Raw genomic sequence first — 115,343 nt, 5'->3', positions numbered from 1 at the left:
GAGCGGCGCGATCATCAACATCTCGTCGATGGCCGCGATCACAACCTATCCTTACGTGGCCTACAAGGCGACCAAGTCGGCGATGATCGCTTTCACCGAGCAACTCGCCTACCAGAACGCGCAATACGGCATCCGCGCCAACGTCATCCTGCCCGGGCTGATGAACACGCCGATGGCGGTCGACACCCGCGCCCGCGAGTTCAAGAAGAGCCGCGCCGAGGTCGAGGCCGAACGCGACGCCAAAGTTCCGCTGCGGCAGAAGATGGGCACCGGCTGGGACGTCGCCAACGCCGCGCTCTTCCTCGCGTCAGACGAAGCGAGTTTTATTACTGGCGTGACATTGCCGGTCGACGGCGGCGCGAGCGTGCGGCGGGGATAGACGCGCCGAACTGTAGGGTGGGCAAAGGCGCAACGCGCCGTGCCCACCATTTCTCTTGGTGAAAAAGGTGGTGGGCACGCTTCCGGCTTCGCTCTCCGAGCTACGGCGGACAAGTCGCTTTGCCCACACTACGGCAGCGGGGCTTGCGCACAACGGCCGCAGGACAATGCTGAAAATTTACCTTTCGTTAGTACCTTTCTCTTAACGGTTGCGCCGATTGGGCGGTCTTTTTGACGCCCGTGCTCACGCGACCTGCGCCGGCGTGTTTTTGTTTTCGGCCCACCCGCGTGATTCGACAACATCGACCAATTCCAATGACACGATGATGTGACAAGCGCATCGTCGCTTGTCGAAATCCCGACTCGTTGCGGTCGCACGAATTTCATGTGCGCTCGCTATGAGGCGCCACAAGAATGTGGAAGCCGAGGCACCATGAACGAAGAATTCGACTACGACCTGACGCCGTCCCAGTGGGAAACGTTGAAGGCATTGCGTAGCCCGGCATCAAGGCTGCCGCGCATGAGCCGCTACACGATCGACGGCCTGATCGCGCTCGAACTCGCCGTGATGAACGGCGATGCGCCCGCCATCACCGCGAAAGGACGCAAGGTGCTGATTCGCGGTTCCTCGCTGCTGTTGCAGGACCTGGCCGCGTGATTGCCGGCCATTCACGCGTCTACGACGTGAGATTTTAGATTGACCGCACACAATTTCGTGTCCCGGACGCGGTGCAGCGAGTAACGCTGCTCCGCAGAGCCGGGACGCACTGCCGCAGCGTATGGACCCCGGTTCTGCAGCGCACCGCTAACGCGCTGCGCTGCGCCCGGGGAACGCAGCTCAGACCAGCCTCTCCTCATCCGTCACCGGCGAGGTGATCACCAGGAATACCAGATCGACCAGCCCGGAATTCGAGATCGCGTGTTCGACGCCGGGCGGCAGGAAGATGAAGTCGTGCTTGCGCACGACGTGGTTCTTTCCCGCGATCTCCATCAGCCCCTCGCCTTCGAGCACGTGATAGATCTGCTCCTGCACAAGATGCTTGTGGAGCGCGACATGGGCCATCGGCTGGTACATCGAGATGCGATAGTCGATATGGCGGGAGCCTGCGGTCTCCGGCATCACCAACGGTTTTGACAGTGCACCGCCGAAATGATTGGGAAACTCCCGCCACGGCACTTCGGCGATGTTGCGGATGAACGCGCCATTGTTTTCCGAAGCCATGATGGTTCCTCCGCTGGTCAGATGACGAGCGCCCCGCCGTCGATATAGACGATCGATCCAGTCGCAAACCCGTTCGCCATGAAGCTGAGAATCTGCCGCGCGATGTCCTCAGCCGCGCCGACGCGGCCGACCGGCAGCGCGGCCGCCGTCTTCGCCAGCATGTCGCGCCGCGCCTCTTCCGGCATTACCGCGCGGATCGGGGTGTCGATGACGCCCGGCGAGACCGCATTGACGCGGACCGGCGCCAGCTCCAGCGCAAGCGCCTTTGCCAACGATTCCAGCGCGCCGTTGGCGGCGCTGACGATTGCCGAGTTCGGCCGCGGACGAACGCTGAGGAAACCCGAGACCAGCGTCAGCGATCCGCCGGCGCGGATTTCGGCCTCGCGCGCGACCCGCCACGCGCCCCAGAACTTGCCTTCCATGGTGACGCGTACATCTTCCATCGCCACCGTCTTGAACGGGCCGGTGCGAAGCTGCGCCGCCGTAACGACGACGTGATCGACGGGGCCGCAACGGCGGAACAAGTTTGCAACACTGTCATCGCTGGTAACGTCTGCGGGGATCGCGATGGCGTTCATCTTCTCCGCCACCTTGTCGAGCTTTTCGACTTTGCGGGATGCGACGATGACATCGGCGCCCTCGCGCTTCGCCATCTCCGCGGTCGCCAGACCGATGCCGGAGGAACCACCGACGATGACGACTTTCTTGCCTGCAAGCAGCATGTGATTTCCCCGAAGTAAGATCAGGCGGGTTGATAGCGCGTGCCGATGCCGGCCTTGCTCTGCCCGAGCCCGGGTAATTCCCAGACTCCTGCACCGACCGGATTGATGTTAGCGGCGATATCGACGTCGATCAGATAGGGCTTGTTCGCCGCGATGCCCTTGCGGATGGCCTCGCCGAGATCGCCGGCGCGATCGACCCGCACGCCCTCAACGCCGCAAGAGCGCGCCATCGCGGCAAAATCGGGATTGTAGCGTTCGCCGGTGCTGGGGTTGTGGAAATCGGTCGCGAGCTCGCGGCCGCCGAGATAGCCGCGCTGCAGCCCGCGGATCGAGGCATAGGCGTAATTGTTCCAGACCACCCAGATTACGGGCAGGTTATATTCCACTGCCGTGCCCAGCACGTTGGCGTGCATGAAGAAGGCGCCGTCGCCGCACACGGACACGCAGGGCCGATCGGGTGCGGCAAATTTCGCGCCCATCACGCCCGCAACGCCAAAGCCCATCGGGCCGAACCCCATCGAGCCGATCAGCGAATCCGGCCGCCGCGGCTTACAGAAGCCGAGCAGCCAATTGTGATGCACGCCGATATCGCTGACGAGGATCGCATCCTCGGGGAGCGCCTTGTCGATCTCGAGCGCGGCGCGCTGCGGATTGATCGGCGTGGTGTCGTCGGAAAATCCGGGGGCGACGAACTTGTCCCATTCTTTGCGATAGCCATCGATCTGCGAGAGCCACCTTTGGCGGGCGTCCGCTTTCTTCGAGAGATCGGCCCGGCGATCCAGCTCGGCATGAACCTGCCGCAGGAAGGTGCGCACGTCGGCCATTAGCCCGAGCGAGACCGGATAGTTGCGGCCGATCTCTTCGGGATCGATGTCGACATGGATCAGCCGTGTCGGCGGAATGGTGAAGGAATAGCCCGGGATCCACGAACTCGAGGTGCGGTCGTCGAACCGCATGCCCATCGCTAGCAGCACGTCGGCCTGCCGCGTCGCGTGGTTGGCCTGGTAGTGCCCGGCGCGCGCGACCAGCCCCAGCGCCAGCGGATGATTGCAATCGATCGCGCCGAGGCCGCTGGCCGACGCCGCAACCGGAATCTGCAGCCGCTCGGCTAACTTCAAGAGTTCCTCCGCCGCACCGCCATAACGTACACCCTGCCCGACAATGATCGCGGGCCGCTCGGCGCCGAGCAGCATGTCGACGGCCTTCACCACGCCTTCCGGATCTGCGCCGCAGCGGCTCGATATATTGGCATTCCATTCGATCGCGTTCGGCGCCTCCTCGGCTGCCGATTCCATGAAGACGTCGAAGGGCACGTCGAGCACCACGGGACCGGGGCGGCCGGTCGTCATCGTCTTCCAGGCCTGCCGCACCGCGAGCGGCACCATCTCGCCGCGCGTCGGCTGGAATACCTTCTTGCAGATCGTGCGCACGGTAGAGGGAAAATCCGCCTGATGATGCCGATACATCTCCTGAAAGGCGCCGCGGTTGAACTGGCTGGTCGGCACATTGCCGGTCACCGCCAGGAACGGCACGGAATCGAGAAAGGCATTCGCAAGCGAGATCGGCAGGTTCGCCGAGCCGGGCCCGCAGGAGGTAAAGGTCGCCGTCGGCCGGCCCGAGACGCGGTAGTAAACGTCGGCCATGAAGCCGGCGACGCTCTCGTGATGCACCGAAATGGTCTTGATGTCGTGGGAACGCTCGTAGAGCGCGTCGATGAACTGGATGTTGCCGTGCCCGCACAGGCCGAACACCTGCGGCACCTTCTCCTGGATCAGATAGTCGACGATGACCTGGGCGCCGTTGAGCAAGTTACGCGACATCGACCACTCTCTCCCTAAGCCCAACGAACTCGCCTCCGCGTCTTTGCTTCGCGCGGTCGGCTGCCTCGCGAACCTATTTCTCATAATACTGTACGTCAATTGCTATTGTGGTATGCTACGGGTTGACGCCTCCACTGGGGGCGGATGCTGTTGAAGGGCAAGGCCGGCCTGCTAGAGTTCGCCTCATCCATCCTGGAGACCTGATTCCGTGAAACCGCGCACCAAGCCGAAGCCGAGCGATAAGCCGGCAAGTCCACGCAAGGTTTCGATCGCAAGGCTGGTGCCATCGACCGAGCCCAACATCGATGACGAGGCCGAGGAGCGCGCGCGCGGCGGCGTGCAGTCGCTCGGGCGCGCGTTTTCGATCCTGGAAGAAGTAGCGCGCCACCGCGAGGGCATTGGATTGGCTGATCTCAGCAAGCTGGTGGGCCTGCATAATTCCACCACCTTCCACCTCGCCAAGACCTTGGTCTCGCTCGGCTATCTCAGGCAGGAGCGCGATTCCAAGCGCTACCGCGTCGGCCGGCCGCTGTTTGCGCTCGCGGCCAGCGCGCTCGACGAAATCGAGATGGTCAACCTCGCAACGCCCATTCTGGAAGACCTGTCGCGAGAGACTGGCGAGAGCGGCCATTTTGCCGTGCGCATGGGCGACTCTGTGGTTGTTATCGCCCGCACCAGCGGCGCCGGCGCGTTCCAACTGACCGACCGCGTCGGCGTGGTGCGGCCGGCGCACTGCACCGCGCTCGGCAAGATCATGCTGGCCTCGCTCCGCCCCGATCAGTTGAAGCGCTTTCTCGAACGCGTCGAACTGAAGCCATCGACGAAAAAATCGATCACCGATCCCACCGTGCTGATGCGCGAGATCGCCGAAATCCGCCGCAGCGCGATCGCCTTCGACGACGGCGAATACAACGCAGAAGTCCGCTGCGTTGCGGTGCCGGTCTATCATTTCACCGGCGAAGTGATTGGCGCGCTCGGCATTTCCGGCCCGATCTGGCGCATGACCGATCAGGCGCTGCAGAGCCGCGCCAAGCTGGTGCAGGCCGCAGCCAAGCGGCTGTCGGCCGAGTTCGGCGCCCGCGATCTCGCCAAATCCTCCTGATTTCCTGACTTCACTCTTTCTGAATCGTCTCGGCGCGCGTCGCCGCGCGCCTTGCAACGCATTTGGCGTTGACAGCCGACGCCGTGTCCGGAAATATCCTACAATAATAAAAGAACGTCTCTCACCTTGTCGCATAAGCGGGAATCGGAGGGGAGAACGTCAGGGCGAACTCTCGGGAGGAGATCAGTCATGACCCGCTTTAGCCGACGCACTCTGTTGAAGGCCGGCGCCGCTTTTGCCGGCGTATCCGCCATCGGATCTCCGGCCATCGTTCGCGCGCAGGCCGCGCGGATCAAGATCGGCCATCTGGTGCCGCTGACCGGCTTCCTGGGTGCGATCGGCAGCTACGCACAACTAGGCGTGAAGATGGCAGCGGAAGAAATCAACGCGTCCGGCGGCATCATAGGCAAACAGATCGACCTGATGTCGGAAGACTCGGTCAATCCCGCCACCGCCTCGACCAAGGCGCAGCGCATGATCGAGCAGGACGGCGCGGTGCTCTTGTTCGGCGAAATCTCGTCCGCCTCGTCGCTGACCATCATGCAGGTCGCCGAGCGCAATAAGAAGGTGTTCTTCTCGACCGGCGCGCGCTCCGATGCGCTGCGCGGCAAGGATTGCAACCGCTACTCCTTCCACTGCGATATTCCGAACACCGTGATGGTCAATGCCGTCGGCACAGCGCTCAAGCAGAAGGGCATGGTGAAGGGCAAGAAGTTCGTCACGCTGACGGCGGACTACATTTTCGGCCACGACCTCCTGAAGGCTGCGAAGGCCTTCTTCAGCGCCAACGAGGCTACCCTGATCGGCGACGAGCTGATCGCGACAGACGTTACCGACTTCAGCCCGTATTTGCTCAAGGTACGGCAGGCCAAGCCCGATGTCGTCTGCTGCAACCTCGCCGGAAATCAGGTCACCAACCTCGTCAAGCAATATGCCGAGTTCGGCTTCCCCTACCCGCTCATCGGCTTCAACCTCAACACCGGCGACGCCTGGGCGATGGGCGAAGGCAATCTAAGCGGCACCTGGCCGACGGTCTGGTACCACACGCTCGACAATCCGGCCTCCAAGACCTTCGTCGATGCCTTCAGCAAGAAATACGGCAAGCCGCCGGAGAACCATGCCTGGATCGAATACATCACGCTGAAAATGATCGCGCAGGCGATCACCGAGACCAAGTCCACCGAGAGCGACGCGCTGATCGCCTATTTCGAGAAGCAGGCGCAGTTCGACATCATGAAGGCGCGCAAGGCCTATTTCCGCTCCTGGGATCATCAACTCGTGCAGGAGGCCTATCCCTTCACCGTGAAGCCGAAGGGCGAGATGAAGGACAAGTGGGACATGCTGGTGCTCGGCGAGGCCGTGCCGGCGGCCGGTGCCGACCTTGAAACGATCTACCCGACGAAGGCGCAAAATCCCTGCAACATGAAGGCATAGAAGCCCGAATCCGGGCGTCGGGCACACTGGCGTTAACGGCGCCGGCACAGATCGGCCGGCGCCGTCTCTTTTTCAAGGTGCGTTTTAAAGTCGCGGATCGCAGATGCAGTTTGGATTTCTGCTTGAACAGGTGGTGAATGGCCTGGTGCTCGGAGGCTATTACCTCCTGATTGCGCTTGGGCTATCGCTGATCTTCAGCGTCGGCGGCATCGTCAATCTCGCCCATGGCGCGTTCTATGCGCTCGGCGCCTACATCTCCGTCGAGATCACGAAATATCTCGGCTTCGGTTCGGCCGTGGTGCTGTCGCCGGTCGCCGTGGCGCTGCTCGGCATTCTCTTCGAGCGCTTCATCCTGCGACGATTCTACGACGCCGATCCGATCCTGAGCTTGCTCGTGACGTTCGCCCTCACCATGGTGACCGAACAGGCGATCCGAATTATCTGGGGCGCGCCGCCGATATCGGCCGCAATCCCGCAGGCGCTTCGCGGCTCGGTGTTCCTCGGCGACTTCCTGTTCTCGCGCTATCGCTTGCTCATCCTCGCCGTCGTCGCCGTAGTCCTGCTCGGCGTCTGGCTGCTGCTGCACAAGACATCATTCGGGCGCGTGGTCCGTGCCGGCATCCAGCGGCCCGACATGGTGGCCGCACTCGGTATCCGTCTGCAGCCCTACATGACCGCGATCGTCATGCTCGGCGTCGGCATGGCCGCGCTCGGCGGCGCGTTCTTTGCCCCGATCACGATCGTGCATCCGGCCATGGGCGCCGAGATCATCACCGTCGCCTTCGTCGTGGTCGTGATCGGCGGCCTCGGCAGTTTTTGGGGCGTGGTAATCGCAGCCCTGCTGGTTGGAGTCGTCCGCGGCATTACCATCCACTTCGCGCCGGCAGCCGGTGAAGCCTCGATATATGTGCTGATGTTCCTGGTGCTCATGGTGCGGCCGCGCGGGCTCTTGGGCGAACGTATCGAGAAGTTCGAATGATCACGCCTGCCGCCAAATTCCGTCCGCTGCCGCTGGCCACGCTCGCCGTGGTCGCGCTGCCGTTCGGCCTCTATTTGCTCGGGCTGTCGCTCAACACCGGCACCATGGTGGTGGCGCTCGCCATTGCGGCCATGGGGCTCAACCTCTGCATCGGCTATACCGGCCTCGTCTCGTTCGGCCACGGCGCCTGGTTCGGCATTGGCGCCTATGCGGCGGGATTGATCCAGCGCAACTGGTTCAACAACGACATATTCCTGCCGCTGCTGCTCGCGGGAATCGTCGTCGCCGTCATCTCAACCTTCGTCGGGTTCGTCATTCTGCGCCGGCGCGGCGTCTATTTCTCGCTGCTGACGCTGGCGCTGTCGGCGCTGACCTACACCATCGCGTTCCGCTGGACCGCAGTAACCGGCGGCGAGGACGGCCTCGGCGGGCTGAAGCGTGGCAGCATCGGCCCCTTCAACCTCGACGACGCGCTCAACTATTACATCGTCGTCTCTGTGCTCTGCCTCGGGGTGCTCTATCTCTTACTGCGCCTGGTCCGCTCGCCGTTCGGCCATGTGCTGATGGCGATCCGCGAGAACCAGTTGCGCGCCACGTTCCAGGGCTATCCGGTCGAGCGCTACAAGCTCGGCGTCTTCGTGATCTCGGCGGTCGTCACCGGTTTTGCCGGCGGGCTGATCGGATTCCAGAATTATCTCGTCTCCGCTGAAGCGGTCTCGGTGCCGTTCTCCGGAGAACTGCTGGCGATCGTCGTGATCGGCGGCATGCGCAGCATGCTGGGCCCGGCGATTGGCGCGCTGTTCTTCATCCTGTTCCGCGAATTGTTTTCAATCTGGACGCCGAACTGGCTGCTCTGGTTCGGTCTCGTCTTCGTCGCCTTCGTGCTGTATTCGCCGGGTGGCCTCGTCGGCATCTGGGCGACGCTCGCAAAGCGCTGGTGGCCGCCGCCGGAAGAAGCCGCCGCCATGAGCAGGCGCAAGATCTACGAAGGCCTGCCGCTGCCGGCGTTCCTGCGGCCGAAAGCGCTCGACGGTATCGTGCTCGACGTGCAAGGCGTCTCAAAGAGTTTTGGCGGTATCCGCGCGGTGACCGATGCGAGCCTCACCGTAGGTGCGGGCGAAATCCACGCTTTGATCGGACCGAACGGCGCAGGAAAAACCACGCTGTTCAACCTCGTCTCCGGCCTCTATCCGACCGACAGCGGCACCATCAGGCTCAACGGCCGCGAGATTCAGGGCGTGCCGTCGGAGGCGATCTGCCGTCAGGGCCTGGCGCGCTCGTTCCAGATCACCAACCTTTTCAAGGGCCTGTCGATCTACGAAAATCTCCGTTTGTCATTGCAGGCGCAGAGCTCCGGGCGTTTCGACCTGTGGCGCGACATCGACCATTACAGGGACATCCACGCCGAGACCGCGGAGCTGATCAAATTCCTCGGCCTCGAAGGCATCGAAGCCATCGAAGGCGGCGAACTCTCCTATGGCGGCCAGCGGCTGGTCGATCTCGGCATAGCGCTCGGCTCCAAGCCGCAGGTGCTGCTGTTGGATGAGCCGCTGGCGGGCCTCGCCGCTGCCGAGCGCGAGCGCGTCTCGAACCTCGTGAAAAACATCGCCTCCAATATTCCGGTCCTGATCGTCGAGCACGACATCGATCGCGTGCTCGGCTTTTCCCGCACCGTCACCGTGATGAACCAGGGCGAGGTACTGATGACCGGCTCGCCCGAGGCCGTGCGCGCCGACCGAAAGGTGCAGGAGATCTATACCGGCACCGGCGTGCCCGAGATCGAACACATCGCGAGCGAGCAGGCCCGCGAGAGCACAGCCCCCATTCTGCGCTTCGCACGCGTCAACACGTTTTACGGCAAGAGCCACATCCTCCACGACGCCACCCTCGACGTGCGCGAGGGCGAAATCGTCGCCCTGCTCGGCCGAAACGGCGCCGGCAAGTCGACGCTCTTGAAGACGCTCGCGGGCCTCGTGCCGCTGTCGTCGGGCACGATTGAGTATGCGGGGGTGGACATCTCCCGCCTGCCTGCGCCCGAGATCGCGCGGGCCGGCATCGGCTATGTGCCGCAGGGCCGCGGCCTGTTCGCCGGCATGACGGTGCGGGAAAATCTGTCGCTGGGGCGTCTCGCGCGCAACACCGACGGCAGCAACGGCGTGGTGTGGGACGAAGCCCAGATTCTGGATTATTTCCCGCGCCTGCGCGAGCGCATGGACGTCGCGGCCGATTATCTCTCCGGCGGCGAGCAGCAGATGGTGGCGGTGGCGCGCGCGATGTCGGGCAATGTCAAACTCCTGCTGCTCGACGAGCCCTTCGAGGGGCTGGCGCCGGCCGTGATCCTCGACCTGTTCAAAGTGTTCGACCGGCTGCGGCAACACATCTCCATCGTGATCGTCGAACACAATCTCGATCTGGTTCTGGCGCTCGCCGACCGCGTCTTTGCGCTGGAACGCGGCGCGGTGTTCCATCAGGGACCGGCGAGGCCGCTGCTGACTGACCTCGAATATCGGAAGAAGATTCTATGGCTGTGACACTCACCCCGTCATTGCGCCTCCTCGCATCCGGGATACAGCCGCGGCCTATCCACGTCATTGACAGCGCAGCGAAGCAATCCACATTTCGGCCCTGGGATAGATGGATTGCTTCGCTGCGCTGTCAATGACGTTGGGCGTGATATCGATCCACTCACGAAAGCAGCGAATCCTCCTGCGGCCGTGTGCGCGCGATGATCTCGGCGGCACCCTTATGGAGCAGGTCGAGGCCGACAGCGCGGCCGAGCTCGCGGGGGCGGTCGGCGGCCCCTTGCCGTGACACCTCAATGAAGCGGTCGCCAGCTTCGTCGAGCACGGCTGCCGTCAGCGTCATCTCCCTATCCACAAGCGTGGCGTGGCCGGCGATCGGCGAGTTGCAATGGCCGTTCAGCACCCACAGCACCTCGCGCTCGGCCTCGGCGCAGAGGCGCGACGAGGCGTCCTCGATCTTGGCTAGCCGCCCGCGCGTGACCCAGTCCTTCTCGACGCATTCCACCGCGACGATGCCCTGCCCTACCGCAGGCAGCATTTCCCGGACCGAAAAGTCATGCACGATGCGCGACGCCATTCCGATGCGCTCCAGCCCCGACCTTGCCATCACCAGCGCATCCGCAGGTCCCACCTCGCCGCCACCCGGAAGCCGCTGCTTGTCGCCGCGATCGAGTTTTGCGACGCGCGTATCGGCGGCGCCGCGGAAGTGAATGACGGTGGCTTCGGGGAACAGCCGGCGCAGATAGGCGGCGCGGCGCACCGCATTGGTGCCGATCTTGAAACCCTTACCTTTCGATGCGCGAAACGCATCCAGCGAAAGGCCGGGACGCAGCACCAGCGCGTCGTTGGCGGGATCGCGCAGCAGGGTCGCCGCGATGATCAGGCCCGGCGTCTCCTCGTTTCCGGGCACGTCCTTGAGCGAGTGCATCGCCGCCTGCAATTCTCCGCCGCGCATGGCCTCGCGAATTTCGGCGACGAAGGCGCCGCCCTTGCCGCCATGGCGCAGCAGCTTGCTGGTCTGGTCCTGGTCGCCGCGGGTTTCGAACTTGACGATCTCGACATCGAGCGCGGGATCGGCCGCGCGCAGCAGTCGCGCGATCGCTTCCGTCTGCGTCAGCGCCATCGCGCTCTTGCGCGTGCCGATCTTTAAGGTTTGTCCTGACACAAGGTCTCCGTTCGAACGCGTTCGCGGCTGTCGTTTCCAGCCGGTACGGGATAGAACAAGCGGCCCACCAGAACAATGACTTTGGCCGGCAGCGGAACGCGTTTGCCGCCTGTGTGGGCAGGGCGTGCCTATCGGCTCCGATGCTGCCGGGCTGCTATACCAAAACGCAGATTGTGCGCCGCAGCACCATGAATAGATTGCGCCCCGCAAGAGGATTTTTCGTTGTCCAATACCAGTACCGATGCCTTGGCCGCTTCAGGCCATCGCCCGATGGGCTTCCCCGAATTCGTAATCGTGATCGCGTCGATCATGGCGCTGAATCCGCTTGCGATGGACATGATGCTGCCGGCGCTGCCGGATATCGCGTCCGCCTTCCACATCACCTCGGCCAACCGGCCGCAGATGGTGCTGTCAATCTTCCTGGTCGGCTTCGGCGTCGGGCAGTTCGTCATGGGCCCCTTGTCCGACCGGTTCGGCCGGCGGCCGATCCTGCTCGGTGGCATGGTCGTCTATTGCATCGCCAGCCTGCTCGCGATTGCCGCCCCCTCTTTCGAAACGCTGCTGCTGGCTCGCGCACTGCAAGGCCTCTGCACCTCGGCAACCCGCGTGATCGCGACATCGATCGTGCGCGACTGCTATGCCGGCCGGCGCATGGCGAGCGTAATGTCGCTGGCGATGATGGTGTTCATTGCGGTTCCCGTGGTCGCCCCGGCCTTCGGCCAGGCCGTGCTGCTGCTGACGCAATGGCGCGGCATCTTCATCGTGCTGATGCTTTATGGCGTGGTGGCGCTGATCTGGAGCGCGCTGCGCATGCCGGAGACGCTGCCGGTCGAAAGGCGAAGGTCGCTCGCCGTCGGCGAGGTGTTTGATGCGTTCTGCCAGACCGTGACCAACCGCCAGACGCTGGGTTATGCGCTGGTCGCCGGCGGCGTATTGGGTTCGCTGTTCGCGTTCGTGTTCATTTCGCAGCAGGTATTCACCGGCATCTACCAGCTCGGGCACTATTTTCCGGTTGCGTTTGCCGGCGTCGCGATCGGAACGGCCATCGCCGGCTTCGTCAATTCCCGCCTCGTCGGCCGCCTTGGTATGCGCGTGATCTCCCACACGGCGCTGATCGGCTTCGTGGTCATCGCCGCAACCATGCTGGTGGCGGCGAAAATGCAGATGCTGCCGCTGCTGCTGTTCATGGTGCTCTCGATATCGATGATGTTTGCGTTCGGATTGATGATCGCCAATTTCACCGCGCTCGCCATGGAGCCGCAGGGCCATATCGCCGGCACCGCTGCGTCGCTGTACGGCTCGATCACCACCCTGCTTGGCATCGGCATCGGTGCCACCATCGGCCAGGACTACGACGGCACGCTGGTGCCGTTCGCGACCGGGTTCCTGCTCTGCACGCTGGCCGCGCTCGCGGTGGTGCTGGTGGTGGAGAAAGGCCGGCTGTTCAGGCCGCACGTCTTCAAGGTGTGACGAGCATAGCGGATGCCTGCCCTGCGCTGGGCGTTATCTCGCGAAGCTGATAACAATTGCTCACATCGCCTTCAGTTTCAGGAATTGGAAGATGGATAATCGCAGCAACATCTGGCGTGGCGTCGACACCATCAAACCGCGCTTCATAGACTTGAGCGACCGGGTCTGGGCGATGCCCGAGATCTGCTACACCGAAGCGCGGTCTTGCGCCGAGCATCTGGCCGAGTTGCGTCATCAGGGCTTTCGCATCACCGAGCAGATCGCAGGCATTCCCACCGCCCTGATGGGCGAATGGGGCGAAGGCGGACCCGTGATTGCCTTCCTTGGCGAATATGACGCCCTGCCCGGCCTCAGCCAGGAGGCTGGCGTCGCCGAGCCTCGTCCGCTGGAAACCGGCGGCCATGGCCATGGTTGCGGGCACAATCTGCTCGGCTCCGCCGCGCTGCTCGCGGCCACCGCCGTGAAGGATTGGCTAGCCGAGCACAAGGTGCCGGGGCGCGTGCGCTATTATGGCTGCCCCGCGGAGGAAGGCGGCGCGGCGAAGACCTTCATGGTGCGATCAGGCGCCTTCGACGACGCCGATATCGCGATCACCTGGCACCCCCACAGTTTCTGGGAGGTGGCCGTGACGCCCTCGCTCGCCAATACCCGCGCGGACTTCATCTTTACCGGGCGCACCTCGCATGCCGCGGCCTCGCCGCATCTCGGCCGCAGCGCGCTCGATGCGGTCGAGCTGATGAATGTCGGCGTCAACTACATGCGCGAGCACATGCCGAGCGATGCGCGTGTACACTATGCCCTGCTCGACACCGGCGGGATCGCTCCCAACGTGGTGCAGGCCCATGCCCGCGTGCGCTATTCGATCCGCGCCCGCGATTTGCCAGGCATGAACGAACTGGTGGAGCGCGTCCACAAGATCGCGCAGGGCGCAGCGCTGATGACCGAAACCAAGATGGAGATGAAGATCATTTCCGCCGTCTCCAATTTGCTGCCCAACACCCCGCTCGAACAGGCCCTCCACCGCATCATGGAAGAACTCGGCCCGCCGCATTTCGACGATGCCGACAAGGATTTTGCGCAAAAAATCCGCTCGACGCTGACCGAGAAGGACATCGCCACCGTCTACCATGCAATCGGCATGGAGCCGACCGACCGGCCGTTGGCCGATTTCATCGTGCCGCTGGACGCCAAGCGCAACCCGCTGATCGGCTCGACCGATGTGGGCGACGTGAGCTGGGTCGTGCCGACCGTCCAGGTTCACGCCCCGACCATTGCCATCGGTACTCCCTTGCACACCTGGCAGGTGGTGGCGCAGGGCAAGAGCCCGCACGCCCACAAGGCCATGGTGCAGGCCGCCAAGGCCATGGCAGGGCTCGCCGTCAGGGCGCTGACGAAACCGGACTTGATCGCTGCCGCCAAGGCCGACCTGAACAAGCGCACCGCCCGCACCTCTTATGTCAGCCCGCTGCCGGACAGCGTGGCACCACCGCTGGACATGTCGCTGGTCTGATCCGGATACCGGCCGAACGAGACCCGGGCCTGGCTGATCCGGCGAACAAATTTTTTGCAATCCCGCGCCTGTTTGGCGCGCGGATGGTGCCGGATTGCCGAAGCGGTGTGCGCTGCAGCGCCGTTTTGCTCAAGCAAAAATCAACAGCGGTCTGCCTTCTCAGGGATTGTCGATCGACAGACGTTGACCTCGGGGGCATTTGATGTGCCATCTTACCGGAGGACACCTGACGCTGCCGCCCGGCAGCGCGCCGTAACCAGGCTGGAACCGGATGGGGACAACGATGCTGGACACCGAACTGCGAAGCATGATCGATGGGGTGAAGGACGGGCGCATGGATCGCCGCGCCTTTGTGCAACGCATGATAGCGTTCGGACTAACCGCGCCGATGGCCACCCAGATACTTGCAATCGGCGGCGTGGCGATGGCGCAGAGTCCCGCGCCTTACAAGCCGACCAAGCGCGGCGGCGGCGGGCCGCTTAAGCTGCTGTGGTGGCAGGGCCCGACCCTGCTCAATCCGCATTTTGCCACCGGCACTAAGGACCAGGACGGCTCGCGCCTCTTCTATGAGCCGTTGGCGAGCTGGGATTCCACCGGCAACCTCTGTCCGATTCTGGTGGCGGAAATTCCGTCGCTTCAGAACGGCGGTCTCGCCGCCGACGGCAAGTCGGTGACCTGGAAGCTCAAGCCTGGCGTGAAGTGGCATGACGGCAAGCCATTCACCGCAGACGACGTCGTGTTCAACTGGGAATACGCCCGCGATCCCGCCACCGCTGCGTTGACGATCGGTGTTTACCAGGACATCACCGTCGACAAGGTCGATGATCTCACCGTCCGCGTCCTGTTCAAGAATCCCACCCCGTTCTGGGCCGATGCCTTTGTCGCGGTGGTCGGCTGCATCCTGCCCAAGCATCTGTTTGCCGATTACAAAGGCGCCAAATCCCGTGAGGCTCCGAACAATCTCAAGCCCGTCGGCACCGGGCCCTATAAGTTCGTTGAGTTCAAGCCGGGCGACCTCGTGCGTGCCGAAATCAATCCCGACTACCACATGCCGAACCGGCCCTATTTCGATACGATCGAGATCAAGGGCGGCGGCGATGCCGTCTCGGCGGCGCGCGCGGTGATTCAGACCGGCGAATATGATTATGCCTGGAACATGCAGGTGGAGGACGACGTCCTGCTGCGCCTGGAGAAGGGCGGCAAGGGCAAGACTGTCTACTCGACCGGCGGCGATATCGAGTTCATAGCGCTGAACTTCACCGATCCCAACACCGAGGTCGACGGCGAACGCTCCTCGATCAAGACCAAGCATCCCCTGCTCTCCAATCCGGCCGTTCGCAAGGCGCTGGCGCTCCTCGTCGACCGCGATGCGATTCAAAAGCACATCTACGGCCGCGCCGGGCGCACCACGGCCAGCTTCCTCAACGGTCCCGAACAGTTCGTCTCCAAGAACACGAAATGGGAGTTCAGCATCGAGAAGGCGACCCAGCTCTTGGAGGAGGCCGGATGGAAAGTCGGGGCCGACGGCATCCGGGAGAAGGACGGAAAGAAATTGAAACTCCTGTACCAGACCTCGATCAACGGCCCGCGCCAGAAGACCCAGGCGATCGTCAAGCAGGCCTGCCAGAAGGCCGGCATCGACATCGAATTGAAATCGGTCGTAGCCTCGGTCTTTTTCTCTTCGGATGTCGCCAACCCCGACACCTATTCCAAATTCTATGCCGACATCGAAATGTTCCAGATTCCGATGACCCAGCCCGACCCGGCCCAGCATATGCGGCGCTTTCATTCGCGCTTCGTGGCCACCAAGGAAAACAAGTGGCAGGGCAGGAATTTCCCGCGCTGGGTCAACAAGGAGTTTGACGCTGCGATCGACGCGGCCGAGGCTGAAGTCGATCCGGTTAAGCGGGCCGCGTTCTACATCAAGGCCAACGACATCATGTGGCAGGACACCGTGGTCATCCCGGTGATGCACCGCCTGAAGGTGGGCGCGGCAACCAACTCGCTGCGCCCGGTGCTCAGCGGCTGGACCAACGACACCGACAATATCCAGGACTGGTATCGAGAGATCTGATAGCCGGCGTTAGGCGGATCGTTTCTCATGCGTCAGTATATCCTGCGTCGCCTGCTTATCGCGGTGCCGAGCTTGCTCGGCATTTCGCTCGTTCTGTTCACGGTACTTGCGCTCGCGCCCGGCGATCCGTTCGCAGAGCTCGCGACCAATCCAAACGTGCCGCCCGAAGTGGCAATGGCGCTTCGGACCAAGTTCGGCCTCGACGATCCGGTCCATATCCGTTACCTGCGCTGGCTCGCCGCCATGACGCAAGGCGACTGGGGCTTTTCCTTTGTCAGCCGGATGGATGTCGACACGCTGATCCTGCAGCGACTGCCGACGACGCTCTATGTGATCGGCTCGGCGCAGCTGCTCGCGCTGCTGATTGCCATACCGGTTGGCGTCTATGCCGCCACCAGGCCCTACTCCATCTTCGACCAGATCGCCAACACGTTCGCCTTCATCGGCTTTTCGCTGCCGACGTTCTTTACCGGCCTTTTGTTCATCCTGGTCTTCTCGATCACGCTGGACTGGCTGCCCTTTGTCTATTCCAGCGATATCAAGGCGACCGGGATACGCTGGCTCTTCGAGCAGATCCGCCAGGCCATCATGCCGGTGATGGTGCTCGGCCTGTTCCAGGCGGCTTCGATGACGCGCTTCGTGCGTTCGGCCATGCTGGATGTGATCCGCCTTGACTACGTCACCACCGCCCGCGCCAAGGGCCTCGGGCAATCGAGGGTGATCGTCAAGCACGCGATGCGCAACGCGATGATTCCGGTCGTCACTCTGATCGCGCTGCAGATGCCCGCTGTGTTCGGCGGCGCCATTGTAACCGAGCAGATCTTCCGGATTCCGGGAATCGGCTCACTGCTGATTTCCTCCATCCTCTCTAACGACACGCCGGTCGTGATGGCCGTGACCTTCGTCTTCGCCTGTCTTGTGGTGCTCTTCAACCTGATCGCGGATGTCCTCTATGGCTGGCTTGACCCTCGCATCTCCTTCCGCTGAGCGGCGGCCCGCCTGGTCGCCCTGGCGCGAGACGTGGCGGCGCTATCGCCGCCACAAGCTCGCCGTGGTCAGCGCATTCCTGCTGCTTGTTCTGATCGTGGCGGTGGTATTCGGCCCGTTCGTCTGGCGTGTCAGCATCAACGACATCGATTTCACCGCGCGCCTTGAGGGCCCCTCGCTCGCCCACCCCTTCGGCACCGATGATCTCGGACAGGATATCCTCGCCCGCATGATCTATGGTGGACGTATCTCGCTCGCGGTTGGGCTTGCCGCCATGGCGGTCGCCGTCCTCGTCGGTACGCTGATCGGTGCGCTCGCCGGCATGTCGCGCGGGGCGCTCGGGCACGCGCTGATGTGGCTGACCGACCTGTTCCTCTCGCTGCCGCAATTGCCGCTGCTGCTGCTACTCATCTATCTGTTCCGCGACGGGCTCAAATCCGTGTTCGGGCCCGAGGGCGGCATCTTCATCCTGATCGTGCTCGTCATCGGCGGCCTGCGCTGGATGCCGGTCGCGCGGCTGGTGCGCGCTCAGTTCCTCTCCTTGCGCGAGAAGGAATTCGTCGAAGCCGCGCGCGCCCTCGGCGCCAGCCCGTTCCGGCAGGTGGTGCGGCACATCCTGCCGAACGCAGTCGGCCCCGTGATTATCGCCGGCACCATCGACGTCGCCGCCGCGATCATCGCGGAATCCACGCTGTCGTTTCTCGGCCTCGGCTTTCCGCCGGATACCCCGACCTGGGGGCGGCTATTGTTCGACGCCAAGGACTATCTCGACATCGGTCCGCATTGGGCGTTGTTTCCGGGCGGCGCCATCTTCATCGCGGTCGTGGCCATCAATTTCATCGGCGACGGCATGCGCGATGCGCTCGATGCGAGGCGGGTGATCTGATGGTCCCATTGCTCGAAATCAAGGGCCTGAAAACCCACTTCGCCACCGACGACGGCATGCTGAGGGCGGTCGACGGCATCGATATCACGCTCAATAAGGGCGAGACGCTCTGCGTTGTCGGCGAGTCCGGCTGCGGCAAGACCGTCACCGCTATGTCGATCCTGAAACTGATCGCAATGCCGCCCGGCCGCATCGTCGAGGGCAAGATCCTGTTCGAGGGCCGCGACCTCGTGCCGCTCACCAGCAGCGAACTCGATGACATCCGCGCCAAGAATATTGGCTTCATCTTCCAGGAGCCGATGACCTCGCTCAACCCGGTGCTGACCGTCGGCGAACAGGTTGCCGAGAGCCTGCGCCGCCATGAGGGCCTCTCGAACAAGGACGCGCTCGCCCGCACCGTCGACATGTTCAAGCTGGTGCAGATTCCCAATGCGGAAGCCCGCGTGCATGATTACCCGCACCAGTTCTCCGGCGGCATGCGCCAGCGCGTCATGATCGCGATGGCGCTTGCCTGCAAGCCCAAGCTCGTCATCGCCGACGAGCCGACCACCGCGCTCGACGTGACCATCCAGGCGCAAATCCTCGATTTGTTGCAGGACATGAAGGAACGCTTCGGCATGGCGGTGATGCTGATCACCCACGCTATGGGCGTGGTGGCCGAAACCGCGCAGCGGGTCGTCGTCATGTATGCCGGCAAGGTGGTCGAAGAAGCCGATGTCGATAGCCTGTTCGAAAGCCCGCGCCATCCCTACACGCAGGGCCTGATCCGCTCGATCCCGCGCATCGATCTCGCCAGCACGCACAAGACCCGGCTGGAAGCGATCGGCGGCTCGGTGCCGATCCTGATCAATCCCGCGCCCGGCTGCCGCTTCGCGCCGCGCTGCCGCTACGCCTTTAGCCGTTGCGCGGAAGAAGAACCGCTGCTGCGCGAGGTCGCACCGGGCCATCGCATGGCCTGCCACCTCGGAGAGAAGCAGGGAGAGCCAGCATGAGCGAGCCCCTGCTCCGCGTCACCGGCCTGAAAAAGCATTTTCCGGTCAAGGGCGGACTCCTTTCGCGCGAGGTCGGCCGCGTTCATGCTGTCGACGGCGTGTCCTTTGCGGTCAATCGCGGCGAAACGCTCGGCCTCGTCGGCGAGTCCGGCTGCGGCAAGTCCACCACCGCGCGCTGCGTGCTGCGCCTGGTCGAACCCAGCGAAGGCGAGATTGTCTTCGATGGGCGCGACGTGCGGGGACTTTCCGGCGGCGACCTGCGCGCCATGCGGCGCAACATGCAGATCGTCTTCCAGGACCCCTTTGCCTCGCTCAATCCGCGCATGACCGTCGGCGCGATTCTCGGCGAAGCCTTCACCATCCACGCGCTCGCTTCCTCGGCAAGCGAGCGGGATGACCGCGTGGCGAGTCTTCTCGTCAAGGTCGGGCTGAAGGCCGAGCACATGCGCCGCTATCCGCACGAATTTTCCGGCGGCCAGCGCCAGCGCATCGTGATTGCGCGCGCACTTGCGGTGGAGCCGAAATTCATCGTCTGCGACGAGCCGGTTTCCGCGCTCGACGTCTCCATCCAGGCGCAGGTGATCAATCTGTTGGAAGACCTGCAGTCCGAGCTCAAGCTCACCTATCTGTTCGTCGCCCACGATCTCTCGGTCGTCGAGCACATTTCCGACCGCGTCGCGGTGATGTATCTCGGCCGTATCGTCGAGCTGGCTGACGCGAACGACCTCTACCGCAATCCCCGACACCCCTATACGCAGGCGCTGCTTTCCGCCGTGCCGGTGCCAGACCCGAAGGTGAAGCGCAAGCGGATCCGGCTGCAGGGCGATGTGCCCAGTCCGATGAACCCGCCGCGCGGCTGCCACTTCCACACCCGCTGCCCGGTCGCCGAACCGCGCTGCCGGGAAAGCGCGCCCGAGCTGAAGCAAGGCAGCGACGGGCATTTCGTGGCCTGCCATCTGGCCTGACGGCGGCGCGTATCCGGCCGCGCCATCCACCGCTTCTCATGCGGCGGCGGCAAAGAATTCAATCCTTGAAAACAATGCGGCCCCGCCCCGGCAGCGGTCGAACCACTCGTGCCGGGGCGGGGCCGAAATCACATCGTGGGCGTTACTTCTGGTGAATGCCGTTTTTGCGGATCAAGTCCGAGAGCTGGGACAAAAGCTCCCGAAGCCTTGCATTCTCCTCAATCAGTGCATGGGCTTCGTCAGCCTGCTCGTTGCGACGAAGGGCGGGCTCGTCCCCGCGCAGGGCATTCTCAAGCAGTGAAAGAGCGTCGTCGGTCGGTTCCTCAACCCAAAATGAAGGTTCAGCGCGGCGGTCTCGCTTATTAAGCTGCGGATGGTCTACTCGCATGATTGATACTCCAATTTTAAAAAGCGGAACGTGCCCCCAGTCACCTTGTCTCGCGCGCGGAGAATGAGGTGAGTCGGCAGGCAAATTTGCGACTAAAATTGGAATCGCGCGAAGACGACCCCGGCGCTAAAACGGCGTCATTGCGGCAAGTCGTAGGGCCCGCGCGGGGCAAACCTGCAGCCTGCGCGTGCGATTTAGAGAAACGTGGACAATTGATAGAGCGCGTAAAGGACTTCCAGCCCCATGAGAACGAGGGCCGCAATCATCAGATAATAACCAAAATGCATGCGGAACTTGAAACCAATGCCTCTCGCGGCCAGTGCGGAATCGCGCCAGGCCGTAAACCAAACTCGATACGCGTCGGAAGGGGACAAGCCTCCGGCGAACCATGGGTCGGGCAAGCAAGAACAAAAAAGGCCTCCGCCGCCGCGGAAGTGACGCCTTTACCCCTGCTTTTGTCGCGAGCCTCTTCTTGACCGGAGGTCTCGAGTTCGACGCCAGCTCGCCTGTTCACACGCCGTGGAAAATCTTGATTCCCCACAGCACGATGACGATGGCCAATACCAGCGTAGCCGCCGTCAGTACACTTTCTAAGGAAGCGACTCTCATACTAACTCTCCGCTTCCCAGCCCCGCTAACGGTCTAGGTGATTCGTTGATTCGACCGCAATCGCGCGATCACAATGGCTTGAACGTTGCTTGGCGGTTGTGTTTTAGAGGTCACACATCTGGGTATGGCGGCGCATTTCGCCGCCGCGATGACGCAGCCACGCGCCTGCGGAAGCGGAAATTGCCCGCCTCTTACGACGGCTTCTCTCTATTGAAGGTTTATTCGGGTCGGCTTGCCGGAACGTAGGAACCGGGCGGAACCGGCGCGCTTCGCCGCCGTTCGGCGAGCGCCGCCAGGCGATCATATTCTTCCGCCACTTTGAGCAGGCGTTCCTGGTCCTTGACGGCAACCGCAGCTAGCGCCCTCGTCCGTTCCGCGCGCTTGCGCCAGTGATCTGCATTGGTCAGGAAATCCGTCATCGGTACGCCCCTAAGGTGGTTTGCTCCCCAGCCCACCCCGACACGCCAGAAAGGCCCGCGGTACGTCAAAAATTGGGCCTAATCCGATCTGCCGTGTGACTCGACCGACGCATGAGTTCTCTGGCGAGCCTTTTCGCCGTTGCCTTTCCGACGCAAATTTGCCCCGGACTCAATGGAAAACTCGTCGCTGAAAAGGCGACTGCGCCACCTTGTGATCAGGAAATTGTCATGAGTACCAAATTTTCAGCGCGTTACAGACAGGCCGGCGTCGATGCATTTCGGGACGCCGGACACCGCGACAACGTCGTGCCGCTGCGTCAGGGCCGTGATGCGCGCCAGGCAGACGAAGCGCCGCACCGGAGCGATAAACTGCTCGCCGCTATATCGCCCCTGCTCGACGAGGTCGACGGACTTCGGAAATATCAAGCGCAGCATGACACCAACAACGTTGGACGGCTGCTCGAAGAGAATACCCGGCTTCGAAAGCTTGCGGTCAAGCTGTCAAATCTCCTTGGCGATCTTCCCAAACAGAGCGCGTGAGAGCGGGACAGACAATCACGCGTAGGTGGCCATCACGCTCCCGAACGGGCCGAAGTCCGCGACATAGATCTCGCCAGGCTTCGGCCGCAACATGCCTGTTACCGTCCCCGTGCTGACGGTCTGTCCCGCCTTCATTCCGATGCCGGTGCGCGAGAGCTCGTTGGCAAGCCAGGTGAGCGGCACCATGGGATGGTCGAGCGCTTCGCCCGCCGTGCCCTTTCGACGCAGCGAGCCGTTGCAGGTCAACAACACTTCCTGCCCGGCGATGTCGCGCGTCTTCCAATCGGGGATCGCGGCGCCGCAGACGACGATGCCGCTTCCCGCGCCATCGGCGAGGATCGCAGGCAGCGGCGGAAACGCGGCGTCGTGGACGAAGCGGCATTCGGCGAGTTCGATTCCCGTATGCAGCGACGCCACTGACTCTCTGACTTCCGCAAGTGTATAGGGTTTTTCGCGCGGCGGCAGATCGGCCCCCAGGCGCGCCTGATACTCGACTTCGGGAATCGGGCTGCAGAGTTTGGCGTGCTCGACGCTGGCCGGCGACTCCATGATCGGTGCGAACACCCGGCCATAGATCGGCGAGTCCGTGCGAAGCTGGCGCTGCAGCCCCTGCTTCATGCCGGCGATCTTCCAGCCGACGACGTCCCAGCCCAGTTCTTCCGCGACCATTCCGGCAACGCGATAGGCTGTCGCCTTGTCAGGCGGCACCAGCCGTTGATCGAGGCCGCTTTTGCGTGCGTCGTTCACGGCGCAGCGTCGCGAGCAGGCGGGCGAGTTCACGTTGGTGAGCAATGTCCATGAGCTATCCCTGCACCAGCGCGGCAGCCTCGCGCATCGAGACCGGCGCATTGCTGAGCAGCAAATTGATCGCTGCGTTCTCCCAATCCTGCGCCTGCAGATTGGTAGACGAATGTTCGGCCGAGCGATGCTCGAGCACAAAACGCGAAAGCAGCAGGCGGCGTGCATCGCCGCCGCCGTTGCCGAGGCGCGTGCCTTCGAATGCCAGCAGCGCAGCCGTCGTAGCGTGGTACAGCTTTCCGGCGGCAATCCTGCAAAATCGCTCGTTCTCCGGATCGGCCGCAACCTGTTCCGCAAAGCGTATGGCGTCCGTCAGCGCGCCGGAAAGGCGCGTTCGGAACTGACCCGGCATCCCGGCCGTATCTTCCAGGCGGCGGCCGAGATCGTCGCGCAACGCTTCATGGCCCCGCGCCTTTCCGACCGCGCGCTGAACCGCATCGAGCGCGTTGATGTTGCTGGTGCCTTCCCACAGCAGGCCGAGATGGGCATCGCGAACCAGCCGCGCGTTCGGCCAATCCTCGATATAGCCATTGCCGCCGCGGGCCTCCATCGCACCCGTGGCGACCGTGACATTATCCCGGCACGCCCGGTATTTTGCGATCGGCGTCAGCAGCCGCAGCACCTTGTCGGATGCGGTTGCCGAATACAGTAGCGCCGACAGCGCCTGCTCCGTTGGGACCATGAGCTTGAGCAACTGCCTGCGCATCAGCGGATGGTCGATCACGGCGCGCCCGAACGCGTTGCGATGCCGCGCGGCGATCATCGCCTCATTGAGGCATCGCCGCATCATGCCGGCCGCGCGCGCAAGATGCGACACCCGGCTCGAATTCACCATCACCAGCATGTGCTTGAGACCCTGATCCAGTTCGCCGAGCTGGTAGGCTGTGGCTCCCTCGAAAACGATCTCGCCGCTTGCCATGGTGCGGCTGCCGAGCTTGTCCTTCAACCGCAGGATCCGGTACGAATTCCGCCGTCCATCGGGAAGGACTTTTGGCATCAGAAACAGGCCGAGGCCGCGGCCGCCGGGCACAGCGCCCTCGGGCCGGGCGAGCAGCACCGCCAGTTCGGCGTCGACGTTCGAGCAGAACCACTTCTCGCCCCACAGCTTCCAATCCTTGCCGTCGCTGACAGCAACGAGTTCGCCGGCACCCACATCGGAGCCGCCGGTCTTCTCGGTCATGAATTGCGCGCACTTGAGCAGCGTGGCGGGATCCTGGCTCCACATCCGTTCGAGATAGCGCTGGCGCAGCTCATCCGTGCCGAAACGGCGTACCAACTCCGAAGAGCTGTCGGTGAGATTGACCGGGCAAAGCAGGCCGAACTCGGCTTGCGCGAACAGATAGTGAAAGACGTATTTGGCGATCGGCGGCATCGGCGAAGGCCAGCCCATGACGCCGCCGCGGTTGCACATCGCGTGCATGCCGAATTTTCCGAACGCGATGCTTTCCATCTCGCGATAGGCCGGGTGATATTCGACCCATTCCTCGTCGCGGCCATAGCCGTCCCGCGGATGCAGCACCGGCTGATGATGCTCGGCCTGGTCTGACAAGTCGTGCAGCCGGCCTCCGGCGAGTTCGCCGAGTTCGGAAAGGTGTGGCGCGAGATGCGCCAGCAGCGGCGCCTCCATATAATGGGGCAAGAGGTCGCGCAGGCTTTGGTCAAGCGAATAATAGTTTAGCCCGCGACAGGTCGGCGCCAGTGCTCTGGAGCGCCGCGCCGCGGCGTCGCGGCCGGTCAGATCGGCATGGGTGGTCATGGGCAACTCCCTCGGCTTTCACCCGCCTGGGCCGAAGCCCCGGGGCAGATGTCGGCGTATGACCGGCGGAGCTCCCCTGCAAACGACTTCTTGGGTCGGGGGCTTGAGCCAGACTCAACGCTCGCAATCCCCCGTTTTCCGGCCGGCCCTTTTCCACTAAGCTCGCGCGATGGCATCACGACGACTTCCTCCCTTGCATGCGGTGCGGGCGTTCGAGGCCGCCGCACGGCACCTGTCGATCACCCGGGCCGCGGATGAGTTGAACGTGACGGTCGGCGCCGTGAGCCGGCACGTCCGCGCCCTGGAAGCACGAATGGGGACCGCCCTTTTCCTGCGCGGCTCGCGTGGTCTGGTTCTTACCTCCGCAGGCAAGACGTTTGCCGATTCCGCCCGCGAGGCATTGGACCGGATCGCAGATGCCGCCGACGGCCTGCGGTTGCGGCGTTTCAGGCGGCTTTCGGTCGGGGTCTATGGCTTCTTCGTCTCGCGCTTCCTGCTGCCGATCTGGCCCACGCTCAATGCGGCCTATCCCGATCTGGAAGTCGACCTGCACACGAGCTCCAATCCGCTCGACCTTCTCGCCAGCCGTTACGACGCGGTGATCGCCGTCTCAGACGGGCAGCCGCGCGCCGGGCTCGTCACCCATTCCTTGATGCCGATCGCGACCGTGCCGGTCTGCGCGCCGCAGTACATGAAGAACGGCGCGGTGGATTTCGCCACCGTTCCTCTCCTGCATGCGCGGCCGCGCCCGGACGATTGGCGGCGGTGGCTCGATCACGCGCAATTCGCCGACGTGCCCGTGCAGGGCGGCAGCAGCTTCGAAAGCCTTGGCTTGACTATTGAAGCCGCGGCCGCCGGCATGGGCGTCGCCATCGCCATCGACGGTCTTCTTGCGCCTGACCTCGCACGCGGCAATCTCGTCAAGGCCCATCCAATCGTTCGCCCGACACGCCGGCAGTTCGTGCTCGAATACGAGCAGCGCATGGCTGATGATCCCGCGCTGACAGCTTTCGTCGCCTGGCTGAATAATGCACGCGGCCAGCAAGCGCCGAAGAAGCTCGCCGTGAAGAAGACTGCGACGAAGGCAGGCGCAGAGTATGCGCGTTGAGTTTCACTGTTGAGTTTCGCTCAAGGCGCGTTCAAAAAAAGCTCGTTTGCCAGCCGGGCTCTGCACTGATACAGACACTCCGACGTTCAAGGCGCAGCCCTTCGCGCCGAAAGGAGCAGGCGTGACGACGCCGAAGAACGACTGGCAGCCTCCCTGCGGCACTCGGCAGCGCTATCATCTGCAGCACGTGCATCTCTTCGCGTCCAACGTCCACGCGACGATCAACTTCTGTCGAACAAGTTGCGGCACCCTCGCATCAGGTGTTATGGCTGATCGCGATCCGCCGTTCCACCCGCCGGATATCTTCACGCTCGGCGTATGAACCGAACTCGCGCAAGATCTTGTCTTTGTCCTCGGACGAGATGACCGATCTGGGCGCGGAGCGGCTGGCCTTTTTCTCAAGCAGAGCTTGCCGAAAACCAAACCGGCAGATCACACTATCCAGACTCTCTTCGTTGCGCCGAAGGCGGCGGCCATGAAATTCCATCCACTTCTCGATCCGTTGCAAACGCAGGCGTCCCAGGCCCGGCTGCCCGAGGAGTTCGCCCCTGGTATGGAGCGACGCAATCTCGAGGAGATAGTTGATGCGCGTGGATGGCTCCTTGCTGACGAGCCCCGCGTGGTGACTGCGAACCAGTATGGTTGCAATTCGCTCCGGCAGATAGCTATCGATATGCTGCTCGAGAGGGACGGATTTTATCATGACCAGTTCCACGTTGAATATCTGCAGATGCGATTGAGAATGAATCTATCAGCATCGCAAGCGCACATGATCTCGGCTTGTCTCAGTTAGATGGATTCTAAGGCAGATCATCTCGATGCGTGCCTCTGTACACCCGGGGGTTGCAGACGGTTGCGCATTGGTCGATAAGCCCGTGGACATGACGGACTTCCTGAAGGCTGGACAACGACCATTTGCTGCATCGCTTTCAATGACGCGTGCAAGCGCCTCCCTCGCGTGGTCGATCGCCGTGAGATGTGCGGCTCCGCAGGATCATTTGCGGGTGCGATGGCTGCTGGATGCTGATATCGCGAGGTCGGTCGGACATTTGGAACCGGAAGAGATCCTTCTCTGGCTGGCAGCGATACCTCCATCGCCGGAGGTCGCTGCCGGCGAACCCGGCATGCTCAGCGTCGAGCGAGCTGCGAAACTGCTCGATGCCGGTGAGACCGATCGCATGGTGCGATTCCTGCACATCGAAGATCGAATGAGCTATCTGGCTGCGCATACGGGGATTCGCCTCATGCTTGGCGGGCTTGTCGGTCAATCGGCTGAAGCCCTGCGGTTTCAACCATCGGCGCATGGCAAGCCCATGCTCGTTGCTGGTCCAGTGGAGATCGACTTCAGCCTGAGCCACGCGAGGGGCACTGTGGCCGTTGCAGCCGCCCGCATGCCTATCGGCGTCGATATCGAACCGCTGCGGGAAATTGCCGATATGGATTCGATCGGCGAAATCGTCCTGGCGGCAGAAGAGCGGGAGGTTCTACGGAACGCTCCCGCGGCACTTCGGTCCCGGCTCTTTCTTCGCTATTGGACCCTCAAGGAAGCCCTGCTGAAGGCGGCCGCACTCGGATTCACGATAGCTCCGAGCACCGTGATCGTCGACGCAGGCCCGTCACCCGCCGTGCTTTCGGTGCCGCCCGCGCTTGGATCCGCCGCACAGTGGCGACTCATTGCCCCCGCTATCTGATGGCTTACGCGATGAGCTCGCGGCGCGAAATCGTCGAAAGCAGCGATTCCGCGATTTCCTGCGAGCGCGTTGCAAGAACGGACAGCAACGTATCACTCAGGCCGTGAGACGCCTCGGAGTATCCCTGGAGATGGATTTGCGGCCGAAATGCCGGGCTGGTGACGAGCTTGTAGTTACGGTCCAGCACGGCATCGCGAATATAACGCTGGATCGGCTCCAGAAACGCGTGCGGCGTCTCCCTGTCGTAGCCCGTTGCCAGAATGACGGCATCATAGGCCGATCGGCGCTTTGCACCGCCGAACTTGTCAATCGTGCCAATCTCGATGCCTTCCGGTCTGGCATCTATACTCGTTATCTCGCTGCGCGGGTGCAACGCGATCCCCGTCGTGCCGCTGACGCGCTGCTGGTAGAGCAATCGATACAACTGGTCGAGGAGATCAGAATCGACCACCGCATAGTTCGTGTTCCGGAAGTTGCGAACGATAGCGTCTCGCCGCTCGGCGGGCTGCGCATAGATGAAGTCGGTGTAATCCGGATTGAAAATCTCGTTGACGAACGGGCTGCTGTCGGACGGCTTCAAGGCATGGCCGCGAAAGATCAGATCAATGCTCGCGTCCGGAAATCGCCCGCGAAGGTCCACCGTCACCTCGGTCGCGCTCTGCCCTCCCCCGACCACGGCCACGCGCGCGGCCTTTCCACCGAGGTCGATGTCCTCGACCCTGTCGAGATAGCGGCTGGAGTGCAACAATCTGGGATCATCGGCGATCTTCGCAAATACTTGCGGGATAAACGGTCGCCCTCCGACCGCGACCACCAGGTTCCTTGCAAGCCGAACCGTCTCCCCGCCGGCGAGCGTCCGTGAATGAACGCGCAAGGACGTCACCGACTGGCCGACAGTCACCGGCTCGATAACGATGATGGTTTCGCCGTAGACCGCCTGAGACTTGAACTGGGCCGCGACCCACCGCAGATAGTCGTTGAATTCAATCCGGCTCGGATAGAACGTTCGGCAGTTGATGAAATCCTGCAAACGGCCGCGCTTGTGGAGATAGTTCACGAAGGTGAACGGACTGGTCGGATCACGCAATGAAACGAGGTCCTTGAGAAACGAGATCTGCATGTCGCTGCCTGGAAGCAGCATGCCGCCGTGCCAGGTGAATTGCGGCTGCTTCTCCACGAACAGAGCGGCGCATTTCAGACGTGATCTTCTGGCGCATTCATCCAATGCGATCGCGAGCGCAAGATTGGACGGCCCGAATCCGACCCCGATGACGTCGTGCTCGATCGCAAACTGGTGAGACATAAGCTGCGCTCCGTTCGGGCGTTAGGACGTGGTCGCAGGGCTGGTCGCTGCCGGCAGCCACAGCCGGTCACCAAAGAAGCGTTCGCGCAACAGCATCACGAGCGTGGCCCGCTTGTGCGGAAAATCGAAGTTTTTGATCTTTGCGAATCCCGAGACTTCCAGATTGCGGAGCTGCTGCGCATGCGCCGCCGCCGGCTCGCCGACGATTCGTTGCGTTCGACAATCGTCAAGGAACATGTAGTGCATCAGTGACGGCAGCCAGGCGCTGATATAGCGGCGCCCGCGATAGGCGTCCTCGCCGACGACGACATGCCAGCCGCGATCGTAATCGTCGGCATCATAGAACGGCGCGAGACGATTCTCCTTGGCCCAGTAGAGCTCGAAGTAGCCAAACGGCTCGTCGTCGAAGCAGCCGATGAGCGGCAGCATGTGCGGGTCCGCCAGAATGCCGGAGAGATAGCGCCGATGCTTTTCGAGATCGCCCGCTTCGTTCCAGAACGCGTCGACGCGGGGATCGTTCATCCAGCGGTGCAGCAGATGCAGGTCGCCGTCCACGTTCGCGACGCGAAAGGAGATCACTTCGGCGAGCCATGGTATGAAGCGGGCATAGACCTTTCCCACCGGCTTTGGCGAGCGTCGCGGATGGCGCTTGCCGTCCGTCATGACGTGGAGTTGCGGCAATGGCGGCCGTTCGGCATTGACCAGCCAATTGTCCCGCCGCTGCATGATTAGTTCGGGAAGCAGCACTAGGTCTGCCCCCGCCATGAGAGCGAGACCGTGGCTCATCAACTCGCGCGCAAGCTCTGCGCTGGCTGAATCCACCACAAGCCGGTCAAGACTCGGCCGCCATCCAAACATGGCTTCAGCCGCCGCCGAAATCGCCGAGACCGCCAGTTGCGGATCGTCAGGAGTGGTCAATATTTTCAGATGATCGAGCCCGTCATCGAGACGCAGGCGCATCACCGTCGTGATGCCCACCGCAATGCGGATATCTCCCCCGCCGTCTTGAACGACGGTCATGGAAAAGTCCGGCCCGATCGGGAATGCGCGAGGCCCTATCGCGGAGCTCGAAGCTTTGTTCATCCGGCCCTCGCATCGCAAACGTGGTTGCTTGAAACAACACGCGATCTTCACTCGCGCTTGCGATGTAAAGCACTCGCGTACAGGATGACAAGAAATGCAGGCACACGCAGTTTAGATTTCTTACAAATCTGACAAGACGGCGTCGCCAAAGGCGATCACACGCTTTCGACGATGTGCATCTCGAAAGAGTCTGAACTTCGATTCAAGTTTTTCCGAAGACTAAAATCGCTCTAAAGAGAGGCGTCGGTTGGAACCGATGACGATTTGATGATGTCATGGGTTCTCGCATCGCCCGCGACAATCTTGCCGTTGCGCAGTCGCACCAGATGATCTGCCACGCCGAAATAGCGGTCATCGTGTGAGATCACGATGATCGTCTTTCCCATGCGTTTCAGATCAGGCAGCAGTTCCGTGTAAAAGATATGCCGGAAGGCAGGGTCCTGATCCGCGGCCCACTCGTCGAACACAAGGACCGGCCTCTCCTCGAGCCAGGCATTCATCAGCGCCAGCCGCTTGCGTTGACCGGTCGACAGGTCCGTCGTAGTAAATACGCCGTTCTCCACCGAGACCTTATGCGCGACCTCCAATCGCTCGAGATAGCGCTCCGCGACGTCAGGCACCATTCCCGCTCCCTGCAGAAGATCTTCAAACAGGTAGTAGTCGGAAAAGATGGTCGTGAAGAGCTGCCGGTAATCATCCCGCGTTTCCGTCACGACGGGTATACCGTCCCGAAGCAGCGTACCTCTCTGCGGCGCGTAGAGACCCAGCAGCAACTTGATCAGCGTGGTTTTTCCGCTTCCATTTTCACCGACAATGAAAACGATGTCTCCCTGCCGGACATGCAGGTCAATCGGTCCGAGCACGAAGGGGTTGCTGCCGGGCACCGCGCGAAAGCCGTACGAGACGCCACGGAGCTCGATCGATTCGATTCTGCCCGATCCATCCGGCGCGGTCGATGACGCGGACAGCAAGTCCTGCTCGGGCGTCGCGAACTGCTCCGAAAGCTCGGCGATCCGCTTCATCGCCACCTGCGCGCGGCCCAATGCCGGCAGGATCCCGATCACCTGATCGATAGGCCCCCGCATATAGAGCAGCACCAGGACGAAGCCGCTGGACACCGCAGCCGGGCTGTCGGGCCAGAGGAACGGACGCAAAGTCAGCGCGACGCCGATCACGACGAAGAACAACATCGTGCCGAGCGCGCGCGCCGTCACGAAGAGATTGATCGATTTGATCTGCACCGCGCTGATATGGTCGACGGTGCGCTGAAGCTGGTCGACATAGACGCGCTGACGGCGGGCGCGGTTCAGGCGCAGCTCCTTCGCGCCCTCGGCGATCGCGCGGTAGTGCTTCTGCAGTTGGTCTTCGGAATCGCGGGCGATATTGAAGCCCTGAACGCCTCGCGTTCGCGCATAGGCGTGCGCCAGCGAGCCTAGGACGATGACCAGCCCCGTAATCAGAAAAAGCGGCCACGACAGCACCGCCAGATAGACCATGCAGCCGAGCGTGATGACGACGGACACGAAGAAGGAGGAGAAGAAGAACGCGAAATCGCTGATGGTATCGACGTCGTGGGTGAGGACCGGAATCAGCCGATGCGTCCGGTAGATTTCGAGTTGATCGATCGGAGCCGCCAGGATCTTGGCGGCGAGCGACTTGCGCAGCTCGGCGATAATCCGTTGTCCAACATAGTTGGCGCTGATATCGGCGCCGATCGAGCCGATCAGGATTAGGAGACACAGCCCCGCAAACGCGAACAGCAGCGTGGCGACGTCGTCTTGCGACGCGTAGAGGCCGCGATTGACGACCGCGAGCAGCCCCGCAACGCTGGCGCCGCCGACAACGCCGAGAACGGTGCCGCCTAGCACGATCGGCCAGTAGGACCGCAGGAGATGCAGGATCTGCGCCGTCAGGCCGCTTCGTGGATTCATCATGAGTGCCGCGCGCTGGAGTAGAGCTGAAGCGAACCTACACGGCCCGTCGTGATACGAACAGCCTTGCCGGTGCGATGCGAATACATGATGGCAGCACCACTCATCCAGAGCTTATTTTTCGGCTTTTTTCGATTGATTCTAATTTGTGATCGGCAATGCGTTTAATAAAATGTGAGTAGTACCGCCTTTGCATCGCAGCCGACGAGCGAGTAGGACATGGATCCACTAGGACATGGGTCCAGTGTCGGGCTGCGGCATCCGGAAATCGAAGCGTGCGCAGGCCAGCATCGGGCAGGCCCGACTGGAGAAATGACTTTGGACTCGCTTGTTTCCGAAACCCGCATTCCGATTGCTGATGCCGCCGGCCTTGCGGCCCGAATGATCGATCATCTTGCCGAGCATGATATCGCCTTCGAGGACCGGGGCGGCCTGATGGTGGCGAAACTGCCGTTTGGAACCAGTTCGCTCGCCGTCGAGGCCGAGGCGCTCAAGATCCGCGTCGAGGCCAACGACAAGGGCAACCTTGAAATGCTGCGATCGGTTGTCGCTTCCCACGTCATTGAGTTTGCCGGCGATGAGTCGCCGACCATCGTCTGGTCCGGCCATGAATCGAACGGCGGCACGCTGGCCAATTTCCGCGAGGTGCGGCTGAAGGCAGCGATCGACCTGACGCCCCGCATGCGCCGGCTGACATTCACCGGCGACGACATCGCCCGCTTTGTGAACGACGATGATCTGCACGTCCGTCTGTATTTTCCGCCGGAAGGCCTTGCCAAGCCCGAATGGCCGTGGCCCGCCCCCGACGGGCGAATCCTCTGGCCGGAGCCGGACCGCAGGCCTATCACCCGCTACTACACGATCCGCCGCATCGATCTGCGGGCCCGCGAGATCGACATCGATTTCGTGGTCCACGATCATGCCGGACCGGGCTCGGCGTTTGCCCTCAACGCGAAGGCCGGAGCCATTTGCGGCATGGCCGGTCCGCTCGGACGAAGCATTCGTCCGGCGCGCTGGTTGCTGCTGGCGGGCGACGAGACCGCCCTTCCCGCAATTGCGCGAATTCTTGAGACACTGCCGGCGACGGCAACCGGTGAAGTCTTCATCGAAGTCGCCGACCGGCTTGAGCAGGTTCCGCTGATAGCGCCAGCCGGCGTATCGATCCGCTGGCTGCATCGCGGCGACCGTCCGGCCGGCACGACGCAGCTATTGGTCGATGCCGTCAAGGCCGTGCGATGGCCTGAACATCGCGAGGTCTTTGCATGGGTCGCGTGCGAAGCGCAGGCGCTGAAGGCGCTGCGAAACCATCTGCGCGACGAGCGGAAGCTCTCCCGCGAGCAACATCTTGCGGTCGCGTATTGGAGCCTGCGGCAGCCATGACGTCCCCATATCCACAGAGCGACGGGACGACGTTCACCTCGCACCGCATCGTCCCCGCAGGCATTTTCCAATGCACGTAGTTCGGCCAACCGACATCGCGCGAGCCTCGCTCGATGCGACCGCGCCCTTGTTCGAGCTGGACCAGGTGCGGTTTGCTGTGGCGGGGCGCGCGCTGCTCGAACCGCTCACCCTGTCGCTTCCCGCGCGCAGCGTCGTCGGCCTGATCGGGCACAATGGCTCCGGCAAATCGACCTTGCTGAAATTGCTGGCGCGGCAACAGCCAAGCTCATCCGGCACGATCCGGTTCGAAGGGCGCGCGTTGCGCGAATGGAGCGACCGGGACTACGCCCGCAAGGTCGCCTATTTGCCGCAGCAGACGCCGCCCGCCGCCGGCATGCTGGTGAAGGAACTGGTCGCGCTGGGGCGCTATCCCTGGCATGGCGCGCTCGGCCGGTTTGGCGACACTGACCGCGATAAGGTGGCGGAAGCCATGGCGCTGACCCACATCGAGCCGTTTGCGGACCGGTTGGTCGATACATTGTCAGGCGGCGAGCGCCAGCGGGTTTGGATCGCCATGCTGGTTGCGCAGGATGCCGAATGCCTGTTGCTCGATGAGCCGACGTCGGCGCTCGACATTGCCCATCAGATCGAAGTTCTGTCGCTGGTGAAGCGGCTCGCGCGGGAGCGCAATCTCGGCGTGGTCGTCGTGCTCCATGACGTCAACATGGCGGCGCGCTTCTGCAACGAGATCATCGCCCTGCATTCGGGCAAACTGATTTCGCGCGGCGCGCCGGACAAGATCATGACGCCGGCCGAACTCGAAACCATCTACGGCATTCCGATGGGGGTGATGCCGTCTCCGGATCACAGCCATCTCATCAGCTTCGCACGGTGAGCTCGTAAATCATTCGGCGCTTCACCGTCTCGCGTTATCCGCGCTGCGGTCGCAACAGCCAGAGAAGATAGGGCCCGGCGAGCATCATCGCAAAAATGCCGGCCGGCATCTGGAACGGAAATATCACCATTCGCCCGGCCCAATCGGCTGACACCATCAGGATGGCTCCAATCAGCGCGGCCAGCGCCGTCTGATGAAGCGCGCGCTGCGCACCCATCATCCGCGCCATATGCGGCGCGATGAAACCGACCAGGCTCAGCAGCCCAACCATCAGCGTCGCGGTCGCCGTCAACAATGCGGTCAGCAGCATGATGATGATGCGGCTTCTCGCCATCGATACACCTACCGAACGCGAGGCCGCCCGGCCGAGCGGCAGAATGTCGAGCCAGCGTGACAGCATCGGCACCATGATCAGCAGAAGGAGCGCCGCGGCGGCAAGAACCGAGGCCTCGGCCGGACTGATCTGATAGAGCGATCCGGTCAGCAACGACAGCAGCATGCCGATGCGCGGATCGCCGGTCGCCAATGCCATGGCGATGATCGCGCCGAACGCCGCGCTCATGGCGACCCCAGCCAGCAGCACGCGCTCCGGACTGAATTCGGACCGCCGGCTGAACAGCAGAACCAGCCCGAGCACGATGAAGGCTCCGATCCCGCCGCCCGCAATCTGCGCCACGCGCGTGTGGGAGGGAAGAAGATAGAGAAGAACGATCACACCCATCGCGGCGCCGTAGCTGATCCCCATCACCTCCGGAGCCGCCATTGGATTTCCGGTCATGCGTTGAAGCAGCGTGCCAGCCACTGCCAGCGTGGCCCCCGCAGCCAACGCCGACACCACGCGCGGCCAGCGCCACGGCAGGAATTCCTGGATGCCGGCGAGACCACTCCAGCTCCAGCCCTCGGCGCCGACCCCGACTGCGAGCGCGATCCAGATCACGAACAACAGCAAGGCCAGACCAAACAGGATCACCCGCCAGGGATGATCAAGACGTGGTGGAACGGATGGTGTGAGGCTTCCGACCGGCGCTGCGGACCGTAGGCGCGGCAACAGCACCAGCAACAAGGGCGCGCCGATCAAGGCCGTGGCTGCGCCGGCCGGCATCTCGCGATAGCCCGGTGGAATCAGCAGCACAAGTTCGTCTGCCAGCCACAGCAAGCCGGCGCCGCAGAGCGGCGCCCAAATCAGCCGATCGCGGAAACGTCGCGCGCCTGCAAGCATGGCGAGAGCCGGCCCGGTCAGGCCGACAAAGCCCAACACGCCGACGACGCTGACCACCGAAGCGCTGAGAGCGATTGCAATGGCCAGCGCGCAGACCCGCGCGCCCGTTAATCCGAGGCCGAGATTGCGCGCGGTCTCATCGTCGAAGCCGAGCAAGGTCAGCGGGCGGACCATCGCCGCGATCAGCACGAACGAAATCAGAAGCCGCGGCGCCAGGAACGCCGCATTGCTCCAGTCCTGCTGATTGAGATAGCCCGCGCCCCAGATGAACAGACCGATCAGGTAGTCATGGTTGAGCAACACCAGGGCCTGGGTCGTCACGGCGCAGTAGTAGCCCACGATCAACCCCGCCAGCACCAGCACGACCGGCGACAGCGCACGTTTCCAGGTCAGGCCGAACACGCACAGGAACGCAGCGAATCCGCCGAGCAGCGCGATCCACTCGCGGCCGAAAGCAAGCAGCGACGGTGCCCACAAGGTCGTCATGGCCAGCGCGAGATAGGCGCCGTTCGAGATGCCGAGCGTGGTCGGCTCGGCCAGCGGATTGCGTAGCACCTGCTGACAGACGGCGCCGGCAAGGCCCAATGCTGCCCCGGCCAGCAGCGCCACCGCAATTCGCGGAAACACCGTATAATGCACGAGCATCTGCTGCGGATCGTTGATTTCAGGACGCCAAAGCACCGGCAACCACGCGTTAACAGGCAGATATCCCGACAGATGCCGAAAGGTCAGCGCAGAAGCCGCCACAAACAGCAAGCCGATCAGTATCGCAGGATGCATCTCTATCCCGGACCGGGCGGGCAGCGCGTCAACCTTGCTCATTGTTTTCCTGCGGCAAACGTTCGGCGAGAAGGCGTGCGAAGCGTTCGGCCGCCGGCACGCCGCCATAGAAGAATTGATTTCCCAGCACCGTCAGCCGCCCCGAGCGGAGGAACGGCAGGGTCCGCAGCACCGGGCTTGCGTTGAGCAGGGCTTCGATATCGGCAACCCGCGAACTCATCAGAACCAGTCGCGCATCCGGAACCGCAGCGAGCACTTCGAGGCCCACGCTGGTGTGTCCCCACGGGCCGCTCTGTCCGGTCCAGGCATTCTTTAAGCCGAACTGGCTGAGCACCTCCTGATAGAGGCTGTTCGGGCCGAATACGAGCGCACGGTTGCGCGCGATTTCGCTGACGAGATACAGCGGCTTGTCGCTGCGACCGCGAAGCTGATCACGATACCCAGCCATGGCGGCATCGAACCGCGCGAGATAAGCCTCGCATGCGGCCTGCACGCCGAGACGCTGTGCCAGCTCCATCGTCGAACTGCGTGCGGTTTCAAGCGGATGCCGGCCGGGCTTGAAAATCGTGAAGACCTCGACGGGGGCAATCAGCTTGAGCCGCGGTATTGCGGCCGTGATACTGGGATCGATGATGATGATGTCAGGCGCAAAACTCTGCAGCAGTTCGAGATTTGGCTCCGAACGCAGGCCGATTTCCTGAACGCTTGACGGGACAGCCGGCTCGACGACGAGCCGGCTGTAACGCTCGATTTCCGGAATGACCACCGGCACGACGCCGAGCGCCAGAATGGTCTGCGCGCAGGCCCAGCCGAGCGCGGCGACGCGCGGGCCGGCCTGCGGTGCGACGGCTTGAGCACGCGCGATTGGCCAGCCACCTGCAAGCACCCCGCCGCCGATGCCTGCGCCCACTGTGAGAAGCGCGCGGCGAGACAGCCTGTAATCGGAGAGTAAATTCTTGCTCATGGGGTGCGGCTCGGGAACGGCTTGCGGCGAGGCTGCGAGAGACGAGAGTTATGACATACCTTCATATGCCCTGTCTTTCCATGTCCGGCCGCCTTCGCTTGCGGCCCGAAAAGCGCTGGCCAGCGCCTGCCCGATCGCCGCCCGCGCCCGCAGGGCATCGGCCACGACATTTCCCATGCGTAGGAATTCGTGAATCATGCCCGGATAGATCTGCAAGTCGACGGGAACGCCGGCGGCACAGAGCTTTGCTGCGTATTCGCGCCCTTCGTCCACCAGCGGATCATATTCGGCAAGCACGATCAGCGCCGGTGGCAGCTCCGAGATATCCTTGGCGGCCAGCGGCGCAAAGCGCCAATCGTCGCGGTCGGAATCGTCGCGGAGATACTGCCGGAAGAACCAGTCGACGGTGCTGCGTTCCAGGAGATAGCCGGAGCCATACCGTTCGTGGGAATTGGACGTTTGCCGGGAGCTCAGGCCGGGATAGGCGAGCACCTGGAGGACGGGCTGCGGCAGGCTTCGGTTCGCCTTGGCTTCGATGGCGAGCGCCGCGGCGAGCGTTCCGCCAGCGCTATCGCCCCCAATGGCGACGCGGCCGGCATCTAGTCCCGCAGCAGGCCCCTCACGGCCGATCCAGGCCAGTGCATCGACCGCATCCTCGAACGCAGTCGGAAACGTGTGCTCCGGCGCAAGCCGGTAGCCAAGCGACAGCACGGCCGCACCGCTGTCTTCGGCGAGACCGCGGCACAATGGCTGATGTGAGTCCAGGCTTCCGACCACAAAGCCGCCGCCGTGCATATAGAGCAGGACCGGCGTCGGACTGCGACGGCTCGGCTCCTCCTTCGCGTAGAGCCGCGCGTCGATCGAGGCTCCATCGCGCGTCGGTAGCGCAAGATGGCGCTCATACGCTAGCGCCGGCGGATCGACATCGAGCAGCGGCGAGGATGCATCGAAATCGGTGCGTGCCTGTGCGGCTGTCAGTTGCGGAAACGGAATGCGCGCCCCGCTTTCGGTGCCGGCCTGCACCATCTCGAGCAGTGCGGCAATATCGGGATCAAGGCTCATGTAGATGTTCACTCCGCCGGTTCCGGCACCGTGTCTTGCGGCGCCGCGGATGCCGTCTCCGGTACGAGCAGCCTGCAGATCTCATCGAGCAAGCCGGCATCCCTGAGGATCGTGAAGTGATTATCTCCAACGATGCCGCGGTCAATGGCATCAGGCAGTTGCGTCTCCAGCCGATCACGCTGCGTCAGGCGGCCCGACGTCCACCAGCACAATGGCTTGGCCGCAAGACTCCGCGGCGGCGCAGCGTTCTGCGTCAGGGTCTTGAGGTGCCGGCCGACTGCGAAGGCGCCGGACACGTCGTCGATACCGAGCAATGTGTCGTCCGCCGATGCTCCCTGCACCTCCTCCAATATCTGCGCAACCAGACGCCGGACAGTCTCTGACGTCTCCAGCATGCCCGTGCGCTTTGCGGCTTCCGTGTGCGCGTGGATACGAACGGCTGCGGTATGCGGAAGAACGGCCGAGAGCAATCCCGCGAGATCATCAGCCCAGTGGGCGACCGTTTCCTGCCGCTCCGATCCGCCGTGCTGACGCAGCACAAAGCTGTCGACCATCAGGAGACAATCGACCCGTTCACCGCACAGTTCGAGTTCGGCGGCAACAAGAGTGACGAGAAGGCCTCCGAGCGACCAGCCGATCAAACTATAGGGACCGTTTGGCTGAACCCGCCTGATCTCGTTCGCATAGTCGGACGCCATCGCCTCGAGCGACCGGTCGCTCCACGAACTGTCGACCAGCATCCTGGACTGCAGACCGGTCACCTGCCGGCGTCCTTCAAGGCGGCGCGCCAGCGGCCCGTAATCGAAAACGGTACCAAAACCGCCATGCACGCAGAATACCGGATGCACGCCACGAACCGCGGCATTCAGCGGCAGCAGCGCTGTCGGCTGCAGCGCAGCGGCGGGCGCCGATGAAGCGTTGTCCGCAAGCAGCGCACGGATCGTCGGCTTCTGCAGGAGATCACGAAGCTTGATCTCGATGCCGAACGTCTTGTCCTGCCGCAGCCGGGCCACGACCTTCAGGCTGAGAATCGAATTGCCGCCGAGCTCGAAGAAATTATCTGTGACGCCGACCTGCGGCAGCTTGAGGATGTCGGCCCATAGCCGCGCCATCGCGGTTTCTGCCGGCCCTTGCGGAGCCACGAAGCTTCGCCCGGCCGAGTCGGGGGCCGGCAGCGCACGCCGGTCAACCTTGCCGCTCGACAACACCGGCAGCCGCTCAAGCACCATGATCCGCGCCGGCACCATGTAAACAGGCAAGGTCTGCTTCAGGAAATCCGTCAATCTGCCGACCAAAGCCTCGGCAGCATCTCCCGCTGCGTTCTTTGCCGTCTTCGGCGCGACATAGGCAATGAGTTGGTTTCCGGCCGCGCCCGCTAGCGCCCCTACGGCTGCCTGTTCGATCTCCTCGTGACGAAGCAGCGAGGTCTGGATCTCCCCAAGCTCGATCCGGAAGCCGTTGACCTTGACCTGGTCGTCGCTGCGGCCGAGATATTCGACGGTACCGTCTTCGCGCCAGCGCGCGAGGTCACCGGACCGGTATAGCCGCGCCCCCGGCACCGCCGAGAATGGATCGGGCACGAACCGCTCGGCGGTCATGCCCGCCTTACCGTGATAGCCGCGCGCCAGTCCGAAGCCGCCGAGATAGAGCTCGCCGGCGACACCGGCGGGAATGATATTGAGCGAACTATCGAGGATGTAGGCGCGGCGGTCGCCGACCGGCAAACCAATCGGCGCGTAAGGTGTCTCGCATTCGGAGGCGCCATCGACCTTCCATACCAGCGGCGTAACGACGGTTTCGGTCGGACCGTAGCCATTGATCAGGATACGCGGCTTCAGAACGCGCCTGACTTTGTCGAAGCCCGCCTTCGGCATCGCCTCGCCGCCGAACGAGTAGAGCTTGACCGGCGGCGGATTGCCTGCCTGCTCGGCCGACTCTGCGACCTGTAGCAGATAGGCCGGCGGCAATCCGATATGGCTGACACGATGCGCGTGCAGGTTTTCGACCGTCTGCTCCGGCGTCCACAATTCCGAGTCCCGCATCAAGAGCCGGGCGCCATGCGACAGGACCGTCAACCAGCGTTCGTGGGCGCCATCGAAGACAAGCGACAGGAAGTGCAGCTCGCACGAATTCTCGTCGATCTCGTAAAGCTGGCCCGTGACATGACAGTGCATCGCGAGCGGCCCATGGGCGACGGCGACGCCCTTTGGCGTGCCCGTCGAGCCCGACGTGTAGATCAAATAAGCGAGGTTATCGGGATGCAGCTCCGGTTGCGGAGCATGGTCCGGCCCGGCATCGAAATCGAATGTCGAAAGGGAGATTCTCTCGACACCATCCAAGCCTTCGCGGACATCGAGCTGTCCCGTCAGCAAGAACGAGATCCCGGCATCGCGCATGACAAAGGCGCGCCGATCGGCCGGTATCTCCGGGTCGAGCGGAACGTAGGCCCCGCCCGCCTTCAGGACTGCCAGCAGCGCAACCATCGTGACGTCTGTTCGTTCGACCACGACGCCCACGCGCTGTTCGGGCTTAAGCCCGCGCGCAATCAGGTGATGGGCAAGACGATTGGCCCTGGCGTCGAGCGTACCGAACGAGAGCGTCCTGCCGCCGATGGTAAGCGCCGTCCGTTGCGGATGACGCTGCGCGTGGAAGCCGATCGACTCATGAACCAGCGGCAATGAAGCCGCCGAGGTCGCGTGACGATTGCAATTTTCGGCGAGCGCGGCGTCGACCGCCGTGACCGGATCGATGCTGCCGAGCAAGGCCGATGCATCGCGCGTCAGCGCGGCCAGCAGTTGCTCGAATTGCGCCTTGATCTGCGTCGCCTGTGCCGCCGTGAAATGGCTCGGCATATAGGTGTACTCGACCTGAAGCGTGTCCTCGACGAGCACCGACAGGTCCATCGGATAGTTCGTGACGTCTACATTCCTGAGGCCGCCGAACTGCAGCGAGCCGTCGCCGCGGTGCATGCTGCGCTCGATCGGATAGTTCTCGAACACGATGATGCTGTCGAACATGGCCTGACCGGCACGGCCGGCCCAGCTCTGGATATCGTAGAGCGGCGTATGCTCATAATCCCGTATCGCCGAATTGCGATCCTGAAGCGCGCGCAACCAGTCTCCAACCGTGCTCGCAGGCTTTGGCGTTTCAATCACGGGCAGCGTGTTGATGAACAACCCGAGCATCTGCTGCGATCCGTCGAGACTAGCCGGGCGGCCGGCGACGGTGACGCCAAACGTCACGGTCTGCTGGCCGGTATAGCGTTGCAACAGCAACGCCCATACGCCCTGAACGATTGTATTGAGCGTGATCCGCTCACGGCGCGCGAATGCTTTCAGCTCCGCGGTCGCCGTCTCTCCAAGCCGCGTGTAACAGCGCTCGTGGCGGGAAGCATCATGGCGGCGCGAGCCGAAGGCATCGGCCAATTGCGTCGGCTCGTCGAATGACTTGAGCTGTTGGCGCCAGAAAGATTCGGCAGCCTTGGCGTCCTGCGCCAGCAGCCAAGCGATATAGTCGCGGTAACGCGTCGGGTTCGCCGCCGGCGCGCCGCCATAATAGCATTCCAGCACTTCCCCGACGAACCTTGCCGAACTCCACCCGTCCATCAGGATGTGATGATAGGTCCAGATCAGCCGATAAAGATCGGCCTCGAGGCGCAGCAGCCGCACGCGCTGCAGCGGCGGCATCGAGAGATCGAACTCGGCGGCGCGTTCGCCGGCAAGCGCCTCCGCAATCCGTTCAGCGGTTATGGCTTGCCCGCGCCAGTCCTCCTGTTCGAACGGCGCGATGGCGTCGCGATAGACGGCTTGCAATGGAGACCCGGCAAGCTCGCGCCACAGGAATCCGGTCCGAAGCATCTGATGGCGTGCGGTCACCTCGCGCCATGCTCTCCCGAGACGCTCCGCGTCAAGTCCGCGGATTTCAACGCTAACCTGGTTGACGTAAACGCCGCTGCCGGCGTCGCGCAGGCTGTGGAACAGCATGCCCTGCTGCATCGGCGACAGCGGGTAGATGTCCTCAATGCGATTCCAGTCTAGATCGAGCCGATCGAGCTGCTCGCTGGTCAAACCCGACAGTGAACCACGCGCAGGTGCCGGAGTGTCCTTGTTCGGGCCTACGTTGCGGGACAACGCGGCCAGCGCTTCGATCGTCTGGTGCCGGAAGACATCGCGCGGGTCGATGAGTACGCCTTCACGACGCGCGCGGCTCACCATCTGCAGCGAAATGATCGAGTCGCCGCCGAGCTCGAAGAAGTTGTCGGTGATGCCGATATGGGGCTGGCGCAGCAGGTCGGCCCAGATCGCGGCGAGCGCCGCTTCTGCCGGCGTACGCGGCGCGACATGTTCGGCCGATGCCGCAAGCTGATCCGGCGCCGGCAGCGCCTTGCGATCGATCTTGCCGTTCGGTGTCAGCGGCAACCGGTCCAGCACCACGATCCGCGCCGGCACCATGTAGTCCGGCAGCACCGACGACAGCGCGGCCTTGAGTGTGGCCGCATCCAGCGACGCTTCGCCGCTGACATAGCCGACGAGCTGGCGGGCAGCGCCGATCTCGCGCGCCACCACGACCGCCGACCGCACGCCATCCTGTTCGAGAAGCCGCGCCTCGATCTCGCCAAGCTCGATCCGGAAGCCGCGGATCTTCACCTGGTGGTCGGCACGGCCGATATATTCGATCACGCCGTCGGCGCGCCACCGCGCTACGTCGCCGGTGCGGTACAGCCGCGCGCCGGAGGTGCCGAACGGATCGGGGATGAAGCGTTCCGCTGTCAGCGCGCCACGCCGCCAGTAGCCGCGCGCAAGTCCCGCGCCGCCGATATAGAGCTCGCCCGCCACACCGACCGGCGCCAGATTGAGGTCGTTGTCGAGAATATGCAGCGTGGTGTTGCCGATCGGGCCGCCCAGAAGCGGACGGTCGTCGTTGGCATCGAGGCGGTGGCGGGTCGACCACACCGTGGTCTCGGTCGGGCCATACAGGTTCCAGAGTTCGCCGGCGTGCGCCACCAGCCGCCGCGCCAGGTTCGGCGGCAAGGCCTCGCCGCCGCACAGCACGTGGCAGCTTGCGGGTAACGATGAGCCGTCATGATCGAGCAGCATCCGCCAGGTCGAGGGCGTTGCCTGGATCATGGTGACCCCGTGCTTGGCCACCATCGCCTTGAGCCGCGACGGATCATGCGCGGCCGCGCGATCGGCCAGCACCACGCATGCCCCGAGCGTCAGTGGCAGCCACAGTTCCAGCACCGCAATGTCGAACGACAGCGAGGTCAGGCCGAGCACGCGGTCCTCGGCCGTCATGCCCGGCCGCTCCGCCATCGTCGCCAAAAAGTTTGTCACCGCGTCATGACGGACCATCACGCCCTTGGGCAGGCCGGTCGAGCCTGAGGTGTAGATCACATAGGCGAGGCTCTCGGGATGGACGGCGACGTCAAGATTGCCGGCCTCATCGCCCTCGCCGCTATCCTGCTCGTCGAGCAGCCAGGCCTCGGCGCCGGTCTCCTTCAGCACGGGCGCAAACCGATCGAGCAGCGTGCGTTGCGTCAGCACCAGCGCGGCGCCGCTGTCGCGCAGCATGTGCGCTAGCCGCTCCGGCGGGTAATCCGGATCGAGCGGCAGATAGGCCCCGCCCACCTTCAATACCGCGAGCAGCGCGACCATCATCTCGACGCCGCGCTCCAGCGCCAGCCCGACCACCACGTCGGCTCCAACGCCGCGATCGCACAGCCGCCGCGCCAGCCGGTTGGCGCGCGCGTTCAACGCGCGATAACTCAGCTCTGCATCGCCAAACACCAGCGCCACAGCGTCAGGAGATTGACGGACCTGCGCCTCGAACTGCTCGATAATTCCCCGGCGCGGCTCATCGCAGCGCGTGTCGTTCGCCCGGGAGAGCAGCGCATCATCCGCGGGATCGCTGGCCGCGATCATGCCGACAGGCCGATCGGCATCGGCGCTCAACGCCTCCATCAACCGCACAAGGGCGCGCTGCAGCCGCGCGATCTGCGCCTCATCGAAATGCTTGCGCTGATAGTTGAAGGCCAACCGCAATCGCTCATCAAGGCCGATGCTCGCGAACAGCGGATAATTGCTGGTCTCGATGATCCTGGTCTCGCCAACCCGAATCTGTCGATTTTTCCCAATCAGCGCGCGGTCGACCGGATAATTCTCAAACACCAGGATGCTGTCGAACAGCGGCCGTCCGGGACGTCCCGCCAGGCGCTGGATCTCATAGAGCGGCGTCCAGCCGTATTCGCGCAAGGTCAGATTGCGATCCTGCAGGTCGCGCAGCCATGCGCCGACCTTCTGCTGCGGATTGGCATCGTCGACGACCGGCAAGGTGTTGATGAACAAACCCACCATGTCCTCGGCGCCGGCCAATTCCGGCGGCCTGCCTGATACGGTGACGCCGAAGCAAACCGTGCCCTGCCCGGTATACTGGCGCAGCAATTGCGCCCATGCCGCCTGTACCAGCGTGTTCAGCGTCACACGCTCGCGCGCAGCAAATTGTTGCAGGCGTTCCGTCGCGGCAACATCCAGCTCCAGCGCGAGCATGCCGTGGCCGGACGACTCTGCGTCTGCATGTTCGGTCGAACCGCCTGCCAGGAAGCTTGGCTCTTCGAGCTTTGCCACTGCATTGCGCCAGAACGCCGCCGATGCATCGCTGTCCCGGCTCTGTAGCCAACCGATGTAGTCGCGATAACGACGCTGCAATGCAGGCAACCGCCCGTCGCCGTTGTGCTGCATCACCTCGGCGATCAGCCGCGCCAAGCTCCATCCGTCGAGAAGAATGTGATGGTGGGTCCAGATCAGCCAATGACGATCGTCTCCGAGCCGGATCAGCCGCACGCGCTGCAGGGGCGGCTTCGACAGGTCAAACCCTTCGATCCGCTCGCGCAGCGAAACATCGGCTAGCGCGGCCTCCAACTGGGACGGCTCGGACGCCGCGGCTCGCGGGCGCCAGTCCTCCTCGATGAACGGCACCTCAGCACGACGATAGACAATCTGTTGCGGCGAGCCTGCCAAGTCGCGCCAGACAAAACCGGTTCTCAGCACCGCATGCCGATCACTGACCGCCTGCCAGGCGCGATGAAGCTTTCCGGCATCCAGGCCTCGCACTTCCGCGGCGACCTGGTTGACGTAAAGCCCACGCTCGCCATCGTGCATGGCATGGAACAGCATTCCCTGCTGCATCGGCGACAACGGATAGATGTCCTCGATCTCTCGCCAATCCAACTCCAGCCTGTCGAGATCGGCTTGGCCAAGTCGTGACAGTGCCACATCCGATGGCGTCAGGCCGCAGGCGCCGCTGGTGCAATGCTCGACCAACTCGCGCAGCGCCGCTTCGTACAACCCAGCCAATTGCTCGATCGTCTCGCGCCGATAGCGCTTGCGACCGAACCCGAACGAGAGCCGCAACTGGCCCTCGCGGACGGTGCCATTCACGCTGAGCCAGCGCCGCAACGGGCTCGATGCATCACGCGAGGGGCCCGCGCTTTCCGATGCCATGGCGAACAATGCCGTGTCGTCGACGCCGCCGTCGATCTGGCCGAGATAATTGAAGGCAATCTTCGGCTCGGCAATGTCAGACAGCGCCGTGCGCTGCTGTTCCGAGCCGAGATAGCGCAACACGCCATAGCCGAGCCCCCTCCCAGGAATGCCGCGCAGATCCTCCTTCACGGTCTTGATCAATGACGATGGGTTCTGCGATCCACCAGCCAGCTGCACGGGAAAGGCGGTCGTGAACCAGCCGACGGTGCGCGAGATATCGAGATCGCCGAACAGGTCCTCGCGGCCGTGGCCCTCCAGCTCGACCAGCACATCGTCCTGCCCGCTCCACTGCCAGACAGCGCGTGCCAGGCTGGCGAGAAGAAGATCGTTGATCTGCGTACGGTAGGCGGACGGCGCATCCGTCAGCAGGCGCTGCGTCAATTCCCGTTCGAACGTGAGCAGGACCTCATCGGCATCGGCGACATAGTCGGTGCCGCCATGGTCGTCATCGCAGGGAATGTCCGCATTCGCACGGCGATCGACCCAATAAGAAAGTTCAGTCGCCAGTTCGGGCGATGCTGCATAATCTTGCAGCCGCTTGCTCCACACAGTATAGGCGTGGCTCTTCGGCGGAAGCGCGCCCGTCGCGTCGCCGTTCACTAGCTGCGCGTACGCGGCGGCGATGTCTTCCAGCAGAACCCGCCATGACACGCCGTCGACAACCAGATGATGGATCACGATCAGGAGACGCTGAGTGCCATCGGCGACATCGATCCCGACCGCACGCAACAGCGGTCCTCTCGATATCGAGAGACTTGCCTGCGCCAAAGACGCCAACGCTGTCACGGCTTCCCCGTCGGCCGCGCTTCGGATCCAAAGCAAATCGCCGGCGGCGGGTGCAGGGCCGTGCTCCGCGCGCCACCTTCCGGCGCTTTCCTGGAAGCGAAGCCGCAGCGCGTCGTGATGATCGACCATGGCAGCTATCGCGCGCCGCATCATTTCCCAATCGAGATGATCTCTCGGCCGCAGCAGCACCGCCTGGTTCCAGTAATCGCGTTTTCCTGCGTCCTCCGCAAAGAACCTCGCCTGGATCGGCAGCAACGAGTGCGGGCCGGTGGCCTGGCCCTGCTCGGCGAGCGCTTCGCTGCGCTGCTCGGCACGTGCGGCCAGCGCCAGCGCTTCGAGCGTCTGATGCTGAAACACGTCGCGCGGTTCGATCAGGTAACCGGCGCGGCGGGCCCGGCTCACCATCTGCAGCGAGATGATCGAATCGCCGCCGAGTTCGAAGAAATTGTCGGCAAGGCCGACAGCAGGACGGCCGAGCAGTTCGGCCCAGATCGCCGCGAGCGCCAGTTCGGCTGGCGTGCGCGGCGCCTGATATTCGGCGCCGATATACGCCACGTCAGGCGCCGGGAGCGCTTGGCGGTCGATCTTGCCGTTTGGCGCCAGCGGCAGCCGCTCCAGCACCGCGATCCGCGACGGCACCATGTAATCAGGCAGTACGGCCGACAGCGCCGTCCGCAGGACCGACTCCTCCAGTTCACTCGCGCCACTGACATAACCAACGAGTTGTCGACCGGCTCCGACCTCGCGCGCCACGACCACCGCAGCGCGGACGCCGGGCTGCTCGAGCAGCCGCGCCTCGATCTCTCCAAGCTCGATGCGGAAGCCGCGAATCTTGATCTGGTGATCGGACCGGCCGATATAATCGATTGCACCGTCGGCGTGCCAACGCGCCAAATCGCCCGTTCGATATAGCCGCGCGCCAGTGGCGCCAAAGGGATCGGGAAGGAAACGTTCCGCCGTCAGCGCCTGACGTCGCCAGTAGCCCCGCGCCAGCCCTGCTCCGCCAATGAACAGTTCACCGGTCACGCCGGCGGGGACCATGTTCATGTCAGCATCAAGGATACGAATTGCCGTACCTGGAATCGGCCGTCCGATCGGCACCCGCGTTGCGCCGTCGTCACGACAGTTCCAGAACGTGGCATTGATCAAGGCTTCGGTTGGACCGTAGCGATTATCGAAACGCACATTGGGAAACGTTGCAAGCACACGCGCCTTCAACTCCGCCGACAAGGCCTCGCCGCCGGCAAATAGACGCTTGAGGGTGCCGCAGCGTTTCGCTTCGGGCTCGGCAACGAAATGTTCGAGCATCTGCGGCACGAAATGCAGCGTCGTCACCTCATGGGCAACGATGGCCTCAACCAGCAGCCGCGGCTCCCGATGCGCGCCCGGCGTCGCGATCGCAAGCCGTGCGCCGGTAGCTAGCGGCCACAGGATCTCCCAGACCGAGACGTCGAAACTGAACGGCGTCTTCTGCAGCAAGGTCTCGCCGGCATCGAGGCGATATTCCGCCTGCATCCAGCCAAGCCGCGCGGCCAGCGCGCCATGTGTGCACGCCACGCCCTTGGGCGCACCCGACGATCCCGACGTGTACATCACGTAGGCGAGGCTGTCCGGATGCAGCGCCACGTCCGGATTACGAGCCGGCACTCCGGTCGGCGCCCTAGTCTCTTCATCGATGGGCCAGGCCTCGACGGCAGCTTCCGCGATCACAGGCGCAAGGCGCTCTACTAACCGGCCTTGCGTCAGCACCAGCGCGGCTCCGCTGTCGCGCAGCATATGCAGAAGACGATCCGGCGGATAATCGGGATCGAGCGGCAGATAGGCTCCGCCGGCTTTCAGCACGGCGAGAACGCCGACGATCAACTCGACGCTGCGCTCCAGTGCGAGGCCGACCAGCCGATCGCGACCGATGCCGTCGTCTCGCAACCGGCGCGCCAGACGATTGGCGCGAGCGTTCAGGTCGCCATAGCCGACCTGCTGGCCGCCAAATACCAACGCAATGGCGGCTGGCGAAACAGCCGCCCGTGCCTCGATCTGAGCGACAATGCTGTTGCCAACATTCGGAGCATTGGCGAAGCCGCCGCTCCAGCCGAGTACTTTTCGCGTCTCATCCGTATCGAGACCGCTGATCTCACCCAGCGGCCGGGAGGCGTCTGCGACGATCTCGGCAAGGAGCCGCGACAACGTGTGCTGCAGATATCTGATCTGGTCTTCATCGAACCGGTTGCGGTGGTAGCGAAAGCCGAGGTTGATGCCGTCGGTCTTAGCGAACACCGCCACCGTAAGGGCATAGTTGGTGATCGAGATCTGCTCGACCCGCCCGAAACGGTGACCGCTTTCGTTTTCGCCGCGCAACGCCTGATCGATCGGATAGTTCTCGAACACCAGGATATTGTCGAACAGCGGCCTGCCGGATCGTCCTGCGAGACGCTGGATTTCGTAGAGCGGCATCCAGCCGTGATCGCGCAAATCGATGTTGCGTTCCTGCAGGTCGCGAAGCCACGCACCCACATCGGTCTGCGGGCTTGCCTGATCCACGACCGGCAGTGTGTTGATGAACAGGCCCACCATTTCCTCGGACCCGCCGATCTCTGCGGGCCTGCCCGACACGGTCGCGCCGAAGCAAACCACGCGCTGGCCGGTATGACGACGCAACAACTGCGCCCACGCCCCCTGCAACAGGGTGTTGAGCGTGACGCGCTCGCGCTTTGCAAATGCTTGCAGCCTTGCAGTCAGATCGGCAGTGAGAAGCAGGTCGAGTGAACCATGGCCCGATGCACCAGTGGCTGCAGGTCCTCCCAGCCTATCGGCCACGAAGCCCGGCTCATCCAGTTCCGCTAATGCCGTGCGCCAGAACGTCGCCGACGCTTCGCGTTCCTGCCGTTGCAGCCAGGCGATGTAGTCGCGGTAGCGGCCCTGTACGGCAGGCAAACGATAGCCATGCTCATGTTGCAGTATCTCGGCCACCAGGCGCGCCGAGCTCCAGCCGTCCAGCAAGATGTGATGGTGCGTCCAGATCACCCAGTGGCGGCTTTCATCTAGCCGGATCAGCCGCACACGCTGCAACGGCGCTTGCGACAGGTCAAAACTCTTGGCGCGCTCGGCCTGCGACGCCCGCGCCAGCGCCGCCTCGAGTTCGCTGCGGTCCATGGCTGCGGCCTGCCCGCGCCAGTCTTCTTCCACGAATGGCAGCGTCACATGACGATAAACGACTTGCTGTGCCGCGCCCGAAAGTTCGCGCCAGGCAAAGCCAGTTCGCAGCACCGCGTGCCGCGCGCTCACCTCATGCCAGGCTGCGCGCAACCTGCCGGCATCGAGACCTCGCACTTCGAGACCAACCTGGTTGACGTAGTTGCCGCTTTCTCCGTCGCGCAGCGCGTGGAAAAGCATGCCCTGCTGCATCGGCGACAGCGGATAGATGTCTTCGATGTCGCGGCAATCGATCGTGGCGCCCAGGAGATCGAGATCGGCTTGGCTCAAATTCGACAATGCGAAGTCCGAAGGCGTCATGCCGCGGGCACCGCTTGTGCAATGGCCGACGAGTTCTCTCAGCGCCGCGGCATAATGCTCTGCGAGGCGTTCGATCGTGGCTCGCCGATAACGCCTGCGGCCGTAGCTGAACGACAACCGCAGCTGGCCTTCCCGCACCTGGCCGTTGATACTCAGCCAGCGGCCAAGCGGCGCACTGTCGCTGCGCGCCGGCCCGGCGCTCTCAGGCGCGATCCTGAACGACGTGCCCTCACCCACGCTGGAATCGAACTGGCCGAGATAGTTGAAAACGATGCGCGGCTCGGGCAGCGCGGCCAGCGCGTGGCGCTGCGCGTCGGTGCCGAGATAGCGCAACACGCCGTAGCCCAAGCCGCGGGCAGGAATCGCCCGAAGCTCCTCCTTGACGGATTTGATCAGCGAAGCGTCGCCGCCGGAGCCTCCCGGCAAGCGCACAGGGAAAGCGGTGGTGAGCCAGCCGACCGTGCGGGAAATGTCTGCCCCAGAGAAGACGTCCTCGCGGCCGTGCCCTTCGAGCTCGACGACAACCTCCTCGATTCCACTCCAGCGCGATATCGCCCGCGTCAATGCCGCCAGCAGCAGATCATTGACGTGGGTTCGATAGGCAGCCGGCGCTTCCTTGAGCAGCCGCGTCGTCAGCCCGGCATCGAATGCCAGCAGGATGTCCTCGCCCTCGGCAACAAGGTCGACGTCATGATGATCGTCGCAGGGCAGATCGGCGTGCGATCCCCGTTCGAGCCAATAGGGCAACTCGGCAGAGACCTCTTCGGTGCCGCTATATGCCTGCAACCGCGCGCCCCAGGATGCATAGGACTGGCTGCTCGCCAGCGCGATCGACGCGGCGCCTTGCTGAAGCTGCCCGTACGCCGCCGCAAAGTCTTCGAGCAGCACGCGCCACGACACGCCATCGACAACAAGATGGTGCACCACAATGAGGAGCCGCTGGCTGCGGTCGGCGAGATCCATGCCGACCACGCGCAGCAGCGGTCCTGCCAACGACAGGCTCGCCTGGGCTGCAGAAGCGACGGCCGTTACCTCGGCTGCATCGCGAATGCCGCTCCGAATCCACAACAACTCCGAAACTGCCGGCGCGGCACCATAGGTTGCGCGCCAAGCGCCATCGACTTCCCTGAAGCTAAGACGCAAGGCATCGTGATGCGCGACGACGGCGGCGACCGCGCGCTCAACGGTCGCCCAATCCAGGCGCGCCTTCGGCATCAAAAGGACAGCCTGATTCCAGTGATGACGCTCCCCGGCATCCTCGCTGAAGAAACGCGCTTGGATCGGCAATAGCGGATGTTCGCTGCCATCGAGAGCTTTTTCGGGAGCCGCCGCTTCCACCGGCCGTTCGATGCGCGCTACCCGCGCCAGCTCCTGCAAGGTCTGGTGCCGGAAAACGTCACGCGGTTCGATCACGAGGCCCGCCTGCCGGGCGCGGCCAACCAGTTGCAGCGAGATGATCGAATCGCCGCCGAGCTCGAAGAAATTGTCGTCAGCGCCAATCACGGGCTGGCCAAGGAGTTCGTCCCAGATCGCGGCAAGCGTCGCCTCTGCCGCGGTACGCGGCGCGACATGTGCGGCCGTTGCTGCAGGCATATCGAGAGCAGGCAACGCTTCCCGATCCACCTTGCCGTGAGCCGTGAGCGGCAGCCGCTCAAGCTTCACGACACGCGCCGGCACCATGTAGTCGGGCAGTTCGTCCGAAAGGGCAGCGCGCATCGCCGCTTCATCGAACGCGCCCTCGCCGGCGACATAGCCGACCAGTTGGCGGGTGACACCGGCTTCACGGGCGACGACGACCGCCGACCGCACGCCCGGCTGACGCATCAGCCACGCCTCAATCTCGCCGAGCTCGATCCGGAAGCCGCGGATTTTCACCTGATGATCGGAGCGCCCGACATACCCGATCACGCCATCGGCGCGCCATCGCGCCAGATCGCCGGTGCGATATAGCCGTGCGCCGGGCGCACCAAAGGGATCGGGAACGAATCGCTCGGCCGTCAGTCCGGCGCGCCGCCAATAGCCGCGTGCCAGTCCCTCGCCGCCGATGAACAATTCGCCGGTCACGCCGACCGGCACGATGTTCAGATCGCCATCCAGAATGTAGGCGGTGCGGCGTCCCACCGGACGGCCGATCGGCGCATAGTTTCCCTCGATCTCCTCGCTGGCATCGACCTTCCAGACCAGCGGCGTCACGACGGTTTCGGTCGGGCCGTAGCCGTTGATCAATGTCCGCGGCTTGAGCGCGCGCTTGACTTTGTCGAAGCCGGCCTTCGGCATGGCCTCGCCGCCGAACGAGTAAAGTTTGACCGGCGGCGGATCGCCGCGCCACGCCGCAAAGTCGGCGAGCTGCTGCAAATAGGGCGGCGGAAAGCCCGCATTGGTGACACGCTGCTTGCGCAGCACGTCGAGCGTCTGTTCGGCGGACCACAGATTCTCGTCACGCATCACGAGCGCCGCGCCGCAGGTCAGGGCCGTCCAGAGCCGCTCATGGGCGCCGTCGAACGTAAAGGACAGGAAGTGCAGCTCGCGCGAGTGCCGGTCCATGTCGTAGAGCCCGGCAGTCACCTCGCAATGCATCGCAAACGGCCCGTGCTCGACCGCGACACCCTTCGGCATGCCGGTGGAGCCCGAGGTGTAGATCACATAGGCAAGGCTAGCTGCTTCGACGGCAATGCCGGGATCGTTCTCCGCCTCCTGGTCGAGATCGCTTGCGTCGAGCGCGACAGCCGCGATGCCTGACAGCGCAGTGACTGCCGAACCTTCTGCATCAACCAGCACGAAACGCACGCCGGCGTCGTGCATGGTACCGACTTGCCGCTTCGCCGGATGCTCGGGATCGAGCGGCAGATAGGCCGCGCCAGCTTTCAAGATGGCCAGCAAGGCTGCAACGAGCGATGGCGAGCGCCGCGCCGAGATACCGACCAGATCGGCAGGACCGATGCCCAAGCGGATCAGACGATGTGCGAGCCGATTGGCGCGACGGTCAAGCTCGGCATATGAGACCACGTCGTCGCCAAAGATGAGCGCCGGAGCGTCAGGCGTTTCAGCGGCGAGCCGGGCGACCGTCTGGTGCACCGGCGTAAACGGCGCGGCCGTTCCGGCACCCCCGCCGTTCCACTCACGCAGCGTGGCCATTTCCTGCTCGGAAAGCAGTGCGATGCCGGCGACCGGCTGCGCGCCGTCCTCAACCATCGTGCTCAGGATCGTGATCCAATGCGACGCAAGCCGTTCGATCGTCGCCGGCTCGAACAACGCCGTCGCATAGGTAAAGATCGCGCGGATCTCTCCTGCCGGTCCCTCTTCGCTGTCGAGCGCGAGGTCGAATTTGACCGTGTCGACTTCGGCCTCGACCTTCTCGATCTGCAGGCCGGTCCGGCCGGGCGGATTGCCCGACACGCGCCGGCGCTGATGATTGTAGAGCACCTGAAAGAGCGGATTCTGGCTCAGGCTGCGCTTGGGCTGCAGCATTTCCAGCAATCGCTCGAACGGAAGGTCCTGGTTCTCCTGGGCTTCGATCGCGGCCGAATGAACGGATGCGATGAAGTCAGCGATCGTCGCGCACCCGTCGAGCTGCGTACGAAGGACCTGGGTGTTGACGAACAGCCCGATCACGCCGCGCGTCTCATCGCGATCGCGATTGGCGACCGGCACGCCGACGCTGATGTCGGATTGGCCGGTGTAGCGATAAAGCAGCAGTTTGAAGCTCGCCAGCAGGACGACGAACAGCGTGGTCTGATGCCGGCGCGCCAGCGCGCGCAAGCCATCGGCGAGCGTGGGATCGAGCGTCATGCGGAGCGCGGCGCCGGCGAGATCGGGAACCGCCGGCCGCGCCCGATCGATCGGAAGCTGCAGCACCGCCGGATCCGCGAGGCGCGCCGTCCAGTAATTGACCTGGCGCTCGCCATCGACCGCACTCATCCAGAGTCGCTGCCAACAGGCATAGTCGGCATATTCGATGTCAGGCTCCGGCAACGCCGGCGACTCGCCGCACGCAGCCGCCGCATACAAGCGCCAGAACTCATCAACCAGCAAACCCATCGACCAGCCGTCGGCCACGATGTGATGCAGGCTGACGACGAGCAAATGGGCGCCTTCTTGCAGCGTCAGCAGCGCGGCGCGCATGAGCGGGCCGGCCTCGAGATCGAACGGCCGTGATGCTTCCTGCCGTGCCAGCCGATGCGCCTGCTGTTCGCGATCATCGCCATCGAGCGTTACATGCCGCAACGTAACCGGTTGCGGATCGAGCACGACCTGCTCGGCTTCCTTGCCCTCCTGCCGAAACACCGTGCGAAGCGCGCTGTGACGGGCGACCAGCGCATCGAAGGCCTGCTGCAGGGCGTGCCGTTGAAGCTGCCCTCGCACCCGTACCGTCGCCGATATGTTGTAAGCGGCACTACCCGGATCCATCCGCCACAGGAACCAGAGGCGCGACTGCGCAAAGGAAAGCGGCGTCCGCGTTTTCTCCTGGCGCGCAATCGGCAGCATGGCGAGATTGACGCCCTTTGCCGCGAGCTGCGTCAGGAACGCTTGCTGCTTGTTGGCATCAAGACGCATCAAGCGTTGCGAGATGTCGCGAAGCTGCTGCTTCTGCGTGGCGGCGATATCATTCATCGGAAAGTTCGACTTCCTTCAACATGTCGAGCATCGCGGCGATGTCGTCGCTGCGCTTGTCGACCTGAATCTCCTGGGCAAGAGCCGCCGCCATCGTTTCGACGGTCGTCATTTCAAACAGGCGGTTCAGCGGCAGGTCATGGCCGAGATCGCGCTTGATGCGGCTGACGAGCTGGACGGCGGTGAGAGAGTCGCCGCCGAGCTCGAAGAAGTTGTCGGTGACGCCGATGTTGGGCTGGCGCAGCAGGTCGGCCCAGATCGCGGTGAGCGCCACTTCTGCCGGCGTGCGCGGTGCGACGCGCTCGGTTGATGTCGCGAGCTGGTCCGGCGCCGGCAGCGCCTTGCGGTCGATCTTGCCGTTCGGCGTCAGCGGCAGCCGGTCCAGCACGACGATCCGTGCCGGCACCATGTAGTCCGGCAGCAACGACGACAGCGCGGTCTTGAGAGCTGTCCCGTCCAGCGACGCCGCGCCGCTAACATAGCCGACGAGCTGACGGGCAGCGCCAACCTCGCGCGCCACCACGACCGCCGAGCGCACGCCATGCTGTTCGAGAAGCCGCGCCTCGATCTCGCCGAGTTCGATCCGAAAGCCGCGGATCTTCACCTGGTGGTCGGCGCGGCCGATATACTCGATCACGCCGTCGGCGCGCCACCGCGCCACGTCGCCGGTGCGGTACAGCCGCGCCCCTGGCGGGCCGAACGGATCGGGGATGAAGCGCTCCGCCGTCAGCGCGCCGCGCCGCCAGTAGCCGCGCGCCAAACCTGCGCCGCCGATATAGAGCTCGCCCGCCACGCCGACCGGCGCCAGGTTGAGATCGTTGTCGAGGATATGCAGCATGGTGTTGCCGATCGGGCCGCCCAGAAGCGGACGATCGTCCTGTGCATCGAGGCGGTGGCGGGCCGACCACACCGTGGTCTCGGTCGGGCCATACAGGTTCCAGACCTCGCCGGCCTGCGCCACCAGCCGCCGCGCCAGGTCCGGCGGCAAGGCCTCGCCGCCACACAGCACACGGCAGTTCGCCGGCAGCGGCGGGCCGTCATGATCGAGCAGCATCCGCCAGGTCGAGGGCGTTGCCTGGATCATGGTGACCCCGTGCTTCGCGACCAACCCCATGAGCCGGGCCGGATCATGCGCGGCCGCGCGATCGGCCAGCACCACGCATGCCCCGAGCGTCAGTGGCAGCCACAGCTCCAGCACCGCGATATCGAACGACAGCGAGGTCAGGCCGAGTACACGGTCCTCGGCCGTCATGCCCGGCTGCTCCGCCATCGTCGCCAAGAAGTTCGTCACCGCGTGGTGGCGAACCATGACGCCCTTGGGCAGGCCGGTCGAACCCGAGGTGTAGATCACATAGGCCAGGCTTTCGGGATGGACCGTGACATCAAGATTGCCGGCACCGCCCTCGCCGCTCTCATTTTCGTCAGGCAGCCACGCTTCGGCGCCGGTCTCCTTCAGCACGGGGGTTAACTGATCGAGCAGTGTCCGCTGCGTCAGCACCAGCGCAGCGCCGCTGTCGCGCAGCATGTGCGCCAGCCGCTCCACCGGGTAATCCGGATCGAGCGGCAGATAGGCCCCGCCGGCCTTCAGCACCGCGAGCAGCGCGACCATCATCTCGACGCCGCGGTCGAGCGCCAGTCCGACCACCACGTCGGTTCCGACGCCGCGATCGCGCAACCGCCGCGCCAGCCGGTTGGCGCGCGCATTCAACGCGCCGTAGCTCAGCTTCGCATCGCCAAACACCAGCGCCACAGCGTCAGGCGATCGACCGACCTGCGCCTCGAACTGTTCGACAAACGAGCGGTCTCGTCGATATAGATCCTGCGTCCGATTCCACTTTTCCAGCAAAAGCTGACGCTCTTCGTTAGGCAGAACATCCAATTGTCTGATCGGAGACCGAGGCGCATGCTCCAGCGCCTCCGCCAATTGATCGAGCGCCTGCTGCATCAAGGCGCAGATGCGATCGGCCGAGAGCGGATGGACAACCTGAGCGGCCAACCCCAGTGCCTGACCATAATCCTCGATCGCCAGCATCAAGGGATAATTGGTGCGCTCTTCGCCGCCGAGCCACTCGATGCCGTGCACGCCTGCGTTATTCTGGTCCGTAGACGAGTTCGCCGGCATCGCATTGTGCCGGTAATTCAGGATCGAACTGAACAGGGGCGCCGGCGCGGCGACACCGCTGCATCGTTGCGCGAGCGCCAGCGAGGCATGTTCATGCGCCATCAGCTCGGCCAGCCGGGCGTGCGCATGATGAACACTGTCTTCAACCGCGGTGCCATCGAGATCGAGCCGCAGCGGCAATGTATTGATGAACAGTCCCATGGTGCGATCGCCGCCGGCGCCGGCATGCAAGCGGCCGAACAGAACCGTGCCGAACACGACGCGCTCGCGTCCGCTGCTTCGCGCCACCACCTGCCCCCAGGCGAGATGGCAGAGGCTGGCTAGGCTCAGCCCCAGCCGCCGCGCTAAAACGCGGAGTCGTGCATTGAGCGGTTCCGGCAGCGTTCGCTTCGCTTCCGCCACACCATCACCGTCGCCATGCACGCGATCGAGCCCAAACGGCGTGGTCGGCTCATCGATGTCAGACAGCATGCTGCGGAAGAAGCGCTCGTGCTCCGCGGTGGCTGCCGATCCACGCGACTGCGCCACCAGATTTCGAAACGGATACGGAGCCGAAAGCTCATGTCCGCGTCCGGACAATATCTTCCGAATTTCGTCGTGCATCACCTCCAGCGTGGAGTGATCGCCGATCAAATGATGCAGCAATACCAACAGCAGCCATCGCTCCATGCCGGGATCGCGGGCGATCACAAATCGCAATAGCGGCGCCTGATCGAGATCGATCCGATGGCGGCGCGGGTCGAAACGCCGCGTAAGCTGTTCCTGCGCCGGACTCTCGCGGTTCAGCACGACCTCAGTGACGGCCACAGAAGCGCGCCGCCAAACCACCTGCGCCGGAGCTGATAGTCCCTCCCATTGAATTGATGTGCGGAGAATGTCGTGGCGATCGATCACTTGCTGAACGGCGGCGAGATAGCGGTCGAGCAGGTCGCGACTTGCAAACGCCATCTGTCCGACCAGCAGGTATGGATCGCCCTGCTTCGACAGCAGATGGTGAAACAGGATGCCGTCCTGAAGCGGTGACAGGCTGTAAATGTCCTGGATGTTGGCAACGCCTCCGGGAATCCTCGCCACAATGCTGTCGATGTCGGACTGCCTCAATGCGATCAGCGGCAACATTTCAGGTGTAATTGCCGTCGTCTGCGGCGTGATCAAGTTGGCCGGAACAGAGACGGCGACGCCACCATTGAGGCTGGCGGCGAAATCGTCCAGCACCGGCTTTGCAAACAGCGTGCGCACATCGGCGCGGAGCGAATGTCGCTGCAAACGCTCGAGCATGCGGACTGCGAGCAGCGAGTGGCCGCCCAGTTCAAAGAAGTGATCGTTGCGCCCAATCCGATCAACGCCGAGCAGCTCGGTCCAGATGTTTGCGACGATCTGCTCGATCTCGCTCTGCGGCGGCTCGAAGCTGCGCCTTGCAAAGGCATCATCCTCCGGCGCGGGCAGCGCCTTGCGATCGACCTTGCCGTTCGGCGTGAGCGGCAGTGTATCCAGGCGCACGAAGGCCGACGGCACCATGTAGTCCGGCAGGCACGCACGAAGGTGATTGCGCATCGCAGCCGCAAATTCACCGGCGTCAAGCTTCACGCCATCGTCCTTCGCGGCCACGTAGGCGACCAGCCGCGGGTCAGCGCTGTGATCCTGACGCACCAGCACCACCGCGTCGGTGACTCCGGCGTGCTCATTGAGACGAAACTCGATCTCGCCGAGCTCGATGCGAAAGCCGCGGATCTTGACCTGATGATCGCTGCGGCCGAGGAACGCGATATTCCCATCCGGCAGGTAACGTCCGAGGTCGCCGCTGCGATACATTCGCGCGGTAGCGTCGCCACTGAAGGGATCGCGCACGAAACGTTCCACTGTCAGGTCGGCGCGATTGAGATACCCGCGGGCTATTCCTGCTCCGCCGATATAGATTTCGCCGGTCGCTCCGAGCGGAACGGGCGCACCGAGCCGGTCCAACAAATAGATCCGCGTGTTGGGAAGCGGGCGACCGATTGGGACGACATCGCTATCAAAGCCCGCCGGCCGCAGCCAACTGGTAGCGCAGACCGTCGTTTCAGTCGGCCCGTAGCCGTTAAAAACAGCAACGCCAGGCGGCAGAGCCTTGATCAATTCCGCCTTGGGCAATTCTCCGGCGAGGACGAGCACCCGCAGCGACGCCAGCCTGTCGAGATCATCCCGCCCCTGCAGCATGGCCGGCGGCAAGGTCGCGTGCGTAACGGCGTTGTTCGAGAGATAGTCGAGCAGTTCCGACGTATCTTGATGATGTCGCGGACCGACAATAAACAGCTCGGCCCCTGAGCACAGGGCCATGACAATTTCCCAGATGCTGGCGTCGAAGCTGAACGAAGCAAACTGCACGACACGGCTGCGTGGGGAAACGTCAAACAGCGCTCGCTGGGCCAGCGCCAGATTTACCAGGCCGCGATGCTCGACCATTACTCCTTTCGGCCGGCCGGTCGAGCCGGACGTGTAGATGATGTAGGCGAGATTTGAGGTTAGCCCCGTGACGAGGTCACGTGGATTCGATGTCGCGAGCGCTGCGATCGCGGGCGCACACGCGCCGAGATCGACGATCTCGGACGCGACATTCGCGAAGATTGCGCGTCCGGCAGCATCCGCGATCAACAATTTCGGTTTTGCATCCTCGACGATCTGGCGCAGCCGCTCCGCCGGGTAAGCCGGATCCAGCGGCAGATAAGCGCCCCCCGCCTTCAGCAGGGCCAGCATGCTGACGACCATGGTGACGCCGCGCTCTAGGCAGATCGCGACCGGCTGATCCGGTCCCACACCCAAAGCGATCAAATGCCGTGCGAGTTGATTGGCCTTCGCATCAAGTTCGCCATAGCTCAGGCGAACGTCCTCGTGAACCAGCGCTGTGGCTTCGGGCGCGGTTCGGACTTGCTCTGCGAACAGTTCGTGAATGCAGAGCTCGGACGGGAACGGTGCGGCCGTCTCGTTCCATGTGTCCAGAACAAGCTTGCGCTCCTCGGCGCCAATCATATCGATCCGGTCGACGATCTGATCCGCGTCGGCGACCATGGCCCGCAGCAAGACCAGCAGATAGTCCCGGTGACGCCTGATTGTCGCTTCGTCGAACAGCGCCGTTGCATAGTTCAAGGCGCCGACAATGCGGCCATCCGCTTCGCCCAGATTGAGTTCGAGATCGAACTTGACCTGCTGCAGCGGGATATCGGCAATTTCGGCCTGGAGGCCGGGCAACTCAAGTGCCGCCGCTTCATTGTTCTGCCAGGCGAACACGGTTTGGAAGACCGGCGTATGGTCCAATCGCCGCGGCGGCTGAATGATCTCGACGAGTTGCTCGAACGGCAGATCCTGATGATCCTGAGCCGCCAGCGCTGCACCGCGCACGCGGCTGAGCAACTGCGCCACATCAGGCTCACCCGACAAATCCACGCGGAGCGCCAGCATGTTGACGAAGAAGCCGACCAGGCCCTCGATTTCGCGCCTGTTGCGGTTGGCCGTCGGCGTGCCGATCACGAGATCGGTCTGCCCGGAAAGTTTTGACAGCACCGCCGCCCAGGCCGCCAGCACCGTCATGAATGCCGTCGCGCGATGCGACTGGCCGAATAGCCTGATGCGATGCGCAAGCTCGACGTCGATCTCAATCGGCAATGACGCGCCGGCGAGAGACCTTTCCCGTGGTCTCGGCCGGTCTGCCGGCAATTCGAGCACCGCGGGAGCGCCCGCGAGCGCCTGCCGCCAATAATCAACCTGGCGCTGCAATCGCTCACCCGCCAGCCACTGCCGTTGCCAGGCGGCGTAGTCCGGATACTGGATTGCCAGCCGCGGCAGCGGATCGCTTTGGCCTGCCGTGAAGGCTCGGTAAAGCGCACCCAGCTCGCGCACGAGCACGCCCATCGACCAGCCGTCGGATACGATGTGATGCTGGGTGAGCAGGAATAGATATTTCCTCTCCGCGATACGGATGAGGCGGCCGCGGATCAATGGGCCCGCGGCGAGATCGAACGGCGCATCGGCCTCCTCGCGGCACAAGCGCGCGAGTTCCTGTTCGGCATCCAGGCGTTGTCGCAAATCGTGTTCGAGCACCGGCAGGCACGCATCGGGCGGCAGCAATTCAACGCCAGGCTTTCCATCGACCGCGCGGAAGACACTGCGCAGCGCTTCGTGACGCGCAAACAACTGATCAAGGCTGCGACGCCATGCATCGACGTCGAGATCCCCCGCGAGGTGCAACGCGCCGCGAATGTGATAGTTGGCGCTGGCGCCATCGAGCTGTGTCAATAGCCAAAGCCGCTGCTGGGCAAAGGACAATTCCAGCGGGCCATCGCGCGGCACCGCCGGAATCGAGGAGATCCCGTTGTTGCCGGCATTTCGACCGCGGTCCCTCGCCAGCGACAGGAGTTTTTTCACTTGCGTGGAGTCCAGATCGCGCAAGCTCGGCTTCGATGATTCAGCCATATTCACTGCCCCGCCGCGATCAGATCCTGGAGTTCATCTGCATGGAACGCCTGCTCGATCAGCCTGATCGACACGACGCGCGCGAATGACGCGAGGTCGGGATGAATGAACAGATCTGAAACCGGGATCGACACGCCGATCTCCTGCGACACGCGGCTGAGCACCCGCACCGCCAGCAGTGAGTGTCCTCCGAGCTCGAAGAAGTGATCGTTACGTCCGACCTGGCTGACACCGAGCAGTTCGGCCCAGATCTTCGCCAGCGCGATCTCGATTTCGTCCTCGGGCGCTTCATAGAAGCGGCGGGCCTGAGCATCCTCGTGCGGCGACGGCAAAGCCCGACGGTCGATCTTGCCATTGGGGGTCAGCGGCAATTGCTCGAGCACCATGATCGTCGACGGCACCATGTAATCAGGCAGAGTGGCCGACAGCGCATCGCGCAAGGCGCGGCCATCAAGCGTCGGCTCGCCGCTCGCATAGGCGATCAATTGACGCCCGGTCCTGCTCTCGTGTGCCACCACGGCGGCGGCGCGCACGCCGCGCTGCTCGAGCAGGCGCGCCTCGATCTCTCCCAGTTCGATACGGAAGCCGCGGATCTTCACCTGCTGGTCCGCGCGGCCGACATACTCGATCACGCCGTCCGCCCGCCACCGCACAAGATCGCCGGTCCGGTAGAGACGCGCGCCGCACCCGTCGAACGGATCCGGGACAAACCGTTCCGCCGTCAGCGCACCCCGGTTCAGATAGCCTCGCGCCAGCCCAACACCGCCGATGAACAGCTCGCCGGTGACACCGACGGGTGCGACGTTGAGATCGGCGTCGAGAATGTAGGCGGACCTGATACCAACGGGCCGTCCGATCGGCGCCGGCTGGCCCGGCGTCAATGCGGCGTCGTCGACGAGCCACGCTGTCGGCGCGATCACCGTTTCGGTCGGGCCGTAGGCGTTGACCAGAAGGTCTATGTCGGCGGCCTGGCGGAGCGCCTTGATTCCGCTATCCGACCAGGCCTCGCCGCCGACAATGCACGCCCTGATCGCAAGCCGGCGCCCACTCTGCCGCAACGCTGCACTCAATTGATCCGCATACGCTGGCGGCAGAAAGATCGTCGAGACCGAGTTTCTCGCAATCTCATCGACGAGGTCGTCGATCAGCAGGCCTGGCCTGGACGGCAGCACGAGCGAGCCGCCCGTCATCAGCGGCACCAGCCAGCGCTCGTGGGCAATGTCGAAACTGATCGATGCCGACTGGAATTCCCGGTCGCGCGACGTCATGCGGTACAGCCGACCGATCGCCTCGCAATGCATGGCCAGCGGCCCGTGCGTTACAGCCACGCCCTTCGGGATCCCGGTCGAACCCGACGTGTAGATCACATACGCCAGGCTATCCGGATGGATCTCGAAATTCAGATTGGCTGCATCGTCGCCGACGGGCCGCTGCGGCTCATCGATGCACCAGGCCTCGACGCCGGTCTCGCGCAGCACCGGCGCGAGAGGTTCGAGCAGCGCGCTTTGCGTCAATACCAGTGTCGCCGCGCTGTCGCGCAGCATGTAGGCGAGCCGCTCGGCCGGGTAATTCGGATCGAGCGGAAGATAGGCGCCGCCTGCTTTCAGAACAGCCAGCAGCGCGACCATCATTTCAGGGCTGCGCGCCAAGGCGATGCCGATCAGGCGATCCGGACCGGCGTCGAAGTGACGGAGCCGCCCCGCAAGCTGGTTGGCCCGGGCATTCAACTCGCCATAGCTCAGGCGCTGGTCGCCCCACACAATCGCAAGGGCAGAAGGCGCCCGCGCGGCTTGCGCCTCGATATGCGCGACGACGCCGACATATGAAGCGCCTGTCGCCAAGCGACCGGCGCCGCTCCATTCCAGGATCCGCCGAGCCTCGTCACCGGCGGATAATCCGAGATCGCCGATCGGTCGCTCCGCATTGGCGGCGATCCGCTCCAGCAATCCGTGCAGGATGTCACGAAGGCGCCGGACGGCACCCTCGTCAAAGCGGGCGCGGTCGTAGTTGAACTCGAGATCGAGCCGTTCGCTTCCGGCGAATACGGCAACCGCCAGCGCATAATTTGTCGGCGTCACATGTTGCACCCATCCCAGGCGCGGGCCGCTCTCCCCCGTCCGCCGCAGCGCCTCATCGATCGGATAGTTTTCGAACACCAGAATGCTGTCGAACAGCGCCCGCCCGGCCTGGCCGGCAAGGCGCTGGATTTCGTAGAGCGGCGTCCAGCCATGCTCGCGCAAGGCCAGGTTCTGCTCCTGCAACTGACGCAGCCACTCACTGACTCGCACTTGCGGGCTCGGCGCGTCGACAATCGGCAGCGTATTGATGAAGAGGCCCACCATCTCCTCGGAGCCCGGCAGGTCTGCCGGACGGCCCGACACGGTCACCCCGAAACAGACGGCGGCCTGCCCCGAATGCCGCCGCAACAACTGCGCCCACGCGGCCTGAACGAGCGTATTGAGCGTCACCCGCTCGCGCTTCGCAAATGCCTTCATGCGTTCGGTCAGCTCCGGATTCGCGGAAAGCGCAATGCTGGCGTGTCCCTCCCCCGATGCATTATTCGTAACCGGCGCATTCGCCAGCAGGATCGGCGCTTCGAGCCCTGCCAAAGCGTCGCGCCAGAATTTTTCGGCGCCTGCGTGATCGCGGCCCTGCAGCCAGGCAATGTAGTCGCGATAGCTGCCCTGTACAGCTGGCAGTGTGCCGCCGCTCACATGCTGCAGCACCTCCGCCACCAGCCGCGCCGAGCTCCAGCCGTCGACAAAGATGTGATGATGGGTCCAGATCAGCCAGTGACGCTTGTCGTCGAGCCGGATCAACCGCACCCGCTGCAACGGCGACTGAGAGACGTCGAAGCCGTTCTCGCGCTCGCGCCGCGACGCGTCCGCCAGCGCGGCATCCAATTCAGCTCGTCCGCCGTTGCGTTCCAGCGCTGCCGTCCGGCTGCGCCAATCCTCTTCGACGAACGGTACCCTCACATGACGGTGCACGACCTGCTGGGCCGCGCCTGACAAGGGCTGCCAGACAAAGCCGGTCCGCAAGGCGGCGTGCCGGTCGCTCACCGCTTGCCACGCGGCTCGAAGCCTGTCGGCATCGAAGCCGAATAGCTCAAGCCCGACCTGATTCACATAAGCATCATTGTCGCCATCCCGAACCGCGTGGAACAGCATGCCCTGCTGCATCGGCGACAGCGGATAGATGTCCTCGATGCTGCGGAGATCAAAAGTCGTCGCCAACCGATCGAGATCGGCCTGATCGAGCCCGGACAAAGCGACGTCCGAAGGCGTGAGACCAAACGCGCCGCCGCAGCAATGCGCCACCAGTTCGCGCAGCGCCGCTTCGTAAAGCTTCGCCAGCCGCTCGACCGTCTCTCGCCGGTAGCGCTTGCGTCCATATCCGAAGGACAAATGCAAACGTCCCTCGCGCACCAACCCGGTGATGTTCAGCCATCCCCGCAACGGAGCGGTGGCGCTGCGCGACGCAGCTGCGTTCTCGGGCGCGAATCCGAAGAGCGAGGAAGCCCCCACGTTGCCGTCGAAGCGGCCGAGATAGTTGAAGACGACCTGCGGCTCCGCCAGTCGCGCCAGCGCGCTGCGCTGGTCCTCGGAACCGAGATAGCGCAACACGCCGTAGCCAAGCCCGCGGTTCGGAATCGCGCGAAGCCTTTCCTTGACGGTCTTGATCAGGGAGGCGTCGTCGCCCGACCCGCCGGGGAGTCGCACCGGGAAGGCCGTCGTGAACCACCCGACCGTGCGGGAAATATCCGCTCCGGGAAAGATGTCCTCGCGGCCATGGCCCTCGAGCTCGACCGTGACACCGTCGCGCTGGCTCCAGCGCGACACGGCACGCGCCAGACTCGCCAGCATCAGATCGTTGACCTGCGTCCGATAGGCGGAGGACGCCTCCTGCAGCAGCCTCGACGTCACTTCGGTATCGAACACCAGTGACACCTCTTCGCCGTCACCGACGCGATCGATGCCGCCATGATCATCGTCGCATGGCAGGCTTGGACCCGCCGCACAACCGAGCCAGAACGGCAGTTCGTCAGCAAGCTCCCTGGTCGTCCCGTAGGAATGCAACCGCTCGCCCCAGGACGCATAGGACTCGCTCTTCGGCGGCAGCGTCACGACGGCGCCTTGCTTCAATTGGTCGTAAGCTGAAGCCAGGTCTTCGAGCAGGACACGCCAGGATACGCCGTCGACAACCAAATGGTGGATCACGATCAGCAGCCGCTGGCTGCTGTCCGCAAGATCCATCGCAACCGCACGCAGCAAGGGGCCCGAGGACAGCGACAGGCTTTCCTGCGCGGCCGATGCAATCGCGGTGACCTCTGTCGCATCTTCGACATCGGTACGAATCCACAGCAATTCCGACGGAGCGCCCTGCTCTGCCTGCCAGGCGCCGTCAACTTGCTTGAACTGCAGGCGCAACGCATCGTGGTGATCGACGATTGCCATGAGCGCACGCCGCAGTGTCTCCCAGTCCATCCGCGCTTGCGGCACCAGCAGCACTGACTGGTTCCAATGGTTCCGGTTGCCGATGTCTTCGCCGAAAAAGCGGGTCAGAATTGGCAGCAAATGACGCATGCCGGTGGCCGCATTGGTCGATGCCTTTGCGGCCGAACGCTCCTTCCTTGCCGCAGGTGCCGTCGCGACGGCGGCGACGGCTGCTAATCCGGCCACGGTCTGTTGGCCGAAGACCTGCTTCGGCGTCAGGCGAATGCCGCGCTTGCGCAGGCGTGCAATAATCTGCAGGCTGAGAATGGAATCGCCGCCAAGCTCGAAGAAATTGTCATTGCGGCCGATGCGTTCGCGACCGAGCACCTCGCGCCACACCGCCGCAATCTGTTCCTCGGTTTCTCCAAGCGGCACGGAATAGTTCGTGGCAACGACATCTGCAGCCGGATCCGGTAGCGCCTTGCGGTCGACCTTGCCGTTTGGCGTCAGCGGCAGGCGCTGCAGAATAATAGTATGCGACGGCAACATGTATTCCGGCACCACCGCCGCCAATTGCTGCTTGATTGCATCCGGCTTCGGCGTGACGCCCATCGCGGGCACGCAGTACGCAACGAGCTCCTGGCGTTCGGCGCTGTCGCCGAAGGCGCGCGCGATAACCACCGCGTCATCGATCCCCTGCAGCGCCTTGATCGCGCGCCCGACCTCGCCTAGCTCGATGCGATAGCCGCGTAGCTTGATCTGATCATCGCCACGGCCGACGAATATCAGCCGGCCGGCTCGATCGCAGCGAACGCGATCGCCGGTCCGGTACAACCGCTCTCCGGCCGGCCCAAACGGGTCCGGCACGAAGCGCTCGGCGGTCAAGCCGGCCTCGCCAAGATAGCCCCGCGCGACGCCGGCGCCTCCAATGTAGAGTTCGCCGGATACGCCGATCGGAACCTCGTTGAGCGCATCATCCAGAACATGGGCACGCAGATTGGCGATCGGCAGGCCAATGGGAATCGCGCCTGTCTCGCCTGCTGGCCCACATTCATGCGTGACTGCGCCGATTGTCGTTTCCGTCGGTCCGTAGTGATTCAGAATTCGGCATTGCGGCCGCAACTGCCGGATCTCGTTCAACAGCGCGGGATCGCTGGCCTCGCCACCGAGGATCAGCGCATCGCTGGGCAGGAGATCGGCCGAGCGTGACGCCTTGAGCAGCCCGCGCAGATGGCTGGGCACGATCTTGAGAATACCGACTTCGCCGTCCCGCATGGCTTTCGCGAACGCATCCGCATCGAACACCACTTCGGGCGGCAGCAGATGCAGCGTCGCGCCGGAGGCGAGCGCGCCAAACAGGACGGTGTGGCCGAGATCCGCCGCCACGGTCGAGACCATCGCCATGCTCGCCAAATGCTGCGGCTGCAGGCGCTGCAGCAGGGCCTGCACATAGTTGGCCAACGCGCCGTGCGAAACGGCGACACCCTTCGGCGTTCCGGTCGATCCGGAGGTATAGATGACGTAAGCGGTCTGCGCCGGATGGATCACATTGTCGGGCGGCACGCTTGATGTTTCCTCGCGCGCAGCTTCGGCTTCCGCATCGAGCACAGCGCAATCGAGTGCACGCGCTTCGGCCAGCTTATCGCCCGCCGCCAGCACGATTTCGATGCCGCCATCCTTCAGGATGCGGCTGATGCGCTCCAGCGGCCACTTCGGATCAAGCGGCACATAGGCGCCGCCCGCCTTCAGCACACCAAGCAGCGCGATGACAAATGCCGGCGAGCGCTCGATCCAGAGCGCAACCGGCACCTCGCGCGTCACCCCCTTGCCTGCAAGCATGTGAGCTACTCGGTTCGATTTCCGCTCCAGCTCGGTGAACGTCAGCGTCTCGCTGCCGCATCGGATGGCGACGGCGGCCTGGCGATCGGCCGTTGACGCGCGATGAAGACCAACGACATCGGTGAATCCGAATACGGCTGTCTCGCTCGGCACCGCCTGCCGGTTCGCATCGTCGATGACGAAGTCCGAAATCCGCCGCTCCGCATCTTCGGCGATCTGGCGCAGCATCGAACCGAACTGCGCCGCCAGCCGCGCAATCGTCGGGGAATCGAACAGGTCGGTGGCGTAGTTGAATGTCGCCTTCATGCTGCCAACGCCATCGACGACATCAAGCGCAAGATCGAAATGCGATCCCGCGAGGTCCATGATGTCGACCTCGGCGGTGAGCCCTTCGACGCCGTCGAACCCGCGCGGCGCTGTCATGTAATTGAACTTGGCCTGGAACAGCGGATTGTGCCCACCGTTTCGTTCAGGGCGCAGCCCGTCGACTAGCATTTCGAACGGCAGATCCTGATGCGACAGCGCCTCGATCACCGCGTCCTTGACCTGCCGGAGCAGGTTCGGGAAAGTCGCTTCATCGGCAATCTCGGCACGCAGCACCAGCGTGTTGACGAAGCAGCCAATCAGCCGCTCGAGCTGCGCGTGACGGCGTCCCGCTACCGGCACGCCGATGCGCAAATCGCTCTGCCCCGTATAGCGATACAACAGCGCCTGATATGCCCCGAGCAGCAACATGAAAACGCTCACGCGATATTTTGCGGCGATCTCCCGCAATCGAGCGGCCAGCGCGCCGTCGATGGCAAGGCCGATCGTATCGCCGGCATGACTTTGCGTTGCCAGACGCGGCCGGTCATGTTGCAGCGCCAGCACCGGGTGCGCATCACCCAGCTTTGCGCGCCAATAGGCGAGTTGCCGATCTCTCTCGCCACCTGCGAGCCAGTTTCGCTGCCAGACGGCGAAGTCCGCATACTGCATCATCGGCACCGGCGGCCGGCCTGCGTCGTGCCCGATGCCGTTGCGGTAGAGTCCCGCCAGCTCTTCGAGCATCACATCGAGCGACCATCCATCGACAACGATGTGGTGGGCAAGCAGCAGCAGTTCGTGCGCATCATCTGCGACCTGAAGCAGCACCGCCCGCAATAGCGGCCCATTGACAAGGTCGAACGGCTTGCCGAGTTCGGACCGTCTGACCTCCGCCGCATGCTCCTTGGAACGCCCCCGGAGATCCTCGTGCCTGATATCGACGCTTAGGGCATTGTGAATAATCTGCCTTGCCCGACCATCTGTTGCGACGAACGTTGTGCGCAGCACCTCATGACGCTGAACGATTTCCGCAATCGCCTGCGACAAGGCCGTATGGTCGAGCTTGCCCTTGAGCCGGATCGTGCTCGCGACCGTATAGGCGGTGCCGCCGGGGTCCAGATTCCAGAGAAACCACAGCCGCTCCTGAGCATGGGACAAGGTGGCGCGGTCGGCCAGCGCGGCCCGCTGGATCGGAGGAAGTGCCCTCTTCACGCCGTCGCGCAGCAGGGCCTCGATATGATCCGCGAATGCTGCAAGCTTCGGCGCGTCGAAAAAGCTGCGCAGTTCCAACTCGACGCCGAAGCGTTCACGGACAGCGGCGGCGATCTGTCCGGCCGTGATCGAGTTTCCGCCCAGCACGAAGAAATCATCCTCGCGATGCACCGCCTGGACGCCAAGCGCCTCGCACCAGATCGGTGCCAGCGCGCGATCGGTGTCGGTCGCGGGCGCCGTCAGTAGCGCGCCGTCGCGGCGTCGTCCTCGCTCAAAGACCATAAAGCTGTCGAGCGTGTTGTTGGCCCAGCCGGCGGCGCAGGCGGAGCGCTGCAGTTTTCCGCTCGTCGTCAGCGGCATCGCTTGCGGATTCAGCAGGACGATCACGGCCGGATATTCCTGCACCTGCCGAAGCACGGCCTCGCCGATCGCGTGGGCGAGAACTTCGGGATCGCTGCGCTTGAGAACGGTGCGGCTGAACTCTGCCGCGACGCCGATGCTTTCCCGTCCATCGATCTCGACCGCAAACGCGGCAACCCGTCCGCTGCGGACGGATTCGACCTCGGCCTCGACCGCCTGCTCGACGTCAGTCGGATATACGTTCTGCCCGCGAACGATCAGCAGGTCCTTGAGCCGGCCCGTCACGATCAGCGTACCATCCTGAATGAAACCGAGATCTCCGGTACGCAGCCAGCGCGCGCCGTCACGCTCGACGAAGGCTTTTTGCGTGGCCTCAGGATTATTCCAGTATCGTCGCGCGACACTGGGGCCGGCGACCCAGATCTCGCCGACTTCGTCAGCCGGTGCTGCAGCCGATCCATCAATGCGCATGATGCGCGTGACGTGATCGGCGACCGTCCGGCCGCACGCCACCAGATCAGTGCCTTGGTCGGCGGTTGCGACGCGCCCTGCCGCAAGCGCTGCCGTATCGAGCGTATGGCTGACCGTCTCGGTGGTGAGCTCACCGGCCGTCACCAGCAGCGTCGCCTCGGCCAGACCGTAACAGGCGGTCAACGCGCATCGATTGAACCCCGCCCGCTCGAACCGCTCCCCGAACCTGCGCAGCGTGGTCTCGCGCACAAACTCCGAGCCGGAGAATGCGAACTTCCAGCGGCTGAGGTCGAGCCGGTCGATCGTTTCGTCGGAAATGCGGTCGGCACACAGCGCGAAGGCGAAATCAGGTCCACCACTCATCGTGCCGCCGTGACGATCGATGGCCTCAAGCCAGCGTCGCGGCCGCTCGAGAAAATTCCGTGGCGACATCAGGACGGCGGTAAAGCCGGTAAACAGCGGATTCAACAACCCGCCGATCAGTCCCATGTCGTGATAAAGCGGCAGCCAACTCACGAAGACGTCGTCGAGCGCCCCTCGGGCCACCGCCTCGATGGCCTTCTCATTGGCCGTCAGGTTAGCGTGCGAGACGCAGACGCCTTTCGGCTGCGAGGTCGATCCCGATGTGTACTGCAAGAAGGCAACCGCATCTGCCTCCGGCCTCGTCTCACGCCACTCCGCTGCAAACTCCGCCGGTATCGCATCTACTGCGATGATCTCTACGTTTGGCAGCTCGGGAAGTGCCGCTTTCACCGCACCAAGCAGCGTGGTTTCGGTCAGTACGAAGCGAGGCGTCGCGTCACGCAGAATGCCGTTGAGACGCCCTGCATAGCGCTCGGCGCCTCCTTCCGGCGGATAGGCCGGGACGGCGATCACGCCCGAATACAGGCAGGCATAGAATGCCACGGCATAGTCGAGGCCGCTGGGCAGAAGGATAATCGCGCGCTCGCCCGCGCCGCCCAACTGCTGCAGCCGGGCTGCGACGGATCGAATCCGGGCGTCGAGACCGGCAAACGTCAACTCTTCGGCGACGCTGTCTCCCTCCAGGAAGCGCAACGCGATCCCGTCCGGGCGTAACGCGGCATGGCACCTTAGTCGTTCGACGAGGTTGTCTCTGTACATCTGTTCGAATCCAGTCCGCGCGCGACGACTATTCCCGCCGCCCGAAAATGCCGATCAGCCCTGCCGATGCGCTTCCGCCATGGCAACGATCACCTTGCGGGGCCCCTTGAACGGCGCGCGCGCATGCGCGGTGAGCATATTGTCAAGCATCACGACATCGCCGGCCTGCCAGGGAAAGCTGATCTTGTGCGTTTCGAGAACATTGCGGACGGTGGCGAGCGTCTCGTCATCGATCGGCGAACCGTCGCCGTAGAAGACGTTACGCGGCAGTTCAGTCTCGTCGCCGACCACGTCGAGCAGACTCTCGCGCACTTCCGGCTCGAGGTTGGAGACGTGAAACAAATGGGCCTGATTGAACCAGACCCACTCTCCCGTTACCGGATGCCGCGCCGTCCCCTGACAGATCTGGCGCGTGCGAAGCTCGCCGTCTTCCTTCCATTCGCATTCGATGTCGTGCCCGGCGCAGTAGACCTCGACCTCCGCCTTGGACTCCGTGCCGAACACCTGCTGCCAGTCGACGTCGAGCCCGTTGCCGTAGTTCCGCACATACATCACGCCCTTCTCGGCGAAGCGCTCCCGAATGTCCGGCGGCATGTCGCGATAGATGGCGCGGCTGTCGGCGATCGGCGTTTCGCCACCCTCCTGCGCCGGCTGCATGCAGTAGAACCAGATCTTCATCGGCCAATCGCGCGTATAGGCCTGCTCGTTGTGCAGCGGGATATGCTGGTGCGGCGGGTATTCCGTGGACGTGTAGACGCCGGAGGTAACCTGCGAGCGTGGCGTCGATCCAAACTCGTAGGTGAGCAGCGGATGACCGAAGTCGGCCGCGAACGCCCGGAAGGCATCAGGACCGTCGAGCGAGAAGTCGCGAAACACGATGCCCCCGCAATCAGTCAAATGCCGGTCGATGGTATCGCGCAGCACGGGAAGCACCGCGCCGAGCGGCTGCCCGGCCTTGTCAGCCCTCAGCAACAGCGGAAGAGTCTTGCCTTCAATGAGTGGCTGGACGGAGAATGCGCTCATGATCCTCGCTCCGATGCGAACCAATCGATCGTCCCGACCGTCGGGCCAGGGCCGATCCGATCAGGCCGAGCAGTTCGGCTTGCTGCGTGTGAATGAAGAAGTGATGGCCCGGCAGCACGTCGAGCGTGAATTCCACGGACGTTTCCTGCCGCCAGGCTTGTAGCGATTCGCGGCTGGTCTCGTCGTCGGCGCCGCCGAAGACGTGCACGGGACACGACAACGGATGCCGCCGTCGATAGACATAGGCGCCGCACATCAAAAAATCGGCGCGGAGCACCGGCAATGCCGACCGCATCAGCTCCGCATTCGACAGCGCCTCATCCGGCGTGCCCTGCAGATCGCGGAGCTCCTTCAGCAACGCCTCGTCGCTCAATGGCAGACGCCATTTGCTACCGTCTCGAACGGCCGGCGCATCGGCGCCCGAGGCAAAGAGAATAGCCGGAGCAGGCGCGCCACGATCACGCAGGAAATGCGCGAGTTCGAACGCAATCAGTGCGCCGAGGCTATGTCCAAACAGCGCATAGGGCACATCAAGCTGGGCGTGAAGTTCTGCAGCGAGCTGCCATGCAAGCGCGTGCGGGTCGGTCGCCAGCGGCTCGTCCATGCGCGCGCCGCGCCCCGGCCATTCTACCGGCCGGACATCGATCCATGACGGCAGGAGCTTGCGCCACCGCGCATAGAACATGGCGCTGCCGCCGGAGTAAGGCAGACAAAGAAGCCGCATCGGAAGACAAGGCTCCGTTGGCTTAAGCCGACTGCTGCGGCGCTGTCTCGTCCATGAATTTGCGCAAGCTGAGCGGGCGCATGTCGGTCCACACCTGTTCGATGTGTTCAAGACATTCCTTCTTGCTGCCCGTCTTGCCCACCGCTTTCCAGCCGCCCGGAATTTCCTTGAACGTCGGCCAGATGGAGTATTGCTCTTCGTGATTGATAACGACGGTGAAGGTGACGTCGTCTCTGTCGAACACCATCATGGTTCGGTCCCTTCTGAGAAAACGAAAGCAATGGCGTTTTGACTAGGTCAGAAGCAAATGAGGGTCAAAGCAATATCGACGACGAAGTTTTTAATAGCTCCAAGTTGGCGATCGCGTGACACGATGCAACCTCCGCGCTTGCGAGCCGGTGTGCATGACAAGTGACGGATTGGCAAAGCCATACGCACTTTCTTTCAATTCTAGCTCGCCAGGCGGGAACCTTTTTCGGTTTTCGAATCGCACGTTCAACGTCCGATGATTTTTCATCGCGTTGTCATCAGTTTCGATCAGTCAGTTTTGCGACACCATCAGATCAAAGAAATGCCGCCGCGGATGAGATCCGCGGCGGCAGGTGTTTCAGATGATGAGAACGGCGCAGCGTTCAGAAGTTGAACGTCGTCGACAAGAGATAGGTGCGCGGGGCAGCAAGCGTGATCACGCCGCTGTAGGCCGAGGCCCAATAGGCTTCGTTGAAGACGTTCTCGATGTTGGCGCGGACCACGATCGGCTTTCCGTTCCAGGGCGAGGTGAAGGTGTATCGCGCTCCGATGTCGACCCGCGTCCACTCCGGCAGCGAGAGCGTGTTGGTAATATTGACATATTGCGAACTGGTATAAATGACCCTCGCCGAGAGCGTCAGGTCACGCATGAACGGCGTATCCCACTCCGCTCCGATATTGGCGGTGATTGCCGGAACGCCTACCGCCGTCCGGCCGTCAGTGGCACCATTGGGCGTCTTGATCTGTTTGCCATCGATCAACGCGACACCGCCGAGCAACCGAATCGCAGGCGTGACTTCGCCGAACACATTGAGTTCGACGCCCCGATTGCGCTGCCTTCCGTTAAGCTGCTGGGACGGAGGGATCCCCGTCGCCACCGTGATGATGCTCGGCTGTTCGATATCGAACACGCTCATGGTCGTCGTCAGACGGCCCGTATCGATCTTCACGCCCGCTTCAGCCTGCTGGGTCTGCCCCGGCGGGAATACAGTCCCGGGATTGGAAAACCCCGGACCCACGACATGCGGCGTCTGGAGTCCTTCGATATAATTTGCGTATAGCGAAATGTTCTCGACCGGCTTGACGACAAGGGCGTAAGCCGGGGTCCACACGGTTTCATCCTGAAAAGGATGGCTTAAACTGGGCGCAAGGATATTCGTCACCTCGCTTCCGGCCGTCTGACGACGAACACCGACCGTCAACTGAATGCGATTATTTAGCATCGACATGGTATCGGAAAAGCCGATGCTTTGGAGATTTACGTTGGTATTTTGTCTTAGAGTTGGGACATTCAAGTTCGGACGGGGGACATTCGTCGGCGGAGTATAGAGGTTCCAGGCAATTAGCCCTGCCGAACTCAGGACACTCTGATCATAGGTTCGGTCATTGATCGAATAGTTCATGTTCAGAGCATGATTTATCGGGCCGGTGTCGATCGACGCGCGCACGCCCGCTTCTCCCGCAAAGGTCTCGAACGTCTCATGCCCAAGCCCCGGACGCCCCACCAGAGCTCCGGTAGCGCTGGTAATGTTGGGTGAAGGATAAGTGTAGTCGATCTTGCTGTCATGATAACCAAACGAGGCATACGCGGTCATCCAGTCAGTCACGTCCACTTCACCTTTTACGGTGGTGAAGAAGTCCTTCGGCTTATAGTAGGCCCACGGCACCTGGAAATTAGTTCCGGCTTTCGGCGGCGCAGGGATGGAGGTGAGACCTGGGCCAATTCCAAAGAAGCGTAGCGGAGGAGTCAAATTGTCGGCTTGATAACCGACATCGACTGCCATGCGCGCGTTCTCGCCCCGGTAGTCGAGGCCGAGGACGACGTTGCCGAACTCATCGGTCTGACGGTCCCACGGTGTATTGCCGTTCGAATAGGTGCTGTTAACCCGAACGCCCCATTCCTTGTGCTCGCCGTAGCGCCGGCTGACGTCGATATTGCCGCCAAACTGCGATTTGGAAACGTACGTGCTCGTCAACCGTGTAATGTCGATGTCGGGAGCATGCTTGGTGATGAGGTTGATGCTGCCGCCGACGGCACCGCCACTTGCAACACCGGTGCCGCCAGTGGTCATGCCGTTAAGCACGGCGCTCGGGCCCTTCAATACTTCGACGCGCTCGATGAAGTTCGCCCCGATGGAATAGTACGGCGCGATCCCGTACAGACCGTTTAGCCCATAGTCGCCGCTGTCGTAATAGAAGCCGCGAACGAACAGACTGTCGGCGCCGCCGCCGGCGGCCTGGATGACCCGCACGGAGGGATCATTCATCAGAACGTCGCGGATGGTTCGGGCCTGTTGATTCGCGATCAACTCCGCCGTGTAGCTGGTTTGGTTGAACGGGGTATCCATCACGCCGCGATTGCCGAGAAGTCCGAGACTCCCGCCCGTCGCCACCTGTCCGCCAGCATATGCAGGCGGCACTGTACCAACGGTGCCCCTCGAAGGCACCACATACGGAACCGGTTCGACGCGACGCGGCGCCGGCGCAGCGACGCGCCGTTGCACGCGCGACGTCGACGTTTGCGTTCTCCGTGCTGCTGCGGGGCGCGCTCGTTGCTGGCTTGGAGCATCGACGGTGACGGGCGGCAAATTCTGCGCGAATGCGCTCGAGCCGCCGGCAAAATCCAGAGAGAGCGCAAGATAGCTCACCGCTCCCAGCGAAACAGCGCGCGCAACATTTCTGGCAGCGACTTGATACGTCATACTTCCACCCAAAGCCCACAAGCAGGTCCCGGCTCGTTCTAACTTCTGAGGTGGAAACGGCGAGTAGAAGCCATCTAAGGTAATGAAGCGTGCACATAACGGATTGCGTTAGTGGCGATGAGGCAACACCGCGCGCTTTTCGAATCGCTCTAAACCGTATGAAGTTTTTAAGCGTTCTAATTTGTGAGGTGAACGCGAAGTCGAATGCAGCGCTCGGCCGAGTCGTGATGTTTTGCTGTGCAGCGATATCTGGAAATTGATTCGCGCCACATCAACTCAGCAGATTGCGCAATGCGCGGATGAAGACCCGCGAGCCGACTTCGATCAACTCGTCCGGAAAATCATAATCCGGCGCATGCAGGCCGGCATGATCCCGACCCGCGCCCAGGAAAAGCATCGCAGACTTTGCTTGTTGGTTGAACAGACCGAAATCCTCGGAGCCGCGCAGCGGCAGCCCCCGCGCGGAGTGCTCGATGCCTTCGGCATCAAGCGCGTTCTTCAGATGAATGACGGCTTCCGGCGCGTTCATGCAATGAGCGAATATGTCACGATAGGCGATCTCTACTTTCAGCCGCTCGTCTTCCGCAACGCGCCGAACCAAATTCTCGGCCTGCAAGCGGATGCTTTCCATCTTGGCATCCGTCAGCGTTCTGAGCGTCAACCAAAGCTCGGCATGACCCGGCGAGATTCCAAACGCCGGCTCGCCCAGCCGGGCGTGGGTGACCGTGACCATCGAGAATTCGCTAGTCAGCTCGCCGCCCTGCCCCAGCGCAGGGATTTCGTTCAGCAGCCGGACCATGGCTCCTTGCGGCGAAACGCCGAGCTCCGGATTCGACGCGTGCGCCGTTCGGCCGACCAATGCGATCTGCATGCCGCGCGAGGCGCAATTGACCAGGCCTTCTGCGATGGCAACCTCGCCCAGCGCAAGGCCCGGCAGATTGTGCAGGGAAAACACCAAATCCGGCTGGAGCAGCTGAAATTTTTTGTCGGCAAGGACAGAAGCCGCGCCCGATCCATCCTCTTCAGCGGGCTGGAACAGCAACACCGCCCGCCCGCAGCGCGGACGCGTTCGGCCGAGATCGCGCGCCACCGCTGCGAGGATCGTCATGTGCCCGTCATGGCCGCAGAGATGCGCTTTTCCCGGCACCTCGGACCGATGCGGAATCGCGGATGTCTCTTGAATCGGCAATCCGTCCAGTTCTGCCCGAAGCATGATCGTCGGGCCGGGCGTACTCCCGTCATAGATCCCGGCCACGCCATGCCCGCCCAATTCCGTAATGACCTTGTCAGCCCCGGCCGCCCTGAGAAACGCTTGCACGGTTTGCGCGGTCTCCTTCTCCTGCCCCGACAGCTCCGGCCTGCGGTGCAGTTCGCGGCGCCAGGCAACCAATTCGGGCAGATCCTGTTCGAGCGAGACCATGAGCTATCCCCGAGTACGTGACCGTCCAGACGATATGGCGGACGTTGAAAAATTCATCGATCATACGCAATCGGATTCAATCTCCCTTTCGAGATGTTCCAAAACCACTCAGTCCGCCTCCCGGTGAGAAGCCGACGGCAGGCTGCTCCCGTCACTTCGCTCCGGACTTTTTGGAATCGCAACATGTTGTGATAACCGCGAACTCGAGCGGCCTCGATCCGCGGCGATCGGGAATATTGACCATGATGGAGGAGAGCGCGGCATAAGCCGTCAAACCATTGCGCAGGGAATGCCGGGATGCTCCGGCTGTACCTGTATGCCCCGTGTGCATTTCCTTCCCATGTCGGCACACGAGACCGCGGGTGCTAGCCGGCACCCGGCATTCCCTGCACCTCCATTTCGAGGGCGAGACTGGCAAGCCCCGGACGCGCCATGCGCCGCGGGAACGCGGGTCTGTGTTCGACTTTGGAAGGGAATCGGCGGTTGACTCGGGAACCGCCAGCAATCAGAAAAAGCCCTGAAAAATGAATGGCAAGAATAATTGGCAAGAAATAGTTGGCAGGAATAATTGGTCGGAGTGGCAGGATTCGAACCTGCGACCCCTGCGTCCCGAACGCAGTGAACATCTTCCAAGTTATTGATTTTTCTTTCTGTGACGTGCCTTTCCGTCCGGTTTTGTTCACGGTCGTTTCACCCAATTCGTTGCGATTTCGTTGCGGCCTTCTTGAACAAGAACGAGACCCGCTGAGGAATTGGGATCTTCGGATGCGGGCCTGGACTGGACTCCAGGTTCGCCGACCAAGCGGCTTTTTTCCAATGGCTGCGTTCCGAATGACCAACCCGATACCGACGCAAGAACTTGATGTTCGTAAACAATGTTGGCTTGAGCGAACCTTCGAATGGCGGAATAAAAACCCGGTGAATTCGCGAGTAAAATCAACGAGCCTTCTGAATTTTCGCCTTGGGTTCACCCATTGACAGCATTAGTGAATTTCCAGTGTTCAGAATGCCGCGATCCCGAATCGCGTGCGTGAGGAACGGGCGCCGAAGTTAGAGAAGCGGCGTCGTTGGATCGAAACTTGCTCAGCCACAACTCGGACTTGTAGGATGATTGGCTCAGTGGCTGTCGGGGGTTCGAGTCACGGGAACGCTATCGCCTTTCCCCACACCAACTAGACCTACGGTATCTTATCCAATCCTTCGCATGAGGCGGTTCAAGAGTCCCGCAGCGAACCCATGTTACACCGTTACCGAAGCGTTAGCTGCAACGCGGTATGACCGCGCTGCCATCCTGTTCTTGTTGAGGCCAGGCTTGAGTCGCCCCGATGAGACCGGCCGCGGTGCCATCTGCAGTGTCGCTAGTTCCGGTTGCCTCTCGTCAGCGCCCGGCGAATTTCGGCGGACGCTTGGCGTTAAAGGCTTCGACGCCTTCCTTGAAGTCCTCGGATTGGCGCAGGCGGCTGTAGCAGTGCCCTTCGAGTTCGATGGCGATCGAAAGCGTCGAATCTTCCGTATCATTCAAGAGCTTCTTCGCGGTGCGCTGGGCCAGCGGCGAGAAGGTGCGGAGCTCGTCAACGAGCTTATCTGTCGCCTTCTCTAGCTCACCATCGGGCACGCATTCGGTCGCAATCCCCCATTCCAGCGCCTGCTTTGCTGGGATGCGCTTGGAGCGCATCACGATGTCCTTCGTACGTGTAATGCCGACCATCTTCTGCAGACGTGCGGACCCGCCCGACCCCGGGATTTGCCCAAGCTTCTGCTCCGGCAGGGCATATTGCGTGGTCTCGGAGGCGATGCGGAAGTCACAGGCGAGCGACAGCTCGAAACCGACGCCGAAGCAATAGCCGCGGTTGGCCACGATCACCGGCTTGGCGCAGCGCGCGGGCGCTGCGATATTCCAGGCCAGTTTTGACACATGCTCGGGGCTCGCTTCCATGAAGCCGCCGATATTACCGCCACTGGAGAAATGCTCGCCTTCGGCCCGCAGCACGATGACACGAACACGCGGATCTTCGTCGAGCGTCTCGAAGGTCAGCCGCAGTTGGTCGCGCTGCGGCATCGCAACGACGTTATAGGGCGGTCGGCCAAGGATAATGTCGGCGCGTTCGCGCTGCTCATCGAGCTCGACCTTGAATCCGTCGAGTTTGGCGAGGCGAGGATCGGTAAAAGTGTAGGATGACGGCATTTCTTGCTTCCTTCTGTTTGTAAGTGATCAGGCCGCGTCCGGTGGCGGCCGGCGCTCGGCGTCATACTCTCCGGCGACGAGCAGGCGCCGCAGCAGCTTGCCGACCGGCGATTTCGGGATGGCATCGACGAAGACGTAGCGCCGCGGGCGCTTGAAGTTGGCAAGGCCCGAGGTGCGGCAGAACTGCTCGAGCTCCGCCTCCGACACCGGCCGATTGCGCTTGATAAAGGCTGCGACGACCTTGCCCCATTTCTCGTCGGCAAGACCGACCACCGCTACTTCAGAAACTGCGGGATGCAGCGACAAGCAGCTCTCGATCTCCACCGGCGAAACATTCTCGCCGCCGGTGATGATCATGTCATCGACGCGGCCGGTGACGAAGAGATCGCCCTCGGCATCGATAAAGCCAGTGTCGCCGGTAAAGTACCAGCCCTCGCGCAACGCCTTGGCATCGGCTTCGGGCCGCCGCCAATAGCCTTCGAATGCCTCGTCGCCGGCGAGCGAGGCGATGATCTCGCCTTCCTCTCCCGGTGCAGCCAGTTCGTCCACCGAGCGGGAGTTGATCCGGACTACCCTGATGTGCTGGTTGATGCCGGCCTTGCCGGCTGAGCCGGGCTTGGCCGGCGCATTCTGGTCGATCGTGAAGGTGTAGATCTCGGAGCTGCCGTAATGATTGACGAACAGCTCAGGCTTGAACACGTCGACCAGCTTCTTGAGCAGTCCATCCGTCATCGAGGCGCCGGCAAAGCCGAGCTTTCGAACGCTTGATATGTCGGTGGCAGCAAACGCGTCGTGGTGAACGAGATCGTGATAGAGCGTCGGCACCAGATAGAGATTGCTGACCCTCTCACGGTCGATCAACGCCAGCGCCTCGCGGGCGTCGTAGCGCGGCAGGCAGATGAAGGCGCCGCCGACCAGGGACATGGCGAGCAGGGAGCGGACGCCCATGGTGTGATAGAGCGGCATCACGCCAAGCGTGCGCTCGCCCCGGCCGTAGAGGTTCTGTGCAACATGCGCGACGGCCGCTGCCCGCTCGGCGCGGTGACGGCGCGGCACACCTTTTGGCCGCGATGTCGTGCCCGAGGTGTAGAGCATGATCGACCAGGCATCGGCCCCGACTCGCGGCAGGGCATCGGAAGCGGCGCCACCCACCATCTCCGCGAAGGCCGGGTCGCCGTTGACCTTCATGCCGACCGCAACGCACTGCAGGCTGGCCGCGCGTGTGGAATTTCTGACGGCCTCGGCGGAGACATCCTGATAGAACACGGCGCTCGCCTCGGCGTTTTCGATGCAGAAATCGAGCTCGTCGGCCTTGGCTCGCCAGTTGATGGGAGTGAGGACGAGGCCTGCCAATTGGCAGGCCCAATGCAGCGTCGCCGCCTCCCAGCGGTTCTGCAGCACAGTGACGACATGATCGCCGGGTCTTAGGCCGAGATGATCGAACGATGCCACTAGCGACGAAATCTTGCGGTACCACTGGCGATAAGTGAGGCGGACATCGCCATCGACCAGCGCAAGCGCATCCGGATCTCGCGCGACGCTTGCAACAAAGCTGCTGCCAAGATCAAGCATCTGACTTCTCTTCCGTGGTGTTGGAAAAGTCGGCGGCCGCTTCGAGCGCCGCCTTTATGATCGGGGTGTATCCGGTGCAGCGGCAGAGGTGGCCGCTGAGGAGATCGCGAATATCGGCTTCGCGCGGCGAGGGATTGCGGCGCAGATAGTAGTCAAGCGACATCAGGATGCCGGCCGTGCAGAACCCGCATTGCAGAGCGTGGTTGCGGCGGAATGCCTGCTGCAGGATGCCAAGCCGATCAGGTGACGGGGCGAGCCCCTCGACGGTTTGGACCTCGCAGCCATCGACCTGCGCTGCCAGGGTCAGGCAAGAGCGCGTGAGCATGCCACCGACGATGACCGTGCAGGCGCCGCAAACGCCGTGCTCGCAGCCAACATGTGTTCCCGTCGCGCCGATCCGATGGCGCAGGAAATCGGAAAGCAGCATGCGCGGCTCAGCCTCGGCTTCCACCGGCGTGCCGTTCAGGCTAAGGCGAACCGGATGACGGCCATGGGCGGCAAGACGCGTCATTACAGCACCTCGCCGATCAGGTCGCGCCCAATAATCCGCACCAGATCGCGCCGATATCGCGCGGTCGCGTGCACGTCGTCGCGCGCGTCAAGCTCGTAGGCAAAGCCGTTCAACGCATCGTCAAGCGCGGTGCCATCCAGGCATGGCCATTCCCGCGTCGTCGGTACATCCGCGACGCCACCAACGGCAAAGCGGACGCCGTTCGGCGTCGCCACCGCCGCACAGGCCACAATGGCGAAATCGCCGTGGCGGCGGGCGACCTCGCGGAAGGCGCATCGGCCGCCGCGATGACCGGGAAACGATACGGCTTCGATCAACTCGTCTTCGGCGCGATCGGTGGCCATCATACCGACAAAGAAATCGCGGGCTGGGACGCGGCGACGCCGCCTCTTGCTGCGCAGATGCACCTCGCCGCCGAGCGCAATGAGCGCGAGTGGCATCTCGGCGCTAGGGTCCGCATGCGCCAGCGAGCCGCAGATGGTGCCGCGGCTGCGCGTCTGGACGTGGCCGATCCAGGGTAGCGCCAGCGCAAGCAGTGGCAGCGTCCGTGTCAGTTCCGGCCAAGCGAGCAATGTGGCCTGGCGTACGCCCGCGCCGATCGTCACGACGCCCGCCCGCTCCTCGACGCGGTTGAGCTCCTTTAGCCGCATGATGTCGATCAGGACTTTTGGCCGGGCCAGGCGCATGTTGAGCATCGCCATCAGCGACTGGCCGCCGGCCAGCACGCGAGCATTGCCGCCCTCGTTCGAAAGTCCTTCCAGAACTTCGTCGAGGGACTCGGCCCTGACATAGTCGAAGGCGGCGGGCTTCATCGTCGTCCTCCAAACAGGCTTGCGAGCCTGCCGAGCAGCGCAACGAGGGAGAAGCCGCTGACGGACGCTCCATCGCCGGCCTGGCGCGCAAGTGCTGCGAAAAACTGTCCGATGATCACGCGCGTGGCGCCGTCGAGCAGACGGCCGCCGATGCTGGCGACCTTGCCGCCGATTGCGGCTTCATAGCTGTAGTGCAGCCGCGTGCCGCCGTTGCCGTCGGGCTCGAGCGTGATGTGTCCTTCGGCCTCGCCGAAGCCGAGCGCGCCCTCCGCTTTGCCGCGCAACCTGACGGCATTCGGCGGGTCGAGATCGAACAGCTCGACATCGGCGCGATAGCGTCCTGTCACCGGACCGATGCCCAGCGTCACGTCGGCGCGGAAATGCGTGTCGGAAACTTTGTCGACGCGCTGGCATCCGGGAATCACCGCCTGCAATGTCCTGGCATCGAGCAGCATCGTCCACACCTGCTCCGGCGCTGCGTTGACGGAGGCGCTCCCCTCGCCGCGCAGCCGGCGGTCTGCCTCCCGAGCGGCGGCTGCCCTCGTTTGTCCTGCCGGCGGCAACGGCTCCGGCCCGCGCGCCAAGTCGGCGAGCTTCGCCGGCACCAGCGGCAATGTGACGTCGGCAAGTCCCAGCGCATCGGCAACTGCATTGGCGATGCACACCGGCGTCGACATGCAATTGCCCTCGCCGACGCCTTTTGCCCCCAGCGGGGTAAACGGCGACGGCGTCTCCATGTGAATGATCTGCGGATCCGGAACTTCGGTCGTGGTCGGCAACAGATAGTCGGCAAACGTTCCGGTCAGAAAGCTGCCGTCGGCGGCATAGGCGTATTCTTCATAGAGCGCCGCCCCCAGCGCCTGCACAAAGCCACCGCGGATCTGCCCGTTCACCATGGCTGGATGCAGGATGGTGCCGCAATCATGCATGGTCACGTAGCGATCGATCCGCGTTTCAAACGTCGTGCGATCAATCTCGACGCCGCAGAAATCGAAGATGAAGCCGTGGCAGAGAGAGGAGTTGATTCGATCGTCATCATCCGGTGCAGTCAGCTCCGGCGGGGTCCAGAACACGGTCTCGCGGATGGTCTGGCCGGCATCGTCAGGCAATGAGCCAGGCGACCAATGGCTGAGCGCCGCAACTCTGGAAAAGGTGACGCGGTTCTCCGGATTATGCTTCGAGGCGACGAAGCCTCCGTCGAAGACGATGTCCGCCGGCTCCACATTCAACTGGCTCGCAGCGACGCGCGCGAGACGGGCGGCGATGCGTTCAGCGGCCAATTTGGCGGTGCCGGCCACGGCGGCCGCAAACCGACTCGCATAGTTTCCGGAGGCGATCGACCAGGCATCCTTGGCGGTGTCGATTTCCGTGTTGACGCGAATGTCCTGCGGCTTGAGCCCGAACACATCGGCGACCACCTGCGACAGCACGGTGCGGTGCCCCTGCCCTTGCGGCACCGAAGCGACGTGAACCGTCACACCACCGGTCGGATCGAGCGCGACGGTCGCAGTCGCCTGCGCGCCATTCTTCTGCCCCGCCTTGCGCCGCTCGGCAGCCGTAAGAACGGTGGTGATGTAGCCCATGTTGGAGACGCTGGGCTCGACGACCGCGGTGTAGCCGATGCCGTAGAGACGGCCCTGCGCGCGCGCCTCCTCGCGCCGCGCCATCAGTTCGGCCAATCCTCCTTGCTCGACGGCCTTCGCAATAGCTTCCTGGTAGTTGCCGGAATCGAGCAATGCGCCGGTAGCCGTGCGGTAAGGAAAGGCATTCGCGGGAACGAGATTGCGCTTGATGACATCGAGCGGATCAAGGCGCAGGCCGATCGCGATCCGCTGCACCAGGCGTTCCAGCGCGAAGTAGACTTGCGGTCCACCGAAGCCGCGGTTGAGGCCAGTCGGCGTCTTGTTGGTGACCACCACGCGATTGCGCACCTTCACATGGCGGATGTCGTAGGCGCCGGCAAGGTTGCCGTGCATGCGGTAGAGCGTTGCCGGTTCGGGTGCGCGCAGGTGGGCGCCGCAATCCTCGACCTGATCCCAATCGAGGGCGAGGATCCTGCCGTCGGCGGCGACGGCGGCCGAAAGCGTGGTGGCGCGGTTGGTGGCCGAGACCGAAGCAGTGAGGTGCTCGAGCCGATCCTCGATCCATTTCACGGGACGTCCGACAGCGCGCGAAGCCGCGCCGATCAACACAATGTAGGGAAATACGCCCTGCTTCACGCCGAAGCTGCCGCCGGAATCCGGCGGGGTGCGCAGCCGCAGCCGATTGCCGGGTACTTTCAGGGCGCGTGAGATCACGGTGTGGATGCTGAACGGTCCCTGGAAATTGGCGAGGATGTCGAAGGCGTCCTCGGCCGCATCGTGGGAAGCAATCACACCGTAGGTTTCGATCGGCGTGCAGGAATTGCGCGGATAGCGGATATCGATCGAGAAGCGATGCGGCGCTTGCGCAAACGCCTGGTCCGGATCGCCATAGGAGAAGCTACGGTCACTGGCGAGGTTGCCGGGAAAGCCGTCGTGTAGAACCGGCGCATCGGCCGCCAGCGCCGCCAACGGATCGACCACGGCCGCGCGCGGCCGATACTCGACATGGATCAGTTCGACGGCATCTTCGGCCCAGGCACGGTCGCTCGCAACGACCACGGCGACGGGTTCGCCGACATAGCGAACGCGTTCAGTCGCGATCGGCCAGCATTCCACCGGCGCCTTGACGCCGACCACGAGGCCTGAGGTCAACGCCTTGACCTGCTCGCCGGTGAGCACGGCCGCAACGCCCCGTGCGCGGCGTGCCGCCTCCGCGTCGATCGAAACGATATCGGCGTGAGCATGGGGAGATCGGAGGATCGCAGCATGCAGCGTGCCCGGCGGCGTACCGAGATCGTCGATGAAACGGCCGCGGCCAGTGAGGAGTGCCGCATCCTCGACGCGCTCGATCGAGCGGCCGACCCACGGCCGGCCTTCCATGTCGACAGATGATGCGGGTCGAGCCGCCACCTGCGCCATTTACAACATTCCTCCCGATTGCGCTCTGCGACGCCACGCGGATCAGATGTAAGAACGCCGGCCAGAGGAGCCATACCGTCCCCTCTCACCACTTACCAAATCGTCTCATTTGGAAGCGTACGCTGCCCCATCAGCTCGCAAGGCGCGAGACGCTGCGGAACTCGCGCGGACTCACGCCGGCATGATCGCGAAAGAAGCGCGTGAAATGCGCAGGCTCCGGGAAGCCGAAGCGCTCGCTGATCTCACCAAAGGGCATATCCTGGTGCATTACCGCATCGAGCACCCGCTCCATGCGCACCACATTCAGGTAGATCTTCGGCGATATGCCAAGCGAGGACTCGAACAGACGAAAAAACTGCGCACGCGACAAGCCCGCGCTCTTCGCGAACTGGTCAACGCTGGCGCATGAGCCTTCCCGAGCCCGCATCGCTTCGGTGGCGCGCCTGATCCGCCAATCGCAGCTCTTCGCATTCATACCGCGGATCGAAGCCGGAAAGCGGCGCCATGGCGTGAAACGCTCGATCACCGCGATCATCAGATCTGAGAGCGCCTGTTCATGGGTGCGGGTGCAGTCCGGGTGCTCTACCATTTCGGCGGCCAGCCGGAGCGTGAGCTGACGAATCCGCGGCGAGACCTCTCCGGAAGGTTGCTCGAAAAAGCCGGGCGCGCCGCTGGCGGCCCAGCCGGAACGAAATTCCTTCAGCCAATGTGGCTCGACGTAGAGCGCGAGAATGAGAGTCCTCGGCCGCGCCGGATCATGCACATAGGCATGCGGCGTCCAGGCATCGACCAACACGGCATTGGTGTCGGTGAGCGGATAGGCCCTGTCGCCTACCATGAATTGCGTATCGGAGCCCTCGACCTTCAGGAGGACGTGGCACTGCGGGTGGGCATGACGCACCAGCGAGCGATCCATGTCCAGGAGCGCAACCCTACCGAAGGCGCCGTGAGCGATGCGCAGAGCTGTTGACATACTGGTCCTCCCTTCACAAGTTGCTTCGTTTCATGGTGCGAATCGTACCGCGTGCCGCGACGCCAGCGCGCGCTGACGCAATTGGGTCAGCGTGGCAGAAGGTGTGATGGCTTCCGCCTCGATCTTCAGTTCGAGGAGGGCCGGCTTGCGCCGCTCGTCTGCAAAGGCCCTTGCCCGGGCAAAGGCCGCTGCAAAGCTTTCGGTTTCCAGGACCTGCTCGCCAAAGCCGCCGAAGGCGCGGGCCAGCGCGACAAAATCCGGATTCTCGAGCGCGGTCGCATGAACGCGCCCCGGATATTCCTTCTCCTGGTGCATGCGAATGGACCCATACATGCCGTTGTTGACGACGATGACAATGACGCCGAGTCCATATTGTGATGCGGTCGCAAGCTCATTGGCGCTCATCATGAAGCAGCCATCGCCGGCAAAGCAGACCGCGGTGCGGTCAGAGTGAACCAGTTTGGCCGCGATGGCCGCGGGCAGACCATAGCCCATCGCGCCGGATGTCGGTGCAAGCTGCGTCCTGAAACCGCCATAGCGATGGAACTTGTGCACCCAGATCGCGTAGTTGCCCGCCCCGTTCGAGATGATGGCATCGTCCGGCAGGACTTCGCGCAAGTGAAGCATCACCGCGCCGAGATCGACCGGGCCCGGCATCGATCCGGGTATCTGGTCGGCGATGAAGTCCTCGCGCGCCGCTGCGAGCCATGCCTTCCGCCGCGCCTCCGTCCCCGCTTCGTATCGCTCCGAAGGCCGGAGCGCGGCGAGCGCCGCGGCCATCTCGGACATACCGGCGTTGATCGGCAGATCGGCCTGATAGATGCGTCCAAGCTCGTTCGGATCGGCATGTATGTGCACGAGGCGCTGAGCCGGGCGGGGAATTTCAAATAACGTGTAGCCCGAAGTCGTGGTCTCACCCAGGCGTCCGCCCAGGGCGATGATCAGGTCGGCGCCGCGAATGCGTTCGATCAACTTTGGGCTTGGGCCCAGGCCCGCGTGGCCGACATAATGCGAATGCCGGTTGTCGAGAATGTCCTGCCGCCGAAAGCCGGCGACAACCGGCAGGCTGAATGTCTCCACGAAGCCCTTGAGATCCGCGCAGGCTCGGGCATTCCAGCCGCCGCCACCGACGATCACCAGCGGCCGCTCGGCGCCGTCGATCATCTCGACCAAGCGCGATAGCTGAGCGGGACCGGAATGGCCCGCAACCCGCACGTAAGGAGCAGCATTGGCCACCGCGGCTTGCTCCGTCAGCATGTCCTCAGGCAGCGAGACCACGACCGGCCCCGGGCGCCCGGACACCGCAACATGGAAGGCGCGGCTGACCAGCTCGGGAATGCGCTCGGCACGATCGATCTCGACGACCCATTTGGCCATGCCGCCGAACATCCGGCGGAAGTCGACCTCCTGCCAAGCTTCACGCCCCAGCATGCCGCGGGCGACCTGACCGATAAACAGGATCATCGGCGTAGAATCCTGCGACGCTGTGTGAACGCCGATTGCGGCATGGCTCGCGCCCGGCCCTCGCGTGACAAAGCAGATTCCGGGACGCCCGGTCAGCTTTCCATACGCCTCGGCCATGTGCGCCGCGCCCGCCTCGTGCCGGGTCACGATGGTGCGAATAGCCTCGCCCGCGCCGGCAAGCGCGTCGAGTGCGGCCAGGAAGCTTTCACCCGGCAGGCAGAATACCGTATCCACGCCGTTAGTTTTCAGTGCGTCGACGAGGATCTCGCCGCCACTGCGCGGGCTTGAAGTCATCAACATCGACAGCTCTTCGGCTCAAGATACATGGCTGATCGAACAGATTGGCGCTTGGCTCCTAGGGCGCATCTCGAACAAGGACACGCGAGAGCGCCGGAGCCGGATTCTTCTGCAGGGCATAAGCGAGATCGACCTGCTCCTCCCCCTTGACGTGAATACGCTTGAAATCGAGTTCCGGCGCGTCGACCGGCACGGTCGCGTCGAGACCCATCTTTGCGCTGATGCCGTCCCTTGTGGTCGGATCGAGCTTGGAGCCGAGCGCGCCGGAAACGATCAGCAGATCGCGATCGGCCTGGAAGCGCGTCGCTATCGCCCACTCGATTTCCTCGGAATCATCGATATTGACGTCCTTATCGACGACAACGACCTGCTTGATGTCATAGTGCGCGCCGAAGGCACACATGATGATGTTCTTCGGCTCGCCGTCAGACGTCTTGTCGATCTTGACGGCAAGATGGTAGCGGCAGGTACCGCCGCGCGGCAGACGCACGTCGAGCACGTTCGGGAAACTGCGCCGCAAATGCTGCAGTAATGTCGCCTCGCGCGGCACGGCGCCCAGGATGAGGTGCTCATAGCCCCCGCCGACAATCGTGTGGAAAATCGGCCGGGCGCGGTGAGTGATCGCATCCACCTCGATGACCTCGCGGTTTGCGCGCGGCCCGTAGTACTGGGGAAATTCACCGAACGGCCCTTCCGGCTCACGCACGCGCGGGAGAATTCGCCCCTCGATCACGATCTCCGCCTGAGCCGGCACGCGGACGGAGTTGGTCTTGCACTTCACGACGTCGATCGGCTGCCCTAGCAGCGCGCCGGCTATCCCCATCTCGTCTTCATCGAGCGCAGCAATCGCCTGCGACGCCAGAAGCAATGCCGGATGGACTCCGATGACGATCGCGATCTCGAGCGCCTCGCCCGCCTCCTCGGCCATGCGGAAATAGGAAAGCGTGTGCCTGGGCAAGAGCAGAACGCCGATCCGGTTCGGACCGCTGATCTGGCAGCGATGGATCGATACGTTCTGAATGCCGTTGCGCGGATTGCGTGCGATCAGCAGGCCTGCCGTGATATAGGGCCCGCTGTCGCGCTCGTTGTGCTTCGGGATCGGCAACTGCCTGAGAAGGTCGACCTCGTTGTGGACGATTTCCTGAACCGGACCGCTGGTCACTTCGCGGCTCGGCAGCGGCTCGCGCGCCGCAGCAAGGAAGCGCGCCAGCAACTGCTCTGCGCCGACAGCGATGGATTCAGCGACCCAGTCCCGCGCGGCGAACAGATTGGCGACCACCGGAATGTCGTGTCCGCCGGGCACTGGAAACAGCACCGCGCGGTCGCGCTCCAGCCGCTTCGAAACGGCAGCAAGTTCATCGGCGAGCTCCACGCCCTCGCGGGCGACAGCGAGCTTGCCTCGTTGGGCAAGGTGGGCGAGCCAAGCGCGCAAGTCCTTAGGCGCATCCGCAGCAGCAGATCTGTCCAGGTTTTCGGTCCGCATGATGCGCTCCTTTTTCGTGGTTTTCTGCAGGCGCTCAGGGAACAATTTTTCGCAGCGAACGACGTTTCAGCGCCTCGTCCTCGCCCCAGCGGCGCACCGCGCCGATGTCGATATCGAACAGGTCGAGCACACGCCCGACCGTGTGCTCGATCATATCGTCCAGACTGTCGGGCTTGGCGTAGAACGCCGGTACTGGAGGCGCGATGATTGCCCCGATTTCAGAAAGCGCGGTCATGGTGCGCAGGTGACCCGTATGCAGCGGCGTTTCGCGCACCATCAACACGAGCCGGCGCTTCTCCTTGAGGACGACATCGGCAGCCCGCGTCAGCAGCGTCGTCGTGACGCCGGACGCGATTTCCGACATTGACCGCATCGAACAGGGAGCGACGATCATGCCCGCCGTACGAAAGGAACCGCTGGAGATCGAGGCGGCCATGTCGTCGATGGCATGGTTGAAATTGGCAAGCGCCCTCACCTCCGAGATCTTAAGGTCAGTCTCGTAGGCGAAGGTGAGCTCGGCCGTCTTCGACATCACAAGATGCGTCTCGACGCCGGCATTGCGGAGCAATTGCAGCAAGCGCACGCCATAGACGACGCCCGAGGCTCCGGAAATGCCGATAATCAGCCGTGAGGGCGTCCGATCCTGCATGACGGTTCGCGTTCCGCTCCCTGTGTCGCGGCGCAACAGACGCTCGAGCGTCTTGCGCCATTTGAAGGGACAGTAGAGGGAAGCCAGGATCAGAACAAATAATGATTGATGATCAACTCCATCATCTGAAATGATGGCCGTGCAGGGGTTCGTCAGGACAGGGAGGGAACGGCGATGGAATTCAGGCAGATGCAATACTTCCTTTGCCTGGCGGAAGAGCGGAACGTGACCCGCGCGGCCCGCCAGCTCAACATCGTGCAGCCGGCACTCAGCATGCAGATTGCCAAGCTCGAGGCCGAGCTCGGCCAAAAGCTGTTCGAACGAAGCAACAGCGGCATGACGCTGACGACCGCCGGCGAAGCCTTCGCTCGGCTCGTCTCGCCGATCGTGCGCGATGTCGAGTATGCCAAACAGGAAATGGCGCGGCTCAACGGCCGGATCTCGGGGCGGGTTTCAGTCGGGCTGATCACGTCGGTGGCACAAAGCACAATGGCGAGTTCATCGGCAACCGTTGCGCATCTCTATCCGGAGATCACTCTCTCGGCCTGCGAGGGGTACACCGAAACGCTGACCGACTGGGTGAATTCCGGGCAACTCGACTTTGCGCTGATCAACGTGCCGCGCCGGCGCGTTTTGCTCGCCGCGCACCATGTGATGGACGAGGAAATGGTATTTGCCTGCCGAAAGGATGCACCGATCAAGCCGCCGACGAAGCTGCGCTTCGGTCATCTGGCCGAGTTTGATCTGGTCATGCCATCGAAACGGCACGGCCTGCGCATGATCCTGGAGGAGCACGCCGCCACAGCCGGCATCGAATTGAAGCCCAGACTGGAGCTCGACACCTTGCCCGCGGTTTGCGATGTGATCGCCACCACGAACCTCGTGACCGTGCTGCCCACGATTGCGCTTCAACAGTCGCTGTCCGACGGCCGGGTGCGAGCGCAGCGGTTTGCCGAACCGCGTATCACCCGATCGATCGCCTGGGTCCACCATCCGCGCCGAATGGTGTCCGCCGCCGCCAGAGCCGTGCTCGATATCATTCGCCGCGACCTGGTCGAGGCAGCGACATCAGCAAGCAATTACGTGCAGCCGCATTCCGGCGACGCCCCGAGGCGCAGCGCGGTCCGGCGCGCAAGGTCCCGATAGAGGCATCGCCCGGCAATCATCCGAAATTATCGCGGCTATCATCCCTAATTATTTGCCGTGATGACCCGATGCATCCTAATGGGGAGAGACGCAACCAAGGACGCTTTCTCATGACGGGCGATCTTCGCCGCTCCTCGCCGCGCACGCACGCCTGGGGTGCAGGTAGCGGAACGACTCCCGAGGCTCGGCTGCGGCAGCGCTTGCCCACGCTAGACGACATCGAGCGCCGCGCGCGCCGGCGTATCCCGCGTTTTGCCTTCGACTTTCTTGAGGGCGGCACCGGAAGCGATCTGAACACGAGGCGCAATCGACTGGCCCTCGACGCGGTGGAATTGGTCCCCCGCTACGGCAATCCCGGTCCCGTCTGCACGGACGTCGAGTTGTTCGGCGTCCATTGCGCCGCACCGATCGGCATTTCTCCTGTCGGGGTCGACGGCATCGTCTGGCCGGGCGCCACGCGGATTCTCGCGCGCGCCGCCGGCAAGGCACGGATTCCCTATATTGCCGGTACGCTCGCCACCGCTGCGATCGAAGAGGTCGCCGAGCTTGCAGGTCCCTATGCCTGGTTTCAGCTCTACGGATTGCCCGCCAACGACCATGCCGTCACCCTCGATCTGATCAAACGGGCAAGCGCGGCCGGCGTGCGGGTGCTGGCCGCGACACTGGATGCGCCGGTGCGCTCCAAGCGGCCGCGTGATCTGCGCAACGGCCTGGTGGTGCCATTTCGTCCCACGCCTAAGACCATTTTGGACGTAGCTCTATCGCCGCCGTGGCTGCTTGCACTGGCCAAAGCAGGCACGCCGGCCTTCCGCAACATGGAGCGCTATGTCGAAAAACCGGCGACGCTGGCGAACACGGCCGGCTTCGTGCAGAGCCAGATCAAGGGCACGTTTTCGTGGGATTTCGTCAAGCGAATGCGGGACGCCTGGCCGGGCGCGCTCGTCATGAAAGGTGTCATGCATCCCGACGACGCCGAGCAGGCAATTGCAGCGGGAGTTGATGGCATCATGGTCTCCAATCATGGAGGCCGGCAGCTCGATGCTGCGCCTGCTGCGATCGATGTTCTGCCCGCCATCGTAGCCAAAGTGGGAGCCAGGACCACCGTCCTGTTCGATAGCGGCATCCGCTCGGGCCTCGACGTCGCCCGCGCCCGCGCGCTGGGCGCCCGCGGCACATTTGCAGGCCGCGCTTTTCTTCTCGGCCTTGGCGCGCTCGGCGAGCACGGCGCAGACTATGTGGCCGGGCTGCTGAAGGAAGAACTGGAAACCGCAATGGGACAACTGGGCGCGCATTCACTCGACGCGCTGGCTCAACTGACATGTCGCCACCGGGGCGCTTTCGATTTTACTTGAGCGCGGCCGACGAAAATAGCTGGCGTTCTAGATCGAGCACATCCCCCGCAGAGATCGCATCGACAGCATCCGAAATTTTTTTGAGACGCTTTGGTAAGTCCCGAGACTCGACGGAATCGAGGTGCGTCGGTTGCGTGTCCAGAATTGGACCTCAAGGGCGCCCAAGTGCGCCGCGAGGAAACGTTCGGGTACAGGTCGCACGAGCCTCCATGGACAAGAGTGTCCGGGTGGCCACGGTCCGCCGGCCCCCACCCTTTGAGGACGCCAATGCTATTCCGCTCCACCGCCATTGCACTCTGCACCTTGTCCGCTCTCGTCATGCACGGCGCGTCGGCAACCGCAGAGGATTATCCGTCGCGTCCGATAACATTGGTGGTGCCTTTTCCGGCCGGCGGCGCAAGTGACGCCATCACCCGTATCCTCGCCGACAAACTGGGAGAGGCTCTTCGCGGCACGATTGTAGTCGAAAACAAGGGAGGCGCCGGAGGCAATATCGGCACGAACAACGTGGCAAGGGCCGCACCGGACGGGTACACCCTGCTGCTGAGTTCTTCGGGCCCGCTCGCCGTCAACAAGACGCTGACGACGGATCTTCCCTACGATCCAGAGACTGCTTTCGAACCGATCTCGCTGATCTCGACCATGCCTAATGTTCTGGTCGTCAATCCGGCCAAGGTTCCGGTAACCAATGTGCAGGAATTCATCGATTTTGCGAAAGCGAGCCGAGAGCAGATCTCATATTCGTCCATCGGCAATGGAAGCTCGCAACATCTTGCCGGCGTGCTGTTCGAGCGCCGAACCGGAACGCGTTTGCTTCATGTCCCCTACCGCGGAGCCGGCCAACTAACCGTCGATCTTGTTTCGGGCGACGTGCCGGCCAGCTTTCAGCTCATACCCAACATTGCGAGCCAACTGCAGGCCGGTCAGATAAAGCCGCTGGCGGTCACCAGCAAGCAACGCAGCAAGGCACTTCCGAACGTCCCCACCATGGCGGAAGCGGGTATTTCGGATCTGGAATCCTCTGCGTGGTTCGGCCTGCTGGTTCCGAAAGGAACGCCAAAACCGATTGTGGATCGGCTTCACGCCGAGGTGGTCAGGATCATGTCGGATCCGGCGGTGCAGAAACGGATGATCGATATCGGAGCCGATCCGATCTACACAAGCCAGGCTGAGTTCAAAGCTCTGATCTCGTCGGAAGTTATCAAATGGCGCAATCTCATCAAGGAAGCCGGCATCTCAAGCAACTGACGACAACGGCAAACTGCAATTTGCGGCTCATCAGTGCAGGCTTCAGCTTAGACAATGCATGTGACCAGGTTCGGCTGGCTGATCGCTACCGCCGGAACGAGCTTCAGAAGCTCCATTTCCAAACGCGCCCAAAAAAATTCGGCGGGAATGGAGCTGCTTACATAACGAGCTCAGCAGCTTAAGTGCTGGCTGGAGCGGGAGGGATCGAACCTCCGAATGGCGGAATCAAAATCAGCTTGATTACTCAACGATTTCGAGGCCGCATTTTGAAAAAAGGCTAGAAACGTCTTCCAGCGATTTCAACAGCTTGGCAGTCGCTTCCAAATGGAAATGCCCCCACGGAGTGCCGGTTCGGGCAAAATCTGGGAGACTACGCCGACGCTCTCATTGCGCCTGAAGGATGACTTTACGCCCGCGAGCCATGCGCAACTGATGTCGAGCGATGGCCCTTAGTCGCCCCGCCCTGATACATCCTTGAATAGTAATCCAGTTTCGATTATCGCTTCGTGAGAAGCTCTTGCCAACAAGCCGGACACTTTTCCTTGGCCGGGCCAGACATGTCCTATGCCGAGTTGATCGTACACACCGTACACGGCACGTGGCCATACGGGGTACTTCGACATTTGAAGCTCTTCAGAGGCGACAAGAGTTGTGAAGGTCGCTGGTACTGGTACGATTCGGACTTCCAAAGAGAAGTAACGAAGAACTGCGATAAGTCCATCCACTGGGTGCCATTCGAATGGAGCGGTGATAATTCCTTCGGTGCACGCGACAGGGCGTCCGCTTCCTTCGCTAGGCACCTGGTCGATTGGTTCGATCGCGCGCCCGGCGCGAATCATTGCATCATTGCTCACAGCCACGGCGGCTCTGTCGTCGTCAATGCAGTCGATAGCCTCGATCCAAGCCGCACCGGCAGGATTTCCTGCGTAATTTCGATTGCAAGCCCGTTCGCGAAGCTCTCCTCGAACAAGGACGTGCCCTACGTCGCGCTGGCGAGATATTCAGCATTCGCCTTGGGAATTCCATGCCTCCTCGTTTTCTGCTCTCTTCTTTGGCTAGTGAAAGGCGTCTTTGCGACGCTTGTATTTCAGTCGTGGCTGCTGATGCCTGTCGTGGCCTGGCTGTATGCAAACCGAACTAGCTTTCCTGGCCGGACAATGCTGACGCGCGACCAGGCACCTAGACGCGACCATCGGAATTGGACGCTTTATGCCGTTCGAGGCCCTCGGGACGAAGCCAGTATGATCATAAACGCGTGTCAGTTCGTCAATTTGGTTGCAGAGTTCTTCGTGTCGTTCCTCTTGATCAAGCCATTTCGGTTGGCTCTGGGACTACTGGAGTCGCGTTCGTGGCCACAAGTTATCGCGAAGTTCATGGCGTGGACCTTGCTGTTGTTCGCGGCAGGGAGGCTTTCTCAGTGGTACTTCGATGAAAACTCGCAGGAATCCTTCTTGGCTTTAATTTTCCTGGCGCCACTGTTCGCGTTGCTCGCGCCCATATGGATCGCATTCTTCCTGCTCGCGATCCTGTCTATCTTGTTGCCTTTGATCCTGATCCCAGCGCAATTCGCGCTTGCAGGGGCGCTCGGGTGGGAACTGATCGGCCGTTTTCGTATGCTGACAGCCGAGTGTGAACCCGTCCCGTCGGGACACGTCGCGATAACCACTACGGTGGATCTCGACGACGACGAGCGGACAAAGGCGGGCCTGATGCATTTTCTGCATGAGGCGGCTTCTGTCCGCTTTCATATCGCGAAGCTGCTTGAATCGTCGTAAGAGCGACGTGACGAATGCTACGCTCGTCGGCGTCGGCACGGAGCAGCAAGCCTCGCTCGCGTATCGGCCCTTTAAAACCGGCACTTCACAAAAAATAATCACCGTCCGATAGGCCAACATGCGGCTCGCACGTTTTTTCCGCCATTGCCCTGGCGGTACAGGGCATTGCGCGAACCAAGAATCGAACGCTGCTGCTCTCCGGCGCGGCGTCGTCGGATCTCACAGGCAAGGCATGCTCTGCGCTCAGCAGCCAATGGTCGGACGACAGCTACGCCTTGTCAGTTGGAATCGCTAACGCGATTGTACGCAATGGCGGCGACAGCTGGTTCTTTATCACCGCCGATTATGCGTTCGGCCATACGCTGGAGAAGGATGCCAGCGGCGCGATTGCGAAGGGAGGCGGCAAGGTGCTCGGCAGCGTCCGTCATCCCTTCGCCACCCAGGATTTCGCGTCTTTTCTGCTGCAGGCACAGAGCTCGAAGGCCAAGATCGTGGCGCTCGCCAACACGGCCGGCGATACCATCAATGCGCTCAAACAGGCTTCGGCCTCATTCAAGGCGGACAGAAAGTCGTGGCCATGGTTTTGTTCGTTACTGACGTGCACAGCATTGGCCTACTGCTCGCCCAGGGCACCTATTTGATGACATCCTTCTATTGGGATCAGAATGAGCAGGCGCGCAGCTTTGCCAAGCGGTTTCTGGCGGCGCAGGGAACCATGCCGACCAAGGAGCATGCGGCGACCTATGCGTCGGTTATGCACTATCTCAAGGCGGTCGACAGCATCGACAGCGACGAAGCCGGTGCCGTCAACAAGCGGATGCGCGAATTGCCGGTCGACTATTTCGGTCATCCCGGGAAGATCCAGGCCAATGGTCGCGCCATCTACGACGTGACGCTCTACCAGGTGAAGGCGCCCGCCGAGGCAAAGTACCCGTGGGACTACTTCAAGCCGATCGAGGTGTTACCCGAGACTCTTATCTATCGCAGCCCGGAAGCAGCGGGTTGTCCAGCCCCGGAATGGCGATAATGCCCTCCCTGCCCCGCGGAAAGTCCTGCCGGCAATCAATTTACCTTCTCCACGCCCGCTCTATCGATGACCTCGCTCCAGCGTTTGATTTCGGAAGCCACGAAAGCCTGCGTCGCATCTGGCGTCGAGAATTCCGCGCGTATGCCGAGCAGCTCGAGCCGGCCCTGAAATGCCGGATCGCTCACCGCCTTGCGAAGGCTTTCATTGAGCTTCGCCACGACCTCTGGCGGTGCGCCCGCGGGCAAGGCAATTCCAATCCAGGATTTGACGTCGAAGCCTGGAAGCTGTGACGCGATCGTCGGCACCCCCGGCAATGATGGCCATGGCGAGGAACTCGATGCGCCCAATCCCTTCAACGTTCCGGCCTTGATGGCCGGACCGGTGACGGTGATGGTGTCGACGATCAGGTCGATCTGGCCTGCCAGCACGTCCGTCAGGGGCTGCATTCCGCCACGATAGGGAATGTGCGTGAGCTTTCCACCAGCCGACAACGCCAATAATTCGCCGGTCAGATGCTGCGTGGATCCGAATCCCACCGAACTGAACGACAGTTTTCCCGGGGACTGCCGCGAGATCGCAATCAGGTCTGCCAGGTCCTTGATGGGGCTGTCGGCACGTGTCGCAACCACAAACGGGAAAGTACCGACCAGCGACACGAAGGTGAAGCTGTCAACGGGGTTGAACCGCAGTTTCTTGTAAAGCGCAGCCGAGACCGCATGCCCGCCGGTCAACAGGATCAACGTGTAGCCATCGGGAGATGCACGGGAGACATATTCCGAGGCGATGTTGCCGCCAGCGCCGGGTTTGGCGTCGACGACGACCGAGACACCCAGCGACTCGCTCAATGCAGCGGCGACGAGGCGCGAGATCGAGTCGGCGTTGCCGCCGGCGCCAAATCCGTGAATCAATGTGATCGGCCTTTGAGGCCACGGGTCGGCGCGACCGGCCGACGGAAGAGCCAATGCCAATATCATGACCGCGAGAAAACTGCGAAGCATAGTGCTTAACACCAATGTTACTCCCATTGCTCGTAGCGCGAGCCACGCGGCCCGTCGGCCATCCTACAAATGCCTGCCGCCATCAACTACGATCCGCGAGCCGGTGCTTGCCTTCAGATGAGTGGCACAGGCCACGATCGCGGATGCGACGTCCTCCGGGTCGATGACGCGACGAAGCGGAGTCGACTGCGCGCCTGCTTCGAGCGCCGCACGATCGCGGCCCGGAACGAAGTCGGTCGCAACCGCGCCGGGAGAAACAGTCAATAGCCTTATTTCAGGACCGAGCGCGCGCGCGAGCGACATCGTCATATTGTCCAGCGCGGCTTTGGCGGCGCAATAGGCGACGTTGCTGCCCGATGCCGTGAATCCCGAAATCGATGAGACATTGACGACAAGAGCATCTCCCGATGCGCTCAACAACGGACGAAGTGCACGGATCGCCGAATAAGGTCCGCGGACGTTGGCGATCAGGATCTGTTCGAACAGTTCGTCAGTCAGTGCCTCGAGATCGCCATGGCGGATGGCGCGGGTAAACCCCGCCGAATTGACGAGAATGTCCAGTTTCCCGAACTTGGGTTTGAGCATATCTCCCAGCGTCGTGAACGTCGCGGCATCCTCGAGGACAAGGCGAACGATCTCATGCCGCCCGGCGGGCAAGCTCTGCAGAAGTTCACGCGCCCCCTTCTCGTTCGCGTGGTAGCCGATAACGAGGTCTGCCCCGAGCTCCGCGAATTGCCGAACCGTCGCCGCGCCGATGCCGCTGCTGCCCCCCGTAACGACCGCGACACGCCCGCTCAATGATCTTGCGTCCGCCATGGATGCCCTCCTCGGTGAAACAAAAGTTAGCACGACGAAACGGGCGTGCCGGTCCCATAGCATTGTGACGAAAGGAACCGTGGTCCCGTACCTTCGGGCTAGGACCGATTAGCCGGCAGGCATTGCCTGGGTCACGCGCCGATAGACGGAAAATGTGCGCTCGATATGTGCTCGCATGGCTTGTTCAGCGCGCGGGCTATCGCGCGCGACGATGGCTTCCACGATCAGGGCATGGTCGGCGTTGCCCTGCGCCAGCTCCTCGCCCATCATCAGCCGGGCGATCGTGCCATTGAAATAGAATTGACCGGAATTGTAGATCGCATCCTTCAACCGTTGATTTCCGGCGGCTTGCATGATGGCGTCGTGAAAATCCCGATTGGTCTGCAGCCGCAGTTGTTCGTCTCCGGCCCGCAGTGTGAGACGGCTGCGATGCAGCGTCACGATCTTGTCGATCGCCTGCTGCGACCCGCGCGCGGCTGCGAGATATGCTGCATATCCCTCAAGTCCGGCGCGAACCTCTGCGTTCTCCTGCATTTCCTCCACAGTGAATTCACGCACGGCCCAGCCACGCTTTCGTGGCACGACCAGGCCGGCGATGACCAGCCGTTGCAGGCATTCGCGAACCGGGGTGCGGCTGACGCCAAGCTGGGCAGCCAAATCGAGCTCGATCAAGGGCTGGTTCGGCCTGATCTCGCCGGTCACGATCGCTCGTCGAAGCGCTTCGTAGATGTCGTCCGATCGGCGGGCCGTCCGCCTGACAGCATCATCCATAGGCTACCTTTGGCTAGACAAGTTTGTATACAATATTGCATGCGAATTGAATTTGCAATATAGAGGGCGGTACTAGGGAGCGAAAAATCAGGGATCGGGCATGAAAGCGTATCAACTCGCGGATCAGCCGGAGTCGTCGGCCACTTTGCCCAGTTTGGCGCAGCTCATAGACGTCGTCGGCGACGAGGCTTTCGCTCCCTCGTTGTTCAAATCAGTGTTCCATCTGACGAAGCCGGATCATCTCACCGCTTTCTCCTTTGCCGGCGACGCCGAACCGCGCGTGATCTTTGCCGAAAACATCGGCCGCCGTCCGGTCGCTCATGACATCGCCCGCCAGTATCGCAAAGATTATTGGCGGCACGATCTCGCAAATCAGGTCACCCTTCCCCTCGAAGGGCGAAGGCCGGATGGAAGCTGGGGCGTCCGCACCTCAGCCTCCGAGATCGATCACGCGAATTATCGCACGCATTGCTACACATCAGCCGGTCTTGAGGATCGGATCAGCCTTTCCGAAGCGCGCAACGGCCGTACGGTTCGCGTCAACTTCTACCGATACCGCGGCAATGCGTTCTCCACTGAAGACGCCGCTCGCATCTTAGACTCCGCAAAGCTCCTGCTGGCGCTGGTCCGCCGGCATGACCTGGAGGCGTCTGCTTCAACGCTGGATTCCTCCGACCAATGCCGCATGCGGCTGGCGGCGATTGCTCCCGCGCTTCCGGCGAGAGAGCTCGATGTCTGCGTGTCCATTGTGAACGGTGTGACGTCGGAAGGAATTGCGCTTGCTCTGAACGTGAGCATCAACACCGTATTCACATACAGAAAGCGCGCTTATGCGCGGCTCGGCATCTCGTCGCAGAACGAACTGGTCAAGCTCGTTCTCAACAAGAACGCCGTCCCAAGAAGCATGTTGCACAATTGAGCTAACGAGCGAACCGCCGTTTCAGGTCGCTCCAGCAGTCGACATAGCCGTCGTCGCGGCTGGAGAGCTCCGAAGAGTATCGGGTCAGCTTCTGCGGAAATCTGGATTCGAACATGAATGCCAGGGTGTTCGCAATCTTGTGCGGCTTGAGTTCAACGGTGCTGGCATGTTCGAATGCGGCCGCGTCAGGCCCATGCGGCAGCATCATGTTGTGCAGGCTCATCCCGCCGGGGACGAAGCCTTCGGGCTTCGCATCGTAAACGCCGTAAACGAGCCCCATGAACTCGGACATGATGTTGCGGTGATACCATGGCGGCCGGAAGGTGTTCTCCGCCACGGCCCAGCGCTCGGGGAAGATCACGAAGTCGATATTGGCCGTGCCTGATGTTTCCGACGGCGACGTCAGGACGGTATAGATCGACGGGTCCGGATGATCAAACGCGATTGCTCCCACCGGCGAGAAACGACGCAGGTCGTATTTGTAAGGAGCATAGTTGCCGTGCCAGGCGACAACATCCAGCGGCGACTGTCCTATCTCGGTCTTGAACAGCTCGCCGCACCATTTGAAGTAGACGGTGCTCGGTTGATCCCGATCCTCGTAGGCCGCAACAGGGGTGAGGAAATCGCGTGAATTGGCAAGACAGTTGGCGCCGATCGGTCCGCGTTCGGGCAAGGTAAACGAGCCGCCGTAATTTTCGCACACATAGGCGCGCGAGGCACCGTTCATCAGCTCCACGCGAAAAATCACGCCGCGCGGAATAACACAGATCTCTCCGGGTTCGATTTCGATGACGCCGAACTCGGTGCGGAACCGAAGTCCGCCCTGCTGGGCAACGACAAGAAACTCTCCGTCGGCATTGCAAAAATATTCGTTCGTCATGGATGCGGTCACGAACAGCAGATGCGCGGCCATGCCGCTCTGGGCTTCAGCATCACCAGCCGTCGTCACTGTAAAAAGGCCTGTTGTGAACGTGAGCTTTTCCAGTGGAATTGCCACGGGACCCCATCGATATTGGCCGATCGGCAGCTTCGACTGGCCCGGATTGGGGGCCGACCGCAACAATGGCGCCTCTACCGTGGTGAAACGTGTCGTATGCTTGACGCTCGGACGGATACGATACAGCCAGGACCGCTCGTTGGTCCCACGCGGCGCCGTGAAAGCCGATCCGCTGAGCTGTTCGGCATAAAGGCCGTAGTTTGCTTGCTGTGGTGAGTTGCGTCCGACCGGAAGCGCGTCAGGCAACGCCTCGGTCTCGAAGCTGTTGCCAAAGCCGGACATGTATCGGGAGGTCGTCATGGCAGTATCCTCAGGCGGGAACGGATTGAGTCATCGCGCCCGTTTCGACGAGCGGGGCTGCGGGCTCTATCGTCCCGGTGCAGGCACCAAAACCGATCGAGGCAAATCCCTCGCGGCGACAGGATCCGACGATCTCGATGTCGTCGCCGTCGGCGAGGAATTCGCGGAGTTCGCCACGCAAATCGATTGGATTGGCGCCCCTTCTGGTGATTTCGAGAAGACTACCGAGGCTGTCGGGCGTCGCGCCTGAAACAGTGCCAGATCCCAGGAGATCGCCGACCTCGAGATTGCAGCCGTTGCTGGTTTGATGGGCGATCATTTGCGCAGGCGTCCAGTACAGCATTCTGGTCGAGCCACGGCTGAGGCGGATGTGGCCGCTCCCGCGTTTGCGCATCTCGCGCGACTGGATTGAACATTCGAGCGTGACATCGAGGCCGCCCTCGAGCTGATCGGCACTGGAATAGAGGTGGGGCAGCGGCGCGGGATCGCCATTCGGGCGCTCCATGGCCGGCACGCGAAACGGCAGCAATGCTTCCGCCGTGACGATCCACGGCGACACGCTGGTGGCGAAGGTCTTGCCCAGGAATGGCCCCAGCGGCTGATATTCCCACGACTGAATGTCGCGGGCGGACCAGTCGTTCAGGACGCAGAAGCCGAATATGTGGTCCCACGCGTTTTCGATTCGGACGGGCTCACCGAGATCGGTTTTCGCGCCCAAGTAAATTCCGAGTTCGACCTCGTAATCGAGCTGTCGGCACGGACCATAGTTTGGTTCCACCTCACCAGTTGGCATGATTTGCCCGCGTGGCCGCCGGATCGCAGTGCCGCTCACCACAATGCTCGACGATCGTCCGTTGTAGGCGACCGGAACATATTTGTAGTTCGGTAGCAGCGGTTGATTTGGACGGAATAATCGCCCGGCATTTATCGCGTGATCGATCGACGCGAAGAAATCCGTGAAATTGTGGACCTTGGCCGGAACATACATATCCGCGCCGTTCAGATCGAAAAGGCTGGACGAGAGCACATCACGGCCGTGCCGATTGTTGACCGACAGCAGGTCCGACAGTTGATGCCGCAGAGCGGACCAGGCTTTTGGGCCGAGCGACATCAAGCCATTCAAATCGGGGACCGAACACGAAGCCGCAGCGGCATGCGCGAGGCCTTCAAAGGCAGCCGCGCAGGCGCTGACGTCGAGAATGGCGTCGCCGATGGCTATCGCGCCTCTGGCCGGACCTGATCGCCCGCGAGGCTTGAAGACGCCAAAAGGAAGATTTTGAATCGGAAACGGGCAGTCTGCGGCGTTGGCGGACTCGATCCAGCTGCGGCGGCCGGCATCATGCGTCTTATTCAATTGTATCGACATGAAGCAATCCCGACGCCTCCAACCGCTAATTTGACTTGGGCCATCAATAGACGATCCGCTACGCATCGGATGTCACATGGCTTAGCGACAGAGACTGATCCCGGGTCCCCTTGCGACCCTCCTCGCCTACAAGCGATTGGTCGTGGCGGCCTTGATGAACGAAGCGGCGCGCTCGGCGATCATGATGGTGCCGGCGTTGGTGTTGCCGCGCGGTATTGTCGGCATGACCGAGACATCGGCTACGCGAAGACCATCGACGCCGTGGACGCGCAGCTCATTGTCGACTACGGCCATCGGATGTTTACCCATCCGGCACGTCCCACCCGGATGGTAAACGGTCTTGGCATATTTGCGGACCTTTGCCTCGACGCCCGAGCTACTATCGTCGCAAGGCGCGCCATCAGCCTCTACCTCCTCGCTCACGAGCGCCGACAATGACGGCGCCTTGAGGATGCGCCGCGCCAGCCGCACGCCCTCGACAAGCACGGCCACATCCTCGGGATCGGTCAGCGCGCCGGCGTCCAGCCGGGGAAGCTGCAACGGGTCCGCACTGCGCAGCCACAGCCGTCCCCGCGATTTCGGGGCCAAGAGGCATGGGTTCAGCGTTACGCCATGAAACGACAATGGCGCGCGATCCGCATCCCCGACCAACACAGGCAGCACATGGAACTGGATATCGGCGCGGCCGTCACCGTCGACATCAAAGAAGCCGCCGGACTCGACAACGTTCGACGTCATCAGCCCGGAACGAAAGAACAGCCATTGTGCGCCGTGCTTCAGCGCGGCAAGGCCCCTGTCCTGCCCAAAGAGACTGATCGGCCGGCGCGTGCGTCCATACACGGCGACTTCGAGATGATCCTGATAGTTCTGTCCGACCCCCGGCAGGTCGCGCACCACCTTGATGCCGAGCGAGGACAGATGAGCCCCGTCGCCGATACCCGATTGCATCAGAACCTTGGGACTGCCGAGACCTCCTCCACACAGCACGATCTCGCGCTGCGCCCGAAATGTGACGGGCGTTCCCCCGCCACTCGGCACACATTCGACGCCGACGGTGCGCCGTTCCTCGAACAGAATTTTCGAGACCATCAGGCCGGTCTTTACCTCGACATTTCCCCTGGCGATCGCAGGGCGCAGGAAGAACCTCGCGGTGCTTCCCCGCTCCCCCTCCGATGCGGTGATCTGGTAAAAGCCGACGCCCAGTTGCGACGGGCCGTTAAAATCGTGATTGAAGGCGGCACCGGTTTCCTGCGCCGCACGGACGAACGCAGCATTCAGGGGGTGCCGATACGGTGTATCGACGACATGCAGGGGTCCCTCGGCGCCGTGATAACGATCCGACAGGCGGGCATTGGCCTCCGTCTTGCGGAACCAGGGCAGAACGTCGTCATATCCCCAGCCTTCGCAACCCTGCGCTTTCCAATCCTCATAATCGTCGCGGTCGCCGCGAATGTAGATCATGCCGTTCATCGAACTGCTGCCGCCCAGCGTTCGGCCTTGCGGGACATGAAGCGTCCGGCCGTTGAGCGCGGCCTGAGGCTCCGAAACGTAATCCCACATGCGATCCGTGCCGAACACGCGGCTGAACCCGGCCGGCATTCGAATGAAGATCGAATTGTCGGCCGCACCGGCCTCGATCAGGAGGATGCGCCAATCGGCCTGCTCGGCAAGGCGGTTTGCCAACACGCATCCTGCCGAACCGCCGCCGATGATGATAAAGTCGTAGTTCTGTGCACTCACGCTGTAGTCCTGTTCAGGTTTCGAGCAACCGATCGCTCACGCGGCCGCGCTCGATTGCAAATTGCGCGTCGCATAGGCCTTTCAGGTTGGCTCCCTCGGAGTCGGTCACGATGATGGTGGGGCCCTCGCGCCGAAGTTCGCGCAAAACGCTGCCAAGGCGCGCGACCAGGGCCGGCGCCACGCCTTCAAAGGGTTCGTCGAGCAGCAACAGCCGCGTGCCATAGGATATCGCGCGTGCGAGTGCTGCGAGCTTCTGCTGGCCGCCGGACAGTTGGTTTCCCTTGCGATCGATCAGGGGCTGCAGTTCCGGAATAAGCACAAGGACGCGAGCTACCCTGCGCGCGATCTCGGCCGCCGGCAGGCCATTGACCTCCATCGGCAACGCGATGTTGGACCGTACCGAAAGATCAGGCACGAGACGGCGATCTTCCGGCATATAGCCAAGTCCGGCGCGAACACGCTGCCGTGTACTGTGGCGGACGATATCTTCGCCATCGAACAATATCCGGCCTGAGGAAACCGGCAACGCGCCGGTGAGCGCCCGCATCAGCGTCGTCTTGCCGGCACCATTGTGACCGACGATACCAACGACTGATCCTTCCGGCGCGTCGAGCGAGACGCCTTCCAGAATCGAGACCGGACCGACCGATACGCCGAGATCCCGGATTTCGACTTTCACGACGCCCGCTCCGCCTTGCATCCCTGTTCCGTCGGCGGTCGCCGCATGATCGCGGAGGCGACCTGGGCGTCCCGCATCACGTCCGCCGGCATTCCATCCGCGATGAGGCGGCCGTCCCTGAAGGCGAGCAGCCGCGTGACGTAACGTTGCACGATCTCCATGTCGTGCTCCACAAACAGCACGGTGGTTTTGTCCGCCCGGATCGATGCGAAAACCACGTCCATCAGGCCGAGCTTCTCCGCCGACGACACGCCGCTGGTCGGCTCGTCCAGCAGCAGCAGCTTCGGCCGAAGCGCCAATGCCATGGCGATGTCGATCAGCTTGCGTTGCCCCTGAGGTATCAGGCTGATTGGCCGGCGTGCAATCTGCGCGAGACCGAACCGGGCGAGAACCTCATGTGCGGCATCGATTCGGGCGCGATGATCGATGCGGTTCAACAAAAAGCGTGGTCGCTCCGCAAGCGCGATCGCAAGAACCACGTGATCGAGCACCGTCAATTCGGAGAACAGCTGCGGAATTTGAAACGAACGGGCCATGCCGTGACGCACCATCTCACGGGGCGTCCGGCCGATCGCGCTATCGCCATCGAACATGATCTGGCCGCTGGTCGGCCTGAGATAGCCTGTGACCATGTTGAGAAATGTGGTCTTGCCCGCACCATTGGTGCCGATCAGGCCGACGATCTCGCCACGGTTCACAGTGACGGAGACATCATTGACCGCAATGATGGCTCCAAACCGCACTGTCAGATTGCGGGCTTCCAGAAGGGGCTGGTCAGGCATCGGCTTGTCCCGCCCGTCGTCCCCACCGAATGCTCGACAGCCCGCCCGGGAAGCGCAGGATCAACACCAACAATGTGCTGCCCAGCACGAACTTCCAGTATTGCGGCGCAAAGTTGAAAGCCACCGCGTGGACGATCTCCAGTATGAATGCGGCGGCGACAGCACCCCACACACCACCGGTTCCTGCCAGAATCGCGATGAACACGAACTCACCCGAGGTGGTCCAAAACCCCATTCCCGGATCGATCTGCCCGATGAACAGGGCAACCAAGCCGCCTGCGAGCCCGCCAAGGAGGCCGGACGCCACATATTCCAGATGGATCAGCCGCTCCGCCGCATAGCCGAGATATTCGATCCGCAACTCGTTGAGGCGAACCGCGGGACCGATATGACCGAGCGTGGTCTTGAGGTAGCGGGACGCGATCAGCATGACAGCGGCGAGGCTCACAGCGATAACGAGGTAGATGATGCTGACAGCGGAGGCGCCCGCCATCGAGAGGCCGAAGATCGTTGGCCGTGGCACGGAGAAGCCGTCGGACGACCCGAGGCTCTGCGACTTGAGCAGGATACCATACAGGATCATGGACAGGGCCATTGACAGCATGGCGAAGAAGATTCCGCGATAGCGCCGCAGCAGAAAGCCTGCGGCCAAGGCGATCACGCCGGCGGAGCAGGCCGCAATCGCCAGCAGAAGGAAGATGTCACGCACGCCGCCGAACTGCGCGGCGATACCGGTCGCATATCCGCCGATGCAAAAGTACATGGCGTGCCCGAAAGGAACGAGGCCGGCGCGGAGCAACAGAAGCAAGCCAATCGCGACGAGCCCCTTGGCAAGCGCGACTGCTGCGACACTGAGTACCCAGGTTGGCATCGCATAGGCGCCGATCGCCAGCAGAACGAGGCCGGCCGCCACCCCCATATCGGTTCGAGCTTGCCCGGTCATATTTTTCGGATCTTTGCTGGCGGGAACAAACCTTCCGGCCGGAACGCCAGAACCAGCGCCATGACGACGTAGACGATGTAGACTTCGGCAAAAGGATAGAGATGGATCGTGGCGGAGCGTGCCAGACCAACGAGAAGCGCGCCAACCGCCGCGCCGAGGATGCTGCCCATTCCACCTATCACGATGACGGCAAAGATCAACACGATGATTTCCGCGCCGAGACCCGGCGCAACCTGAATCATCGGGGCGGTGAATGCGCCGCCGAGGGCGGCCAGCACCGCACCCAGCGTAAAAATAACCAGATAGAGCGCATCAACGGGCACTCCCATCGCCGCTGCCATTTCCCTGTCATAGATCAATGCCTTGAGCGACCGGCCGGTTCGCGTTCCCATCAGCAGCCAGCAAACCGCACCGCCAACCAGAATAGCCAGGCCGACCAGCGCGAATTCATAATTGTTGAAACGCAATCCCGCGATCTTCGACGTACCCAACAGTCCATAGGGCGCCGGCGCCGGATAGGCCGCCGCACCCCATATGAACTGCATGGCGTCATCCATCATCAGCAGCAGCGCAAAGGTAGCGAGCGCGACCGACACTTCGTCGCGGCCGCGCAGCCTTCGCACAATGGTGACTTCCAGAAGGACGCCGAGCAACACACCGGTAACCACCGCGGTAACCAGTTGAATGACAAACGCCAGATAGGACGGCTCGTGATTGGCGAACCAGTACCCCATCGCTGTAGCCGCCACGTACGCGCCGGCCGCATAGAAATTGCCATGGGCGATATTGAGGATCTTCATTACCCCAAAAATCAGCGTAAGGCCCAACGCAACCAGGAACAGCCACGCCCCGTAGGTGACTCCATCGATGACAATGATGAGGGAGGTCCACATCGGTTATGGGCCGCCCTACTCGTCGTTCTTGATCTTGGTGCAGTCGGCACCAGGCATCCCGTTCTTCAGCCACGCTTCGCTGGCCATTCCTTCCGGTGGGTTGACGCACTCCGCGGGAAAGCGCGTCACATTGCGAACGGACTGAACGTTTTTCGTCTTATCGAAGAATATTTCCCCGATGGCGGTATCCTGGATCGCCTGATGTCCGTTGCCGAGCGCCATGCGAATGGGTCCGCTTGGCGTTTCAAACGTCGCTCCCTTGAGGGCCGCAGCGATTTCGACTGCCGAAGGCGTCTTTCCGTCCTTGGCGGCCCGATCCGCCGCAGTCTTAAGAGCAAGCAGCGCGTTTGCATATTGATAGGCGGTGAAGACAGGCGGCTCCTTGAAGCGCTCGCGATAATTTGACGAGAACCAGTCATTCAGCGGCGATGGCGGAGCAAACAGGCCATTGGTGCCGCGGGCGGTGAAAATGAGCCCATCGGGGATCTGCTTGCCCATCCGAAACATCGCGAGTTCAAGGAACGGAGTCAGTAACCTGGAATCGCGGTTGAGGCCTCGCGGCGTCATCTGGTTGATGAAGGCTTCCAGATCGCTGCCGACCAGAGTGGTGTGGATGATGTCCGGCTGCTTGCCGGCCAGGGCCGAAATCTCCGCCGAGTACTGGCCCGATCCCAGCGTCGGCCATTGCTCGACGACCACCTGGACCTCGGGCTTGACGGCCTTCATGGCGGCAAAGAAATCGCGCCATGAATCCTGGCCGAGCGCGAAGTTCGGATTGATATGCCCCATCGTCTTGACGTTCGGCATCCGCGCCTTCACGTAGAGCGCGAGCGCCGCACTATCCATCGTCGTGTGCGCCGCGGTTCTGAAGACGTATTCGTACTTGCCATCCTCGAAGATGCGCGGCGTCGCGCAGGTCGACATGATCGTAAGGACCTTTAGTTCCTCGGCGACCGGCGCGATGGCAAGGCAGGTCGCGGCCGAGCCGAAGCCCATCACCGCATCTGCCCCCCTGCGCTCGACCAGGGCACGAAATTCACTGACCTGGCGCGCATTTCCGCCGTTCTCGTCAAGAAATGTGAGTTCGATCTGCCGGCCACCAATGCCCTTGCCCGTATAAGGCGTGGGCAGTGTTCCCGCGTTGATGGCTTCGGCGACCATCTTTGCCGCATTTTGTCCCGGAATATTGATGACGGATAGCGTACCCGACAACGGGGTTACTACCGCAATGCGGAACGGCGTTTGCGCCTGGGTTGCTGAAATCTGTGCTGCGGTGGCAGCGACGACGGCCAACGTCCGGACCGCCGCGATGATGATACCCTTCATGTTTCCTCCTGGAACCGACCTACAGTTTATGCACGCCGGCTTCTTGAGCTGTCCGGCTGGGGCGTCTTCAGCGACACACGGCGATCGATTGCTGGCTCCACCGGGTAGTCCCGAACTCTCCCGTGTCCACGGTTCGATGTATTGATAGCCCGGATCCGTGAGCGCCCGCTGTCACCGAGATATGGGACAGTCCCGCCCTGGACCCGGATAAACTTCGTCGTCACGCCGTGCGGATCAGGATCGATTTCACCTCGAGAAAGCTCTCAATCGACTCCTGACCGAGGTCACGCCCATAGCCCGACGCTTTGCGGCCGCCTTCCGGCAAAGCCGGATATGGCAAAGGCTCGGTGTTGACCGCGACCTTGCCCGACCTGATGCGCCGGGCGACGCGGTGCGCCGTCGACAGATTTGAGGTCCAGATGCAGGCCGAGAGGCCGTATTCCGTGTCATTGGCCAAGGCGATAGCCTCGTCGACGTCGTCGAACGCCGCAACCGAGAGAATCGGACCGAAGATTTCCTCGCGGACGACATCCATGCTGTTGCGCGTTCCGGCCACGATGGTCGGGCGGACGTGAAAGCCCGGGGATTCCACTTCCGGGGAGCCGGTTGCGATCACCGCCCCCTGCTCGGCGGCCTTTTTGACCGCGCTCAGCACCCGATCCTGCTGGCGCCGGCTGACGAGCGGACCGATCACCGTCGCGTCCGAGAGTGCCGGTCCCATCGCAAGCGATTTGGCATGTTGCGCAAGACGCTCGACGGTCTCCTCGTAACGCCGCCGCTCGACGTAAAGGCGCGAGCCTGCAACGCATACTTGACCGGAATTGAGGAAGATTGCGTCGCCGATACCCTTGATCGCCGCCTCGAAATCGGCGTCGGCAAAAAGCAGTTGTGGCGATTTGCCGCCGAGCTCCAGCGTTAGTTTCTTCGATTTGCGCGCCGCAACCTCGGCGATGCGACGTCCCGTGGCAGTGGAGCCTGTAAACGTGATCTTGTCGATGTCGGGGTGGCTCACGAGCGCCTCGCCTGCCGAGGCTCCACCAGTCACGACGTTGACGACACCGGGCGGAATACCGACCTGCATCACCAGCCGCGCCAGCGCCAATACGCTCAAGCAGGCATCTTCCGACGGCTTCAACACGATGGTGCAACCCGCGGCAAGTGCCGGCGCCAGCTTCCATACCGCCAGCATCAAGGGAACATTCCAGGGGATGATGGCACCAATGACCCCGACCGGCTCCTTCGTGGTGAAGCCGACGAATTCGGAGCCGGGAATTGGTACGGTAACATCGGTGGTGCGGCCGCCGATTTTGGTTGGCCAGCCCGCCATGTAACGAACAACGCCGGCGGTACCCGCGACATCGAGATTGCGCGACATCCAGCGTGGCATTCCGACATCGACGCTCTCCAGCTCGGAAAGCAAGTCGGCATGTTCCTCAATGGATTCGGCGAGCCGCCACAGCAATTTCTCGCGTTCCGCAGGAGGGGTATTGCGCCAGGGACCCGACTCGAAGGCCCGGCGCGCCGCACCCACGGCGGCGTCGACATCAGCCGGGCTTGCATCGCAAATTTCGGAGATTGCCTTGCCGGACGAAGGATCGATGACCGGCAGCTTCGACGGCGCATCTACAAACTCGCCATCGATGAGCATACGCCCGCCGTGCTCAAGCTCGCTGCGGGCCGCGGCGGATAACTGATTCAGATCATGGGGGCCGATTGCCGTATAACTCGCCATCATCGCTCCTTTGCCGAAAATGAGCAGGCCCTTCGTGCCGCCATCACCCGCACAGCGCGCTTTTACGAGGACAACCCGCGCGGATCAGTCACACGGTTGGGTGACAAGTTGCACCAAGAGGGACGCTGACGAATCAAGGCCAGTCTATGCAGCGACTTCCTTCCCCAGAATGAAGCGAGCCGCGCGTTCTCCGATCATCATCGTCGGCGCATTCGTATTGCCGGAGACGAGGCGCGGCATGACCGAAGCGTCTGCCACGCGCAGACCCTCTACGCCTCGCACACGCAAGTCCTCCGACACGACCGCCATGGGATCCGAAGGAGCTCCCATTTTCGCTGTGCCTGACGGATGGAACACAGTCTTCGAGATAGAGCGCACGTAATCGCGAAGAGCCTCAGCGTTATTTTCCAGCCCCGGCTTTGGCAGAACACGGCGCTTTACGAGACGTGCCAGCGAAGGAGCCTCGGAGATGCGAATGGCGATCTCGACGCCTCGCACTAGGGTGTCGACGTCTACCTGTTCTGCAAGCGAATTTGCGACAAAGAGCGCAGTATCGGCAGGATTCGACGAACGTAATCGAACAGACCCGCGCGACTGCGGGCGAAGGACGCAAGGACCGATTGAGATTCCATGGCCAGGCTCCGCCGCGCGATCGGCAAATCCAACGAAGGTCGGCAGCACGTGAAACTGGATGTCAGGCTCACCCGTCCCCGCTGTATCGGTGAAGCCTCCGGATTCCACCACGGTCGAGGCCAACAGTCCGGTCTTGGTCAGAACATACTGCAGCATGTGCGACATGGCCCTGAGGCCCTTGTCTTCACCGAACATCGAGATCGGGTCTTTGACTTCACATTGAACAGTCGCTTCCAGGTGATCCTGATAGTTCTCGCCGACACCGGGAAGGTCGACAACGACCTCGATTCCGTGCTCGCGCAAATGAGCCGCCGGCCCGATGCCCGATAGTTGCAGGATCTTGGGCGTGGCCAGCGCTCCGGCGGCCAGGATCACTTCGCGCCGCGCCCTGATTGTCGATCCATCATCGAGCAGCACGCCATTCGCCCGCCTGCCTTCGAACACCACCTGGTGCACCCGGCTCGCGGTTCTGACGGTCAGATTGGAGCGACGTTCAGCCTTGCGCAGGAAAGCCTCGGCTGAGCTGCGACGACGCCCGCGGCTCGTCGTAGTCTGGTAGAAACCAACGCCTTCCTGCCGGGCCCCGTTGAAGTCTTCGTTATAGGGAATCCCGACCTCCTGGGCAGCGCGGATGAATGCCCATGACAGGGGATGACCATAGGATCGATCCGAAACCGTCAGTTCGCCGTCGGTCCCATGAAACTCGCCGGAGAGGCGCTGGTTGTTCTCGAGATCGCGAAAGACGGGAAGAACCTTTTCGTACCCCCAGTTTCGACAGCCCATCTGAGCCCAAGTGTCGTAGTCCTGGCGCGACCCCCTGATGTAGACCATCGCGTTGACCGAACTGCCGCCGCCGAGCACATGACCTTGCGGCACAATTGAGGGCCGACCATTCAGGCCTTTCTCCGGTTCGGAAAAATAGAACAGGGCGTCCCGTCCTTTTTCCAGAACCTTGAAGAAGGTGGCCGGGATGTGGATGTATTTGTCGCTGTCGCGCTGTCCGCTCTCGATCAGGAGAACGCGCACGCCGGGATCTTCCGACAGGCGCGATGCGAGAACGCATCCGGCCGAACCGCCGCCGGCGACGATGTAATCGTATTCCTGCATGCTCCCCCCGGGCGACCTCTCAGTTCCGAACTAGCAGAACACCGTCTGGACGGTCGTGAATTCCTTCAAACCGTCGACGCCGAACTCGACGCCGAATCCAGACTGCTTGACGCCGCCAAACGGTGCGTTCGGCTGGATGGCGCCGTGCTTGTTGATCCACACCGAGCCTGCCTCGATCTGGCCGGCGATTCTTTTTGCCGCATCCAGATCGGATCCCCAAACGGAGCCGCCAAGACCCATGGAGCTTGCGTTCGCCTTCGCAATCGCTTCTTCCACGTCGTGATAGCGGATGATCGGTAAAGCGGGTCCGAACTGTTCTTCGTCGACCAACCGGCAACCGTGATCGACATCCGCGATGAGCGTAACCGGATAGAAGTATCCCGGGCCGCCGGAAGGGTCGCCTCCGATCAGTACGCGGCCGCCCTTTTCCTTTGCCTCTTCGACAAACGCAGAGACGACCTCGAACTGGCGCTTGTTTTGAACCGGGCCAAGCGTGGAGGCTTCTGACAGCCCGTCGCCCACGACAACGTTCTTTGCATAGGCTGTGAGTTCCCGACAGACGTCGTCATAAAGGCTGTCGTGAACGTAGAGCCGTTTCAGCGCGGCACAGGTCTGGCCGCCGTTGATGAACGCGCCCCAGAACAGGCCCTCGGCGATCGCCTTTGGGTCGGCGTCGGGCAATACAACGCCTGCGTCGTTGCCACCGAGTTCTAGCGTGAGGCGCTTCAACGTCGTCGCGGCGCTCCGCATGATCTTGCGCCCCGTCTCGCTGGAGCCTGTAAACGTAACCTTCGCGATCCCGGGATGGGCAGACATCTGCGCGCCGATTTCGTTCTCGCCCGTTACGACGTTGACTACGCCCGGCGGCAACGCTTCGTTCATCAGTTCGACCAGCCGGATCGTGCTGAGCGGCGTGAGGGGAGATGGTTTGATGATGACAGTATTTCCCGCGCGTATGGCGGGGATAATGTGCCAGCATGCAATCATGACCGGCCAGTTCCACGGCGTAATGGAGCCGACAACGCCGATCGGCTTGCGGTGAAGTTCTACCCGGCCCTCCGGTCCGTCCTGCAACACTTCCAGGGGTAAAGCCAACTCGGCAGTATGGCGCGTCCAGGCGACGGCCCCTCCGATCTCAAACCGGGAGCCAAGGCCATTGAGCGGCTTGCCTTGCTCGAGCGTCAGGAGCCGGGCCAGCTCTTCGGAATTGGCTTCGACTGTCCTTGCGATGGCACGACAGGCTTCAGCTCTCTCAGAGTCCGGACGTTCCTTCCATCTCAGGAACGCCTTTGAAGCGGCCGCCACAGCCGCATCAAGATTGGCCGCGGTAGCGACCGGCATGGCGCCCACGATCTCGCCAGTCGAAGGATTACTGACGTCCTGAAAGCTCTCCGTCTCGACCCGACGACCATCAATGAACAAGGCCCAACGCCGCATGCGAACCTCTCCTGTCACGCAGTTTCTTGCGTTTCAGCAAAAGCGATCTGACATCCGCTGTCTTGGAAGATAACGCGGCGCTAGTTGGACCGAAGCGCAGATTAACGACGTACGACTTCTTTCGGAGAGCAATCGAAGGCCTTCTTGAAGCATCGATTGAAGTAGGAGATGTCGTTGAAGCCCGATGAGTACGCGATCTGGGCAATCGTGCCGTCGTCGGCGCCGCGCTGCTTCTCAACCAGGCGATCCCTTGCCAGATGCAAGCGACGATCTCGAATGAAGTACGTAACTGTAGTCCCAATGGCGCTAAAATCCTCCTGAAGCGTACGCATGGACACTCCAAGCCGGGTTGCCAACCATTGCGGTGTCAGCGATTCATCCGTGAGATGACGATCGACCAGCGCACGCGCTAACTCCAGCCGGCCGCTGGCCCGGTCTCTCGGGCAAAGCGGTGTGTCGGGCACATCTACAGCGAAGGCTTGCCGCGTCGCCTGCAAGAACAACTGCCGCAATTCGGCCGATCGCTTGTGACCGGACGAGGTCTGCAACATCTTTGCGACCAGCGCCCGCAGCATGGTCGACATCGGATCGTCAGCGGCCAATCGCCGCGATATCTCGAAATCGTTCGGCTTTTCGGCCAGCAGCAATTGCCTGGGCAAATGTACAGAAAGGTGGTTGCTGAAACGGCCCTGGAAGTAAAAATTCGAAGGAAGGGAGGAGTCCACGAGGATGCAGTCTCCGGGCAAGATCGTGTTTTGCCGACCCCTCTGCTCTATCCCGCACGTCCCTTGCAGTTGGACCAGCAGAAAGAAATGTTCGCCGTAATCCCGGCGAATATCGCGTTCATCGCGGCGGACGGCTTCAACGTCAGTGGCGACCTGGACGACTTCCACACCCGCTGCGTTGGAAAGCGAGACGCCTCCGTTGACGACAGCACGCTTCTCCCAACCAAATGGATTGAAGCGGCCACATACGGATTGGAGCCGATCCCTCCACTCCTCCAATGGAGCTTGTCCCCAGACGTCGGGCGTCCGGTTGCTAAATTCCTGGAGCTGCATGCGCCCCCTCCCCTTGGAAACGCCGCTAAGCGGGCGATTTTGATAACATGTTAAGCGATAAGCCTGCCGTGTCAACGACCTCGCCGCAGCGCTCGACGAACTGCGCAACGAGGTGAGATGCCACCAGGAAAATCGCGGATCGGCCGCCGGCGCGATAGGGTAGAAATCCTGACCTTGTTGGTCAGGCGAGATAGGCGCTGTGCAGTATCTGCGGATTGTCGACGAGCTCCTGCGGCTCGCCGGAGAAACATATCCTTCCCCGCTCCATCACGTAGGCGATGTGCGAGATCTTGAGCGCGATATGCGTGAACTGCTCGAT

Annotated in this window: 72 protein-coding genes and 2 pseudogenes (2 of these 74 running past the window's edge); 25 read left to right on the top strand and 49 right to left on the bottom strand. The window is 62.8% G+C overall.

Going from position 1 to position 115,343, the window contains the following annotated elements:
* Positions 1 to 379, top strand: partial view of an SDR family NAD(P)-dependent oxidoreductase gene (locus RX328_RS16000; RefSeq protein ID WP_317258801.1) — the final stretch only. The gene continues 398 nt to the left of window position 1, outside the view; only the last 379 of its 777 coding nucleotides appear in the window; its start codon lies beyond the left edge, outside the window; it ends in the stop codon at positions 377 to 379.
* Positions 380 to 811: 432 nt separating this feature from the next.
* The gene (locus RX328_RS15995; RefSeq protein ID WP_213251496.1) at positions 812 to 1,036 is read left to right on the top strand and encodes a hypothetical protein; all 225 of its coding nucleotides are present in this window, start codon (positions 812 to 814) and stop codon (positions 1,034 to 1,036) included.
* Positions 1,037 to 1,216: 180 nt separating this feature from the next.
* Here RX328_RS15995 and RX328_RS15990 read toward each other — a convergent pair whose 3' ends face one another.
* The 3 genes from RX328_RS15990 to RX328_RS15980 are packed head-to-tail and all read right to left on the bottom strand — an operon-like array spanning position 1,217 to position 4,142.
* The gene (locus tag RX328_RS15990) at positions 1,217 to 1,600 is read right to left on the bottom strand and encodes a cupin domain-containing protein (protein ID WP_213251497.1); all 384 of its coding nucleotides are present in this window, start codon (positions 1,598 to 1,600) and stop codon (positions 1,217 to 1,219) included.
* A 17-nt stretch (positions 1,601 to 1,617) separates the two neighbouring features.
* Positions 1,618 to 2,322, bottom strand: coding sequence for an SDR family oxidoreductase (locus RX328_RS15985; RefSeq protein WP_213251498.1), 705 nt, complete (start codon positions 2,320 to 2,322; stop codon positions 1,618 to 1,620).
* 20 nt (positions 2,323 to 2,342) lie between these two features.
* Complete coding sequence (locus tag RX328_RS15980) at positions 2,343 to 4,142, bottom strand: thiamine pyrophosphate-binding protein (protein ID WP_213251499.1); 1,800 nt, start codon at positions 4,140 to 4,142, stop codon at positions 2,343 to 2,345.
* A gap of 208 nt (positions 4,143 to 4,350) precedes the next feature.
* On the opposite strand from RX328_RS15980, the gene RX328_RS15975 reads away from it, so the two are divergent.
* The 4 genes from RX328_RS15975 (at position 4,351) to RX328_RS15960 (ending at position 10,188) form a co-directional block, all read left to right on the top strand.
* The gene (locus RX328_RS15975; protein ID WP_213251500.1) at positions 4,351 to 5,244 is read left to right on the top strand and encodes an IclR family transcriptional regulator; all 894 of its coding nucleotides are present in this window, start codon (positions 4,351 to 4,353) and stop codon (positions 5,242 to 5,244) included.
* A 189-nt stretch (positions 5,245 to 5,433) separates the two neighbouring features.
* Complete coding sequence (locus RX328_RS15970; protein ID WP_213251501.1) at positions 5,434 to 6,678, top strand: ABC transporter substrate-binding protein; 1,245 nt, start codon at positions 5,434 to 5,436, stop codon at positions 6,676 to 6,678.
* A 103-nt stretch (positions 6,679 to 6,781) separates the two neighbouring features.
* The gene (locus RX328_RS15965; protein ID WP_213251502.1) at positions 6,782 to 7,657 is read left to right on the top strand and encodes a branched-chain amino acid ABC transporter permease; all 876 of its coding nucleotides are present in this window, start codon (positions 6,782 to 6,784) and stop codon (positions 7,655 to 7,657) included.
* Positions 7,654 to 10,188, top strand: coding sequence for a branched-chain amino acid ABC transporter ATP-binding protein/permease (locus RX328_RS15960; protein WP_213251503.1), 2,535 nt, complete (start codon positions 7,654 to 7,656; stop codon positions 10,186 to 10,188). The genes RX328_RS15965 and RX328_RS15960 overlap by 4 nt, the downstream gene beginning before the upstream one ends.
* Positions 10,189 to 10,342: 154 nt before the next feature.
* Here the strand turns inward: RX328_RS15960 and hemC are convergent, their stop codons facing one another.
* Positions 10,343 to 11,302 carry a hydroxymethylbilane synthase gene (gene hemC / locus RX328_RS15955; protein WP_249726378.1) on the bottom strand — a complete coding sequence of 320 codons (960 nt, stop codon included), beginning with the start codon at positions 11,300 to 11,302 and terminating at the stop codon, positions 10,343 to 10,345.
* Positions 11,303 to 11,614: 312 nt separating this feature from the next.
* Between hemC and RX328_RS15950 the strand changes: the two genes are divergently transcribed.
* From RX328_RS15950 to RX328_RS15920, 7 genes are all read left to right on the top strand, one after another.
* Positions 11,615 to 12,814: a multidrug effflux MFS transporter gene (locus RX328_RS15950; RefSeq protein ID WP_213251586.1), complete on the top strand. Its 1,200-nt coding sequence runs from the start codon at positions 11,615 to 11,617 to the stop codon at positions 12,812 to 12,814.
* A 91-nt stretch (positions 12,815 to 12,905) separates the two neighbouring features.
* Complete coding sequence (locus RX328_RS15945; protein ID WP_213251505.1) at positions 12,906 to 14,324, top strand: M20 family metallopeptidase; 1,419 nt, start codon at positions 12,906 to 12,908, stop codon at positions 14,322 to 14,324.
* A gap of 283 nt (positions 14,325 to 14,607) precedes the next feature.
* Positions 14,608 to 16,398 (top strand): peptide ABC transporter substrate-binding protein, encoded by a 1,791-nt coding sequence (locus tag RX328_RS15940; protein ID WP_213251506.1) that lies wholly within the window; start codon positions 14,608 to 14,610, stop codon positions 16,396 to 16,398.
* A 27-nt stretch (positions 16,399 to 16,425) separates the two neighbouring features.
* Positions 16,426 to 17,385 (top strand): ABC transporter permease, encoded by a 960-nt coding sequence (locus tag RX328_RS15935; RefSeq protein WP_213251507.1) that lies wholly within the window; start codon positions 16,426 to 16,428, stop codon positions 17,383 to 17,385.
* Positions 17,351 to 18,271 carry an ABC transporter permease gene (locus RX328_RS15930; RefSeq protein ID WP_213251508.1) on the top strand — a complete coding sequence of 307 codons (921 nt, stop codon included), beginning with the start codon at positions 17,351 to 17,353 and terminating at the stop codon, positions 18,269 to 18,271. Before RX328_RS15935 ends, RX328_RS15930 begins: the two co-directional genes overlap by 35 nt.
* Positions 18,271 to 19,263 (top strand): ABC transporter ATP-binding protein, encoded by a 993-nt coding sequence (locus RX328_RS15925; protein WP_213251509.1) that lies wholly within the window; start codon positions 18,271 to 18,273, stop codon positions 19,261 to 19,263. The genes RX328_RS15930 and RX328_RS15925 overlap by 1 nt, the downstream gene beginning before the upstream one ends.
* A complete protein-coding gene (locus RX328_RS15920) occupies positions 19,260 to 20,228 on the top strand; it encodes an ABC transporter ATP-binding protein (protein ID WP_213251510.1) in 969 nt (322 codons plus the stop codon). Before RX328_RS15925 ends, RX328_RS15920 begins: the two co-directional genes overlap by 4 nt.
* A gap of 142 nt (positions 20,229 to 20,370) precedes the next feature.
* Here the strand turns inward: RX328_RS15920 and RX328_RS15915 are convergent, their stop codons facing one another.
* Positions 20,371 to 20,616, bottom strand: a complete 246-nt coding sequence (locus RX328_RS15915) for a hypothetical protein (protein ID WP_213251511.1) — start codon at positions 20,614 to 20,616, stop codon at positions 20,371 to 20,373.
* Positions 20,617 to 21,443: 827 nt separating this feature from the next.
* Positions 21,444 to 21,644: a hypothetical protein gene (locus RX328_RS15910; protein WP_213251512.1), complete on the bottom strand. Its 201-nt coding sequence runs from the start codon at positions 21,642 to 21,644 to the stop codon at positions 21,444 to 21,446.
* 111 nt (positions 21,645 to 21,755) lie between these two features.
* Here RX328_RS15910 and RX328_RS15905 point away from each other — a divergent pair, with 111 nt between their 5' ends.
* Positions 21,756 to 22,184: a hypothetical protein gene (locus RX328_RS15905; protein WP_213251513.1), complete on the top strand. Its 429-nt coding sequence runs from the start codon at positions 21,756 to 21,758 to the stop codon at positions 22,182 to 22,184.
* A gap of 15 nt (positions 22,185 to 22,199) precedes the next feature.
* Here the strand turns inward: RX328_RS15905 and RX328_RS15900 are convergent, their stop codons facing one another.
* Together RX328_RS15900 and RX328_RS15895 are read right to left on the bottom strand one after the other, a co-directional pair.
* Positions 22,200 to 22,931 (bottom strand): 2-keto-4-pentenoate hydratase, encoded by a 732-nt coding sequence (locus tag RX328_RS15900; RefSeq protein ID WP_249726369.1) that lies wholly within the window; start codon positions 22,929 to 22,931, stop codon positions 22,200 to 22,202.
* A gap of 55 nt (positions 22,932 to 22,986) precedes the next feature.
* Positions 22,987 to 24,738 (bottom strand): acyl-CoA dehydrogenase family protein, encoded by a 1,752-nt coding sequence (locus RX328_RS15895; RefSeq protein ID WP_213251514.1) that lies wholly within the window; start codon positions 24,736 to 24,738, stop codon positions 22,987 to 22,989.
* A gap of 169 nt (positions 24,739 to 24,907) precedes the next feature.
* On the opposite strand from RX328_RS15895, the pseudogene RX328_RS43630 reads away from it, so the two are divergent.
* Positions 24,908 to 25,051, top strand: a pseudogene (locus RX328_RS43630) (LysR family transcriptional regulator); the annotation flags it as partial.
* Positions 25,052 to 25,846 carry a LysR substrate-binding domain-containing protein gene (locus RX328_RS15890; protein ID WP_249726370.1) on the top strand — a complete coding sequence of 265 codons (795 nt, stop codon included), beginning with the start codon at positions 25,052 to 25,054 and terminating at the stop codon, positions 25,844 to 25,846. It begins immediately after the preceding pseudogene.
* A gap of 256 nt (positions 25,847 to 26,102) precedes the next feature.
* On the opposite strand, the gene RX328_RS15885 is transcribed toward RX328_RS15890, so the two are convergent.
* Positions 26,103 to 26,561, bottom strand: coding sequence for a hypothetical protein (locus RX328_RS15885; RefSeq protein ID WP_317258745.1), 459 nt, complete (start codon positions 26,559 to 26,561; stop codon positions 26,103 to 26,105).
* Positions 26,562 to 26,970: 409 nt separating this feature from the next.
* Here RX328_RS15885 and RX328_RS15880 point away from each other — a divergent pair, with 409 nt between their 5' ends.
* Positions 26,971 to 27,537 (top strand): 4'-phosphopantetheinyl transferase family protein, encoded by a 567-nt coding sequence (locus RX328_RS15880; RefSeq protein ID WP_213251517.1) that lies wholly within the window; start codon positions 26,971 to 26,973, stop codon positions 27,535 to 27,537.
* A gap of 4 nt (positions 27,538 to 27,541) precedes the next feature.
* Here the strand turns inward: RX328_RS15880 and RX328_RS15875 are convergent, their stop codons facing one another.
* The 3 genes from RX328_RS15875 to RX328_RS15865 form a co-directional block, all read right to left on the bottom strand.
* Entirely contained in the window at positions 27,542 to 28,840 is a 1,299-nt protein-coding gene (locus RX328_RS15875; RefSeq protein WP_213251518.1) for a lysine N(6)-hydroxylase/L-ornithine N(5)-oxygenase family protein, read from the bottom strand.
* Between the two features lie 21 nt (positions 28,841 to 28,861).
* Positions 28,862 to 29,860: a GNAT family N-acetyltransferase gene (locus RX328_RS15870; protein ID WP_249726371.1), complete on the bottom strand. Its 999-nt coding sequence runs from the start codon at positions 29,858 to 29,860 to the stop codon at positions 28,862 to 28,864.
* 293 nt (positions 29,861 to 30,153) lie between these two features.
* On the bottom strand, positions 30,154 to 31,857 hold the full coding sequence (locus tag RX328_RS15865; RefSeq protein ID WP_213251520.1) for a cyclic peptide export ABC transporter: 1,704 nt from the start codon (positions 31,855 to 31,857) through the stop codon (positions 30,154 to 30,156).
* 315 nt (positions 31,858 to 32,172) lie between these two features.
* Here RX328_RS15865 and RX328_RS15860 point away from each other — a divergent pair, with 315 nt between their 5' ends.
* Together RX328_RS15860 and RX328_RS15855 are read left to right on the top strand one after the other, a co-directional pair.
* On the top strand, positions 32,173 to 33,234 hold the full coding sequence (locus RX328_RS15860; RefSeq protein WP_213251521.1) for a siderophore-interacting protein: 1,062 nt from the start codon (positions 32,173 to 32,175) through the stop codon (positions 33,232 to 33,234).
* 70 nt (positions 33,235 to 33,304) lie between these two features.
* On the top strand, positions 33,305 to 34,129 hold the full coding sequence (locus RX328_RS15855) for an ATP-binding cassette domain-containing protein (protein ID WP_213251522.1): 825 nt from the start codon (positions 33,305 to 33,307) through the stop codon (positions 34,127 to 34,129).
* A 34-nt stretch (positions 34,130 to 34,163) separates the two neighbouring features.
* On the opposite strand, the gene fhuB is transcribed toward RX328_RS15855, so the two are convergent.
* The 21 genes from fhuB to RX328_RS15750 form a co-directional block, all read right to left on the bottom strand.
* Positions 34,164 to 36,170 carry a Fe(3+)-hydroxamate ABC transporter permease FhuB gene (gene fhuB / locus RX328_RS15850; protein ID WP_213251523.1) on the bottom strand — a complete coding sequence of 669 codons (2,007 nt, stop codon included), beginning with the start codon at positions 36,168 to 36,170 and terminating at the stop codon, positions 34,164 to 34,166.
* Positions 36,157 to 37,092, bottom strand: a complete 936-nt coding sequence (locus RX328_RS15845) for an ABC transporter substrate-binding protein (RefSeq protein ID WP_213251524.1) — start codon at positions 37,090 to 37,092, stop codon at positions 36,157 to 36,159. The genes fhuB and RX328_RS15845 overlap by 14 nt, the downstream gene beginning before the upstream one ends.
* Before the next feature lie 48 nt (positions 37,093 to 37,140).
* A complete protein-coding gene (locus RX328_RS15840) occupies positions 37,141 to 38,166 on the bottom strand; it encodes an alpha/beta hydrolase (RefSeq protein WP_312018001.1) in 1,026 nt (341 codons plus the stop codon).
* Positions 38,163 to 54,602 carry a non-ribosomal peptide synthase/polyketide synthase gene (locus tag RX328_RS15835; protein WP_213251525.1) on the bottom strand — a complete coding sequence of 5,480 codons (16,440 nt, stop codon included), beginning with the start codon at positions 54,600 to 54,602 and terminating at the stop codon, positions 38,163 to 38,165. The genes RX328_RS15840 and RX328_RS15835 overlap by 4 nt, the downstream gene beginning before the upstream one ends.
* Entirely contained in the window at positions 54,595 to 61,170 is a 6,576-nt protein-coding gene (locus tag RX328_RS15830) for a non-ribosomal peptide synthetase (protein WP_213251526.1), read from the bottom strand. The genes RX328_RS15835 and RX328_RS15830 overlap by 8 nt, the downstream gene beginning before the upstream one ends.
* Positions 61,171 to 61,172: 2 nt before the next feature.
* On the bottom strand, positions 61,173 to 70,913 hold the full coding sequence (locus tag RX328_RS15825) for a non-ribosomal peptide synthetase (protein ID WP_213251527.1): 9,741 nt from the start codon (positions 70,911 to 70,913) through the stop codon (positions 61,173 to 61,175).
* 54 nt (positions 70,914 to 70,967) lie between these two features.
* Positions 70,968 to 71,936 carry a TauD/TfdA family dioxygenase gene (locus tag RX328_RS15820; RefSeq protein WP_213251528.1) on the bottom strand — a complete coding sequence of 323 codons (969 nt, stop codon included), beginning with the start codon at positions 71,934 to 71,936 and terminating at the stop codon, positions 70,968 to 70,970.
* Entirely contained in the window at positions 71,905 to 72,660 is a 756-nt protein-coding gene (locus RX328_RS15815; protein WP_213251529.1) for a thioesterase II family protein, read from the bottom strand. Before RX328_RS15815 ends, RX328_RS15820 begins: the two co-directional genes overlap by 32 nt.
* A gap of 22 nt (positions 72,661 to 72,682) precedes the next feature.
* Positions 72,683 to 72,910, bottom strand: a complete 228-nt coding sequence (locus tag RX328_RS15810; RefSeq protein ID WP_213251530.1) for an MbtH family protein — start codon at positions 72,908 to 72,910, stop codon at positions 72,683 to 72,685.
* Between the two features lie 382 nt (positions 72,911 to 73,292).
* The gene (locus RX328_RS15805) at positions 73,293 to 75,611 is read right to left on the bottom strand and encodes a TonB-dependent receptor (RefSeq protein ID WP_213251531.1); all 2,319 of its coding nucleotides are present in this window, start codon (positions 75,609 to 75,611) and stop codon (positions 73,293 to 73,295) included.
* A gap of 271 nt (positions 75,612 to 75,882) precedes the next feature.
* Positions 75,883 to 77,031, bottom strand: a complete 1,149-nt coding sequence (locus RX328_RS15800) for an amidohydrolase (RefSeq protein ID WP_213251532.1) — start codon at positions 77,029 to 77,031, stop codon at positions 75,883 to 75,885.
* A gap of 365 nt (positions 77,032 to 77,396) precedes the next feature.
* Complete coding sequence (locus RX328_RS15795; protein WP_213251533.1) at positions 77,397 to 77,714, bottom strand: hypothetical protein; 318 nt, start codon at positions 77,712 to 77,714, stop codon at positions 77,397 to 77,399.
* A gap of 695 nt (positions 77,715 to 78,409) precedes the next feature.
* The gene (locus RX328_RS15790; protein WP_213251534.1) at positions 78,410 to 79,216 is read right to left on the bottom strand and encodes an enoyl-CoA hydratase/isomerase family protein; all 807 of its coding nucleotides are present in this window, start codon (positions 79,214 to 79,216) and stop codon (positions 78,410 to 78,412) included.
* A 27-nt stretch (positions 79,217 to 79,243) separates the two neighbouring features.
* Positions 79,244 to 80,788 carry an AMP-binding protein gene (locus RX328_RS15785; protein ID WP_213251535.1) on the bottom strand — a complete coding sequence of 515 codons (1,545 nt, stop codon included), beginning with the start codon at positions 80,786 to 80,788 and terminating at the stop codon, positions 79,244 to 79,246.
* Positions 80,781 to 81,299 (bottom strand): (2Fe-2S)-binding protein, encoded by a 519-nt coding sequence (locus tag RX328_RS15780; protein ID WP_213251536.1) that lies wholly within the window; start codon positions 81,297 to 81,299, stop codon positions 80,781 to 80,783. Before RX328_RS15780 ends, RX328_RS15785 begins: the two co-directional genes overlap by 8 nt.
* Positions 81,299 to 82,111 carry an FAD binding domain-containing protein gene (locus tag RX328_RS15775; RefSeq protein WP_213251537.1) on the bottom strand — a complete coding sequence of 271 codons (813 nt, stop codon included), beginning with the start codon at positions 82,109 to 82,111 and terminating at the stop codon, positions 81,299 to 81,301. The genes RX328_RS15780 and RX328_RS15775 overlap by 1 nt, the downstream gene beginning before the upstream one ends.
* Positions 82,108 to 85,113 carry a xanthine dehydrogenase family protein molybdopterin-binding subunit gene (locus tag RX328_RS15770; RefSeq protein ID WP_213251538.1) on the bottom strand — a complete coding sequence of 1,002 codons (3,006 nt, stop codon included), beginning with the start codon at positions 85,111 to 85,113 and terminating at the stop codon, positions 82,108 to 82,110. The genes RX328_RS15775 and RX328_RS15770 overlap by 4 nt, the downstream gene beginning before the upstream one ends.
* 130 nt (positions 85,114 to 85,243) lie before the next feature.
* Positions 85,244 to 86,086 carry a helix-turn-helix transcriptional regulator gene (locus tag RX328_RS15765; protein ID WP_213251539.1) on the bottom strand — a complete coding sequence of 281 codons (843 nt, stop codon included), beginning with the start codon at positions 86,084 to 86,086 and terminating at the stop codon, positions 85,244 to 85,246.
* 30 nt (positions 86,087 to 86,116) lie between these two features.
* Complete coding sequence (locus tag RX328_RS15760) at positions 86,117 to 87,844, bottom strand: thiamine pyrophosphate-binding protein (protein WP_213251588.1); 1,728 nt, start codon at positions 87,842 to 87,844, stop codon at positions 86,117 to 86,119.
* A gap of 61 nt (positions 87,845 to 87,905) precedes the next feature.
* Positions 87,906 to 89,330, bottom strand: a complete 1,425-nt coding sequence (locus tag RX328_RS15755) for a UbiD family decarboxylase (protein WP_213251540.1) — start codon at positions 89,328 to 89,330, stop codon at positions 87,906 to 87,908.
* A gap of 34 nt (positions 89,331 to 89,364) precedes the next feature.
* Entirely contained in the window at positions 89,365 to 89,979 is a 615-nt protein-coding gene (locus RX328_RS15750; protein WP_213251541.1) for a UbiX family flavin prenyltransferase, read from the bottom strand.
* Positions 89,980 to 90,153: 174 nt separating this feature from the next.
* Between RX328_RS15750 and RX328_RS15745 the strand changes: the two genes are divergently transcribed.
* The 5 genes and pseudogenes from RX328_RS15745 to RX328_RS43625 all read left to right on the top strand — a co-directional run bounded on the left by RX328_RS15745 (position 90,154) and on the right by RX328_RS43625 (position 96,527).
* Positions 90,154 to 91,125 (top strand): LysR family transcriptional regulator, encoded by a 972-nt coding sequence (locus RX328_RS15745; protein ID WP_213251542.1) that lies wholly within the window; start codon positions 90,154 to 90,156, stop codon positions 91,123 to 91,125.
* A 110-nt stretch (positions 91,126 to 91,235) separates the two neighbouring features.
* Entirely contained in the window at positions 91,236 to 92,477 is a 1,242-nt protein-coding gene (locus RX328_RS15740; RefSeq protein WP_213251543.1) for an alpha-hydroxy acid oxidase, read from the top strand.
* Positions 92,478 to 92,744: 267 nt separating this feature from the next.
* Positions 92,745 to 93,725: a Bug family tripartite tricarboxylate transporter substrate binding protein gene (locus tag RX328_RS15735; protein WP_213251544.1), complete on the top strand. Its 981-nt coding sequence runs from the start codon at positions 92,745 to 92,747 to the stop codon at positions 93,723 to 93,725.
* A 557-nt stretch (positions 93,726 to 94,282) separates the two neighbouring features.
* Positions 94,283 to 95,500, top strand: coding sequence for a hypothetical protein (locus RX328_RS15730; RefSeq protein ID WP_213251545.1), 1,218 nt, complete (start codon positions 94,283 to 94,285; stop codon positions 95,498 to 95,500).
* Between the two features lie 143 nt (positions 95,501 to 95,643).
* Positions 95,644 to 96,527: pseudogene (locus tag RX328_RS43625) on the top strand (ABC transporter substrate-binding protein).
* A gap of 35 nt (positions 96,528 to 96,562) precedes the next feature.
* On the opposite strand, the gene RX328_RS15715 reads toward RX328_RS43625, so the two are convergent.
* The 3 genes from RX328_RS15715 to RX328_RS15705 form a co-directional block, all read right to left on the bottom strand.
* Positions 96,563 to 97,435 carry a tripartite tricarboxylate transporter substrate-binding protein gene (locus RX328_RS15715; RefSeq protein ID WP_213251547.1) on the bottom strand — a complete coding sequence of 291 codons (873 nt, stop codon included), beginning with the start codon at positions 97,433 to 97,435 and terminating at the stop codon, positions 96,563 to 96,565.
* Between the two features lie 153 nt (positions 97,436 to 97,588).
* Positions 97,589 to 98,341 (bottom strand): SDR family NAD(P)-dependent oxidoreductase, encoded by a 753-nt coding sequence (locus tag RX328_RS15710; RefSeq protein ID WP_213251548.1) that lies wholly within the window; start codon positions 98,339 to 98,341, stop codon positions 97,589 to 97,591.
* A gap of 108 nt (positions 98,342 to 98,449) precedes the next feature.
* Positions 98,450 to 99,112, bottom strand: a complete 663-nt coding sequence (locus tag RX328_RS15705) for a GntR family transcriptional regulator (protein WP_213251549.1) — start codon at positions 99,110 to 99,112, stop codon at positions 98,450 to 98,452.
* A 100-nt stretch (positions 99,113 to 99,212) separates the two neighbouring features.
* Between RX328_RS15705 and RX328_RS15700 the strand changes: the two genes are divergently transcribed.
* Complete coding sequence (locus RX328_RS15700; RefSeq protein WP_213251550.1) at positions 99,213 to 100,031, top strand: helix-turn-helix transcriptional regulator; 819 nt, start codon at positions 99,213 to 99,215, stop codon at positions 100,029 to 100,031.
* A 1-nt stretch (position 100,032) separates the two neighbouring features.
* Here the strand turns inward: RX328_RS15700 and hmgA are convergent, their stop codons facing one another.
* From hmgA to RX328_RS15635, 13 genes are all read right to left on the bottom strand, one after another.
* Positions 100,033 to 101,328 (bottom strand): homogentisate 1,2-dioxygenase, encoded by a 1,296-nt coding sequence (gene hmgA / locus RX328_RS15695; RefSeq protein ID WP_213251551.1) that lies wholly within the window; start codon positions 101,326 to 101,328, stop codon positions 100,033 to 100,035.
* Positions 101,329 to 101,338: 10 nt separating this feature from the next.
* Complete coding sequence (gene fahA, locus RX328_RS15690; protein WP_213251552.1) at positions 101,339 to 102,694, bottom strand: fumarylacetoacetase; 1,356 nt, start codon at positions 102,692 to 102,694, stop codon at positions 101,339 to 101,341.
* 126 nt (positions 102,695 to 102,820) lie between these two features.
* On the bottom strand, positions 102,821 to 104,434 hold the full coding sequence (locus tag RX328_RS15685) for a GMC family oxidoreductase (RefSeq protein ID WP_213251553.1): 1,614 nt from the start codon (positions 104,432 to 104,434) through the stop codon (positions 102,821 to 102,823).
* 13 nt (positions 104,435 to 104,447) lie between these two features.
* Entirely contained in the window at positions 104,448 to 105,113 is a 666-nt protein-coding gene (locus tag RX328_RS15680) for an ABC transporter ATP-binding protein (protein ID WP_312018002.1), read from the bottom strand.
* Positions 105,110 to 105,895 (bottom strand): ABC transporter ATP-binding protein, encoded by a 786-nt coding sequence (locus RX328_RS15675; protein ID WP_213251554.1) that lies wholly within the window; start codon positions 105,893 to 105,895, stop codon positions 105,110 to 105,112. Before RX328_RS15675 ends, RX328_RS15680 begins: the two co-directional genes overlap by 4 nt.
* A complete protein-coding gene (locus RX328_RS15670; protein ID WP_213251555.1) occupies positions 105,888 to 106,838 on the bottom strand; it encodes a branched-chain amino acid ABC transporter permease in 951 nt (316 codons plus the stop codon). Before RX328_RS15670 ends, RX328_RS15675 begins: the two co-directional genes overlap by 8 nt.
* Positions 106,835 to 107,731: a branched-chain amino acid ABC transporter permease gene (locus tag RX328_RS15665; RefSeq protein ID WP_213251556.1), complete on the bottom strand. Its 897-nt coding sequence runs from the start codon at positions 107,729 to 107,731 to the stop codon at positions 106,835 to 106,837. The genes RX328_RS15670 and RX328_RS15665 overlap by 4 nt, the downstream gene beginning before the upstream one ends.
* Before the next feature lie 15 nt (positions 107,732 to 107,746).
* On the bottom strand, positions 107,747 to 109,057 hold the full coding sequence (locus RX328_RS15660) for an ABC transporter substrate-binding protein (protein ID WP_213251557.1): 1,311 nt from the start codon (positions 109,055 to 109,057) through the stop codon (positions 107,747 to 107,749).
* Positions 109,058 to 109,277: 220 nt separating this feature from the next.
* Complete coding sequence (locus tag RX328_RS15655) at positions 109,278 to 110,789, bottom strand: aldehyde dehydrogenase family protein (protein ID WP_213251558.1); 1,512 nt, start codon at positions 110,787 to 110,789, stop codon at positions 109,278 to 109,280.
* Positions 110,790 to 110,933: 144 nt separating this feature from the next.
* Complete coding sequence (locus RX328_RS15650; protein ID WP_213251559.1) at positions 110,934 to 112,529, bottom strand: GMC family oxidoreductase; 1,596 nt, start codon at positions 112,527 to 112,529, stop codon at positions 110,934 to 110,936.
* Positions 112,530 to 112,559: 30 nt separating this feature from the next.
* Positions 112,560 to 113,966: an aldehyde dehydrogenase family protein gene (locus RX328_RS15645; RefSeq protein ID WP_213251560.1), complete on the bottom strand. Its 1,407-nt coding sequence runs from the start codon at positions 113,964 to 113,966 to the stop codon at positions 112,560 to 112,562.
* A gap of 101 nt (positions 113,967 to 114,067) precedes the next feature.
* Positions 114,068 to 115,024: a helix-turn-helix domain-containing protein gene (locus RX328_RS15640; RefSeq protein WP_213251561.1), complete on the bottom strand. Its 957-nt coding sequence runs from the start codon at positions 115,022 to 115,024 to the stop codon at positions 114,068 to 114,070.
* Positions 115,025 to 115,205: 181 nt separating this feature from the next.
* Positions 115,206 to 115,343, bottom strand: partial view of an ABC transporter ATP-binding protein gene (locus tag RX328_RS15635; RefSeq protein ID WP_213251562.1) — the 3' end only. The gene runs 573 nt beyond the window's last position; the window shows 138 of its 711 coding nt (coding positions 574-711); its start codon lies beyond the right edge, outside the window; it ends in the stop codon at positions 115,206 to 115,208.

Source organism: Bradyrhizobium sp. sBnM-33, from assembly GCF_032917945.1.
Lineage (GTDB): Bacteria > Pseudomonadota > Alphaproteobacteria > Rhizobiales > Xanthobacteraceae > Bradyrhizobium.
The sequence above is the reverse complement of the archived record's forward strand: the minus strand, read 5'-3'. Positions and strand labels throughout refer to the sequence as shown.

Bases quoted from the DNA above. Each gene is read 5' to 3' on its own strand.
- fahA (WP_213251552.1), bottom strand. From the start codon at position 102,694: ATGTCGATACAATTGAATAAGACGCATGATGCCGGCCGCCGCAGCTGG.
- RX328_RS15740 (WP_213251543.1), top strand. From the start codon at position 91,236: ATGACGGGCGATCTTCGCCGCTCCTCGCCGCGCACGCACGCCTGGGGT.
- RX328_RS15770 (WP_213251538.1), bottom strand. From the start codon at position 85,113: ATGGCGCAGGTGGCGGCTCGACCCGCATCATCTGTCGACATGGAAGGC.
- RX328_RS15745 (WP_213251542.1), top strand. From the start codon at position 90,154: ATGGAATTCAGGCAGATGCAATACTTCCTTTGCCTGGCGGAAGAGCGG.
- RX328_RS15805 (WP_213251531.1), bottom strand. From the start codon at position 75,611: ATGACGTATCAAGTCGCTGCCAGAAATGTTGCGCGCGCTGTTTCGCTG.
- hmgA (WP_213251551.1), bottom strand. From the start codon at position 101,328: ATGACGACCTCCCGATACATGTCCGGCTTTGGCAACAGCTTCGAGACC.
- fhuB (WP_213251523.1), bottom strand. From the start codon at position 36,170: ATGAGCAAGGTTGACGCGCTGCCCGCCCGGTCCGGGATAGAGATGCAT.
- RX328_RS15855 (WP_213251522.1), top strand. From the start codon at position 33,305: ATGCACGTAGTTCGGCCAACCGACATCGCGCGAGCCTCGCTCGATGCG.
- RX328_RS15905 (WP_213251513.1), top strand. From the start codon at position 21,756: ATGAGTTCTCTGGCGAGCCTTTTCGCCGTTGCCTTTCCGACGCAAATT.
- RX328_RS15735 (WP_213251544.1), top strand. From the start codon at position 92,745: ATGCTATTCCGCTCCACCGCCATTGCACTCTGCACCTTGTCCGCTCTC.
- RX328_RS15945 (WP_213251505.1), top strand. From the start codon at position 12,906: ATGGATAATCGCAGCAACATCTGGCGTGGCGTCGACACCATCAAACCG.
- RX328_RS15670 (WP_213251555.1), bottom strand. From the start codon at position 106,838: ATGACCGGGCAAGCTCGAACCGATATGGGGGTGGCGGCCGGCCTCGTT.
- RX328_RS15880 (WP_213251517.1), top strand. From the start codon at position 26,971: ATGCTCAGCGTCGAGCGAGCTGCGAAACTGCTCGATGCCGGTGAGACC.
- RX328_RS15755 (WP_213251540.1), bottom strand. From the start codon at position 89,330: ATGCGGACCGAAAACCTGGACAGATCTGCTGCTGCGGATGCGCCTAAG.
- RX328_RS15920 (WP_213251510.1), top strand. From the start codon at position 19,260: ATGAGCGAGCCCCTGCTCCGCGTCACCGGCCTGAAAAAGCATTTTCCG.
- RX328_RS15960 (WP_213251503.1), top strand. From the start codon at position 7,654: ATGATCACGCCTGCCGCCAAATTCCGTCCGCTGCCGCTGGCCACGCTC.
- RX328_RS15820 (WP_213251528.1), bottom strand. From the start codon at position 71,936: ATGAGCGCATTCTCCGTCCAGCCACTCATTGAAGGCAAGACTCTTCCG.
- RX328_RS15990 (WP_213251497.1), bottom strand. From the start codon at position 1,600: ATGGCTTCGGAAAACAATGGCGCGTTCATCCGCAACATCGCCGAAGTG.
- RX328_RS15785 (WP_213251535.1), bottom strand. From the start codon at position 80,788: ATGCTTGATCTTGGCAGCAGCTTTGTTGCAAGCGTCGCGCGAGATCCG.
- RX328_RS15895 (WP_213251514.1), bottom strand. From the start codon at position 24,738: ATGACCACCCATGCCGATCTGACCGGCCGCGACGCCGCGGCGCGGCGC.
- RX328_RS15925 (WP_213251509.1), top strand. From the start codon at position 18,271: ATGGTCCCATTGCTCGAAATCAAGGGCCTGAAAACCCACTTCGCCACC.
- RX328_RS15965 (WP_213251502.1), top strand. From the start codon at position 6,782: ATGCAGTTTGGATTTCTGCTTGAACAGGTGGTGAATGGCCTGGTGCTC.
- RX328_RS15950 (WP_213251586.1), top strand. From the start codon at position 11,615: ATGGGCTTCCCCGAATTCGTAATCGTGATCGCGTCGATCATGGCGCTG.
- RX328_RS15870 (WP_249726371.1), bottom strand. From the start codon at position 29,860: ATGACCGTCGTTCAAGACGGCGGGGGAGATATCCGCATTGCGGTGGGC.
- RX328_RS15830 (WP_213251526.1), bottom strand. From the start codon at position 61,170: ATGGCTGAATCATCGAAGCCGAGCTTGCGCGATCTGGACTCCACGCAA.
- hemC (WP_249726378.1), bottom strand. From the start codon at position 11,302: ATGGCGCTGACGCAGACGGAAGCGATCGCGCGACTGCTGCGCGCGGCC.
- RX328_RS15800 (WP_213251532.1), bottom strand. From the start codon at position 77,031: ATGGTCTCGCTCGAACAGGATCTGCCCGAATTGGTTGCCTGGCGCCGC.
- RX328_RS15655 (WP_213251558.1), bottom strand. From the start codon at position 110,789: ATGGCGAGTTATACGGCAATCGGCCCCCATGATCTGAATCAGTTATCC.
- RX328_RS15765 (WP_213251539.1), bottom strand. From the start codon at position 86,086: ATGTCAACAGCTCTGCGCATCGCTCACGGCGCCTTCGGTAGGGTTGCG.
- RX328_RS15750 (WP_213251541.1), bottom strand. From the start codon at position 89,979: ATGCAGGATCGGACGCCCTCACGGCTGATTATCGGCATTTCCGGAGCC.
- RX328_RS15760 (WP_213251588.1), bottom strand. From the start codon at position 87,844: ATGACTTCAAGCCCGCGCAGTGGCGGCGAGATCCTCGTCGACGCACTG.
- RX328_RS15645 (WP_213251560.1), bottom strand. From the start codon at position 113,966: ATGCGGCGTTGGGCCTTGTTCATTGATGGTCGTCGGGTCGAGACGGAG.
- RX328_RS15705 (WP_213251549.1), bottom strand. From the start codon at position 99,112: ATGGATGATGCTGTCAGGCGGACGGCCCGCCGATCGGACGACATCTAC.
- RX328_RS15700 (WP_213251550.1), top strand. From the start codon at position 99,213: ATGAAAGCGTATCAACTCGCGGATCAGCCGGAGTCGTCGGCCACTTTG.
- RX328_RS15980 (WP_213251499.1), bottom strand. From the start codon at position 4,142: ATGTCGCGTAACTTGCTCAACGGCGCCCAGGTCATCGTCGACTATCTG.
- RX328_RS15775 (WP_213251537.1), bottom strand. From the start codon at position 82,111: ATGAAGCCCGCCGCCTTCGACTATGTCAGGGCCGAGTCCCTCGACGAA.
- RX328_RS15710 (WP_213251548.1), bottom strand. From the start codon at position 98,341: ATGGCGGACGCAAGATCATTGAGCGGGCGTGTCGCGGTCGTTACGGGG.
- RX328_RS15650 (WP_213251559.1), bottom strand. From the start codon at position 112,529: ATGCAGGAATACGATTACATCGTCGCCGGCGGCGGTTCGGCCGGATGC.
- RX328_RS15845 (WP_213251524.1), bottom strand. From the start codon at position 37,092: ATGAGCAAGAATTTACTCTCCGATTACAGGCTGTCTCGCCGCGCGCTT.
- RX328_RS15935 (WP_213251507.1), top strand. From the start codon at position 16,426: ATGCGTCAGTATATCCTGCGTCGCCTGCTTATCGCGGTGCCGAGCTTG.
- RX328_RS15930 (WP_213251508.1), top strand. From the start codon at position 17,351: ATGGCTGGCTTGACCCTCGCATCTCCTTCCGCTGAGCGGCGGCCCGCC.
- RX328_RS15835 (WP_213251525.1), bottom strand. From the start codon at position 54,602: ATGAATGATATCGCCGCCACGCAGAAGCAGCAGCTTCGCGACATCTCG.
- RX328_RS15660 (WP_213251557.1), bottom strand. From the start codon at position 109,057: ATGAAGGGTATCATCATCGCGGCGGTCCGGACGTTGGCCGTCGTCGCT.
- RX328_RS15815 (WP_213251529.1), bottom strand. From the start codon at position 72,660: ATGCGGCTTCTTTGTCTGCCTTACTCCGGCGGCAGCGCCATGTTCTAT.
- RX328_RS15790 (WP_213251534.1), bottom strand. From the start codon at position 79,216: ATGCCGTCATCCTACACTTTTACCGATCCTCGCCTCGCCAAACTCGAC.
- RX328_RS15985 (WP_213251498.1), bottom strand. From the start codon at position 2,322: ATGCTGCTTGCAGGCAAGAAAGTCGTCATCGTCGGTGGTTCCTCCGGC.
- RX328_RS15910 (WP_213251512.1), bottom strand. From the start codon at position 21,644: ATGACGGATTTCCTGACCAATGCAGATCACTGGCGCAAGCGCGCGGAA.
- RX328_RS15865 (WP_213251520.1), bottom strand. From the start codon at position 31,857: ATGATGAATCCACGAAGCGGCCTGACGGCGCAGATCCTGCATCTCCTG.
- RX328_RS15730 (WP_213251545.1), top strand. From the start codon at position 94,283: ATGTCCTATGCCGAGTTGATCGTACACACCGTACACGGCACGTGGCCA.
- RX328_RS15825 (WP_213251527.1), bottom strand. From the start codon at position 70,913: ATGTACAGAGACAACCTCGTCGAACGACTAAGGTGCCATGCCGCGTTA.
- RX328_RS15640 (WP_213251561.1), bottom strand. From the start codon at position 115,024: ATGCAGCTCCAGGAATTTAGCAACCGGACGCCCGACGTCTGGGGACAA.
- RX328_RS15995 (WP_213251496.1), top strand. From the start codon at position 812: ATGAACGAAGAATTCGACTACGACCTGACGCCGTCCCAGTGGGAAACG.
- RX328_RS15675 (WP_213251554.1), bottom strand. From the start codon at position 105,895: ATGCCTGACCAGCCCCTTCTGGAAGCCCGCAATCTGACAGTGCGGTTT.
- RX328_RS15875 (WP_213251518.1), bottom strand. From the start codon at position 28,840: ATGTCTCACCAGTTTGCGATCGAGCACGACGTCATCGGGGTCGGATTC.
- RX328_RS15780 (WP_213251536.1), bottom strand. From the start codon at position 81,299: ATGACGCGTCTTGCCGCCCATGGCCGTCATCCGGTTCGCCTTAGCCTG.
- RX328_RS15940 (WP_213251506.1), top strand. From the start codon at position 14,608: ATGCTGGACACCGAACTGCGAAGCATGATCGATGGGGTGAAGGACGGG.
- RX328_RS15915 (WP_213251511.1), bottom strand. From the start codon at position 20,616: ATGCGAGTAGACCATCCGCAGCTTAATAAGCGAGACCGCCGCGCTGAA.
- RX328_RS15810 (WP_213251530.1), bottom strand. From the start codon at position 72,910: ATGATGGTGTTCGACAGAGACGACGTCACCTTCACCGTCGTTATCAAT.
- RX328_RS15890 (WP_249726370.1), top strand. From the start codon at position 25,052: ATGGGGACCGCCCTTTTCCTGCGCGGCTCGCGTGGTCTGGTTCTTACC.
- RX328_RS15970 (WP_213251501.1), top strand. From the start codon at position 5,434: ATGACCCGCTTTAGCCGACGCACTCTGTTGAAGGCCGGCGCCGCTTTT.
- RX328_RS15665 (WP_213251556.1), bottom strand. From the start codon at position 107,731: ATGTGGACCTCCCTCATCATTGTCATCGATGGAGTCACCTACGGGGCG.